Raw genomic sequence first — 115,343 nt, forward strand, 5'->3', positions numbered from 1 at the left:
CTATCTGGGTGAAGGGGCCAGCGCATGAACGCCCTGAAAATCATCAATGCACGGCTCGGAAGCGATCACCGCGTGAGCGAGTTCTACGTTGAGAACGGTTACTTCGTCGACGGCTTCAGCCCGAATGCCAGCCACTGGCAAACCCTTGATCTGCACGGCCAATTGATGATGCCGGGTCTGATCGAAACCCATATCCATCTGGACAAGGCCTGCATCATGCAGCGCTGTCATTTGCAGGAAGGCACCCTGGCTGAAGCCGTCGCGCAAACCCGCGCGGCGAAAGCCGAATTCACTGAAGACGATGTTTATCAGCGTGGTGCGCAGGTGCTGGACAAGGCGATTGTGCAAGGCACGACGCACATGCGCACCCACGTCGAGCTGGATCCGCAGATCGGTCTGACCGGGTTCAACGCGATTCGCCGTTTGCAGGCTGATTACGCCTGGGCCATCAGTCTGGAAATCTGCGTGTTTCCCCAGGAGGGTCTGCTGAATAATCCTGGGACTGAGGCGCTGTTGTGTCAGGCACTGGAAAGCGGCGCGACGGTGCTCGGCGGCTGCCCGTACATGGACAGCGACCCGCACGGGCAGATCCAGCGTCTGTTTGAACTGGCGGTGCGCTACGACTGCGACCTCGATCTGCACCTGGATTTCGACCTGAACACCGAAGGCATGACGGTCATGGAAGTCGCACGCTGCACGCAGCTGCACGGCTGGGGCGGACGCGTCACCGTCGGGCACGCGACCAAGTTGTCGACGCTGCCCCGTGAGCCACTGACGGTGCTGGCTCTGCATCTGGCCAAAGCAGGCGTGCAGGTGACTTGTCTGCCGAGCACCGATCTGTTTTTGCTCGGCCGCGAGGCGTTCCACAACAAACCCAGAGGCTTGGCGCCACTCGCGCATTTGCATGCGTGCGGCGTGACCTGCTCGGTCTCGACCAACAACATCGGTAACCCGTTTACGCCGTATGGCGATGCGTCGTTGATCCGTCAGGCCAACCTGTTCGCCAACGTCAGTCAGATGGGCACGGTGGCGGAACTGCTGCAATGCCTGGCGTGGGTCTCCACCGAGTCGGCGGTGATGCTGCGATTGCAGGATTACGGTTTGCGACCAGGCTGCCGCGCCGATTTCATCGTGTTCGACGCGTCCTCGCCAGCGACAGTGATCGCTGAAATAAGCGCGCCGTTGATGGGCTTCAAGGGCGGGCGCCAGACGTTCAGTCGCCCAGTAGCAACGTTGATCAAACCGCGTTAATCAATCAGCGCCTGCTTGAGGTTGAACTCGGCGGGCGCAGTTTCTTCCAGCGCCAACTGCGCTTCCAATTCATCCAGATGCTCAATCATCACCGCCACGGCTTTGGCGTTATCGCCATTTTCCAGCGCGGTGATGATTTCCTGGTGCTCGTCGGACGCACACGACGGCACGTCATTACGCTGATACAGCGCGACGATCAATGAGCTACGCACCATCAGGTTGGCGAGGATATCGCTGAGCACCGTGTTGCCACTGATCTCGCCGAGCAGCAGGTGAAATTCGCTCAGCTCGCGGACGATGGCGCGGCGATCGGTGTCGTTGGTGGCTTTGCGTTCGTTGTTCATATGGTTGGCGATACGCTGACGCTGCGTGCGCATGGTTTGCGGCGTGATCGCCTCGACAATTGCGCGCTCGATGGCGCGCCGGGCGCTGAAAATATCCCGCGCTTCGCGTGCCGTCGGCTGGGCAACCATGGCGCCCCGATTGGCTTCGATGGTCACCACTTTTTGCATCGCCAGACGCTGCAACGCCACCTGCACATGATTGCGGTTGGCTTGCAGGGTTTCGACGATATGCGCTTCGATCAATCGCGTGCCGGGCGGCAGGCGATGCTGGGCGATAGCCTTGAACAGCGCATCGACGATCCGTTGCACCTCAAGCTGTTTGACGGTGACAGTGCTCAAGCCCATCCTTTCCTCTGTTTTTCAGAACGCCGCAGGCCAATCCACAACAATGTGTCTGGCGGGCAATCGGCGGCATTATCCGCCAGCCGCCCGAGCCCGGCAAATGTGCGCTGCAAGGATCAGTCCGGTTGACCGAGCCCGGAGCCCTCCCCCCTTGGATCGTGCATGGCGCTGCGCCGACCCTCGGCGTCAATTGCAATAATCCCGGCGTGGCCGGTCATGGGGCTGCGCACTGGAATGATTTCCACCTCATGGCCCAACATGCCGAGGCCTTCAATCGTGGTCGTAGCCATATCGCCTTCGAGTTTGAGGTTGTCCGTGCTGTCGAAAAAGCTGCGGCCCAACAGAAAGCGCGGCGCGTGCAACGCCTGATCAATCGGTTGTTGATAGTCGATCAGTTGCGTCGCCAGCACCATCTGCGTTTGCGGTTGACCATCGCCACCCTGCGTGCCGAAGAACCAGCGGCGGCCATCGTCAGCCAGATAGCAGGACGGATTGAGCGTGTGCGCCGGACGCTTGCCCGGTGCCCAGCCGTTGACGTGTTGGGGATTGGCGTTAAATCCGGCCGCGCGGTTTTGCCACAACACGCCGGTGTCACCGAGGATGCAGCCCGATCCGAAGTCATGGAACAGGCTCTGGATCAGGCAAGCCGTACGGCCCTGCGCATCAGTCGCGGCCATCCAGATGGTATCGGCCGGGCGTCCCGGCTCGTTCCACGGCGCCGCGCGCTGATCGTCGATGGCATCGGCGTAAGCTTTAATCTGCGCATCTTCGAGAGTGGCAGCAAAATCCCACGGCTGGCTCAGCGGATCGCACAACTGCGCATTGCGGCGCAGCAGGCCCTGTTTGATCGCTTCGACGAGATAGTGATAGTAAAGCGCGCTGCCATTACCGACGTCCGCCAGCGGTTTGTGTTGCAGCGCGGCCATGGCTTGCAGCGTGTACAACCCCTGGCTTGGTGGCGCGACGTTGTAGAGTTGACCATCGCGATAACGTATCGAAATCGGTGCGACTTCGGGTGCGCGAGTTGCCGCCAGATCGGCCGCCGTCAAACCGCAGCCCAAGCGATCAAACGCGGCTCCGAACGCCTCGGCCAGTTCGCCGTGGTAGAAATCCTCGACGCCGTGTTTCGCCAGATGCCGCAGGGTGTTGGCCAACTCGGGCTGGCGCAACGTATCGCCCTCGCGTAACCAGTGTCCTTCGTGTTTGCACAGACGATGCAGATCCGGCAATTGCTCGATCAGGGGTTGGCGCAGGGTTTGCCAGAACAGCTGCGAGCGCGACACCTGCACACCGGCATCGGCCACGCTCGCGGCGTCACTTAACAGATCAGCCCAGCCGAGCCGCGAGCCCCATTCATGCCGACTGATGTTCGCCGCCGTCTGCCAACTGGCCATCGCGCCCGCCGTGCTGGCGACCGACGCCGGGCCGCGCACGGTGATGATTCCGCGCTCGGGCAAACGTTGCCCGGCCTGACCAATCCCCACGATGGTGCGCACCTGACTGTCGTGGATCATCCATAGGGCATCGCCACCCAGACCGGTCATGTGCGGAAAAACCGCAGCAAGCATCGCACTGGCGGCGAGCATGGCATCAATGGCCGTGCCGCCCGCGTCGAGAATCCGCAGGCCGGCGGCGCTGGCATCGGCATGAGGCGTACAGATCACCGCACGGCTGGAGGTTGCGATCATGGTGACGGGCTCTCTCTTTGCTAGTGATCGTTATGTTTATTGCTAGCAAAGCAAGATGTATGCCTTCAGGAGCCGCTATTCCTGCTCGTGGGTAACGTCCACCAGCGGGATCGGCTCAATCGCCCAGGCACGGATCTGACGACGCTCGGGGCTCGGCACCGCACAGGCCTTACGCCCCGTGAACGTTCGCGCGAGGCGTTCTTCATCAATGCGCCAGCCGCGCTGCTCCAGTGCCTGCATGTCTTTACGAAAGGCGATTTGCAGCGCGTCGGATTTCAACGAGACCTCTTGCTGAAAGGAGTCAGGCACGCGCTCGGGCCGTACGTTTTTCAGCACCGCATGATCCTGTTCGAAGATACGAATATTGCTGGCAATGAACCGGCGATCCAACAGTCGCGAGCGCAGGAATGTTCTGCCCATCATCCACCAGGTTCGCGTGCGATTGGCATCAATCGGCACGTGCGCCGAGACGATGTAGATCCGCCAGCCATTGGGTAATTCGAGCTCCAGCGTTGTACACGGCCCGGACAAATGAAAACCCGGAACAGTGACCACACTGACAAACTCGGTGGAAGATTTACGCCTCAACAGCCCTTTGCGCGCGGGCCTGCGCATGAGCATTTGTGCGCTGCCGCTCCACGCATCGCTTTCCACATCGAACGATTCAATCTCGGGATGATCGGGATCGCCGAAGGTTGAACCATGCACAAAGGGAGCGTGGGCGAAGTCGAGGCCGTTTTCGATAATCCGATCCCAACTGGCCTGCCAATCGAAATGACCACTGACCACCCGAATGGCCGGATCGTCGATCCAGTCGAGCGTTGGTAGAGGCGGACGTTCCGCTTCAGGGAGATCACCTAAAAACGCCCAGATCCAGCCATAGCGTTCCAGCGTTGGATAGGCGTCGACGCGAGCCTTCGCCGGAATTCGCAGGTCTGGCTGCGCAGGTATGTGCGTGCAGACGCCATCCGCACCAAACCGCCAGCCGTGATACGGACACTGCACGCTGTTGCCAACCTTGCTGCCGGCCGACAGCGAACCACCGCGATGCACGCACACATCTGAAAGCACATGCGCGACGCCCGACTCATCACGGAACGCCACAAACGGTTGCCCGAGCAATTGCACCGGCATCAGTCCTTCAGTCAACTGCGACGAGGGCAGAACGACATACCAGAGGTTTGTGAGCATGGGGCGCGGGGGATCCGTCAATTCGTTTAGCTGAGATCATAAAACGAAAGCGGCTCCGAAGAGCCGCTATGTCTGTCTTTCGTGATTCAACGACGCAGAAAGCGGTTGACCAACAGCAGCACTGCCGCACCGATGGCCAGTGCAGCCACTGGTTTTTCTTTAACAAACGTCGAGACGTTGTCCAACGTGTCGCCGTAGGTTTTGGTCAGTTGGCCCGAGGCCTGACGTGCAGCGCCTTCAGCGTCCAGCCTTGAATCACCGATCAGTTTCCCGACTGCGCTCTGCGCCTTGCCAGCGAGTTTTTCTGCAACGCCTTCAACTTGTTCACTTTTCATAATTCATCAAACCTTCGTCTGTAAGTGGAGAGTTCAGAATCGACCTGAGCGTGTGCCGAGAGGCTATCTGCACAGCATTAGGGGAACGGGCGTGGTGATTGGTTCCATCGAAATGAGCGTTGGCAGCCGAAAACAACTGTTTGCTGAAACCCACGTAAACTCGCAAAAACCTATACAGAAGACTACCCTTGTATAACTAATTGCCGGCCTGGCGATGACCTCGAACTTAACGGACTCCGATTGATGAATGCGACGCGGCGCTTGTGCCTGGTCTTGGGCGACCAATTGTCTTTCGACCTCGCTTCCCTGCAGGGCCTCGATCAGGATCACGATGCCGTGCTGCTGGTCGAGGTGATGGAGGAAGCCAGCCATGTCCCCCACCATCCGCAAAAAATCGTCCTGATCTTCAGTGCCATGCGGCATTTCGCTGAGGCTTTGCGTCAGCGCGGGTTGCGCGTGCACTACGTCACGCTGACGGATCCGGACAACAGCGGATCGGTGCCGAGCGAATTACAGCGCTGGCACGCACTGCTTAATCCCAGTGAGATTCATCTGACAGAGTGCGGTGACTGGCGCCTCGAGCAATCGATCAAGGATTGCGGCTTGCCCATCCACTGGCACAGCGATGCTCGCTTTCTTTGCACACGGAGCGAATTTTCCGACTGGGCGCAGGGCAAAAAGCAGCTGCGCATGGAGTTCTTTTACCGTGAAATGCGCCGCAAAAGCAGGCTGTTACTCAACGGTGACGGCAGCCCGGTCGGAGGCGCCTGGAACTTCGACGCCGACAATCGCAAAGCCTTGCCCAAGGGCGTGCGGCCCCCTCCTCCCGTGCGCTTCAAACCCGACGCCATCACCCAAGAGGTGCTTGCGTTGGTGGCCGAACACTTCGCCAGCCACTACGGCGCGCTCGAGACGTTCGACTACCCGGTGACGCACGCCGACGCACAGGTATTGTGGGAGTACTTTCTCGATTGGGGACTGGCCGCGTTCGGCGATTATCAAGACGCCATGGCCAGCAACGAACCCTTTCTGTTCCATGCGCGGATCAGTGCGGCGCTCAACATTGGTCTGCTGGATCTTCGGCAGATTTGCAGCGATGTCGAATCAGCCTATTGGTCGGGCGGCATTCCGCTCAACGCGGCTGAAGGCTTTATTCGGCAACTGATCGGCTGGCGCGAGTACGTCCATGGCGTCTACTGGCTGAAGATGCCCGACTACGCGCAAGGCAATGTCTTCGGCAACACCCGCGTGCTTCCAGAGTTTTACTGGACAGGCAAAAACGCAGATGAACTGCATGCGCCAGGCCATCGGTCAAAGCCTTGAATATGCCTACGCGCACCATATCCAAAGGCTGATGGTCACCGGCAATTTCGCTCTGCTCGCGGGCATCGCGCCCAGCCAGATATGCGACTGGTATCTGGCGATCTACATGGATGCCTTCGACTGGGTGGAACTGCCCAATACACTGGGCATGGTCATGCACGCCGATGGTGGTTATCTGGGTTCAAAACCCTATTGCGCGAGTGGCCAGTACATCAAGCGCATGTCTGACTATTGTCGTGACTGCGCCTACAAAGTCAGCGAAAGCACCACCGACGACGCCTGCCCTTTCAATTCTTTGTATTGGCACTTCCTCATGCGCCACAGCGACCTACTGCGTGGCAATCCGCGCATGAGCATGCTCTATAAAAACCTCGACCGGATGGCTGAAACCAAGCAGCAGGCGCTGTGGCAACGCGCCGAGTTCTTGCTCGCCAAACTGGATCACGGTGAGTCGTTGTGAAAAAGAGCGAGCTGCCGGTCAAAACCTGCGTGACCTGCGGCCTTCCGTTCACTTGGAGAAAGAAATGGGCGCGCTGCTGGGAACAAGTGCGCTACTGCTCGGAGCGCTGCCGAAGAACCCGATAGATCTCGCCAACCACCTGCGCCACGGCATCTTCAATCGTGCCCTCATTGCGGCACAACACCCAACCCTGATCCGTCACCGCGCGCGCGAACGCCTCGGTACATGCCACGTGCTCTTCGCGCTTGTGGATCACCGTGCTGCCTAGCCCCCGGGAGCGTGCCGCCGCCCTTGCCCAGGAAATATCAGGATCGGTCACGACGCCAACATGCAGATCCGGCACGCGCACGTCTCGCGTCATGTTCAGTTGGAGAATCTCTGCAAACGGGACGGTTCGGCGAAACGCCGCGTCTGACGGGTACCAACGGTCGATCAGGATGATGCTGTCCAGCGGTTGCTTGGGCAGCACATGCTGTGAAATCCAGCTGCGGCTATCCGCCAGACGCTGACAAATAGCCCACTCCAGATCCGTTGAGGGGTCTCTTGCGAATTGATTGACGAGGGTCATGGTGCCAGCCCTGTCGGGATCGTTTTTTCTCTCGCACAGGCGAATGACTTTCTTGTTGTCGGCCCTCAGGGCTGCCGTCACGGCTTCCAACAATGTGGTTTTGCCGGTGCCTTTGGGGCCATCGAGAGAAATAAACAGCGCGGGATTCATCGTTCACACGGCGTGTTGAGACATTGGTGGGCACTTTAACCGTATTGATGCCATTCAATCAGCTCATAGCTGTCCCTTGCCTACATTTCTTTGCCTGACCCGAAGCTGCATTTCAATCTCTGCAATCTTGTCATTTGCCAACACTTGAGGCACGGTCGAACCCACTGACATCTCTGCCAAAGGAATTACACCATGTCGAAGCTCTATCCCAGTATCGATCCCGAGGGGTTGGTCGAGTACTCCGTGGTCTACACCGACCGCTCGCTGAACCACATGTCGCAGTCCTTTCAAGCGGTGATGAAGAACATTTCCCAGACCCTCAAGCAGGTCTACAACGCCCAAGGCGTTGCGGTGGTACCGGGCAGCGGCACGTTCGGCATGGAAGCGGTGGCGCGGCAGTTTGCGACTGGCCAGCAATGCCTGGTGATACGCAACGGCTGGTTCAGTTATCGCTGGAGCCAGATCCTTGAGATGGGCAACATCCCGGCAGCCACCACGGTGCTGAAAGCTCGCCCCGTCGATGCCGGTCACCAGGCTGCCTACGCCCCGCCGCCGCTGGACGAAGTGCTGGCAGCGATCGCCGCGCAAAAGCCGAAGATTGTCTTCGCGCCCCACGTTGAAACGTCCTCCGGGATTATCCTGCCCGACGAGTACCTGCGGGCCGTCGGCGATGCCGTACATGCGGTGGGTGGTCTGTTCGTGCTGGACTGCATCGCCTCGGGCACGCTTTGGGTTGATATGCACAAATGCGCGGTCGACCTGCTGATCAGCGCCCCACAGAAAGGCTGGAGCGCCTCCCCTTGCTGCGCGCTGGTGATGTTCAGCTCATTAGCCCTTGAGCGCATCGAACACACGCAAAGCAGCAGCTTTGCCTGCGACCTGAAAAAGTGGCTGCTAATCATGCAGGCCTACGAACAGGGCGGCCACGCCTACCACGCGACCATGCCCAGCGATTCCCTCGCACGGTTTAACGACGTGATGAAAGAAACCCAGGCCTACGGTTTCGACAAGATTCGCGACGAACAACAGGCGCTGGGTGATCGGGTACGCGCGATGTTGACCGGCAAGGGCTTCAAAAGCGTCGCCGCTGAAGGCTTTCAGGCCCCGGGTGTGGTGGTGAGTTACACCGACGATGCCGACATCAAAAACGGCAAGAAATTTGCCAACCACGGTCTGCAGATCGCCGCCGGCGTGCCGTTGCAATGCGACGAGCCGGCCGACTTTCAAACCTTCCGCATCGGGTTGTTCGGGCTGGAGAAGCTGCACAATATCGAGCGTACGGTGAGCACGCTTGAGCAGGCGCTGGATGAGGTGATGGTTGATTGAGACTTCATCGGTCTCGCGAAGCCTGCCCACTGCAGAGTTTCGATGTTTACCCGGCCGAAGTGGTCATCAATGTTCCGCTGCCAACATTGATCTGAACTGAGACGATCTCTGAGGACAGTCCGGCGCTTTCGAACACTGCGCAGGTGAAGCTAATGGGTGCAGGGCCGGGAGCCGTTATGATTCGGTCTGCCACCACAGCTACCGGACTGTTTCTATAAAGGGTGCTCGCTTCATAATCCACGGCATTCTGTTGCAAAAAATGTGTGTTCCTTCTCGACTTGATCGACATATTCAGCTGCGCTCGGAAGCCTCACAGACATGCAGTCACCGAGCCGAAAGGTTCGGTTGTCCCAACCACCCGGCAACACTGGTCTGATTGGCAAATGCACCCTTTGGGGGAACTGTGTCTCAATAAGTTGTTTTACAAGTACGTCATCTATTAAATCTGCGGGTGACATTACTGTGTCCTGCATTAGCTTTTCCAAATCGGTGTTTGAAGGGAAGGATATTCCATACCCATAGCGGTGAGCATCTGTTTCTGGCCGAAAGCCGCACCCACGGAAATCCCTGTCGGCCAAAAGCGGACGGTCGCAACTAACAGCTTTCACACCCGCTGCACCCACTCAGTTGTTCCTATGGAACCTGAAATCGTGCATTTCCGATTTTTACCAGGTATGGCAGACTCCTCGTTTTTCGTGGGGCCTTACGAGTTAACTATGGAGATTCGCCAGTTCAGAATCGGGGATGAGGCGGCGTTGTTCCAAGTTTTTTACTCTGCCATCCATAAAATCGCGTCACGCGATTACACTGCCGATCAAATCGATGCGTGGGCCCCAGCTGATCTTGATCAGACACTTTGGGCGGAGCACCTCCGAAATCTCCGCCCGTTCGTCGCCGAATCAGACGGACAAATAGTGGGCTATGCCGACATTCAACCGAACGGTTACATCGACCATTTTTTTGTGTCGGGTACTCATCCTCGGCAAGGAATAGGCACTTTACTAATGAACCGACTTCATGAAGAAGCCAGGTTTCTTGGCATTGACGAACTAACTTCAGATGTCAGCATGACGGCTGAACCGTTCTTTGAATTGCACGGTTTTCATGTAGTGCGACGAGGATTTCCGATCCGTAGGGGTGTAACGCTTCAGAATGCATTGATGCAGAAAAACCTAAAATGCGGCACATGAATGCACGGGTTGAATCAGCGACTACTTCGGGTTACCTAAAGTACTTTGCAACAGGCAACTATGGGTCGATTTCTGCCTGTAGGTACCGTCAGCTTTTGGCCGGAGGCGGTCAGTCTGCTTCGACTGGCTCCTCGTGGTCGATTTCAGCCGAGTGCCGACGGCGTGGATTAGGCCGAGAGCGGCCTACCGCAGAGCTTAGCCCTCCTAGAGATAAATGGCGGGTCGGGGCTCACTAACCCCAGCCTGCCATCGCTTATCTATTACTTAGGCTTCGCCGGTGTGTGATTGCCACGACCTACGCCGGACTTGTTGCCGGTGGTGCTCGGCAGATTTTTAACTACCGGACGAGTTTCCTGTAGAGAGCCTGAGTGGCTCGGTTTTTGAGGCTGTTTACTCATGTTCATATCCTCCATAAAAACTCTATAGATTTACTTGCAAGCACCTTCCACGCGGCATGCGCATGTGGTTGGGACATGGCACTTGTGGTCATCACCGCAACGCATTGCTTGAGATTCGACACCACCTCCTGGATACGCACCAAAATGCTTCTCATACAGCGCAACTGTATGAGCGAAAGCGTTTTTCAGCTCTTGATAATCTTCCTGACCGTAGATGCCAAAATAGGGGTAGTGATCGATGAAGCGACCGAACACCTGTTGGCAGTCTTCACGATAGGCTCGTGTGTCCAAAATATGTGCATGCCAGAGGTTATCTACCGTTTTACTGGGCACCAGAGCAACCGAAGGGTAAAAGCTCTTCAGTGTTAAAAAGCGACGATATTCCATTTCAGCCAAATCCCAGTCAGCCGCTGACATTTCAGCCTCTGAGGACTCCGTGTATTTGTGTTTCAGACGATTGAAATCCAATTGGCTGACACTCATCGCCAAACCGTTCGCGGCCAGCAGTGGCGAATTCAACGAGATTAACGCATTCATAGTTGTCTCTCCTGTGGTTGAAGGGTGCAGGTTTTAATGGCCCGCCTTCGCTTCAGTTCACGCTCGAAACATTGACGACTGACCAGCGCACAAGGTGAATAACCCGTTGTTGTGAGCTGATACAACAATCGCCATTCACTGCCGAGTTTGAAGCGCAACATACCCTCGCGGCTACGCACACGCTTGCCGCCTAAAACGGTGAACGGCATTCCCGATGACAGGGCTTGGTCAATGCCAATGGCTTTGACTTGGTGACAGACTTTGACCTGGTGACGGCAACAGGAAAGTACGGATTGAATGGTGTGCATGACTGGCTCCATGTGTGATGACAGGGCCAGTCTCGATGTGTGGATTCCACAACCAACAGGTCAGCGAAGAAAATCCAGCAAATCATCAAACTCCTTCGCGTTCTGATATTCACGGATGATGAGGTCCCGGTATTTCAGCAGCAGGGCACATTCCGTTACCACGTTGCAGGCTCGCTCATAGGCCAATGCCAAGTCACCATTGAGGTAATACGCCATCATGCTGTCGCCCAGTGACAGTGCCGCCGTTTGGCTTGCCAAGGTTTTCAGCAGATTGCCTTGGTGAGGGCCGAATCCCATTTGCGGCAGTGCATCAACAAAGGGATTCGTCAGCTTTTCTCTGGAAAGATCGGCCTTATCCAGTTGATCGAGGAGAACGGTCATCTCATGGCGCAGCAGTCCAAGCCCGCCAACAGACTGACGATCCAGGAATAGCTGCCTTGCCCAGTCGACGTGAGCCTGTCGCTCCGCGAAATCCCTGATAAGCGTGATCGCCACTTTTGGCGCGCCGAACAGCCCCTGCAATATGATTGCATTCCAGATCAGCGCTTCATCGGCAGGATTTAAGTACCAACGCTCGCGAATTCCGAGCGCGCCAGGCCCATCATTTCTTCTGCGTTCCAGAGCGATAAGTGGCGTCAGCTTTTCTTTCAGCGCCCCACGCCCCTTGGTTGTCGAACTGGCCAACGCCTCGATCAGCGTATTCAGGGCGACTCTGAGACTTCCATATTGCTTTTGAGATAGCGGCGCCGATAACGGTGGGCAGAGCAAGCGCTCCAGCACGACCGTGTGCTCGGGCCATTGACTTGAGTCAGAGCGCACAGGATTGCTTCAACAAAGAGTCGACAGGTGGTAACTGGTCGGCTTGATCGGAGTAAGTGGCGATACGTGCAGCTTGGGAAAACCAATTGCTCTGAACGCACATATGCGTACGCCGAAACTCATCGAGCACTCCTCGACAGTAGCCAGCCCGCAGAGCATCTGAGGTGGAAGTCGTGAGACCTGCAAGGAGGTGCTGCTCATCACGCTTCGAATAGACCCTAAGCAGTTCTTTGCAACTGGTGATGAGGTGTTTGGCATCGTCATCAGCCAAAGCGTACGGGATAAAAGTGCTGCCTACCGTCAAAGACAAAACCAAACTAAGTGTTTTCAAACGGTGAATTCCTTTTCAGCAGTCGTGTGCGCGGATTCAACATTAGAAACGGGGCTATGGCTCAAGCGCTTCGCGACTGATGTAGGGGCCGCAAGATAAAGTGCCAGAAGGATGAAACCCAATTCACCAAGCTCCAGGGCGGGGTCAGCTCCGGTTTCCAGCAGCCCCACAGAAGCGCCTAGGTGTTGCTCTACATCCACAGTAAAAACTGCGATCACGAGGCCCATACACGCCAGCGTCCCTTGGAAGGCTAGCAATCGACCCATCCCTTTCCAGATGCCAATCGCAAAGTATCGGCAATAATAGGTGTGCCTCCAGAGCAGCACCGCGAAAATCACCATGAACGATAATTCAGCCCAAGAAACATCGGACCATCCTTCGCCGTAGGCAAAAATCCGCATGGTTAGATCGGAAAGGGACAACAAACCTAATAACCAGATCGAAGCACTGATTAACCAAACTATCAGCACGCATAGGCATCTGGTCAGTGCGCTATCAACCTTCGCAATCATTGACCGTTGAGGGGATGACATATGACTCCTTGTCGATGGGATTGACAGCCGCCAGTCAGAACCTCTGAACAGACCAGTTGGGGTTTCTGAATCCTAAATACTCAGTGAAGTTTATCGGGTTAGTGCGAAAACGCCCGTATGGGATGAAATACCTCCCGACAATTTCCGCGCTGCGGTTCTTCACTAACCCAACTCATATTTACTGAAGCAGCTTCAAGGCGCGATCAAAGTCGAACAATTCCACCTGCGCCGCGGCGAGTGTCAGACGTTCTGCCAACGCGCGATCGAGTGGCATATTACGCAGTGCCGCCAGTACGTCCAAAGCCGTCGTATCCCCCTCCTCCAATAGTCTGATCAGCCTATTCAGTTGCTCGCTGATTGCCGAGTCGTCCGGCAGGTAACCCTCCGTCGAGGCCAGTGTGTCCGCCTTAACGTCGGCCAAAGCCGCCAAGGTCGGGAGCAAGCAATGCTCGACCTGCATCGCCAGCGTCTTCAGCACCGTAGCGGGCTCGCCGTCCTGGCAGGCCTGCTCGAGTAAAGCGCTGGCATGCGCCACGTCCTTTGCGCCGATGTTGCCGGCGGTGCCGCGCAAACTGTGCGCCAGTCGTGCGGCGGCGGCAGGATCCGGATCGGTTTGTGCGGCCTGGAATTGCTCGGCAAAGTCTGTCTGAGTATCGCGAAACTTGCAGAGCAGACGTAAGTAGAGATCCCGCCGCCCCATGCAGGTGGCGAGCCCCGCAGCCAAGTCAATGCCCTCAAGACGATCTGGGAATCCATCGGCGAAACCTGCGTTCAGCGATGCTTGCGCCGCTCTAGGTTTTATCCACTTTGCCATTGTGGCGAACATGCTTTCGACATTGAGCGGCTTGGAGATATGGTCGTTCATCCCGCATTCGAGCGCGCGCTCGCGGTCGCCGTCCATTGCGTTGGCGGTCATGGCGATCACTGGCAGCGTGCTGAAGCGCGGTTGCTGGCGAATTTTCCGCGTGGCCGTGTAGCCATCCATCACCGGCATCTGGCAATCCATCAGCACGCCATCAAAGTCGCCATCCTCGGCGAGGATATCCAGGGCCTCTTGGCCGTGCGTAGCGAGTCGCAAGCGGATGCCGACACTTTCCAGCAGCTCGCTGGCCAGTTCCTGATTCAGCTCATTGTCTTCGACCAAAAGCAGCCGGGCGCCGTTGAGACTGGCAACGGTACTGGCATTCTGTTGTGAGCGTTCGCCAGCCCGCGTATCGCCGTGGGTGTCTCTGCCCAGCACGCCACCGATGGCTTCGAGTAATGAAGACGGTGTGACCGGTTTGGTCAGTACCACCGGTAACTGGATGCCCTGGCGTTCGGCTTCTTCGCGGGCTTCTTCGCGGCCGAAAGCGGTAATCATGATCACCGATGGTGTGCGCATCAGACTCGCAGAATGCATTCTGCTCACGGCTTCCATGCCATCCATGCCCGGCATCCGCCAGTCCATCAAAACCAGATCGTAAGGCAGCCCCTTATGCTCGGCGTCGGCCAACATGCGCAGCGCCGTGCTACCGCTCTGCGCGACATCCACTTCCAGGCCAAAGCTGCGCGCCATGCCCGAGAGAATTTCACGGGCACTCGCGTTGTCATCCACGACCAGTACCCGCATACCGAGCAGTTCGCCGGCCTTGAACATACGACGCGGTTGCAGGCCTTGCTGCACGCTGAGTTGCACCTGGAAATGGAAGGTCGAGCCGACTCCCGGTTGGCTTTCAACCCAGATTCGGCCGGCCATCAGTTCCACCAGCTTCTTCGAGATAGACAACCCCAGGCCGGTGCCCCCGTACTTGCGGGTGATCGAAGTGTCAGCCTGACTGAACGACTGGAACAAGCGTGAACACTGCTCGACGGTCATGCCGATGCCCGTGTCGCGCACCCAGAAGTGCAGCTGCACGTGTTCGTTGTCAGAAGCCATTTCTTCAACGCCGACCACGATGTCACCGTGTTCGGTGAACTTGGCCGCGTTGTTGCCCAGATTGATCAGCACTTGCCCCAGTCGCAGGGGATCGCCAAGCAGAGCTGTGGGCAGGTCAGGCGGGATCTGAAACAACAATTCCAGACCCTTGTCCTCGGTCTTCAGGCCGATCATGGCAGCGAAGCTGTCGAGTACATCTTCCAGTCGGAACGGGATCTGTTCGAGACTCATCCTGCCGGCTTCGATCTTTGAGAAGTCGAGAATGTCGTTGATGATGCCCAGCAGGTTCTCCGCCGAGCGATGGACTTTTTCAATGTAATTGCGCTGGCGATTGTCCAGCGAAGTACGCAGCGCCAGATGGCTCATCCCGATGATGGCGTTCATCGGCGTGCGGATCTCATGACTCATGTTGGCAAGGAACTCACTCTTCGCTTGAGTAGCCTCTTCGGCCACTGCTCGAGCCTCCGCCAGAGCCGTCACGTCGATGTTGATCCCGGTTGCGCGCAATGGCTTGCCGTCCGGCGTGCGTGAAAAACGGTTGAGCGAGCGGAACGTGCGCACCCGACCATCATTTTTGCGCACGATGCGAAAATCGAATTCGGCCCGATCTTCGCCACTCTGGACGGCACTTTCGAAGGTGCTGCTGACCCGCGCGACATCGTCGGGATGCACCAGCGCCTGCCAGTGCGCCAGCGTGCCACCGAAGCCGCCAGGCTCCAGACCAAACAGGGTTTCGAGCTGTGGCGTCCAATAATTTGTGCCGCTGACCAGATCGACGTCGAACAGACCGATGTCACCCGACTCCTGTGCCAGGTTCAGGCGATCGCTGGCAGTACGCAACCTGGCTTCCATCGCCCTGCGCTCACTGACATCGCGCACCGAGGCGCACACGCAGACGCCACGTCCCTCCAGACGGGGCAAGTGGGAAAGGCCGATTTCCACGGAGAACAGGCTGCCGTCCTTGCGCACGCCGCTCAGATCGTCCAGATCGCCGCCCATCTGCCGGGTTCCGCCGCTGGCAATGAAGCCATCGCGTAACTTGACGTGCCGCTCGCGGGCAGCCTGCGGTACCAGACGCTCAATGCTCGCGCCAATCAGCTCGCCGGGGGCGTAGCCAAACAGGGTGTCCATTTGCGGGTTGGTCATCAGGATGCGGCCATCGGCTCCCAGCACCAGCATGCCGTCCGGTGCGGCCTCGATGATGCCGCGGTACCAGGCCTCGGTGGCACGCAGCGCGGCCTGCTGGGCTTCCAGCTCGCTGGCCTGATGTTCCAGTTGCAAGGCTTGCGCGCCCATTTCGTCTGCCTGACGGCGAGTTTCCAGGAGCAGCGCCTGGGCTGCTTCACTGCGCTCCATAATGGCCATGGCACCGGCCAGTCTGGGCAGGACTTCTTGCAGCAGCAGCGCTTCGTTCTCTTCCAGTTGGCGAAAACCGGCCATTTCCATAACCCCGAGCAGGCGTTCGCCACGCAACACGGGCTGAACCAACAGGACGCTGGCGGGGGCTGCGCCCAACGGCGTGCGCACATGCCAAAACGGTTCGGCTAGACCCTCAAGCTGACGAGGTTGGCGATCCTGCGCGCACTGGCCAAGCAACCCTTCCCCGAGATCGAGTTCTGTGGGTAGCGGGTGAGCACTGTCCACCGCATAACCGCCCACCAGGCGCAGGCGTGCCGCGCCTTCATAGAGAACGTAAAGCGCTCCCTGGCACATGCCCAACTGCGGCGCGATGTGGCTGAAAAAAGCCTGGGCCAACTGCTGCGGCGTCTCCGCCTGTTGCAGACCCACTTGCAAAAGTGAGGTGTGGTTTTTCACCCAACGCTGGCGCTCAAGCTGACAAGCCTCCAGCTGCAGCGTGGCGATGGCACGCGCCAGGTCGCCGGTTTCGTTGCGAAGATCGGTGTGTGGGATCTGGCCGTCCAGCTTGCCGGACGCCAATTCGTCCACCGCCACGCGGACGCGATTCAATGGCACGCGAATCGAATAACTGACCAGCCAGGTCAACAGCAAGGCCAGCGCCGAACCACCCAGCAGCAAGATGTAGGTGATCGCAGTACTGCGCTCTGCGTATTCCGCCAGGTTCTTCGCCGTATCGTGGATGTCGGTTTCCTTGTTTTTCTCGATCTGCGAGAGCAGCCCGTCACCGCCCTGCTCCAGCGCTAGAAAATCCTTACTGTTGAGCAACATCAAGGCCTGTCCCAAGGAGCCCTTGCCGGCCAGTTCCAGTGCCTCATCGCCATTTTTTTGCAGACGCTGTAATAACACTTCGAATTCCACCAGGCTGCTGATGCTGCTCTGTCGGCGCAGTGTCGGACGAACCTGCTCGAGCGCTTCATGCAGTCGCTGTTGGGCGACATCCATCTGGGCTCTGGCGCTGATACGGATGTCAGCGTTGTTGGTAGCGATTGCACGTTGCATGGCGAGCAACAGATGCGGCAACTGCACCCGAACTTCCTGCACATGCTGAATACCCACCAGATCCTGCTGGTACAACTGCTGCATTTCATTTTTGAGCGAATACTGAGTGCGCAGGCTTTGCACACCCAATATCAGGATCAATATCAGCAGCGCAGCGAAGCCGATGATCAATTTACTGCGCAGAGACAGGCGCTCGAGCATCTCGAACAGTCTGTTCATAAACGGCCTCATTCAACGGAATGTGCAAACGGATGCGTGGGGCTCAGGGACGGTCGGTGATCTGCTCAAGCAGGGCTAACTGCCTGGCCATGTCCTGGTCGCTGTCGGCGAATTGTTTGGCAATGGCGCGGAACTGCTCGGCATTGGCGAGAAACGCGTCGCAGATGTCCGGATCAAAGTGCGAGCCCCGGCCTTCGCGGATGATTGCCACCGCCTGCTCATGGGACATGCCGGGCTTGTACACGCGGCGGCTGATCAGTGCATCGTAGACATCTGCCACCGCCATCAACCTGGCGCTGATCGGGATGTCGTCGGTGACCACGCCTTGCGGATAGCCACTGCCGTCCCACTTTTCCTGATGACCGTAGGCAATTTCCTTGGCCAAATGAAGGAAGTCGACGTTGATGCCTAATTGATCCTCGGCGTGCTGGATGGCGTCGCGCCCTAACGTGGTGTGGGTCTTCATGACCTCGAACTCTTCCGGGGTCAGGCGTCCCGGCTTGAGCAGAATGCGATCGGGAATACCAATCTTGCCGATATCGTGCAGCGGCGCCGATTTGAACAAGAGTTTGATGGTGTCCTCGTCGAGGAAGTGCCGGAAGCGCGGGTGATTGCGCAACAGTTCAGCCAGCCGTTTCACATAATGTTGGGTGCGGCGAATGTGGTTGCCGGTTTCGTTGTCACGGGTTTCCGCCAGCGAGGCCATAGCGTGGATCGTGACATCCTGGATGGCGATCACCTCCCGGGTACGGCGCTGCACTTCCTGCTCGAGAAATTCGTTCTGATTGCGCAGGAAATCGGCAACGGACTTGAGCTTGATCTGCGTCTCGACCCTGGCCATGAGCACGGGGGGAATGATCGGTTTGGTAATGTAATCCGCAGCCCCCAGGCTCAGGCCGCGAATCTCGTCCTCCGTGGCGGCCATAGAGGTCAGGAAAATGATCGGTATGTGGCGAATGCGCGCATCACGTTTGAGCTGCTCGGCAACGTCATAACCGGACAGGCCCGGCATCATGATGTCCAGCAGGATCAGGTCGGGCAGTGGATCCGCCTGCAGAAGACGCAAGGCCTTCTCGCCGCTATTGGCGGCCTTGACCCGATATTTGTCCTTCAGCAACTCGGCGATCAACATCAGGTTGTCGGGGGTATCGTCGACCACCAGAACGGTCGCTGATGGATAAACGCCCTGAGTGCTATCCATGGTTGTTGGCTCCCTTGCCAGACAATTATTGAACGGGCGGATTTACGCCATTCTTGCCGGTAAGCGTAACCAGAAAAACTGTAATTGCCAGTTGGTGATTTGAAGGTCGGTTTGATGAAGTAAAGGAACCCATTCGCCGAAAGCACCTACTTATTCGCGGCTGTTTTCGGCCAGAAGCAGAGCCGCGTAGGTCTGTCATGCCCATTTACGCGAGAAGCAAAAAGCTTGACCCGTTTTTTTTGCAGGCCCGACACTTCGTTGCGTTTTATGGCCTATCTTGAAGCGTAACTTCACTCGCAGGACTGCATGCATGGGCTCTTTCTTGTACGACCTTATCGCCTTCGTCATTTTCGTTCTGGATATTTGGGCAATCATCAATGTGGTGAAAAGCTCGGCAGAAACACCGAAGAAAGTTTTATGGGTGGCGCTGGTCGCGCTTCTGCCAGTGATCGGCCTGATCATCTGGGCAATAAAAGGCCCTCGTAGCGAAACACGGGTATGAGCCTCCAAAACGTTCAGTAGCGGGATCACCCCGCTATGAAAGGGGGCATAAGGTCTCCGGTATTCCTCTAAAAAACACTCAAGCGATCCCCCCGACGGTTATAAATCCGCGGTCATGGGGATGGTTTTCTGATCGCCCAACCTTCGAAAAATCAGCGTCTATACTGCCTCCACGCGACGAACAGCAAGGGATTAGGCAATGTTAAACACAAACATTTCTGCAAGGGCGCTATCCGGTGGTTTGCTCGATGTGTTGATTCGCGCCGGACTGATCACGGTACTGGTGCTGTTCTGCTTTCAGATCTTTGAACCCTTCCTCAACCTGATGCTTTGGGCAGTGATCCTGGCGATCACCCTGTACCCACTGCACACCCTGCTTAAGCGCAAATTGGGCAATAAAGATGGCCGCGCCGCCACGCTGATCGTCGTGGTCGCCCTGGCGTTGCTGATGGTGCCGATTTATCTGCTGGGCACCTCAATCACTGAATCGGTCGAAGGCGCCCTGGCAATTCTCAAGTCCGACACCGTGACCATTCCGCTGCCCAACGAAAAAATTGCCACCCTGCCGCTCATTGGCGAACGGCTCTATGCCTTCTGGTTGCAGTCGGCGACCGACATGAGCAGCGTGGTGATGAAGTTGATGCCGTACATTAAAACAATCGGCTTGACCTTGCTGGGCAAGATGGCTGGGGTTGGCGTGGGCTTTCTGTTGTTTATCGGTGCCCTGATCATCGCCGGTGTGCTGATGGCCTACGGCGACAACGGCGAACGCAGCGCCATCGCCATCGCCACCCGCCTTTCCGGCCCGGAACGCGGCCGGCGCATCGCGACACTGTGCACCGCGACCATCCGCGCGGTTGCTCAGGGCGTGGTGGGTATCGCCTTTATCCAGATGCTGCTGGTGGGCGTCGGCTTCGTGCTTATGGGGGTGCCCGGTGCCGGACTGCTCGCCATGGTTGCGCTGTTGATGGGGATCATGCAGTTGCCGGTAATCCTCGTGACGGTGCCGGTAATCGCCTATGTCTTCGCCACTGACGGCACCACGCTCGGTACCGTCGTGTTTTGCATCTACAGCCTGATCGCCGGCATGTCCGACAACGTCCTCAAGCCATTGATGCTCGGCCGCGGCGTCGACGTGCCGATGCCGGTGATTCTGATCGGTGCGCTGGGCGGTATGGTCAGCGGCGGGTTTATCGGTCTGTTCATTGGGCCGGTGATGCTGGCGGTCGCCTATCAACTGTTCTGGCAGTGGATCGACGACCAGCCGCACATCGAGGTTCTGGATGAACTATTGAGCGTTGAGCCACCGCAACGTGGGTCAGCGAACGAGCTCCCGCCGGTCTGAGGCGCATGCGCTTGAAGGCATATCCTGCCCGCATGAGCCGGTTACTGCTGTGTGCCGCCGTGGGCTTGAGTGGTTGTGTGCGTCTTGGCCCGGACTTCCAGTCACCGACCCAACCTTGGGTTGAGCACTGGAAAACGCCGGCCTTGGCGCTGGCCAGTCAGCAACAGACGCAACCCGATAGCCGGCAGTGGTGGCACGTGTTTACCGACCCGGTGCTCGACCACCTGATCGCCGAGGCGGACGCGCACAATGCCGACCTTGAAGTCGCCGGCCTGCGGGTGATGGAGGCGCGCGCACAGTTGGGCATCGCGCTAAGTGGTCGCTACCCGCAAGTGCAACAGGTCAGCGCCGACAGCGCCTATGTCAAACGTCGCCAATGGGGCGGTGACAATCCGCAGGACAGCCATCTGTGGCAACACAGTGCGGGGTTCGACGTCGGCTGGGAACTGGATTTCTGGGGCCGGTTCAGCCGCGCCATCGAGTCGGCTGATGCGGCCTGGTTCGCCGCGCAGAGCAACTATGAAAACGCGCTGGTGCTGCTGCACGCGCAAGTGGCGCAGACCTATTACGCACTGCGTACCGCCGAGGCGCGCCTGCTGATCGCCAAGAACAACGCCACACTGCAGAAGCGCAGCTATGAGATTACCGAGCGCCTGTTTCTCAGCGGCAACAATGCCGAACTTGATCTGCAACAGGCCAAAACCCAGTACCTCGCGACCCTCAGCACCATTCCCGATTTCGAAGCGCAAGTCGCCAGCACACGCAATGCCTTGGCCACCCTGATCGGTCGCCCGCCGGGCGCAATGGCTGAACTGCAGACCAACACTGGCGTGGTGCCTTTGGTTGATCGTGCTGTGCTGCAAGACGTGCCGGTTGACCTGTTATTGCGTCGTCCGGATGTCCGTAGCGCAGAAGCCCAGGTCGCGGCCCAGTCGGCGCTGATCGGTGTCGCCGAGGCCGACCTTTATCCTTCTATCAGCCTGTTCGGCAGCATCGTCTGGTCCGCGAATTCCCTGGACGGCACGTCGAATACACTGGATCTGATCGGCGGCCCGAGCCTGCGCTGGAACGTGTTTGACCATGGCCAGATCACCAACAACGTGCGCGTTCAGGATGCCCGTCTGCAGCAGTTGATCGTCGTCTATCAGGACAGCGTTCGCCAGGCGGCGCGCGAGGCCGACGATGCGGCGACCGGCCTGATCAAGGCGCTGGAGCGCGACCGGATCCTCAGCGAAGCGTCGATTGCAGCCAGGCGTTCGGTATCTCTGGCCAATACCCAGTACCGCGAAGGCTATTCGGATTTCCAGCGGGTACTCGATGCCCAGGCCGCCCTCTTCGCCCAACAGGATAACTACCTGGTCAATCGCAACACGGCCATCAACAGCCTGATCGCGCTGTACAAGGCCGTCGGCGGCGGTTGGTACAGCGACCGTCCGCTGATTGATCCCGCCACCCGCCAACAGATGGAACAACGCACCGACTGGGGCAACTTGCTTGATGAAGGGAAGGAAGGTGTCAATTGAGTGACCGCCAAAACGAGAAAGAACAAGCCGTGCCCGCGCCTGCGGCGGATCCGGCAAAAAAAGCTGTCAGCGCTGTTGCCGCGCTCATTCTCCTGAGCCTGGTCTGGTACCTGATGGCCGACCGCTACACACCTTATACGCAGCAGGCACGGGTACAGACGTTTGTGGTTCCGGTGGCGGCGGAAGTCGCAGGCCGGGTCACCAAGGTCAACGTGCGCAACAACCAGGAGGTCAAGGCTGGCGACGTGTTGTTCGAGGTGAACCCGCAGCAATACCAGATCGCTGTCGACCGGGCGCGTGCTGACTTACAGACCACCCGCAGGCAGATCGGCGCCAACACTGCTGGCATCGACTCCAAGACGGCGTCGCTGAAAGCGGCCCAGGCTAACGAAGTCATGTCCCGCCAGGATCTGCAACGCCTTGAGCGTTTATACAAGGAAGACGCCGGAACCATCTCTCTGCGTCGATTGGAGGTTTCCCGTTCCACTCTGGATGCGGCCGTCGCCCATGTCGCGGCGGCGCGGGCAGAGGTCGAACGCGCCCGCGAAACCCAAGGGGGCGGCGACGAAAAAAATGCGCTGTTGCTCAGCGCTATTGCCACGGTGGACAAGGCCGAACTGGATCTGGCCAACAGCGTCGTGCGGGCCCGCTCCAACGGTCTGGTCACTGACCTGCGCACCGATGTCGGCCAGTTCGCCACCGCTGGAGCGCCCTTGATGACCTTGATCGCCATCCACGACGCGTGGGTCTCGGCGGATATGACGGAGAACAACCTCGGGCAGGTAAGGCCCGGCACCCCGGTGCGCATCGTGCTGGACGCACTGCCCGGCAGCGTATTCGAAGGCCATGTGCGCAGCGTCGGTTATGGCGTCAGTACGGGTCAGAGCACGCCAGCCGGCACCTTGCCCACGGTGCAGAATAGCCGTGACTGGCTGCGCCCGGCCCAGCGCTTTCCGGTGATCATTGAGCTTGAGCCAGGCCAGTTGAGCGATATCAGTGGCATCCGTGTCGGTGGCCAGGCCGAGGTGATGGCGTTTCCCAACGAGGGCAATCCGCTGAACGTTCTCGGTCGCCTGTTTCTGCGTGTGATGAGCTGGATGTCGTATGCCTACTGAGCAACAGATCCGCGCCCGGCGTGCCCTGCGCCTGGCCACGGGTACGGCGCTTTGCCTGGCCGCAAGCTTCGGCTTGGCCCTGCCTATCCCTTTTATCGCACCGATGCTGGCGCTGACGATCTTGGCGGCGATGAACCGACCGCTGCCGTTCAAGGCCAGCCTGGGCCTGGCCCTGGTGCTGATGATCACCACCGGCAGCGGCTTGCTGCTGATACCGTTGTTGCAGTATTACGCGGCGGTCGGCGTGATGCTGGTTTGCCTGGGCCTGTTTCTGGTGTTCCGCTATGGCATGCGAGGCGGCAGCGCGCTGGTCGCCACCTTCATGGTGGTTGGCTTGACGATGATCAGCGCGGCCGGCGCCACCGACTTCGACCTGGCCCTGCAGGTGGTGGTCTCGTTGGTCAAAGGCATGCTGCTGGCGCTCACGGCGGTGTCGATCAGCCACTGGCTGTTCCCGGATCCCATCGATACACGACCACCCGCCCCCGCACCGACCCTGTCGGCAGATGAGGTCAACTGGCTGGCGTTGCGCGCCGCGCTGGTGGTGATGCCTGCCTTCCTGTTGGCGCTGATCGATCCGGCCAGCTACATGCCGATCATCATGAAGTCGGTCAACCTCGGCCAACAGAGCACCGTCACCAGCGCGCGATCTGCCGGGCGGGAACTGCTCGGCTCAACCCTGCTCGGCGGCCTGCTGGCGATTGTCTTTTGGTTCGCCCTGGGCCTGTTCGTCAATCTGTGGATGTTCTTCCTGTGGATGCTGCTGTTCGGGCTGCTAGTGGCCCGAAAACTCTATGGGTTGAGCCCTGGCCGCTACACGCCGGGTTTCTGGCTCAACAGCCTGATGACCATGATCATTCTGCTCGGCCAGTCGGTGCAGGACAGCGCCGCCGGCAAGGATGTCTATACCGCTTTCGCGATCCGCATGGGGCTGTTCATTCTGGTCACGCTGTATGCCTGTGCGATGGTTTATCTGCTTGATAATCGCCGGCAACGTCGCAACGCCTCTAACCCAACCTATACAGAGGATCGCACATGCTGATCAATTTCCTCGTGGGCCTGCCGGTGATCGTGCTCTGCGTGGTTTTGCAGGCGGTGTTCCTGGCTCTGTGTGCGCGGCGTTATGCGTCGCAGCGGCGCAAGATGAAGGCGTGCCACTCCAAGACAGATGACGTGCGTTTGTTGTCGATGGTCATGGTGGTGATGCTCATCGGCAACTATGTGCAAATGGCCCTGTGGGCCTTGCTGTTCCTGCTGCTAGGCGAGTTCAAAGACTTCACCAGCGCGCTGTATTTTTCCGGCGTGACCTTCTCCACGTTGGGCTATGGCGATGTGGTTCTGAGCCCGCAATGGCGCTTGCTCAGCCCGCTGGAGGCGGCTAATGGCATTCTTATGTTCGGTGTTTCCACGGCAATCATGACCGCTGCCGTCATGGACATCATCAAACATAACGCGACTGGCGAACAGGAGCGTTCGCCTTGAAACATCGCGCCTGCCTCGAAGAGCAGTCGCTGCATTAAGCGTGCGACCGCTAATGAACAGCATCACCGCCAATACTCAAACCTGATAAAACTGGCGATACCACCTGACGAACTCCCCCACGCCCGCCTCGACCTCCACCTGCGGAGAAAAGCCTATCCACTCGGCCAGCGCCGAAACATCAGCCCAGGTCTTGACGACGTCGCCCGCCTGCATCGGCAAAAAGTTGCGCTGAGCTTTTCTCCCCAAGGCCCTCTCCAGGCAATCAACAAAGTCCAGCAACGCGACCGGGCTGCCGCGCCCGATATTGAAAATACGGTTGACGCCTGCGGCGTCCTTGGCTGGTAACGGCGGTTTTGGACACAGTCGGGCGATGCTTTCGACAATGTCATCGACGTAGGTGAAGTCCCGCGCCATCTGGCCATGGTTGTAAATATCAATCGGCAGGCCGCCGAGGATCGCTTCGGTGAACTTGAACAGCGCCATGTCCGGTCGCCCCCAAGGCCCGTAAACGGTAAAAAACCGCAGCCCGCTGGCCTTCAGGCCGTAGAGATGGCAGTAGCTGGCGGCAAGCAACTCGTTGGCGCGCTTGGTCGCGGCATACAGGGAAACCGGCAGTTCCACTGCGTCATCGACCCGGTAGGGTAAGTTGCTGTTTGCTCCATAAACGGAACTGCTCGACGCGTAGATCAGATGCGCGGGTGGGTAATGTCGGCAGGCTTCCAGCACATTCAAAAAACCCACCAGATTCGACTGCCCATACACATCCGGATTATCCAGGGAGTAACGAACACCCGCCTGTGCGGCGAGGTGGATAACCTCGCTAAAACCTTCCTCCACGAACAGCGCCATCAAGGCCGGTTTATCAACAATATCCATCGTTTGGAAACGGAATCCTTTCACGTCGGTCAACTCGTTGAGCCGTGCCTGTTTAAGCGCCACGCTGTAATAGTCATTGAGGTTATCGATGCCTATTACTGTATGGCCCTCCAGAGACAATCGTTTGACCGTGTGATATCCGATGAAGCCCGCAGCACCTGTCACAAGAACGGTCATAGTCCCTGCTCCCATCAATCTGGTAGACGATTAGTTATAACGTCGTTAGGGAAATGACGTCCAGACTTTATATTGACCCTCCAACTATGGGGAACCGGCTATCGCATTCTTCCAATAGCCGCGCCCCTTAAACACAGAAAATTTTGTTCGATATGCCAGAAAAAAATAAATAATAAATTCAATAGCCTGTGGGCGAACGAGCTTGCTATTGGACAAATGGAGAGTTTTTTGACTGCTAACGTTTGACAGATTGCAAAGACTGGCCGATAACTACCGAGGTCTCGCCATATAAGTCGTGAGTTTATATTGGCTCGACAAACGGCATTATAGAGACAACGACTTAGCGACACCTCACCTGTACTGCAATATGCAGACCGTGCGGTAGCTTTGTCTCTGAAGAAGTTGGGCTAGACCCTATACCTGCCACACCGCACACAATAGTGTCACACTCCTCCGCTGTGCACCTTAATGACTCGTTAATTGATTCATTAATGAAACACTTCTCGCGTTACATCATAAAAACAATCTTTTGCCAATGGTCTCTTCATCGCCCTCAATTGAGCGCCTGCCTGCTTAAACTTTCGATCATTCCAGAGTTTACCAGCATGCCAGTCACCAGCCCGGATCGACCTAATTGGTACTTGTTGCAATGCAAACCCCGTCAGGATGAACGTGCCCACCTGAATCTGCTTCAGCAGAATTACGTGGTCTACCACCCCCAGCTTGTCCGTGAGCGCGTTATTCGCGGGAAACGACAGCGGGTGTCGGAATCACTGTTCCCCGGATATTTGTTTATCCAACTCAGCCGAAATGACAACTGGGCACCCTTGCGCTCCACGCGTGGCGTCAGTCGAGTTGTCGAATTCAATCATGGTCCTGCGACGGTGGCAGAGCACGTCATCGAGCATCTGCGTGGGCGTTGCCTGGCCTCGGAGATAGCGACAGACGAGGCCCTGCGGCCCGGCGAGCCTTTGCAAATCATCAGTGGCCCGCTATCGCCACTCGAAGGTGTCTTCCTCGCTTTGCACGGCAACGATCGCGTGATGCTGCTGCTGCAGTTTCTCAACCGGGAGCAATCGGTCTGCTTGCCACGCAGCGTTATCGGGCGTCAACCGCGCGCCTTTCAGCCCTGCCACTGACGACGTGTCTTTTCTGCCTTTGCTCAGGAGCTCAAACATGGCCTTGAAGTCACGATGCCCTGTCGCACTGATTATGGCCTCTCTCTATCCCGGAATGGCCTGGAGTATTAATCCGCAAGCCATTGATGTGTACGGGTTCGACTTCACGCCATCTTTCCTGTTCTCGGAAAGTTACGACGACAACTTTCGCGAAGTGGAAAACAACAAAAAGTCCTCAATGATCACCAAGTTGGCGCCCACCTTCGAACTCAAGGCCGAAGATCGCAACAGCGCCACGCGATTGATCTGGCAGCCCACTCGCTACATTTATCACGACGAGTCGGATGCCTCGAACACCGCACAGCGCGTGCGCGCGGAAAGTGTCATGGAGTTCACCGATCGCCATCGCCTGAAGCTCGAAGCGGAATACCGCAAATGGGAGCGCACTGAATCGACGGCGGTGGAAGGCATCAACGATAAGCTCAACAACAAACGCGTCGGCGGTCTTTACACCTTTGGCGCCAAGAGCGCGGACAATCAAATCGATGTCGGGGCCAATTACGCCGAACTTCGTTACGACAATGGCGACGGCATCAACGACGACAAAGAACGTAACACCACCGCACTCACCAGCACCTGGTACCACCGTATCGGTAGTAACACCCGAGGCTTGCTGGAATATGACCACACCCATTTTGATTACCTGCAAGCCGACAGTCCGCGCAGCAGTAACTCCGACGCCGTACTGGCGGGTGCCGTCTGGGATTTCACCGCACGCACGACAGGCAAAGTGCGTGTGGGCTATGAAAAAAAGAACTTCGACAACAGCGAATCCAAAGACCTCGACAACCCCACCTGGCAGGTGGATCTGCAATGGAAACCGCGCACTTATTCGACGTTTACCTTTGTCGCTCGCCAGGCACTCGCCGAGGGTGACGATGGCGCGGAGGCAGTGAAGTCCACGTTCACCCAAGTCGGTTGGCGTCATGGCTGGACGGAACGGATCACCACGGTGGCGCAGGCCGGGATCGGCCGTTATGTCTACGAAGGCCAAAGCCGCACCGACAACTTTCAGGACTACAACCTGGCGGTGGTGTACGCGATGCGCCGATGGCTGGACATCGAACTCGGCTATCGATATCGCGACAACGATTCCGATGCCGACGATGAAAGTTTCACCCGCAACGTGTTTCAGATCAGCTTCAACGTCAGCCTTTAAGAGAGTATCGACATGAACAGGCACGGTCTTTTCTTTTTGTTTGCGCTGGCGTTTGTACCCTCCGTTTTTGCTGCGGATCCGGGCACTCAATACAAACTGGCTGCCGGCGATGTCTTGCGCATCATTGTGTTCGGTGAGCCGGAGTTGAGCCTGAAAAAGATCCGCCTCAGCGATGCGGGCACCTTTTCCTATCCGTTTCTGGGAGAGATTTCCGCCAAAGGACTGACCCCGGGCCAGGTTGAAAAAATCATCGTGGACGGGCTCAAACAGGGTTACCTGATCGATCCGAAAGTCAGCCTGAGCCAGATTGAATACCGGGCTTTCTACATCAATGGCGAAGTGCAAAAACCCGGCAGCTACCCCTTCGTACCGGGCCTGACACTGGAGAAAGCCATCGCGTTGGGCGGTGGCCTGACCGAGCGGGCCTCGATCAAGCGCGTGACCATCATGCGCGGCGACGGTGGCTCGACCCTCACCGATAACGTTACGCGAAACACCACGATTGCTCCCGGCGACACCATTTCCATTGCACAAGGCTTTTTCTAACCATGGACAACAGCCCTAGCACCTACGTCGAACGTCCTCTCCAAGCGCATCTGCATCAGCAGTACAGCGAAGACAAGGACACCCTGGATCTTCTCAAACTCTGGAGGGTCATCTGGCGCGCCAAATGGGCCATCGGCTGGGGGGTTGTGCTCAGCGCTCTGCTGGCGGCCGCGGTGGTTTCCACCATCACCCCGCAATACATCGGCAGCACCACCCTGCTGTTCAACGATAAAACGCCGCCGCTGATGTCGTTCCAGCAGGTCAAGGATTCCAGCGGCAACGCCACTGACTATCTGCAGACCCAACAAGCGCTGCTGCAATCGCGCGATCTAGCCGAACGCGCGGTGAAAAAGCTCGGCCTGACCAGCAACCCGATCACCGACCCGCGTCAGCAACCGAAGCCCTGGTTTACGCCGCGCGATTGGCTGGGCGGGCTCGACCTTGACCAATGGATCCCTGGCTGGAGCCGCTTTTTGCCACCCAACGAGACACCGACTGAGGAAGACGCCTTCAATGAGGTCACGCAAAACCTCATGCTGCACACCAGCGTCAAGTTCGTCGGCAAGAGCCAATTGCTCGAGATCGAGGTCGAGATGCCCGATCCCGCTCTGGCCGCAGCGGCAGCCAACGCACTGGCTCAAGGTTTTACCGATAGCCAACTCGACACCAGCGAGAAGTCGTCGCAAACCACCACCGCCTGGATGAACACCCGGCTGGTCAAGCTGCGCGACAATTTGCGTGCTGCCGAGAAAAAGCTTCAGGGCTACCGCGAAGAGCAAGGCCTGGTCGACGTTGGCGGGGTGGCGACCATCAGCGCCAATGAACTGGAAATGACCGGTAATCGCATGGTTGATGCCCGGCGTAACCGCGCAGAAGCGGAAAGCGAGTACCGCCAGGCGAAGGCGTTGGGCAACGGCGATCTGAGCCGACTGTCCAGCGTGCCGGCGGTCTTGAGCAATCCGTTGGTGCAGAAATTCCAGGCGGATCGCGCCCTCGCCCAAGCCAAGGTTGATGAATTGGCAGGTCGCTACGGCCCCAAACATCCGAGCCTGCTCTCGGCGCAATCCGAACTGCGTACCGCGACCACCAGCCTGCAATTACAGGTGCAGCAAGTGGTGGCCGGCATAGAGCGGCAATACCAACTCGCCACGGCCAGCGAGGCGTCGCTGCGCCAATCCTTTAACAGCAACAAGGCGCAAATTCAGGACATCGCGCGCAAAGAGTTTCAGTTGCGCGAGTTCCAGCGCGAGGTCGACAGCTCACGAGCGCTCTATGAAACCTTCGTCACCCGCTTGAAAGAAACCACTGCCACCGCCGACATGGACTCGACAAAAGTCCGTATCGTCGACCCGGCCATTGTTCCCGTCGATGCGAGCAAACCGCGTAAAACGCTGATCGTCGCCATCGTCGGTTTGATCGCAGCGGTGATCGGTGTCGCGCTGGCGCTGCTGTTCGACAGTCTGAGCAACACCTTCAAAACCGACGAGTCGATCGAAAGCATGCTGAACATTCCGCTGCTTAGCGTCGTGCCGCTGGTGACCAAGAAAACCCGCCGGCAACTGGCACGCTTGTTTGCCGACAACGACAACCCGCGCTTTTCCGAGACCATCCGTAATCTGCGCACCTGGTTGATGCTGCAAAGCAGTGAAATGCCTTCGCAGGTTGTTCTGGTGACGTCGACGGTTGCCGGTGAAGGTAAGAGCACCATCGCCACCAATCTGGCCAGTTCCCTGACGTCGCTAGAGCGTGTGCTGTTGATCGACGCCGACATGCGTCAGCCGACCCTCTCGCTGAACTTTGATTTCCCACCGGACAGCCCGGGACTGGCGAATGTCATTGCCGGGACCGCCCGACTCGAAGACTGCATTGTTTCGGTGGGCAATCTGGACATGTTGCCGGCCGGGAAAGTCCTCCCGCCTGCGCTGGACATGCTCGCGGCGCCGCGCTTGCCATCCCCTGCCTCTGCGCTCAACCCGGCGCTGCAGCCACCACCGCAGGATTTGCTCAGCTCGCCGCGCATGGCGCGGATGCTGGAGGTGCTGCGGTCGCGGTATCGCCACATCATTATCGATTCTCCACCTGCCGAAATGATCAGCGATGCCTTGCTGCTGGCCAAGCATTCGGATGCCGTGATCTATGTGGTCAAGGCCGACAGCACGCCAGTCAGCCAGGTTCAGCGGGGAATCGCTATGTTGCAGCAGAGTCAGGTGCCGGTGTTTGGCTCCGTCCTCAACCAGGTGGATCTGCGCAAGGCACGCAAGTACGGCTATCACCACTCCCGGGCGTTCTACGACTACGACTTCGCGCCCAGATAATCGCGGGCTGACACGCCCGCCGCTACGCCACGTCTCGCCATCACTAATTCGCGTCACCTCTGCCTGACCACGGAACAGCCTGCGGAAGACACCTCGTGTTTGTCCGATCAGCGCTGATGGATAACTGTTGCCTGAGGTTAAGCCCATGACGCCGCTCTATACCGCTCATATGACGCACCGCCGAGGCCTGACGTTCTGGGGCCAGTGGGCCTGTGCGCTGGCGCTGGCCACCTCGCTGCTGATGCTGCTGGTGTATTGGCGCGTCGGCAGTCTGACCAGCGAATACCGCGTCCTGATCATTCTGACCGTGCTCGGTTCAGTGCCGATTTACAGCGTGATGCAGGTCTACCACAAGCGCCATGGCCTGTTGGTCGGACTCGGCAGGTTGCTGGCTGGCTGGTTGATCCTGCTGGCCGTGCTCGCCGCGATTGCCTTCAGCACCCAGACCAGTGCGATTTATTCGCGCCAGGTGATCATGATTTGGGCGGTGCTGGGTTTCGTAGTGCAGGCGTTGAGTTTTCTGCCGCTGCATTACTTCGCCAGGCTGCACTCGCGCAGGGTGTGCAACGGGCGTCGCGCAGTGATCATCGGCACCTGCCCGACCGCCCATGAGCTGGCGAAGAAACTCTCCAGACCGAACCGCGCATTGGTGCTGGGCTTCATCGCCGCAGCCGATGACAGCGGCCCGGCGCCGAGCATTTTGCCGCTACTCGGCCACGTCGACGCGATCCGCGAAATCATCACGCGCCGGGAAGTGCGCCGCGTCTATATCGTGCTGACCCTGGCCCATGCCGCGACCATTGAAGCGCTCTACATCGACCTGCTGGACATGAATGTCGACGTCGTATGGATACCTGATTTTGGCAGCATGATGCTCCTCAACCATTCGATCTCGGAAATCGAGCGAATGCCCGCCATTTACCTCAATGAAAGCCTGATCAGCTCGCACCCTGCCAGCCTGCTTTGCAAGGATCTGTTGGAACGCAGTCTGGCCATGCTGGCAATTGTTCTGCTCAGCCCGCTGCTGTTGGGCGTGGCGGCCGCGGTCAAACTGACCTCGCCGGGCCCGGTGCTGTTCAAGCAAAACCGCCACGGTTGCAACGGGGAAGTGATCAAGGTCTGGAAGTTTCGGTCGATGCGTGTCCACGACGACCGCGAGGTGCGTCAGGCCACCCGTAACGATGACCGACTGACGTCAATCGGGCACTTCCTGCGCAGCACCTCCATCGACGAGTTGCCCCAGCTGTTCAATGTCGTCTGCGGCCAGATGGCGCTGGTTGGCCCGCGCCCGCATGCCGTCACCCACAACCTCTATTACACCGGCAAGGTGCGCGCCTACATGGCCCGTCATCGTCTCAAGCCGGGCATCACCGGGTTGGCCCAGATTACCGGGCATCGCGGCGAAACCGAGACGGTGGAAAAGATGCAGCTGCGCGTCGCCCAAGACCTCAACTACATCAACCAATGGTCGCTGTGGCTCGACCTGAAAATCCTCCTCAAAACCCCCTTCACGCTGTTTTCGAAAAACATCTACTGACCGCTGCCCGAGCGCTTCAGCCCCCCCCCCTGCCCCTGCGTTGACAACCATCAAACGACCTGAGGTTTGACCATGAATGTGAGCGTATTCGGTATTGGTTACGTGGGCCTTGTTCAAGGCGCTGCGCTGGCCGAGGTGGGGCACAACGTGCTCTGCGTCGACGTCGATGTTGCCAGGGTGGAGGCGCTGAAAGAAGGCACGCTGCCCATCTACGAGCCGGGCCTGAAAACCTTGGTGCGCGACAACTACCAAAGTGGCCGACTGCGCTTCGGCACGGATCTGGCCGCAGCCGTACAGCACGGTGATGTGTTGTTGATCGCCGTCGGCACTCCGCCAGACGAGGACGGATCAGCCGATCTCAAATACGTCTTGAGCGTGGCGCAAACCGTCGCGCTGAACATGGATCGGCACCTCATCATCGTCAACAAATCCACGGTGCCGGTGGGCACGGGTGACCGGGTGCGTGAGTGTGTCGAGCAGGTGCTGGCCGACCATGATCGCGGCGATCTGACGTTCGACGTGGTTTCCAATCCTGAATTTCTCAAGGAAGGCTGCGCGGTCGATGACTGCATGCGCCCCGACCGAATCATCGTCGGCACCGATAGCCCGCGTGCCGAAGAGGTCATGCGCGAACTGTATGAGCCGTTCAATCGCAGCCGCGAAAAAATCATTGTCATGGACGTGCGCAGTGCGGAACTGACCAAGTACGCCGCCAATTGCATGCTCGCGACCAAGATCAGTTTCATGAACGAAATGGCCTGCCTGGCGGAAAAGCTCGGTGCCGACATCGAGAAGGTGCGCCACGGCATCGGCGCCGACCCCCGCATCGGTTATCAGTTTATCTATCCCGGCCTCGGCTACGGCGGCTCGTGTTTTCCCAAAGACGTGAAGGCGCTGATCCATGCCGCGACCAGTGTCGACATTGACGCTCGGCTGCTCAAGGCAGTGGAGTCACGCAACCAGGAGCAGAAAGCCAGTCTGTACAGCAAGGTGTTCAACCACTTCGAAGGTCACCTGCGCGGCAAGACCTTTGCCCTGTGGGGGTTGAGCTTCAAACCCAATACCGACGACATGCGCGAAGCGCCCAGCCGCGTATTGATGGAGGCGTTGTGGCAGGCCGGCGCCAGCGTTCAGGCCTTTGATCCGAAAGCCATGGAAGAGGCCCAGCGCATTTATGGCGCGCGCGATGACCTGACGCTGGCGGGCACCAAGGAAGCCGCGCTGAAAAATGCCGACGCGCTGATCATCGTCACCGAGTGGCAAGCGTTTCGCGCGCCGGACTTCGACCGGATCGCTGGGCAGCTCAAGCACCCGTTGATTTTCGATGGGCGCAATCTGTTCGATCCGCAGCGTTTGAGTAAGCGCGGCTTCACCTACGTATCCGTGGGGCGGCCAACCCCTTCAGTCATCTGAAAGGAGCCACGCCATGTTCAGACTGGAATTGGTCGGGCATTACTCACCGCAATTACTCGACGCCAACCAGGCGTATTCCTTCATCAATTTCGCCTCCATCGGCAGCGTGTTCGAGCAGAACCCGAGCACCATTACCTATTTTTGCGACGGCATGCTCATGTCGACATTCATGTCACGCGTGACCGGCAGGACGATCGGCCGGGTCAGTTTTGACTTCACCTCGATTGCCGACCGCGTGCTCAGTGGTGCCGAACAACTGGGCAAGCGTGTGTACTTCGTCGGTGCCCGGCAAGCCGAGCTGGATCTGTTCATCCTCAAGATCAGAAGCCTCTATCCGCAACTGGTCATCGCCGGTTATCACCATGGCTATTTCAACGCCGAACAGGCCGAAGGTATACGGACTGATATCTGTCACAGCGAGGCGGACATCCTGATCGTCGGCCTCGGCGCCGGACTGCAGGAACAGTTCGAGCAGGATGCGTTGCAGGCAGGCTTTCGCGGGGTGGCTTTTACCTGTGGCGGGTTCATTCGACAGGAAGCGCTGGCGACGCGGCAGTACTACCCGGCACTGATCAATCGCCTGCATCTGCGCGCGTTTTATCGCATGTACCGCGAGCCCCACACAATCAAGCGCTACCTCATCGATTACCCCAGCAATTTTGTGCAGCTGCTGGCGATGCTGGCCCGACACAAAGTCGCCATCAGCGTTGGGGAATGACCATGCACATCCTGTTTATCCTCAAGGATTTCAAGTTGGGCGGTGGCGTCGAGCGCGTCCAGCGACGGTTGTCCGAGCAGTTTCTCAAGGATGGCCAGCGGGTGAGCTTCTTTGTCATGAACGGTGAGACACCGGACACTGAAGGCGATCAGCGTCACCACAACGGTGGTGGCAGCGGCATCGCCGGGTTGATCCGCTCGATCATTCTGTTGCGCCGGCTGATTCAGCGCGAGAACGTCACTCATCTCATTTCCGCCAAGGAACAGGCCAACGTCTGCACCTGGTTCGCCACCTTGGGCAGTGCCTGCAAAGTCATCTACAGCCGGCACGTGACGCTGGACAGCACTGAGCAGAAAACCGGCCCTTCAAGCCTGCGCCTGCTCTATGCCTTGTACCTGTGCGGCAGCGGAAAAGTGGTGACGGTTTCCACGGTGCTGCGCCAGTCACTTGTCGACTTGCTGCCTTGGGGTCAGCAGCGCGTGAGCTATTGCCCCAACGCGGTCATCACCGAGCAACTGTTTCAAGCCGCGCAGGCGCCGCTGCCCGCAGGATTACCCGGTGACTATTGGTTGGCGCTGGGACGACTGACCGAGCAGAAAGGCTTTCACCTGTTGCTCGATGCCTACGCTTTGGCATTGCACCGCCGGGTGCTGCCGGATCTGGTGATCGCCGGCGACGGCCACTTGCGCACTGCGTTAGCGGCGCAGGCCCAGCGTCTGGGCGTCGCGCACCGGGTGCACTTCACCGGTTATTTGCACAACCCCTACCCCCTGCTCCGACACGCGCGCCTGTTCATCCTGAGTTCCCTGCATGAAGGCATGCCGACCGTACTGATCGAGGCCTTGGCGCTGGGCACGCCAGTGCTCGCCTGCGACTGCCAGACAGGCCCCAGAGAACTGCTCGACGACGGCCGACTGGGCCTTTTGGTCAAGGTCAACGACGTACCGGCACTGGCCGATGGAATGCTCCGAAGCCTGTCAGCGCGGGATGATCTCGCGCCCAGCGAAACCATGATCACTGACGCCATCCGCCCATACACCAGTCAGCACGCCGCGCAGGCCTATTACCAGGTGTGGAACCAATGAAAAAATTGCTGATTATCCTGCACGACCTCGGCGCCGGCGGTGCCGAGAAAATGATGACGCGACTGGCCGGTGCGCTGGTCGACGCCGGTAACGACGTGACGTTGTTGATGCTCACCGGCGGCGGCGTCAACGCCGCGCACCTCGACCCGCGCGTGAAAAAAGTTGAATTGCACAGCCCGCGCAGCGTGCGTGCGGTGCCGGCACTCGCGCGATTTCTTCGGCGCAATCGCTTTGATGCGCAACTGGCGGCCCTCACTCACGTTAACGTCGTGGCGATCGCTGCGGCTGCACTGTCCGGCACGCTCGCACGTTTGCACGTCAGCGAACGCAATGCCTTTTCCCATGACAAACACGTCAACCCCGCTTTCATGGTGCGCATCGCTTATCTGTTGGCTCCGCTGCTGTATCGGCTGATACCCAACCCGGTGATCTGCGTCTCGCGCGGTGTCGCGCTGGATCTGGTCGAAACCACAATTGCGCGGCATCAGGACGTGACCACTGCCGACAACCCGGTGCTCGACAACGACTTTCGCGAGAAGACACCGGCGCGGCCCAGCCATCAATGGTTGCGGGAAAAGTCCGGCCCAGTAGTCGTCGCGGTCGGGCGCCTGGCGCCGCAAAAAGGTTTCGACACCCTGATCCGAGCGTTCGCCGCGTTGCCGGACAGCCGTGTGCGTTTGATCATTTTTGGTGAAGGCGCGCTCAAGTCGCGATTGGTTGATTTGGCCTGCACATTGGGCGTCGCCGATCGCGTCGACCTTCCCGGTTACACCACCGATCCCTTGGCGGAAGTCGCGGCGGCCGATTGTTTTGTGCTGTCGTCCCGCTTCGAAGGCAGCCCCAACGCACTGGTCGAAGCGTTGTCGACGGGCACTCCGGTGGTGGCGACGCGCTGCCCCCATGGTCCTCAGGACATTTTGATCGGCGGCCTGGTTGCGCCACTTGTCGACGTCGATGACCCGCCGGCATTGGCGCAAGCGATTGCCCTGCAACTCGCCACACCTCGGCATTTTCAACGTCATCTGCGCCTTCAGGCGGCCGCCCGATTCATGAATGCCAAAGCGGTGCAGTCCTACCTCGATGCGTTGCTGGGGAGTCCATCACCGTGAACACACTGGCGATCCGATATTCGACGCTGCGGGATGGCTTCACCCTGTTCGGTGTGCTGTTTTACATCCAGGTCATCACCTTTATCTTGGGCCTCGGTGGCGGGTTCAATTTCGGCGATGTCGATCGCGACCTCGAGGGCAGCGTCGCCAACCAGGTCTGCGGTCTTATCACGCTTTTGGTGCCGCTGTTCTTCTTCATCCGCAACAAGGTCTTCCTGAGCAAAACCTTTTATCGCAGCAACGTCTTTCTGCTGCTGTTCCTGCTCACGGTGATCGCCTCAATCGGTTGGTCTTACGACCCGATGCTGAGCCTCAAACGCGTCGTCGCGATGCTCAGCGTGGTGTTTTTTGCCGGGTTCATTGCCTACAACTACCCACTGGAAAAAATCACTTTCATGCTCGGCTGTGCCATCGGCGTGGCGGCGTTGATCGGCTTGATACTCGCCGTGGTCATGCCAAGCGTCGCGTTCCTCTCGGGGGGAATACGCGACGGCGCATTCAAAGGGATTTTTGCCGAGAAGAACGCCGGCGCACGGCTCAACGCGATCGCCATCCTGCTGTTGCTGCCGATGATCCGCAAAGGCAACCGCTGGGCGCTGTTCTGCTCGTTTTTTTCGCTGATTGCCATCCTGCTCGCCCAGTCGGCCACCGGCGTGGCGTTGATCATTTGCGGCACGGCGAGCTACGGCTACTTCCTCACCCTGATCCGCTTGCGTATCAATCGCTCGCAGTGGCTGTTCCTCGGTTGCACCTTGGTGTTCATGCTGTTTTGCCTGCTGCTGTACAACCACATTGCATGGCTGCTGGAGGTGGCCGGCCGCGATCCCTCACTGACTGACCGCACGTTGATCTGGGAGCTGCTCGCGCCGTATGTCGACCAGCAATGGCTCAAGGGTTATGGCTACGGCGCGTTCTGGGCCAGTCCTGATGCCGACGCGTTCATCACGCGTTGGGGTTACATCGGCAACGCCCACAGCGGCTACATGGAAACCCTGCTCAACGGCGGTTTGATTCAGTTGGCGGCATTGGTGTTGCTGCTGGGCGAAGCGCTGCTGAAACAATACCGCGCCGTAACAGCGAACCAGGCCGCACAGTTTCGCGCCAGCGCGCTGGTCATCATCGGTTTGTTCGCCGTCACTAATTACGTGGCGTACGTGATCCCCAACTATCGATCCGCCGAGTTCCTGGTGTTCTGCACCCTCGCCCTGTCCTTTCGGCGTCACCCCGCGACATTCCCCGAGTCATCACCGGCGACCCTGCGTCAGCCTCGCGCTGGCGCTGTATTTCCGCGTGATTCAGCCAAGGCGTAACAGCAGGAGAAACAACCGTGCCCAACCCAGCCCTCCGTTCAGCGCATTCCGTGTGCGTGGTTATCCCGATGTACAACGGCGCCGCCAGTATCGAGCAAACGCTGGCATCCCTGGCCGACCAGACCCGCCTGCCCGATCACGTCATCGTCATCGACGACGGCTCTACCGATGACGGCCCGCAACGGGTCAGGGATTTCAAAGCGCCGTTTCGCCTGACGTTGCTGCAACAAGCCAACGAAGGCCAGTCCAGCGCCCGCAACCACGGCATGCGTCACAGCCAGGAGACGTTTGTGGCGATGCTGGATGCCGACGACCAATGGCGTCCGCAAAAGCTGGAGCTGCAACTGGCCCTGTACGACGAACTGACTCGTCAGGGCCGACCGGTGGGGCTGATCGACTGCTACGTGCAGGTCAATTACAGCGACGGCAGGCGGCAAATGGACAACCGCCTGAAGAACGGCATGCACTTCTACGATTTCATCCACGCCAATGTCGTCAACGGCGTGTCCGCTGCCCTGGTCAAGCGCGATGTGATCATGCAGCTCGGCGGTTTCGATGCTGGCCTGCGCTACAGCGAAGACCGCTTCATGTGGACGCGAATCGCGGAAAACTGGGAGATCCACACGGTGCCGCAGGTGTTGCTGGAGCGTTCGATCAACAGCGGCAACATGACCGCGCAACCGAAAAAGTACTACCAGAACAAGATCCGCTTCATTGAGGTTTACCTCGCTCGTTACGCCGCACAGCTGAGCAAGCAGCAACAGATCGACTTCGTGCTGGGCAATCACACCGACTTTCTCAACACATTTTCCCGAGGCGGCGAGCATGTCGAAGTGATCGACGTGTACCAGCGCATGTTCCGGCATTCCTGGCAAACCCTGATCTTCGACCACGGTAAGCCGACGTTGCGCTACCTCTACGCCCGCGCCAAAACATTGCGCAAGCCAACGGTTTCAACCGCCGCTCATTGAACCGGTATCCGCCATGGCCAATCGTCGCCTCATCACACTGGGCTGGATATTCACCGAGAAATTCGGACTGATCTTCCTCTCGATGATCACCTTTGTTGCCTACGCCAGGCTGCTGTCGCCGGCCGAGTTAGGCGTGGGCACGATCATCATTGCCATCGTCGAATTGGTCGGTCTGGTGTATTCATCGGTGCTGGAAGACCCGCTGGTACGCCTCGAGCGCCTGGAGGAAAAACACATCAGCACGGCCTTCTGGGCGTCGGTCATCGTCAGCCTGTTGTCCATCGTGATCATTTCTGCCGCAGTGATGCTGTACACGCAGGATCCGTTGCTGCGATGGATGACCGCGGCGGCTTCGGTGAAAATGCTCTTCACCATGATGGCGAGGGTCTATGTGGCGCAGATGCGCCGCAGCGGCAATTTCAAGATGCTGGCGTCGCGTACGTTACTGGGCAAAGTCGTTGGCGGTGTTGGCGGCATCGCGGTCGCGCTGTGGGGATTGGGGGCCTGGGCGGTCATTGCCCAGGCACTGATCATGGAGTTCGTGTCGATCATCGTGTTGATGCGCGCAGAGCCACGGCGCATAGCGTTTCATATAGACCTTCGGTTCTTGCGCGAACTGTTGAAGGCCGGCACTCCGGTTGCCATCAACGCACTGAGTTCTCAGACACTGCAGCGCGGGGTCAACGTGGTGCTGGGGATGACGGCCGGGGCGAACGCGGTCGGCATGTTCAACATGGCGATGCGCATCATCGATCTGCCACGCACGGCCATTTATAACGGCCTGCTCAGCTATGCGCTGCCGGTGTTCTCGCGACGCAGTGCGGAGCCGGGACGACTGCTCGGGATCCTTGGCGATTCCACCGCCGTCAGCGGCTTCGTGTTGACGCCGTTGTTCATCGGCATCGCGCTGACGGCCAACGACCTCATCCTGTTGATATTCGGCGCCAAGTGGGCCGAAGCCATTCCCCTGCTGCAAGTGCTTGCCTGCACAGTGGCCATCGGCAACACCGCCATGTACGCCACTACCGCACTGGTGGCGGTCAACCGTAGTCAGCTGACGATCAAAGCGGAAGTGCTCACCACCGTTCTGGCGCTGGCGCTGGTCTACGGCTTTGGCAGCGTTTATGGCGGCATGGCCGCCGCCATTGCCCTGTTGGCGCGGATGCTGATCATCACCCCCCTGCAAATCCGTGGACTCAATGCGGCCATCGGCTACGGCTGGCAGCGGTTCTTCGACTCCAATTACCGCAGCGTGACGGCCTCCCTGGTGATGGCCGCCACCGTCTCGTATGCGTCGGCACACTCAGGTTTGCTGGGCTACCTGCACCTGATCGGCAACGTTGTGATCGGCGCGCTGAGCTATGCCGTGACGTATAGCGTCATGCACCCGCGCTGGCCGCAAGAATTCAAATCGGTTTTTACCTCCCGCTGAATTCACTCCCCGAAACAGGAAGCCCGCACTATGCGCAAAACGACCTTGATTACCGGAGGGGCCGGCTACATTGGCTCACACACCGCGTTGGCACTGATCAATGCCGGTCACCCCGTGGTGGTGCTCGACAATTTGAGCAACAGCTGTCGAGAGTGCATCGAGCGTCTTGAGCAACTGACCTTGACGCGGGTGGATTTCATCCACGGCGATATCCGCGATGCGGCCCTGCTGGACGACATCTTCCAACGCTATGACATCGATGCCGTGGTGCATTTTGCCAGCCTCAAATCCGTTGAAGAAAGCGTGCGCAAGCCGTTGGATTACTACACCAACAACGTCGCCGGCACCCTTGAACTGTGCCGGGCGATGGCGCGCAATAACGTCTTTCAATTGGTGTTCAGCTCCTCGGCCACGGTCTACGGCGAGCCGACACAGATACCGATTGCCGAAGATTGCGGCACCGGCAAACCGGTCAATCCCTACGGCCGCACCAAGCTGATGATCGAAGAGTTACTCACCGATCTGTGCCACTCCGACCCACGCTGGAGCATCGGTTTATTACGCTATTTCAACCCGATTGGCGCCCACGAAAGCGGAATGATCGGCGAAGATCCCCGAGGCAGTCCCAACAATCTGTTGCCGTGTCTGACCCAGGTCGCCATTGGCCGGATTGCCGAACTCACGGTGTACGGCAGCGATTACCCCACGGTGGACGGCACCTGCGTGCGCGACTACATCCACGTGGTCGACCTTGCCATCGGCCACCTCAAGGCACTGCTGGTGTTGCAGCGCAATAACGGCATCCATGTCTGGAACCTCGGCACCGGCGTGGGCTACAGCGTGCTGCAGATCATCCAGAGCTTTGAAGATATCACCGGCATCACCATCCCCTACCGTTTCGCCCCGCGACGCGAGGGTGACATCGCAAAATGCTGGGCCGACCCCGGCAAGGCTGGACGCGAGTTGGGCTGGACGGCGCAACGCGATCTGCAACAGATGATTGTCGATACGTGGCGGTGGCAGTCGTGTAATCCGCAGGGGTATCAGTCTTCCTTCGAAGTGCCAACGCTGACTGCAGTCAAATGAGCGTTAGAGGCGCTTTGCTGATCGCCCTGCTGGCGGTATCGATGGCGGGCAACGCCGCCTCGACGCCGCCCGCTGTACCCACTACCGGGCTGGTGTTGTGGCTGGATGCGGCGGATCCGTCAACGATGACCCTGGACGGACAGAACCGTGTCCGGCATTGGAAGGACAAATCCGGCAAGGGCAATGATGCCAGCGTCGACGAGGCCATCGCGCCGCCACAGCGCATGGCGAACGCACTGAATAGCCTTCCGGTGGTGCGTTTCACTGGTGAGTCGGGGTTTCTGGGTACGACACTGCGCAGCGCCAAAGGCGCGGTGACGGTATTGATCGTGTCGCGCCGATTGCCCGAACAGGCCGGGAGTGACCCTTGGCAACGCTTGTTCAGTTCACGCCCGCAGCCGTCGCAAAACGATAACGTGCTGCCGAATATCGCCATCAGCCTGGCGCAGACCGACGCGTACGCGCCGACGGTGTCGGTGCTGGAGCTTTACGATGTGCCGATTGGCCCGTATGGGGTCGGTCGTAATGCCGTGGGCAATGCCGAAAACTTTCGTGGCGACATCGCCGAAGTGCTGGTTTACGACCGAGCGTTTGCCTCCCTCGCCGAGCGCCAGCAAGTCTTTCATTACCTGGCAAACAAGTGGTCAGTGGCCGTCCCCAGCGTGGCCAATACCTGGACGCGCGTGGGGTCGCTAGGCCGGTTGCCGACGCGGAGTAATCCCGATCTGCCGCTGTCCGATCAGGCCAATGCCGGTCAGTGGACGCTCAACACGACACTGTCGGACGAGTTCAATGGCAGCGCCCTCGATCGCACCCGCTGGCACGTCAATAACGGCATCGGCAATGAATCGCTCGGACGTAAACCGGCGCTTTACTCGCCGAACAATGCCTTCGTCCACGATGGCAACCTGAACATAGTCTTCCGCAAAGAAAGCTTGCCCGACAAGTACGTCAAACTCGGTTTCAAGGACTACACCTCAGCGATGGTTCGCACCCTTGAACGCGGTTTTTACGGTTACTACGAAGCACGAGCCAAGCCGATGAATTCCGCCGGCTCCAGCGCATTCTGGCTGGCGTGGACGGGCATGATGGACAACGCCACCGAAATCGACATTTTCGAAATCGGCGGCAAAACCAAAAATGCCGCCCTCGACCGTTCGTACAACATGAACGCCCACTTATGGGCCACGCCGCAAAGCAGCGAACACATCGCCGACGGCAGCATTTGGCTGAGTCCATGGCGCCTGGCGGAAGACTTCCATGTCTACGGCTTCGACTGGCAGCCCGACACCCTGCGCTGGTACGTCGATGGCGTGCTGGTGCGGGAATCGAAGAACAGCCATTTCTTCTTCCCCATGGAGATCGTCTTTGACAGTGAGGCGATGTGGAAGTGGTTCGGCATTGTCGATGACGCTGACCTGCCCTCCACCTTCGAAATCGACTACATCCACATGTGGCAACGCAGTCCATAGCCGTCTCATCAAACCGGGGGACGAATCGCCACGGCTTCAATCGCTTTCGCCTGGGGTCACGTTTGAGTGACCAGAGTCGTCAGTTTCAATCAGCGCGAAAAAGTCTGGAGCGCCCTATATGAACAACCGACGGCTGCAGGAACTGGATTTGCTGCGCTTCCTCGCCGCTATCGCCGTCGTGATTTTTCACTATGCGTTTCGCGGCTATGCTAAAGGCGACATGTCGACGATGCCCTATCCCTGGTTGGCCGAGCCTGCCAAATACGGTTATCTGGGCGTCGAACTTTTTTTCATGATCAGCGGATTTGTCATCCTGATGACCGCGTCGAGCAACAACCTCAGCGTATTTTTCATATCCCGCGTCGTGCGCCTCTGCCCGGCGTTCTGGGTGTGCTGCACGCTGACCTTTTTGTTCACGTTAGCCATCGGCCAGCCACGCTTCTCGGCCGATCTTTACCAATACTTGATCAACATGGCCTTTCTGAGCGAGATGCTGAATGTAGAACCGATCGATGGGGTGTACTGGTCGCTGTTTGTAGAAATAAAGTTCTACCTGATGATTTCCGTCCTGTTGAGCGTGAAGAAAATAGACAAAATCGAACCGTTCCTCGTGGCCTGGCTGCTGGTTTCTGCAACAGCGGAAATACTGGTGTTGGAAAAGCTACGCTCGCTATTGATCACTGATTACGCCGCCTACCTCATCGCCGGAGCCACGTTCTACCTGGCGTGGGTCAAAGGCTTTAACACAACCCGGGTTCTACTCTTGCTGGGCGCGTTGGCGTTAGCCTGCTTTACCGCGATGGTGTGGGCCGAATCGATCGAATCCAAATACTCAACTGAATACAACCCGCTGATCGTATGCGGTCTGATCGGCCTGTTTTTCATCCTGTTCTACTTGATCACGACCAACCGAACGACTGCGATCAGTCCGCGCAACTGGACGGTGTTGGGTGCGCTGACGTATCCGCTTTACCTGCTCCATCAAATGATCGGCTTCATGATCTTCAACATCGCTTACCCGGCGGTGAACCCGCACCTGCTGTTCTGGGGCACCATCATCCTGATGATTGCCGCGTCCTGGTTCATCAACAAGAAAATCGAAACGCCGATTGCCCGCTTCATCAAAAGATACCTTTCAATCTCCTTCAAACGTGTCAGAGCCGATTAGCCGGCTTCCTGCACCCCTATCTATCATGCCCCCCGCCGCCCTCATCGAACCTTGCAGCGAAAACACCGTCCGAGCTAAAGCATCACTGCTTCCCGCTCGCCACGAGGTTTCCGTTTGAAAGCTGCCATCGTCAAAAAATACCGTTTGATCATCAAGACCCTGGGCTATGTCGGCTGGGCCTTGTTCTGGCTGTTGTTGTGGGACATCGCCGTCACGGTCGACTTCATGCTGTTTCTCAACGCCAAGCTGAATTTGCCGCTGATGCCCCTGACGTTATTGGGTTCGGCATTGATCGTGCTGATCAGTTTTCGTAACAGCAGCGCTTACAACCGCTGGTGGGAAGCGCGGACGCTGTGGGGTTCGATGATCAACAGTTCGCGCAGTTTTGCCCGGCAGGTGCTGACGTTGCTGGATGATCCCGGCACCGAGGTGAATCCGGTCAAGTCGACGTTGCTGCGTCGTCACGTTGCTTACGTGAATTGCTTGGCGGCGCATCTGCAAGGTTTGCCTTGCCCTGAGGAAGTCCGGGCGTTTATTCCCGCTGATGAGTTTGCGCGCAGCGGCACCACCAATAACTTCGCCAACGACATTCTCACCGGCTCCGCTGCGTTGTTGGCGCGGGAATACAAGGCCGGGCGTCTGGACAGCATTCGTCTGGCGCGGCTGGAATCGACGCTGGTGGATCTATCGAACAGTCAGGGCGGTATGGAGCGGATCGCGAATACGCCGCTGCCCTACCCTTATGTGTATTTTCCGCGCCTGTTTATCTCGCTGTTCTGCCTGATCGTGCCAGTGGGCCTAGTGGAGTCGCTGGGCTGGTTTACGCCGCTGGCCTCTACCGTGGTCGGGTTTATGTTGCTGGCGATCGAGCGCATCGGCACCGATCTGCAAAGCCCGTTTCGCCACAGCGAGCATCAGATTCAGATGGAAGCGCTGTGCGAAACCATCGAGAAAAACCTGCAGTCGATGCAGCGCGATTCGTTGGGCGACGTGCGCCGGCACGGTGAAATTGCTTGAAGCTTGCTTAAAGCGACTGGGCTTTGCTATCCGCGCAAGGGCCTGAACTGGCGCGGCCGGTGAATTTGAACGGCAGCACGACGTGGCGCTTGGGCAGCGGTTTCTTATCGATCAGCATGATCAGCATTTGCACGGCTTTCTCACCGAACGCCTCAGCGGGTTGCGAGATGGTCGTCAGGGGTGGATCGCAGTAGGCGGCCATCGGAATATCGTCGAAGCCCACCAGTGAAATATCCTCAGGCACGCGCAAACCCGCTTGCTTGATGCGTTTCAAGGCACCGATGGCCATCTCGTCGTTTTCACAGAAAAGCGCAGTTGGCTTCGTGGCCATCGAGAGCATTGTCGAAGCGCCAACGAACCCGGCATTCAGAGTGAAGTCGCCATGGCAGACCAATTCCTCGTCGTAACCGATTCCGGCTTCGCGCAAAGCGGCCTGATAGCCGGCCAGTCGGTCGCGTGTCAGAGGACTGCTTCTTGAGCCTTTGATCAGTCCGATCCGCTGATGTCCCAGCGCGATAAGGTGTTGCGTCATTGCCTTGGCGGCCGCGAAATTATCCAGGCTGATGGTGGCGTGACGCCCGTCACTGATGACTTCGCAGGCATTAACGATCGGCGGCAGATCCGCGCTCGACGCCGCGGTATCAAAGGGATCAAACGCGCGCAGTTGAATCACGCCGTCCGCCTGGTGGGCATATACCAGTTCGGCGAATTGACGTTCAACGGCTTCTTGCCCTTGAGTATCGCAAAGCAGCAGACGATACCCGGCCGCCTGCGCTGCCTTCTGCGCCCCACTGATCACCCGTGCGAAAAATGTATTGGCGATTGCCGGAACGAGGATCACCAGGTTGCCGGTTTTTCGCGAGCGAAACTGCACGGCCATCAGGTTCGGTCGGTAGTTGGCTTGTTCGACGGCGGCGTTGACCTTGTCGCGGGTTTCGGGGAGCACCCTTTCCGGTGATTTCAGTGTTCTGGACACCGTTGCCACGGATACACCTGCCAGTCGAGCAACCTCACGGATATTTGACACAAACGCCTCGCGTGTTCGGAAGTTCGAGAGCGGCAGCTTACCGCACGTCGCGACAGGCGGAAATGTCCACTCCACATCGTCGCAGGATTTGACACTGCCGGAATTGAAGCCTAAATTTCCGGGCAGATGTAACCGGTTACATCACCATTCAAGCATAGTGAACAATTACCCCACCGAGACGAGTGACATGAGTTCAGCAGGTCGAAAAATAAGAATGGGTTTTGTCGGCGGCGGTGAAGGCGCCTTCATTGCTCAGGCGCATCGGCAGGCGGCACGCCTGGATGGCCAGTTCGAGCTGGTCTGTGGTGCCTTCAGTCGCACGCCTGAAAATAACCAGCGCACCGCCGCTGCATTGGGTGTGCCTGCCCAGCGCTGCTATGACACCTGGCAGGCAATGCTCGACGCCGAAAGTGTGCTTGCGCCTGAGCAGCGCATGGAATTGCTGGTGATCGTCACGCCAAACCATCTGCATGCACCGATTGCCAGTAAAGCGCTGCGCGCCGGTTTCCATGTGTTCAGTGAAAAACCTGCTGCGCTGGATCTTGCTGAACTGCAGTCGCTCCGACACGACGTCATCCACAGCGATCGAATCTACGGGCTGGCTCACACCTACCTCGGCTATGCGATGGTCTGGCAGGCCCGCGAAATGGTACGCAGCGGTGTGATCGGCCGCCTGCGCAAGGTGCTGGTCGAATATCCTCAAGGCTGGCTCAGCGAAGATGTCTCCGGACGCGGCAATAAACAGGCGGACTGGCGAGACGACCCCGCGCAGTCCGGCATCGGTGGCTGCATCGGTGATATCGGCACTCACGCCTTCTCTCTCGCGGAGTTTGTCGCCGACCAGAAAATTCAACACGTCAGCGCAATGCTCAGCGCTCACTTCGATAACCGTCAGTTGGATGACGACGCCTCGATGCTGTTCAAAATGGCCGATGGCGCCAGCGGTGTATTGATCGCCAGCCAGGTCTGCGCGGGAGAGGAAAACCCGTTGAAGATCCGCCTCTACGGTGACAAAGGCGGGCTGGAGTGGCGTCAGGAAGACCCGGCCAGCCTGATCCATCGCTCGATTGACCAGCCGATCCGCCTGTTGCGCTCAGGCGTCGGGCAACCCTGGTTGTGCGCCGACGCCTTATCGCGGATGCGCCTGCCCGCCGGGCATCCGGAGGGTTATCTCGAAGCCATGGCCAATCTTTATCGCGCACTGGCGCAATCGATTTTGCACAAAGTGCCAGGCCACGATGCGCCGGGCGTTCCCGGAATCAACGTTGGTTTACGCGGCATGGCGTTCATCGAGACGGCCATCGCCAACCATCGGGATGACGCCAAGTGGAGCGAAATCCCCGATACCTACACCGCAGGAGAATCCTCAGATGAACGCTGAGTTGCGACAGACCAAAGGCATGCGCGGGCCAGGTATTTTTCTCGCCCAGTTCATGTCCAGCGAGAGCCCGTTCCATACGTTATCCGAGATCGCGCAATGGGCGGCCTCCCAAGGCTACAAGGCGATCCAGATACCGACCCTCGGCACGCAATTCATCGACCTTGAGCGAGCAGCCGAGAGTCAGGATTACTGCGACGAACTCATCGCCACCTGTGCGCGAGCGGGCGTGGTCATCAGCGAACTGTCGACGCACCTGCAAGGCCAGTTGGTCGCCGTGCATCCCGCATTCGACGCCGTCTTCGACGACTTCGCCCCTGAACATTTACGCGGCCAGCCTAAGGCTCGCACAGAGTGGGCAATTTCCCAGCTCAAACTCGCCGCCCGTGCCAGTCAGCGCTTGGGCCTGACGGCTCACGCGACATTCTCCGGCGCCTTGCTCTGGCCGTTTCTGTACCCGTGGCCACAACGCCCGGCCGGGCTTGTCGATGAGGGGTTTGCCGAGCTGGCGCGGCGCTGGTTACCGATCCTCGATTGCTTTGAAGCAGCGGGCGTTGATCTCTGCTACGAGATCCATCCTGGGGAAGATCTGCACGACGGCGCCTCGTTCGAACGCTTTCTCGAAGCGGTGAATCATCACCCGCGCGCGGCGATTCTCTACGATCCAAGCCATCTGCTTTTACAACAAATGGACTACTTGGGTTTCATCGATCGCTATCACGAGCGCATCCGCATGTTCCACGTCAAGGATGCCGAGTTCCGTCCCGACGCCCGCTCCGGCGTGTACGGCGGGTATCAGGGCTGGATGGATCGGCCCGGCAGATTCAGATCGCTGGGCGACGGCCAGATCGATTTCAAGTCGATCTTCAGCAAATTGACCCAATACGATTTCAGCGGCTGGGCCGTGCTGGAATGGGAATGCTGCCTGAAGGACGCCGCCCAGGGCGCCGCAGAAGGCGCGGCATTCATTGAGCAACACATGATCAAGAAGACCGACAAGGCTTTCGACGATTTCGCCCGTGTGACGGCCGATCAGCAATCCAACCGACGACTGCTCGGCCTGGGCGATGACTGACGCCACAGCGGCTGGCCACTAACGTCTATCCAATAACGTCTATCCAATAAGAATAATAGGGTGACTGACATGTCTGGAATTAACGCGCGACTGAGCGCGATGATGTTTCTGCAATTTTTTATCTGGGGTGGCTGGTTCGTCACCCTCGGGACGTTCCTCACCACGACACTGGCTGCCAGCGGCGGTCAGGTGGGCATGGCCTTCTCCACGCAATCGTGGGGAGCGATTTTCGCCCCGTTCGTGATTGGCCTGATTGCTGACCGCTTTTTCAACGCGGAACGCATTCTGGCGGTGCTGCATCTACTGGGCGCGGCCCTGCTCTACCAGCTCTATCTCGCTGATGATTTCAGCGCGTTTTACCCTTACGTCCTCGCCTACATGATGGTCTATATGCCGACCCTGGCATTGGTCAATGCCGTCGCGTTCAGGCAAATGAAAGATCCCGCGCTGGAGTTTTCGCGGATTCGCGTTTGGGGAACGATCGGCTGGATTATCGCCGGGCTGGTGATCAGCTTCGGCTTTGCCTGGGACTCTCAACAGGCCATCGCGGACGGAGCGCTGCGCAACACGTTTCTGATGTCCGCCGTCGCCTCGTTGATCCTTGGTGTCTACAGCTTCACTTTGCCCGCGACCGCGCCGCTCGAGCACGGTGAAAATACCGGTGGGCTCAAACAGCTGCTGGGGGTGGAGGCTCTAGGTTTGCTGAAGGATCGAGGCTACCTGATCTTCTTCATCGCCTCGATTCTGATCTGTATTCCTCTGGCGTTTTACTACCAGAACGCCAATCCGTTTCTGTCCGAAATCGGTGTCGAAAACCCCACCGCAAAAATGGCCATCGGGCAGGTGTCCGAAGTGCTTTTCATGTTGCTGCTGCCGCTGTTTATCCATCGTTTCGGCATCAAAATCGCACTGTTGATCGGGATGTCGGCGTGGGCGTTGCGATATTTGCTGTTCGCCTATGGCAGTAACGGTGATCAAGCCATGATGCTGCTGGCCGGCATCGCCTTGCACGGCGTCTGCTATGACTTCTTTTTCGTCTCAGGGCAAATCTACACCGACGCCAAAGCCTCAGAGCGCTTTCGCAGTTCCGCCCAGGGACTCATTACACTGGCCACCTACGGCTTTGGCATGCTGATCGGATTCTGGGTAGCGGGTCAGGTGACCGACCACTTTTCGACAGCGGGCGTTCACGACTGGCGAAGCATCTGGCTGTTTCCGGCAGCCTTCGCCATCGCGGTGTTTATTTTGTTCTGGCTGACGTTCACCGGGCGGAACGAGCGCGATATGAAACCTGCGATATAAGTGCGACCCGCCGATCGCTGCGTGTGCCAGCGGTGGTCAGACTTGATCGTCACTCGGGTCATAACTGTTCACATTGGGCACCTGCAGATGCAGGCGCCCAAGCAAGTCAACGAGCGTGTCGACCTCGCCCGGGGTCAATCCGCTGAGCAGACGCGACTCGCGCTCCAGTGCCACTTTAAGCACACGGTCATGCAGCTCCTTGCCGCTGGCCGTCAATCGCACGGTGTAACGCCGCGCGTCCTTGGGATCCAGCTGACTGGTGATCCGCCCCGCCTGCACCAGCAATTGAAATGCTCGCGCAAGCGCCCGAGTGCCGAGCTGGTCGCCGACTGCCCGAGATGTAATCGCTCAGCTGCGCGGCTGACGCTGCACTCACTTAACAAGGCGTCCAGCGCCACTAAAAGATTCAGATCGAGTCGTCGATAGCGCATGGAACAGTTCCTGGAAAAGTAGCAGGATCAAACCCGACTGATGGATGCTGCGATCGGAGTGCGCAGTGTCGGACGAAAGTGAGCATACTGGATCGTTCATGCTGTGAAACGAACGCTCGGCGACTTTTCATAAGCCCTCACCAGTATTCCCGACATGCGCCTCCCCGATTTCATCATTGAACATATCGAGCCTATTCTTCAGGCGTGGGAGGATTTCGCCAGAACCATCGAGACGCCCGGCGCGGCGCTGGATCGTGAAGCCTTGCGCGATCATGCCGGCCAGATGCTCGAAGCCATCGTTATAGATCTACGCACCCAACAGACACGCTCGGAACAAATCGCAAAATCTCTGGGGCATGGACCCAGCAGCGCTGAAGAGACGCCGGCCGAAACCCACGCCGTCACACGGTTGATGGCGGGGTTTACCATCGATCAGATGGTCTCGGAATACCGGGCGTTGAGAACCAGCGTGCTCAATCAGTGGATGGTCAAAGTGAAGTCCGGCACGCCCTTCGATGCTGACGACATGAACCGCTTCCACGAAGCCATCGATCAGGCGCTCGCCGAATCCATTGCCAGTTATTCAAGAGCCGTGGACGCGTCGCGCAATATCTTTCTCGGCATCCTCGGCCATGATTTGCGCACACCGCTAGGTGCAATTCTGCTGGGTGCGGACAGCCTGCGCCGGTCAGCCGATGTCGGAGAACGCGGTACCCGACTGGCGAACCAGATTTTCACCAGCGTGAGACGCGCGAATCAGATTGTGGACGACTTGCTGGACTTGACCCGTTGCCAGATGGGGCCAGGCATTCCTGTTAAAAAGGTGGCGTTGGATCTAGCGCCGCTGTGTGAACGCATCGTCGATGAAATACGAGCGTTTCACCCTGACGCCAACGTTGTTTTCACGGCGAAAGCACCGGTTGCAGGCAAATTTGATGGGCCGCGCATGGAGCAGGTGTTCTCCAACATCATCGGCAACGCTGTCCAGCATGGCGATATTCAGACACCCATTGAAGTGCAGCTGGCAGTCTCTGATCGCTCGGCAATCTTTACCGTGCACAACCGCGGAGAGCCTATTGCCGAGGATGTACTGCCGTTTATTTTCAATCCCATGGGGCGTTTTTCGCAACGCTCGGTCGTTGATCACCCGCCTTCAGAGGGGCTGGGTCTGGGGCTGTTCATAGCTTCCGAGATCGTCGCATCACATCAAGGAACAATCGAGGTTGTCTCCAACACCGAGCACGGCACCACTTTTTTGGTGAAGGTGCCGCTGGCCTGACGGCGAGTTCTACGTTTGACTCCTCTAGCGCATGTGCAAAATGATCGGGCTGCTGCTGGCTGGATCAGTGTGTTCACGCAGCTTGCCAACGGCTTGTGCATCAACAGCGCTGGCCTGATTGCCCCATGTGCTGCGCATGAATGTCAGCACTTCGGCGATCTGCTGATCCGACAACTGCTCACGGAATGCCGGCATGCGGTAGGCGTCCGGTACACCGGCAGCGACGATGCGCTGCGAGCCGTTCAAGGTGATGTTGATTGCCGAGGCGCTCTCTTTGGCCAGTGCAGAAGTGGCGCCTGCCAGCGGCGGCATCCATTGCGCTTGCCCCTTGCCGTCGAGGCCGTGGCACGAGGCACAGCGCGTGACGTAGGTGTGACCACCCGGAGAATCCAGACGCGTCGCTGCCGAAACTGCCTGGTATTGCCATGGCTGGCCGTCGCGCTGCGGGTCGCCAGGCAACGATTTGAGATAGCGGGCGATGGCCGTCAGATCTTCGTCGCTCATGAACTGCGTGGAGTTGTTGAACGCCTCGGTCATTGAGCCGTAGACCACCGCGTGGCGATTGCGACCGGTTTTGAGGAACTGGACGATTTCCGCCTCGCTCCATCGGCCCAGCCCGGTGTTGTGGTCATCACGCAGACTCGGCGCGTACCAGCCGTCCAGCAAGGCGCCCGCGAGGAACGGCGCAGCGGAATCATCCAGCGCCTTTTCGTTGAACGCCAGACCGCGAGGCGTATGGCAACTGCCGCAGTGGCCGGCACCCTGCACCAGGTAAGCGCCGCGATTCCACACTTCATCTTGCGACGAGTTGGGTTCGTAGGATCCGCTGTCGACAAACACACCGTTCCACACGGCAATCGGCCAGCGCAGGTTCAGCGGCCAGGGAATCGTGCTCGGGATGTTCGCTTGTTTGACCGGCGCCACACCTTTCATGAAAAACGCATACAGCGCACGCACATCGTTGTCACTGAGCTTGGCGTACGACGGATAAGGCATCGCCGGGTACAAACGGCGACTGTCAGGTGCCACGCCGTGACGCACGGCACGGTCGAAATCGGCCAGGCTGTAACGACCAATCCCGGTTTGAGGATCCGGGGTGATGTTGGTCGCGTGAATCGCGCCCAGCGGCGTGGCCATCTCCAGACCACCGGCGAACGGTGCTGCGCCCGGCACGCTGTGGCAAGCCACGCAATCGCTGAGCCTGGCGACGTATTCGCCCCGAGCCAGCAGCGCCGGTTCGACGTCGGCGGCAGTGATCGTGTGATCTTCAAAAGGCGAGACGGGCTCGCGGGTGACATACCAGGCCAGCAGGCCTGCCGCGACCAGGCACGGCACTGCCAGCCAGCCAGCGGTTCTTGCGAATCGGCTGTTATTCATGGACGCTCCGGAGCTGATCAAGTGAAGGTGTGTCGGCTCATGGGCAGGCTGCGAACCCGTTGCCCGGTCAGGGTTGCCACTGCGTTCGCCACGGCTGGCGCGACGGCGGGCAGTGGCGGTTCACCGATGCCGCCCATTTTTTCCCCGCTCTCGACAACACGCACATGCACCCGCGCCATCCGCGCAGGCGGCAGGATCGGGTACAAATCGTAGTTGCGCGCGCGTGGTTTGCCATCCAGCCAAACGGCCTCTTCCACCAGTGTCTGCGATAACCCCAACGCCACGGCACCATTGACCTGCGCCTCGACAATCGCCGGATTGACGATGCTGCCCGGGTCAATCGCCTGCCAGATGTCATGCACTTTGACCTGGCCGTTTTCGATCGACACCTCGGCGATTACCGCCGTGTGCGTTCCGAACGGCGAAGCCATTGCCACGCCTCGCGCACGGCGGCTGCCATCCTCGGCGGTAAACGGGCCGCGCTTCCAGCCACCCGATAACTCACCTGCCGCTTGCAGCAAGGTGGTCAAACGTTTGTTGTCGCGCAGCAAATGCAGGCGCAGTTCGAACGGATCCTTGCCGCCCTTATCAGCCAGTCCATCAAGGAACGATTCGTAGAAGAAGTCGTTGAGGGAATTGCCCACGGAACGCCAATAACCGAGCATCGCCGGGCCTTTGACGTAGATTTGCGCGATGCGCTTGTTGGCGATTGCATAGGATTTGCCCGACAACCCCTCAAGCGCGGTGGGGTCGAGTTTTTCGCCCTGCTTGCCAGCGAGGGCCTCGGTCGGGCCTTCGGTGGCACTGATCGCCTCGATTGCCAGCGGCCAGCCGTCCTTGTCCAGCGCGGCGCGGAAATTCACCGCCGCAACGGGGCGGAGCACGTCACGCAGAAACTCTTCCTCGCGACTCCAGATCAGTTTGACCGGGCGACCCACCGCTTTGGCCAACTCGATCGCCTGCGGATAAGGACTGGCGGAATCGTAGAGAAAATGCCGACCGAAGAAGCCCCCCAGCAGCGGCGAATGCAAGGTGATGCGCGACGGATCCAGACCGGTGCGCTTGGCGATGTCCGCGCGGAACATGTCCGGCGCCTGATTGGGCAGCCAGACCTCCAGCGAACCGTCCGGATTGAATCTGGCCAGCGCCGAGGGCGGCTCCAACTGACCGTGGTTGAGGTATTGATTGTGGTAAGTGGCGTCGATCCGCGTCTTGGCCTCGTTGAGATTCCCCGCCACGTCGCCTTCATGTTCATCATCTTTGGCGGGGCTTTTATCTTCAGCGAGGCGCTTGAGCCAGGCATCGCTGGAAAAGTCGGCGGGCATCGGCCGGACTTTGCTGTCGGCTGATGGTTCTTGCCAGTCGACCTGAATCGCCTCGACCGCGCGTTTCGCGTGCCACCAGCGCTCGGCAACAACCGCCACGGCGCCCGGCAGACGGTGCACGGAATGCACGCCTTGCATCGCCTTGACCTGCTCTTCGTTGCGCAGCTTGCCCACCGTCATGCCCAAACGCGGCGCATGCTGAACGGCGGCGTGCAGCATGTCGTCGACCTTCAGATCGATGCAGTACACAGCCTTGCCCGTGGACTTGTCATAGGCATCAAGGCGCTTCACCGGTTTGCCGATCCAGCGGAACTGGCTCGGATCTCGTAGTGTTATTGAGGCGGGATCGGGAACCGGCAGATCCATCGCACGCTCGGCCAATTCGCCGTAGGTCAACGACCGGCCCGACGCGGCATGCAGGACTTTACCGGGTTCGGTCGTCAGCTCGCCGACCGGCACGCCGAGTTTTTCCGCGCCGGCCTGCAACAGCATGGCGCGGGCCAGTGCGCCGAGGCGGCGCATCACCGGGTAACTCATGCGCACCGACATGCTGCCGCCGGTGATGCGCATGCCGTTCTCCAAAACCACGTAGGCTTCACCGGGCGGTGCGGCTTCGACGAGGAAGGTCGCCGGGTCGGCATCGAGTTCTTCACCGACAATTTGCGCCATCGCGGTGAACGTGCCCTGCCCGCCTTCCATAAAGGGGCACAGCAGACGCACGCGGTTGTCCGGGCGAATTTCCAGAAACGCCGGGACCTGCGTGCCACGCGCGGCAGTCGCCGCAGCCGTTGCGGCCTGCACGCGGGTCGAACCGAGCGGCAGACCGAAGCCAAGCACCAACGCACCGACGGCGGTACCGGTCAGAAAACGTCGGCGCGAGACATTGATCGGCTCGTGCAGCGCGAACGCGGATGCCTCACTGGACGGATCGATCCGGATGCTCATCAGGCGTCCCTCTTGCCGGCCAGCTCATGCACGGCGGCATGAATGGCGTTGTAGGTGCCGCAGCGGCACAGATTGACCATCGCCGCGTCGATTTGCGCGTCACTTGGCTGCGGGTTTTGCTTGAGCAACGCCGTGGCGGCCATGACCTGCCCCGACTGACAGTAACCACACTGGGCCACCTGGAGATCGACCCAGGTCGAGACCACCCGTTTGCCGACTTCGTCAGCCTCGATGGCTTCAATGGTGGTGATTTCGCGGCCGACCACGCCGGCCACCGGCGTCACGCACGAACGCACCACATTGCCGTCGACCAGCACGGAACAGGCGCCGCACTGCGCCAGTCCGCAGCCGTACTTGGTGCCGGTCATGCCGAGGTCATCGCGGATCACCCACAGCAAGGGCGTATCGGCGTCGGCATCGACCTGATAGGTCTTCTGGTTGATTCGTAATTCCATGGCTCACCCGCTCTATCATCGGTTGACGTGCATTGTTATGAACGGTGACGCGCGGCGAGGCGCATCCCCGGTAAAGCGTGTCTGTGGTTTAGCTTGCCGCTTCTGCTTCGATTGGTTGCCCGCGCAGCAGCGCCATGTCGCGACTGGGCGCGGTACCGAACAGGCGGCCATATTCACGGCTGAACTGCGAAGGACTTTCATAACCGACCGCAAACGCCGCGCGCGAAACGTCCAGGCGCTCGACCAGCATCAGCCGACGCGCCTCGTTGAGCCGCAGCCACTTCTGGTACTGCAGCGGGCTCATGCCGGTCAGTTGGCGGAAATGCAGGTGAAAAGTCGGCGCACTCATCTGCACGCGTGCGGCCAGATCGTCGATGCGCAGTGCAACGGTGTAGTTGAGTTTCAGCCAGTCGATGGCTTTGGCGATGCGATAGCCCTGACCATCCACCGCAGTGATCTGCCGCAGGCGTGAACCTTGATCGGTATTGAGGAGCCGGTAATGGATTTCGCGCAGGATCAGCGGCGCCAGCACCGGGATCGCCTCGGGTTCATCAAGCAGGGCCAACAGCCGATCAAGCGCGCCTTCCAGCGCCGAGGACACATTGCCAATGCCGGCGCCGGTGCCTGTGGATGGCTGCCGCTTGGCGGGCAAGCCACTTTTGGTGATGACCTCGGCGAGCATGCCGATGTCCAGTTTCAACACCAGACCGACACAGGGCTGCTCAGGGCTGGCGAGCAGCACTTCGGAGTTGGCGGGTAAATCCAGCGACGTGACCAGAAACCGCGAAGGGTCGTAACGATAACCCTCCCCTCCGACCCACAAGCGTTTCTCGCCACGGCCGACCAGAATCAGGCTCGGTTCGATCATGCACACGGCAGGGCTGGTCGCGGCGAAACAGCGACAGCCCGGGTATGCAGGTCGCGAAGTCACCGGCTGCGCTGATGCGCGGGTCAATTTGCAACGCTAACGGCGATTCATGGCGATGGGGGGTGTGGATCATGGTCGGTCACTCCTGTTGACCGAACTGTAGTCCGCGCAACCGAGCTTTCCTATCCACAACCCTGCATCCTCAGAGGATCAGGCAAGCATTCAAGAGGAATGCACTAGAGCAGCGGCGGATCGACCGGGAGAATGTGTCGAACTGTTACAGGGGCATGCCCTTGCAGGCATCCATCGCTTCAACCCCTGCGCATCACCTCCTACGCTTTTCGCGCAACACAGGTAGTTTCCATGACGACCCCTCTTACCGATCCTTCTACAAAGAAAAACGGCTGGAGCGCCGTGCTGGCCATGTCCCTGGCCGCGTTCGCTCTGGTCGCTTCAGAATTCATGCCGGTCAGCCTGCTGACGCCGATTGCCGCCGATTTGCACATTACCGAAGGCCAGGCGGGTCAGGGCATTTCCGTGTCCGGTGCGTTCGCGTTGATCACCAGCCTGCTGATTGCAAGCATCGCTGCCCGCGTTGAACGCAAGAAATTGCTGTTGAGTCTGACCTTGCTGATGATCGTGTCAGGCACGATCGTCGCGCTCGCGCCGGGCTACCCGTCATTCATGATCGGACGTGCCTTGATCGGCATCGCCATCGGTGGTTTCTGGTCATTGTCGGCGGCGACGGCCATGCGTCTGGTGGCGCCTGATCAAGTATCGCGCGCACTGGCCATGGTCAACGGTGGCAACGCGCTCGCAACGGTGATCGCCGCCCCGGCGGGCGCCTTCCTCGGTTCGTTGATCGGCTGGCGCGGTGCGTTTTTCTGTGTGGTGCCGGTGGCAGCGCTGGCCGCGGTGTGGTTGATGATCAGCCTTCCGTCCTTCAAGGCCGAACGCAAGGCCGGCGGCGCCAACGCCCTGCAACTGATGCGTCAGCCGCCCGTGGCCTTGGGCATGATCGCCGTCAGCGTGTTTTTCATGGGCCAGTTCATGTTGTTCACTTACCTGCGCCCGTTCCTTGAGGGCGTCACCGGCGTCAGTGTTTCAACACTGTCTTTGATGCTGCTGGGGCTGGGACTCGCAGGGTTTATCGGCACCTTTCTGATCGAAAGATTCATGGGCCGCGGCCTCTACCGCACGCTCACGGTTATCCCGTTGATCATGGCCGGCATCGCGTTGGCGCTGGTGAACTTCGGCGAGTCGGCAATGCTGACGGCCGTGCTGCTTGGACTGTGGGGATTGGTCGCCACGGCCGCGCCGGTCGGCTGGTGGACATGGCTGGCGCAGACGCTGCCGGATGATGCGGAAGCCGGTGGCGGCATGCTGGTGGCGATTGTTCAACTGGCGATCGCCGGCGGCGCCATCGTCGGCGGTTTGGCCTTTGATCTGAGCGGCCACAAAGCCACCTTCGAGCTGAGCGCTGCCGTGTTGGTCGTCGCGTCCGTACTCGCGTGGCTGGCGGGTCGCGCAGCCACTGAAGTGCATTTTGCCGAATCGAAAGTGACGGCCTGACGTGATCAGAACGCCGGCACTACATCGCCGTGATAACGCTCAAGAATGAACTGCTTCACTTGCGGCGAGTTAAGCAATGCGCCGAGCTTCTGCACCGCCGGCGCGTTGGCCTTGTCGCGGCGCACGTACAGGTAATTGGCGTACGGCGATTCTGAGCTTTCGATAAACAGCGCATCTTTGTGCGGCACCAGTTTGGCTTCCAGCGCGTAGTTGGCGTTGATCAAGGCCAGATCAACCTGATTCAACACGCGCGGCAGCATCGCCGCTTCAAGTTCTTGAAACTTCAGGTGCTTGGGATTGCTGACGATGTCCAGGCGCGTCGCCATGATGTTGTCAGGGTCTTTGAGGGTGATCAGGCCTTGTTTGGCGATCAGCAACAGCGCACGACCGGAGTTGGTCGGGTCGTTGGGAATGGCAATGGTGGCGCCATCCTTGAGTTCGCTGATGTTATTGATCTTCTTCGAATAGGCGCCGAACGGTTCGATGTGTACCGCGACGACAGGCACCTGATCGCTGCTCGGTCGATCCTTTTTGTAGGCTTCGTAATACGGTTTGCTCTGGAAGTAATTGGCGTCGAGCAAACCTTCATCCGTCTGCCGGTCGGGCTGAATGTAGTCAGAGAAGACTTTGACGTCGAGCGTCACGCCTTCTTTTGCCAGCTGAGGTTTCAGGAACTCGAGAATCTCGGCATGGGGCACGGGCACCACAGCAATTTTCAAAGTTTCCGCATAGGCAGAACCCATGGCGGCGACCAGCAGTGCGACGGAGAGCGCGACACGTTTCACGATAGTTTTCCTTCGAAGCGTTTCAGGGAGAAAGAGGACAGATCCAGGTCGGTCGAGCCACGCATGCACCACTGTGCAAACGCCTCGCCCAGTGCCGCGGAATGCTTGAAGCCATGGCCCGAACACGCCGACACGAACAGCGTGTGTTGCAGCGACGGATGCTCGTCGATGATGAAATGGCGATCCGGCGTGACGGTGTAGGCGCAGACGGCGGACTTGCTGACCTTTGCGGTCACGCCGGCGATGCGCTTGTGTACTTGCTGCTCGTACATGTCCTGCGCTTCGGCTGCTGAAACCGTGCGATCGATGGCCTGCGGCGCCGACGCGGTGTGGTACTGCGCGGTGGCGATTTTCAAACTGCCCTCGCCGGGTAATGCGGGGAAGCCGTAGTTGATTTTGTCGTCGCCACGGCCGTGGGTCAGGATAAACGTCGGTGAATGGCCCACCAGTCCGGCGTTCTCTGCCAGTTCGAACCAGAACAGTTTCTGCCGGTACACGCTGAGCAGATTTTCAAACGGTTCGCCGAGCAACTCGCCGCTCCAGTTGCCTGCGCTGATCACCAGTTTGTTGGCAAACAGCGTGCGCCGGTCGGTGGTAACGGTGACACCGTTCGCGTCCGAGGTGATTGCGGTGACGGTCTCGCCTTTATAAAGCGTCGCCCCGTGCTGCTCGGCCAGTTTGAGCTGCACATCGATACAGCGCTCCGGGCGTACGAAGCCGCCACCGGGTTCGAAATAACCGATGGCCGAGTCGTGCACGTTGGCGAATTGAGGAAAGCGCTGGCGAATCTGCTCGGCGAACAAGACTTCGTGCTCGATGCCGTAGGTCTGCGCCAGCCCGATGGTGCGCAAGGTGAAGTCGTTCTGATCTGCAGGATCGAACTCGGCGCTCGACGTCAGCACCAGAAGCCCGGATTGCTCGAACAGCGACTCGCCCGACAACGCCTCAAGCTCACGCCAGATGCGATGCGAATTGCGCACGATCGGCACATATTGCGCGCCCTCGCCAACCGAAAGCCTTGTGATTCGGGTATCGCCATGACTGGAGCCGAGGTTATGCGGCGGGTGATGACGATCAATTCCGACGACGTTCACCCCCGCTTTCGCCAACTGGTAAACCGTGGCGGCGCCCATCGCGCCCAAGCCTAAAACCAGCACCTCACATCGCTCGGACATAAATAGTCACCGATCAAAAAGGCGCCAGTTGAGCGGTAAAAGAATCGGAATTCCAAGATTAAAAAAGCATATCCATATAGCTCGACGCGTCCGCCGACGGCTCTGGATCGGGCTACCGGGTGGTTATTCGTCGCATTTACAACCTGGCGCAAATGATTTACGCCTCGCGGCGCGACATTCAGCATCTGTCACAACTAACAATCGAGCTGACATAACAGCGTTTTTTTGCACATTTCGACAGACATTTCAGCGTCTAAGCTTCACCTCAGGCATGAGCCAAAACCGCGAACTACGCTTCAACGTGAAATTTGTGATTTAACTAGGTAGTTACCTAACTATATAATGCGCGCCTCATTTCAACGGGACACTCAACGTGAAGCAGAGTCAACGCCTCTCGGGCATATCAAAATTCATTCTGGTCGGGCTGGGCGTCGTCATCGCCCTGCTCGGCTTGGCGCTGGCTGCGGGCGGCGTGAAGTTGGTCAGCCTGGGAGGTTCGTGGTACTTCCTGGTGGGTGGCTTGGTCATGGCCGTTTCCGGTTTGCTGATCGCGCGCTTCAAGCTGAGCGGTGCCTGGTTGTTCGCGGCGTTCCTGGTCGGGACGGCGATCTGGGCGGTCAGTGATGCCGGTCTGGTGTTCTGGCCGGTGTTCTCGCGCCTGTTCATGTTCAGCGCGATCGGCTTGGTGGTGGCCTTGGTCTACCCGATGCTCAAGCGCGCCAACGGTGGCGTTGCGGGTCGCGGCGCTTACGGCGTTGCCGCTGTATTGGCGGTTGGCCTGGCCGTTGCTGCAGGCAACATGTTTGTCGCGCATCCGACCGTTGCCGCCACCGGCACTGGCCCGGGCCTCACTCCGGTTGAGCCGGACAAGGCGCAGAAGGATTGGGCGCACTACGGTAATACCGAAGGTGGCAGCCGCTTCGCTGCGCTGGATCAGATCAATCGCAACAACGTCGACAAGCTCAAAGTCGCCTGGACCTATCACACTGGCGACATCGCCGAGAGCGATGGCAACGGCGCCGAAGACCAGCTCACCCCGCTGCAAATCGGCAACAAAGTGTTCATCTGCACCCCGCACAACAACCTGATCGCCCTCGATGCCGACACCGGCAAAGAGCTGTGGAAGAACTCGATCAACGCCCAGTCGAAAGTCTGGCAGCGCTGCCGTGGCATGGCCTATTTCGATGCGACTGCCGCCATTGCTCAGCCGAGCAATTCGAGCATCATCGAAGCCAAACCGGTGCCGGCCGCCAATTGCCAGCGTCGTCTGCTGACCAACACCATTGATGCTCGCCTGATCGCGGTCGATGCCGACACTGGCGAGTTCTGTCAGGGTTTCGGCAACAACGGTCAGGTCGATCTGAAGGCCGGTCTGGGTAACGTCCCGGACAGCTACTATCAGTTGTCCTCCGCTCCGTTGATGGCCGGCACCACTGTCGTGGTCGGCGGTCGCGTGGCTGACAACGTGCAAACCGACATGCCGGGCGGCGTGATCCGTGGTTTCGACGTGATGACCGGCGCCATGCGCTGGGCGTTCGACCCGGGCAACCCGCAGGATCGCAACGCGCCGGCAGACGGCAGCACTTACGTGCGCAGCACGCCGAACAGCTGGGCGCCGATGTCGTATGACCCGGCGACCAACACGGTCTTCCTGCCGATGGGCAGTTCGTCCACCGACATCTATGGTGTCGAGCGCAGCAAGCTCGATCACACCTACGGTGCTTCGATTCTCGCGCTGGACGCTACCAGCGGTGAAGAGCGCTGGGTGTTCCAGACCGTGCACAACGACCTCTGGGACTTCGACCTGCCAATGCAGCCGAGCCTGATCGACTTCACCAAGGACGGCAAAACCGTTCCGGCGCTGGTCATCGGCACCAAGGCCGGGCAGATCTACGTGCTCGACCGTGCCACCGGCAAACCGTTGACCGACGTAAAAGAAGTGCCGGTCAAAGCGGCGAACATCCCGAACGAACCGTACTCCCCTACCCAGCCGAAATCGGTGGGCATGCCGCAGATCGGTGCGCAGCACCTGACCGAATCCGACATGTGGGGCGCGACTCCGTACGATCAGTTGCTCTGCCGCATCGACTTCAAAGGCATGCGTTACGACGGTTTGTACACCGCGCCGGGCATGGATAAATCGTTGAGCTTCCCGGGTTCGCTGGGCGGCATGAACTGGGGCAGCATCTCCACTGACCCGGTACACGGTTTCATCTTCGTCAACGACATGCGCCTGGGTCTGTGGATTCAGATGATCCCGTCGCAGAACAAAGGCCAGGCCACATCCGGCGGCGAAGCACTGAACACTGGCATGGGCGCCGTTCCGCTGAAGGGCACGCCTTACGCCGTGAACAAAAACCGCTTCCTGTCGGTGGCCGGCATTCCGTGCCAGGCGCCGCCGTTCGGCACCCTGACCGCAATCGACATGAAGACGCAGAAAATCGCCTGGCAGGTTCCAGTCGGTACGGTTGAAGACACCGGTCCGTTGGGTATCCGCATGCACCTGCCGATCAAGATCGGTCTGCCAACCCTCGGCGGCACGCTGTCGACCCAAGGTGGCCTGATCTTCATCGCTGGCACGCAGGATTTCTACCTGCGCGCGTTCAACAGCGGCAACGGTGAAGAAGTCTGGAAAGCGCGTCTGCCGGTGGGCAGCCAGGGCGGCCCGATGACTTACGTCTCGCCGAAAACCGGCAAGCAGTACATCGTCATCACCGCGGGCGGCGCTCGTCAGTCGACCGATCGTGGCGACCTCGTCATGGCCTACGCCTTGCCGTAAGCCGTCGTCACTTCATCCAGTCAAGCGCGGCACCTTAGGGTGCCGCGCTGCTTTGCTCCATTGCCCAAGATTCCAGCAGGAAGATTCACATGCAATCGGCTGTTCGTTTTTCTCGTTCCGACCTGTTCAAAGGCCTGTTGATCGGCCTTTCCTGCACCACTGCCCTGCCCGCGCTGGCCGCCGGCGAATCCGATCTGTTGACCCGCAGCACGCTCACTGGCGACTGGGGCGGATTGCGTCATCAGATGGATGAAGAAGGCGTTAAATTCACCGGCGATTACAGCGGCGAAACCGCTTACAACGCTGACGGCGGCTTGCACCGTTCGGCGCGTTACTCGCAGAACATCAAGCTCGGCGTGCAGTTCGATCTGAGCAAATTGTATGGCGTCGATAACGCCGGCAAAGTGCAATTGACCATCAACGACAGGCGCGGCAACAGCGCTTCAGAAGACCTTGTCGGCAACCGTTTGCCGATTCAGGAAAACTACGGCGGCCTGTACACCCGCCTGACCGAGCTGAGCTATGGGCGCAGCCTATTCACCCCGGCGCTCAATGTGAAACTCGGCTACATGGCGATGGGCAACGACCTCGGTGGCCTCGACAGCGGCATTCTCTGCAACTTCATGAACGCCGGGTTCTGCGGTCATCCGCTGAACATGTCCGGCGGCAGCGGCTGGACCAACTACCCCAACGCGCATTTGGGCGTGCGGGTGAAATACGACCTGTCGTCCTCCTGGCAATTGCGCGTGGCGGCGTTCAACGTCGACCCGCAAAGCAACGGCAACTCCAGTCGCGCCTGGCACCTTGGGCCGAAACACACCACCGGTACCGTGGTGCCGATCGAGCTGGTGTACAAGCACGGCGGCGAATTGCCTGGCGAATACAAGGTGGGTTACTACTACGACAGCTCCGACGTTAAACGCATCGGCAGCGACGATGAAGTGTCCGGTCGCGGCGGTCATTATTTGCTGGTTGATCAAGCGGTGTGGGCTTCGCAGACTTCCACCGGCCGCAGCCTGCACGCGTTCGGTCAGTATTCAGCGGCCAGCGACGCGGCCTCGCCGTTCAGCAAGTGGTATGGCACCGGCGTGGTGTTGTACAAACCGTTCGACAGCCGCCCGCATGACACCGTCGCGCTGGGTTATGGTCGCGCAGTGCCTAACCCGCGCAGCCGTGATGTGCAGCAAGATGCCGCGCTGGCGAATGGCACCGCGTTCCCGAATCTGGACAGCGCCGAGCAATTGATCGAACTGGGTTACGGCTATCAAGCCACGCCATGGCTGACGCTGCGCCCGAATGTGCAATACATCATCGAACCAGGCGCGTTCTCGGGGCAAAACATCGACAACGCACTGGTCGTGGGCCTGCAAGTAAAAGCCTCGCTCTAACACCACGCCTTGTAGGAGCAAAGCTTGCTCGCGAAAGCGTCTCTACATTCAGCCTGTGCATCGGCTGAACCACCGCCTTCGCGAGCAAGCTTTGCTCCTACGAGTTTTGGGCCGTACTCAGAATCCCAAACACCCGCAAATCCCTGTAGGAGCCGAGCTTGCTCGCGAAAGCGGTGGTGCATACAACGCAGAGGTTTCAGTGTTGCAGGGCGTAGCGGCGGCAGTGTTCCAGATAGCCTTTCTCATGACTGCCGACCAACTGCACCACACTCGACCAAAGCCACGACGGCGCATCCAGTGTCTTCGAACGGCAGTTTTGCAACTCGCTGATCCACGATGACCGCGTCGCCAGATCCATCTGTCGCGCATGGGCAATCCCCACCACTCGCGCCAAATACCCCGCCGCCAACATCGCATCGCGCTGACTCAACTGATCCAGTTCCAGTTTCATGTCCTGCGGCAGCAACTCACGCACAAAAAAGCCATGATCAAGCACGCGCGTCGCAATCATGCGGTTACCCAACCCCGGCGATAGAAACCGCGCGCCTTCTACGACACGTTTACCGTTATCGCGCGGCATCGAAGACCTGGCCGCACGCGGTGCTGCAGCCGTTACCGCTTCTTTGACATCGAGCAGGCAGAAGTCCTGATCATCGCCCTCGCCCACACCCAACAACACCGCGTAACGCTTCAATCCGAGCGAACTGCAGCCTTTGACCCAGTACGCCGAGTCGAGCAGTTTGACCCGGTCATCCTTCGACCGGCCCTTCAACGACGTCACCAACGTATGAATATCGTCGGTCGCGCACAGGGTTTTCAGCGCCGCACGCTCTGCCCGCGAAAGCGACCAGAAGTGTTTGCCCAAGGGAATCGTCGGTTTGGTGTTCTCGATGCGTTCCTGCGCCAAATGCTTCCACGTGCGCTGCACGGCACTGCGCATGCCCGCCTTGACCTGCGCCGGGCGTGGCGGTTCTTTATCGACGTCGTCGACAAAGGCTTGTTCGTAGCCGCGCATCATTTCTTCGAGCATGCGCGCGGTCGCGACACCGGGCAGATCGGAACCGCGTGCCGCCGTGGCCAATGACAGGGCCAGTCTGACCAGATCGTGCGCAGGATTGCCGATAACGGTCTGATCGAGGTCGCGGATATGGATGTCGATTTGCCCTTTCAGATCCCCGGTCGGCCCGAGATTGCCGGCGTGGCAATCGCCACAGATCCATACGGCAGGCCCGTGGGGAAGGCGCCGGCCGGGTTGGCTGTGCAGCCATTCATAAAATTGCACCGTGCTACCGCGAACATAAGCATGCGCAGACCTCGCCATCTTGAAATTTCGCAGTTGCGAAAGGGTTTCCAGGCGTGCGGAGGGACGAGGTGTTTTCATGGGGACTTCTGGCAGGGGATGTGCTCTGTTGACCCCTGCCATCGAGTGAATGTTTCAGAATGTTTCTGGATTCTTATAAATCTTCACAAATACCAGCGATACTCCCGCGCGCTGATCTCCTGCATAAACGCCAAATGATCCTGACGTTTGTTCTCGCAATACACGTCCACAAACTCGGCGCCCAGCCCTTCACGCAATTGCGGCTGCTGCTGCATGGTTTTTACCGCTTCAAACATTTCCGTGGGGAAACCGATACCGCTGTCACGGTCTTCATTCAGCGGCGCAATGGGTTCCTTGCCCGCTGCCAGGCCGTGCTCCAGTCCCACCAGAATCGCTGCCAACACCAGATACGGATTGGCATCCGCGCCGGCCAGTCGATATTCAATGCGCAGGTTTTTCGCGTCCGATTCAGGAATGCGCAAACACGCATCACGATCCTCAAAACCCCAGCTTGCCTTGGTCGCCGTGTTGACCGTACCGCCCAGGCGGCGCATCGCGTTTTGGTTCGGGGCGAAGATCGGCATGCTGTGCGGCAGCAATTCCAGACACCCAGCCACCGCATGACGCAACGGCTGTTGCTGATTCGCCGCCAGCAGGTTATTGCCGTCAGCATCGTAAAGACTGACGTGCACATGCATGCCGCTGCCCGGGTGCTGCAAATACGGTTTGGCCATGAAACTGGCGCGATAACCGTGCTTGAGCGCCACGCCACGGGTGCTGCGGCAGAACAGCGCCGCCCAATCGGCAGCACGCAATCCATCGTCGAGATGGCCGAAGTTGATTTCGAACTGACCGGGGCCGAGTTCTGCGGTGATCACCGTGGCGTCGATGCCTTGAGCGCGCGTCGCTTCAACCATTTCATCGAGCACAGGCGCAAACCGCGACAGGCGTTCGATGTGCATGTTCGGCTGATCATCGGCATCGTCGGTCAGGTCATCACGGGGGAATTGCGGCAAGCCGTCGCGCAGCTTTTTATCGAACAGATAAAACTCCAGCTCGAACGCCACCACCGGGTGAATGCCTTTGCGCGCCAGTCGATCGAGCACCTGCGCCAACACTTCACGGGGTTCGAATTCGATGGGTTTTTCGGTGCCGTCCGAGGTAATCAACATTTGCCCCAGCGGCTGCGCTTCCCAGGTCACCGGCTTCAAAGTGCCCGGCACCAAACGCCGTACGGCATCCGGATCACCATCGTTAAAGCAGTAATCACCAATCTTGAACAACCCGCCCTGCACGCCCAGCAGCACGCAGTTTTGCGGCAACTTGAGCGCGCTGCCCGCCGCGACTTTTTCGAGCATGTCGATCGGGTAGCGCTTGCCGTAAAAGTGCCCCGGAATATCCAGAGAAATCAGGTCGACATAACGCACTTCGGGGTGTTGTTGGCGAAACGCGCGCACTTCAGCCAACAGGTCGGCGCAGACAGCGTCCATCGTGTTCATCCTTTATTTGTTGTTATCAGGTGTAGACCCACAGCACGCGTGTGAGCTGATCGGTGAGATTGCCGTAGCGGCAAACGGTGTGACTGTCGAACTGGAAACTGTCGCCGGCCTTGAGCGTTGCCGGCTCTTCGTCGTCGCCCAGCCACAGCGTCAACTCGCCTTCGAGCACGTAACCGCCCTGCTCCGAACTGTCCGTCATGTGCCGATCGCCGCTGCTGGCGCCCGCCTTCAGATGACTTTCAAGCATGGAGAACGAGGCGCGCATCTGCGGTGACACCAGAATGTCGGTGATGCCATTGGCGTAATAGAGCGTGCGGCGTTCGTCCGGGCGCGTGACCCACGGCAGCTCTTTGGGCTTGGGCAAACTGTAGAAATAGGTGGTCGGCACGCCAAAGGTTTCGCTGATCGCGGTGAGGTCTGCCACGGTTGGCCGCGACAGGCCGCGCTCGACCTGCGAGAGAAAACCCACCGAGCGGCCGATCTTGTCGGCCAGCTCTTTCAGCGTCCACTTCTTGTGCTTGCGCAGGTCGTGGATGAGGATCGCCAGTGCGGCGATTTCTTCTTGCTTGTTCATGATTCAACTTCCGGAAAGTGACGCATCAGACGCTGTCACGCAGTCGATACCAGGCCTTGCCGATGGCTTCCAGCGGCGCGGCAAAATGTTTACCGCCGGGGAAACGACCGTTGCTCAGGCCTTGGTACAACGCCAATTCATCGCTCTGACCGAGGATCGCATCGGACACCGCGCGGGCGGCGGCCAGTGTCGGCAACACGCCGTGCCCCGAGTAACCCTGAAGCCAATAGCGGTTGCCCTCGCTGCCGACATCCGGCGTGCGCTTCAACGTCAGATCGATATGGCCGCCCCAGGCAAATTCCACCTCGACGCCTTTGAGTTGCGGGAACACTCGCTGCAGAAACGGCCGAGTGGCCGCCGCAATATCCTTGGGCATGCCGCCCAGATAGGTGCAGCCACCGCCGAACAACAAACGGTTGTCCGGTGTGCGGCGGAAATAATCGAGGACGAATTGGTTGTCGGTCACGCAGACGTTGCTCGGCAGCAATGCCGTGGCTTGCTCCGGCGTCAACGTCGCGGTGGCGACCTGATAAGTGCCGACCGGCAAAATGCAGGCGGCCAGTTGTGGATCGAGTTCATCGAGATAAGCGTTGCAGGCAAGGATCAACACATCAGCGCGAACTGATCCGCGCGCAGTGTTGACCCGAAAACCTGCGCCCTCCTCCTGATAACTCAGCGCTTTGCTTTGTTCGTAGATGTGGCCACCGGCACGTTCTATCGCGGCGGCAAGGCCGAGGGCCAGTTTCAAAGGATTGAGGTGTGCACCTTGCGGATCGTAGAGCCCGGCCTGATAGCGATCGCTGGCCACCCACTCGGGCAACTGTTCACGCGCAATGAACTGCAAAGCATCGTGGCCCCATTTGTGGCTGGCCTCGTGTTGCCATTCGGTCAGCAACCCAACCCGGCGCGGCATCACTGACGTCCACAAATGACCGGGCCGATAGTCACAATCGAAACCATGACGCCCCGGCAATTCACGCAACTCCTGCGCCGCCCAGCGCATACCGTCCCACAGACGTTTGGCGCGTTCATGGCCGAGCGCGGCTTCCAGCGGCGGCATGTCGCACGACCAGCCAAGAATCGCCTGCCCGCCATTACGCCCCGAAGCCGCCCACGCCACCCGACTGGCTTCCAGCAACGTCACGCGTTTACCGGCCAAGGCCAGACGCAACGCAGTGTGCAGCCCACTGAAACCGGCGCCAATGATGACCACGTCGGTGTGCTGCTCGCCTTCCAGCGCAGGTCGCTCACGCAAAATATCGGCGCAACTGTGGGCGTAATAGCTGTCGACGTGCTGCGTGGATTGCTGAAACATTCGCGACCTCGTGAAATTATTTTTTTATAATTTCATGAAAATCTACAGAATTAATTTCATATCAGCAACCCGCAGCCGTCAAACCGCTGGGTCTCGGAGGTGATCTGCGTTCACTGCCAGCATTGCGCGCGACTACCTGTGGCCAATATTGGTGTGAGCAGGCAATACAGCACGTTTAGCGGTTCGCCATACCGCGTGCGCGGCTCGTGATATCGGGTTGCGGCTTGCTCGTCGCAGTTCTTTCTCGACCTTTGCATGCAAGGCTTCATAGGCCAAGTCCCGATATTCAGGTTTTGGCTCGACATGCACAGCAATAAGGACTCTGTCATTCATAGGCTCGGGAAGCTCAATATTTACTCTCTCGACTCTGGTTGCCTGCAAGCCGAACGCGTCCATGATTCTCTGTGTTGATCGACCATTTCCTTTACTGGCCAAAAAACGCTCGCGTATGCCTTCTGGTTTTTCGGTAGCGCGTAGAGCGTCCTCATTGATCACGTTCCAACGCAGGATGACCTTCGGCATCACCCCGTAAAAATTATTTAGTTTAGAAACCTGCTTGTATTGATACCAAGTCACATCGGTCGCATTGGGCCCATTGCCGGCACTGCGAAAATTTTCAAGCATCCTCCAACGTCCCGGCAAATACTCATTCTCAAAATAACCATAAGGTATGGAGCGAATGGCCTCGTCAGTGACGATTCTGTGCGCGTCGTATGGAATGTTATGGGAGAAGCCGTCCTCCACCGCTTTCTCACGCACTGCTGCTGTCTGCTCAGTTACGTCACGACGTCTGAATATTTTCGGATTCAGGTGATACCCCGAAACCATTGCACTGGGCGCATATTCTGAATACTCCTCCGGCAGCCTCCCATCCCCATCCCGGTACCGCAGCGGATTGTTCCTGACCATCCGAAACAGATTCAAACCATCAACAACACCCGCCGGATCCGGATTGATCCAGCGATTCAACCACGGCGCGTAATACCGGAATCCGAAGTAATACAGCCCTGTCGCATCACGTTCCTTGCCCGAATAACGAACGGTCTTATACGACGCCTCGACCTCGCTGCGACTCGCCCACCAAGCGGTTGCGCCGTCAGGGTAATAACCTTCCTGACTGATCAATCGCCCTGCCCCATCGAGTTCCAGACTGCTGCTACCCAAATGATCGCTCAGGCTGTAGCTCAATCGATCATTGGTCATCTCGGCGGGCGGCTCACTCTCCCAGTGCAATACCCTCACCCCGCTGCGCCCGACAGTTACGTTGATGACATGCAGGACTTCGCCAGTCGCGGTATTAGTGCGCAGTTCCAGGCCCGGCAAATAGCGCACTTCGGCCTGATGCGTTCTATTACGAGCCTGGGTAAAGCGAGTTTTACGAACGCGCTGACCTGCACTGTCATAGGCATACCGTTCGGTGTCGTTGGCTGCCTCGGTTCGCTCGACCGGTGTGACTTGCCGCAGTTGATTACGCAGATCCCAAGCCAATGCCTGACCCGGTTGTAATTGCTGCACATTGCCGTTGGCATCGAATGCTGTGTCTGGATCACCCTGATTTTTTACGACACCGCGATTGCTGATCGCCGCAATCTGCATCTCGCGGGTATGGGAGTGCGCGCCGACATGCTGCAGCCGAACCAGGTTGCCGCCGGCATCGTAGTTGTAGCTTTGGGTGTAATTGGCGAACTGATCGGGGCTGGATGCCGCAGCCTCTCGCCCGGTGACTTCGATGAGTCGGGACAAGCTGTCATAGCGGTAGGTACTGACGGAAGCGATCCGTTGGTTATTGAAATAGCGCACCGCTTGTACACCGTCCTCAATCCTCAGGATATTGCCGACCGGGTCAGAGGTGTACGTCAGATCTTGAAGGCGAGTGCCGTCGGGCTTCAGTGCGAGCAATTGTTCCAGACGACCATCGATTGGCGAATAACGTGCCGTGGTGATGGCCGCATCGCCAGCGACTTCCCGCTCGATCTGGCCAGAGGTGTTGTAACTGATCGTTGACAGCAACACCGCCTCAGCCTGACCCGCCAGTTGCAAACTGCTTCGGTGCAATTGACCCGCCACGTCATAGGCAGAACGGCGGCAATGTCCCCGCGCATCGGTCAGGCTAAGAAGATCATTCAGTGCGTTGTAATGCTGAAGGGTGACTGCGCCGCCTCCTGGCTCCAGTAACGCATCGCATTGCGCCACAGACTTCGGCCAATCCGGAGCAGATGCCAGCGCCAAAAAGTGCTGTGATTGCCGCAAAACTGCACCTTGCAGGCTGGCCTCATGAATATGCAATGAACCCGCAGGATCGTCGTGACGCATCAACTGTCCGCACAAATTGCTCGCGGATGCTTCAGTGCCTGCATAACGCAAACGCTCGACACAACGCTCGCTTTCACCGTGGACTTGTTCAAACACCGCGACCGGCCGCAAGAGCAAGTCGTACTCAAAGCGCGATTGATTTTTGCGGCCGTCCCATCGACAGATCGTCTGCCCGGAATCGTTTACCAGATTGACCCGCCAGCCAGCGTCGACGTTGTTGCTGGCCAAGTCCTGACCGGATAAAGAGCAAACCGTCGACTGGTTTGCCGGCGTCTCTGCATCAGACTCAGCCAACGCCCACAATCGCGGATCCCACTGTTTCACCGCACGGCCGCCAGCGTCATGCAGCTGACAATCCACTCGCATTTCTGCCGCATCGTCGATCTGCGTTCGGCAATAATTGACCATTCTGACCAGAAGACGTCGAGCATCAACGACCGCCAAAATCGGTGTGTTTGAGTTGAGCGTTTGCTTCATAAGCGTTGCCATCGGATGCGCGTCCCTGCGGTGATAGCTCGCAGTGTAGTCGGCGACGTGACGCTGTCCGGCTCAAAAATCGTAACGCGCCGTCATCCCCAACGTCCTCGGTGTGCCCAACACGCCGGTATAAGCCCCATTCGGTGAATTCCACAGTGTGGTGTAGTAAGTCTTGTCGAAGGCGTTTTTCAACCACAAAGAAACATCCCACTGGCCCTTGCCCCAATCGCCGCGCACGCCGGTGGACAGGTTGACCAACCCATACCCCGGCAACTGCGCTTCACTCGAATCATCAACGGTGCCGACGGCATGCGAGCGCCAGGCGTAGTTACCGTTGACGTAAGGTTGCAGGCCGCCCTGCAGATTCCATTGGTAACTGGCGTTGGTGTTGAAGATCCATTTCGACGCGCCCACCACCGCGTGGCCACTGAGGTCGCAGGATGCCGGGGCGCCGGGGCGCAAAGCCACTTCGGCGGGACACGGTGCATCGTCGTAAGACAGGTAACGCACATCGTTGAACGAGCCGTTGGCGTTGATCGTCAGGCCCGACATTGGCCGCCAGCTGCTGTCGAGTTCCAGTCCTCGACTGCGCACCGTGCCGGCGTTGGTCAAATAGCTGGTGAGCGAGACATCGTCGTAAGCGTTGGTCTGGTAGCCATGCACCACCGTCCAGAACAGGTTGGCATTGAGCAGCAAGCGCTGGTCGAACAGCGTGGTTTTGATGCCCAGTTCGGCGTCGTTGGCGCGTTCGCTACCGATCAACAACGAGTCGGCACCTGCGACGGGGGCGCTGGCCACGCCGAGATTGACGCCGCCGGATTTCTCGCCGTGCGACAACGAACCGTACGCCAGCACTTGATCGCTGACATGCCAGGCCAGACTGGCCAGCGCCGAGGGGCTGAAACTGTAGAGGCTCAAATCGCCGGAATCGTAAGCACCGACCCTCGCATCTCTGACGCGCAATGCAGCGGCGCTGGCCGCATCGCCACCGAGCGGCGCGTTGCGGGTTACCTCTGCGAATTTGCGTTCATAGGTGCCGCGCACGCCCAGGCTGAAATCCACGGTTGGCGTCAGGTGCCAGGTGCCTTGAGCAAACGTGGCGTAACTGTCGGTGTCGACATCGCCATGGCCGATGCTGGTGACGTTGTTCAGCGCGCCCTGCGGGGTGCCGTTCCACGTGTCCGCCAACGGGCCGTAATCGGTGAACACGGTGTTGCTCATTTCCTGGCGGAAGTAATAGGCGCCAAGCACGTAGTCGAAATGTTCACCCACCGGTGAGGCCAGACGTATCTCTTGCGAATATTGCTTGTCGCGGGCCGATTGCCCGACGTTGTGCATCACGTCGACGTTCAGCTCATCATCATTGCGCGGGGTGAAATCCCACCAGCGATAGGCGCTGATCGAGGTCAGTGTGTAATCCCCGGCCAGATTCCAGTTGGCTTCCAGCGAGGTGCCGCCCTGAAACACCGTGACGTTCTGATCGGCATCCAGATTGACCCGACGGCCGTCCACCAGCGTCGCGCCGACCGCCGCTGCACGCTGTTGGTAACGGTTGACGCCGTTGATCACCGGTCCGGTGCTGAACAGCGAACGCGTGCCGGCGCTGGAATCTTCCTCGTGATAATCGGCGAGCCAGCGCAGATTGAAATCATCGTTGGGCTGAAACTCCAGTTGCCCACGAACACCTTGGCGCATGCCGCCGCCGAGTTCATGGCCGTCGTACTCGTTTTTCACGTAGCCGTTTTCGTGGGTCTTGTAGGCGGCGATGCGGCCGGTGAGCGTGTCATTCAACGGCCCGGAAAAAATCGCTTGAGTCTGCGAGTAACCGTCCTCGCCGACCGACGTCGCGAGGGTGCCTTGTGGTGTCGCTGAGGGGCGACGCGTGGTGATGTTGAGCACGCCCGCCGTGGTGTTCTTGCCGAACAAGGTGCCTTGCGGGCCGCGCAGCAATTCGATCTGCTCGACATCGAGCAAGTCGAACACGGCCATGCCGGGGCGGCCGAGATAGACGTTGTCCAGATAGATCCCGGCGCTGCCTTCCAGACCATCGCTCGCCGGGTTATTGCCCAAGCCACGAATCGACAGGCTCGACTGCCGAGCGTGCATAAACGCGACGTTGACGCTCGGCATCGCCTGCTGCAAATCCTGCAGGCGATACAAGCGCTGTTCCTCAAGGGTTTGCGCGCCGAGCACGCTCATTGCCGTGGGCACTTGTTGCGCGTCTTCGCTACGGCGCCGGGACTCGACCGTTACCGTTTGCAGAACTTCGCTGTTGCCGGGTAAATCATTGGCGATCGCCGGCAGCAGCGGCATTAACGAACACAAACCCAGAGCGCCTGCGGAAAAATTGCGCGAATAAAGAAGATTCATCAGTGGTTCCTGGAGCTGCATCAAGCAGCTCTTTGAGAGGAATCGATACTTCGCTGCGCGTGGCCTGCGTGAGCGTGATCGTTGCGGTTGAGGTTTATGGGTTTTCAGTCACGCAGCCATGGCAGGTCTTCGCGTTGATAGCGGTGAGCACGGAAGATTGCGTTGTTTTCCCCCGGCAGGTAGCGGCGCGAGGCGGCATCGGGGTACGTGGCGAAGTGTGGATTGACGTATTCCCAGACCACATCGCCGGCTGGCGTCACTTCAAACAACCGGCCGAAATTGGCCTCGGTGACCAGCGTGTTGCCGTTATGCAACCGCTGCGCGCCGCCCATGAACGGGGTGAAAAACGCATAGCCCGGGGTGTCGGCGTATTGCCATTCGATGCGCTGAGTCGACGGATTGATTTCGAGGATGCGCGAGTGCGGCATGCTCACGTGCGGGCGGAAGATGCCGTTGTCGAACACCAGCACGTTGCCGTTTTCCAGTTCGCTCGGGCAATGTTGCTGGGCGACCAGATCGTGGCCCAGACGCCACAACACCTCGCCGCTGCCACGTTGCACAGCGATCACCGAAGAAACGCTGCGCAGGCTGAGAATCACCTTGCCGTCACGGCCCGGCGTCACCGCGTTGGTCATTGGCCAGTGATGCCGCTCGAAGGCTTCGTGCAGCGGATAGTCTTCCGGTTGCAGGTGTTCCCAACTGCGCCATTCCCACACCGTGTTGCCCTGGCGATCGACTTCCTTGACCACGTCGGCATAAATCACCCCGCCCGGCGCCTCGCTGCCGGGAATGCCGCCGACCACGCGCTTCGCCAGTTCCGGCGGCAACGGCTCGGCGGTGGTGTAGAGCAGATGGCCGTTATCCAGCCATTGCGCATCGTGGTGATGAAGCAGATCGGTGTGCTGCCAGACCACTTCGCCATCCGGGGTGACTTCGCTGAACGCGCCGCCGTGCCACACCGACCAGCCCGGAAACAGATCCGGCGAATCCGGGTGATTGCCGTTGTAGCCGAGGTTGCCGTTGCGCAAGATCACCGCGTCGCGACCGGGGCGTTGCGGGAGTTTCCAGCGGTGCACGACTTCGCCGTCGAGGTCGATGAGGAACACATTGCCGTCCGCCGTTTGCGGTGCGAACAGCGTGTAGCCGCCGGCGCTACGGGCGTGATCGACGGCGATGAGGCCGGTTTTACGACGTTTGAGTGTGGTGGGATGCAGTTGAGGCATGGCTTTTCTCCAGGCGAGTGAATCCCGGCCGCGAGCAACGCGGCACGGTCAGTTCAAAGAGTTATTGAGGATTGGGCAGCAAGCGGTTAAAGCGGTCGTCGAAGATTTGCTCGACCTGCAGCGGTCGCGGAATCAAGCGCTCGGCGGCGAACATGTCGGCCAGATGCTGCTGCGAATCGATGACGGCTTTTTCAATCGGCACATAACGCAGATCCTGATGCGCAAGCATCTCTTGCACCAGCGCGACCGGCAGGCGTGTGGTTTGCGCGAACACCTCGGCCCACGCTTGCGGATGCGCGGTGGCCCAGGCTTGAGCGCGGGCAAATCTGCCCAGCAGGTCACCGAGTTGCGCTGCCCGCTGCGGGTCGTTCAGGGTTTTCAGGCCGGCGACGGTGAAGTTCAAACCGGTTTCCGGCCAGCCACTGCCGTCGACCAACACGCGGGCACCGCGCGAAGTGGCCTGCCCTACAAACGGATACCACACCGCCCAGCCATCGAGTTTGCCGCTGGCGAAAGCGTTTTGCGCATCCACCGGGCTGACGTAAGCAATGTTCACATCACGCGGCGTCAGCCCGGCACGCTGCAGGGCCGCGAGTAACAGGTAATGACCGCTACTGCCTTTGGCCACGGCCACGCGTTGACCCTTGAGATCGGCGACTTGCGTGACGGTGGAGCCTTCCGGCACCAGCAGCGCATTGTTGTTCTGCGCGCCACTGGCCACACCAACGATGCGCACATCGTAGCCGCCGGCCTGAGCGAATACCGGCGGCGCATTGCCGACCACACCGACGTCGATTGCCCCGGCGCTCAACGCTTCAAGCATCGTTGTGCCGGCCAGGAATGGATGCCACGACAGCGAATACGTGATGCCCTCATCTTCGCCGGCGGCGTGCAGCAGCGCCTGAGTCAGACCGCTCTGGTCGCCGACTTTCAGCCCCTCGTTCGCCGCCCAAAGCGGATGTGCGATCAACAACGCAGCGCAGCACAACAGCGCTTTCAGAGTGAGCGATGGCTTGGCAGCAGAAGGTTTTACCGGCATTGTCGTGCTCTCATTTTTGCGTTGAATTCAGTATGTCGAGGCCCGCCGTGCCGCTCCATGCCAAACACCCCTCCTTTCCTGCCATCCCGGACATCGCGCCGCAGCCCGTGCGTACCGTGGTGGTGTTGGCGTTCGATGATTTGCTTTTACTCAACGCGGCCGGGCCACTGGAGGTTTTTGCGGCGATCCCGCGCGTGCTCGGCGGAGCGTTCATCGACAGCCCGCCCTACCGACTGTTGATCGCCTCAGCGCAGGGTGGGCAGGTGATGTCGATTTCGGGGATCAGCGTGAGCACGTGCTCGCTTGAGCAAATCGATCAAATGGCGCCGCAGATCGACACGTTGATTGTCGCCGGCGGCCCGGGCATGGCGGCACTTGAGGCTGACGAACGTGCTTGCGACTGGTTACGGGTTCGTTCCGCAAACATCCGCCGGCTCTGCTCGATTGGCACCGGCACCTTCGCCCTCGCCGCCGCTGGATTGCTCGACGGGCGCCAAGTGGTGACGCACTGGAAATTCGCCGCTGAATTGCAGGCGCGTTATCCGGCGGTGCGCTGCCAGACCGACGCGCTGTACCTGCACGACGACAATCTGTGGACGTGTGGCGGCGCGACGGCGGGCATCGATTTGGCGTTGGGTCTGGTTGAGCAGGATTTGGGCGCGCAAGCGGCGCTGTCACTGGCGCGTTATTTCACGGTGTTCCTCTGGCGCGGCGCGGAACAACCGCAGCTAAGCGCCTCACTCAACGCACAATCGAGTGCTTTGCGCACCGATCCGGATGTGCGTGTGGCGCGGCTGCACGCGTGGATTGCCGGGCACCTCAACGAAGATTTACGCGTGGAACGACTGGCCGAGCAATTCGGCATGAGTCCTCGGCACTTCGCCCGCGCCTATGTCGCCGCGACCGGGCAGACACCGGCGCAAGCGGTCGAACAATTGCGTCTTGAGGCGGCCTGCCGATTGCTGAAAACCAGCCATGAACCGATCAAGCGAATCGCCGAAACCGTCGGTTTTGGTCGCGAGGAACGCATGCGCCGCACCTTCCAGAAGCATCTGGCAACCAGCCCGAATGGCTATCGCAACCAGACCGACGCACCTGAACCGTTAGATCGCCGGCAATCCTCCCGCGTCGGCATCGCGCTGGAGTGGTTAGCCCAATAGCGTAGGCGCGACGGCCAGCTCGACGCGCGCCACCAAACCTTTGCGGCGCTGATTGCGCAACGTCAGATCACCGCCCTGCTCCCGTATGATCGCTCGCGCCGCCGACAGTCCGAGGCCGACGCCACCGGTGCTGCGGTTGCGCGAAGTCTCCAGACGGAAGAACGGGTCGAAGACCTTTTCCAGCGCCTCTTCCGGAATGCCCGGCCCTTCGTCGCTGACCTCGATGCGAATCGCGTAATCATCACGGCTCAAAGTGATGCGCGGGTTGCGCGCGTACTTCACGGCGTTTTCCAGCAGATTGACGATCACCCGTTTGATGCCCAGCGGCCGGCCGTTGTAAACCAGATGCGCCGGGCCGTCGAAGTCGACATCAATGTGTTGGTCGCGATAGTCGTCGACGATGGTTTGCAGCAACTCCGACAGATCGAACGCCGTTGTCGCCTCGCGATGGGTGTCTTCGCGAAAGAACTCCAGCGCCGCGTTGATCATCGACTGCATCTCTTCGACATCGCGGATCAGTTTGCGCTGATGGTCGAGGTCTTCCATGAATTCGCTGCGCAGACGCATGCGCGTCAGTGGCGCGCGCAAGTCATGGGAAATCGAAGCGAGCATGTGCGTGCGCTCGGCAATGAAATGCTGAATCTGCGCCTGCATGGTGTTGAAGGCGACGATGGCCTGGCGAATCTCGTGCGGCCCTTCGACCTTGATCGGCGGTGCGCGCAGGTCGGTGCCGAAACGTCGGGCGGCACTGGCGAAGCGTTGCAGTGGATTGGCCAATTGGCGGGTGGCGACCCAGGCAACGAGGAACGTGGCGATCAATCCCAAGGCAATGATGATCGCGATTCGCGTGCCGATTTCCAGGCCCCAACTCCTTTCAGGCGGGGTGAATGACAACCAGCTGCCATCGACCAATTGGACCAGCGCGGCGTAATGCGCCTGAGGATTGTCCCGCGTCCAGTCGCCGGGGTTAAAGGCCTCGATGTTTCGATCACCCCCTAACAACTGTTCCAGCACCGGCACCCGACTCGCTTCCACGCGGGCGCCGTCGTTGGGCAAACCAAAATCGGCGCGCTGCGCCTGCCACACGACTTGCAGCATGTCGCTGCTGGCGGCTTGCGCCAGTTGCGGGCGCAAGTCAGCGGGCGCGACCTCAATCAGCCGCGAGGTGACGGCGATCTGCTCCAGCAGCCCGGTACGCTCGATGGGCGGACGCGCCCAGATGCCGGCGACTTGAATAAACAAAGCATTCAACGCCACCGATGCGAGCATCGCCGCGACGATGGTCAGGGCGATTCGTCGCCGCAGCGTGTCGCCGCGCAGTAGCCGCCCGATCACGTGCGGCTGACCTTGGCAGTGAACATATAGCCGCCATTGCGCACCGTTCGGATCAAATCCGGACGCTTGCAGTCGGGCTCGATCTTGCGGCGCAAACGGCTGACCTGGACATCGATGCTGCGATCAAAGGCATCGTGACCCTGGCCGTGCGTGAGGTCGATCAACTGTTCGCGAGTGAGGATGCGTTGTGGATGATCGAGGAACACCACCAACAGATCGAACTCGCCGCCGGACAGCGGAATCATCACGTTTTCTGGTGAGCGCAATTCGCGGCAAGTGATGTCCAGATGCCAACCGGCAAAGGCAATCACCGGTCGCGACGGCTCAACCGGACTGGCCTGTTCACCGGCGCGGCGTTGCAATGCGCGGACACGGGCGAGCAATTCCTGCGGGGCGAACGGTTTGGTCAGGTAATCATCGGCGCCCAGTTCGAGGCCGACGATACGATCGCTCAACTCGGCCATGGCCGTGAGCATGATGATCGGAATGCCCATCTGCGCCCGCACCTTCTGGCACAGGCTCAGGCCGCCTTCGCCGGGCATCATCACGTCGAGAATGAGCGTGTCCGGGCGACCCAGCGCAATCGCCGCCCACATCGCTTCACCGTTCTCCGCCACGTCGACGTCATAGCCGTGCTGGGTGAAGAACTTCTTCAACAGGGAGAGGATTTCCACGTCATCGTCGACGAACAGCAATTTGCTCACGGTTGCAAAATCCATGGATCGAAAGCCGCCAATCTAAAGCCATTTGCCGCTGCGGGTCATTTATTTCAATCGAGCAACATTTCGTCCGCAGCGACATCAAGCGGACATCGTCCGGCAAAAACCCTCGGGCACCCTGTGCGCATTCCAATCCAAAGGGTTTGCATGATGGATTTCAACAGCGGCCATAACAGCAAAAGCCACACCGCCAATCGCCCATTGATTCTGAGCCAGCGCACCGCCGCGCTGGGCCACGATACGCCGATCGTTTTTCAGGAGTCATGCCTGGGGGTTTCCAACGATCAGACCCGGGTCGTCCTGCGTCGTTATTTCGAGCACTTCAGCCCGACCAATGCGCACTGGGTTGAGTACGTTCACAGCATTTCCACCGCGGACCTTATCGAATGGGTCATGAGCCACGGACATCTGCACATCGAGTGCTCGGACAACACCCCGTCTCACCAAAAGGAAGCACGTTGATGATGCGCATTCGCTCACTCTCGCTGGTCATGGCGACCACCCTGAGTCTGTCAGCCTGCAGCAATAACAAAGTTGAACCGAAAAGCGGATTTCTGCAGAGCTACAGCGTGCTGACCGAACGCCATTCGCCTTCGGGTCAACCGGTGCTGAGTTGGGTCAGCCCGGCGTTGGCCAGAGCGCGCTATACCCAGGTCTATCTGGCGCCGAGCCAGTTTTACCCCAACGCCGTCCCGACTGAACGGATACCCCTCAGCACGCTGGCCGGCGTCACCGATTACTACGACGCGGCGCTCAGGCTCGAATTGGGCAAGGTGCTGCATATCGTCAACAAACCCGGCCCGAACACGTTAATTGTCAGACCCGCCATCACCCGGGTGGCCACCAGCACCCAGGGTTTGCGCTTCTATGAATGGCTGCCGGTGACTCTGGTCGCCGCTGGCGTGAGCACAGCCACCGGGATCCGCGATCAGGACAGTGAAATCAGCACTGAAGTGTCGTTTGAGGATGGCTCGACCGGTGAAGTGGTTGCCGAAGTCGTGCGCAAAGGCACCGGGGTGCCGCTGGACAATGACAAGCAAATCCTCAAGGCCGATGACATCAAAGTGGTGCTCGATGGCTGGGCCAGCGATTTGAGCCAGTCCTATACCGCTCTCCATAAATAGCTTGCTCGCGAACGCATCCGGTCATTCAACATCGACGCTGGATGCTCGCGAAGATTCCGCCATGGCCTGCCCAATTTGCATCGAGTAGTAGACGTTTTTGACCTCTGTAGGAGCTGCCGAAGGCTGCGATCCTTTGATCTTTAATAGCAAGATCAAAAGATCGCAGCCTTCGGCAGCTCCTACGGGGGTTGGAGGGGCTTCTGCTAAAAAACCGTCGCTCCGTTTGATCGGGACGGCGGTTTTTTTGCGCGCACGCTTTATGGCGCGTTGACCACCACGTAGGTCACGTCGCTACCCTGATACTGCGGTTGATACCAGGTTGAGCCGCATTGCATGTAGGCGACGTTGTAACGGATGACCTGCGTACAACTGCTGGGCATTTGCGCAGGCGTCATTATGGAACCGACTACCGCCGCCGTCACCGCGACGGTGGCCGTCACGGCGGCGGCGGTTGCTATCGGGTGGTAATGGTCGTCATAGCCGTAGCGACCATGGCCATCCACGTCGATGTCGACGTCACGGTGGTTATTGACGTTCACATTGCGTGTGCTGTTGTTGACGTAATTGCGATTGCCGACGTTATTACCGGCATTGACCCGGTTGCCCGAGTTGACCCGATTACCCGCGTGCGCCCGATTGCCGGCATTCACATTCGCCCGCTGCGGCGGGTTGATCCGTTGCGCGCGATGTACATTCGGCGCAGGGGCGCGGTTGACCGACGCTCGTGCATGCCCTTGGGCGCGCATGGGTCTGGCGTCCGCTTCAGCGATCAGGCCGGCGGTCAGCAGCGCAGCGGTCGCCAGTGAGATGCACAAACTCCACGACATTGACTTGATCATGTCACTGCCCTCCCTGATCGCTGGCTTTCTTCATCGCGATCGCCACGTCGCCCTTGGCCGGTTTGAAGGTGAAGATCGAATCTGCAATCGTCGGCTTGAGATTCCAGTGGTACACGGCACTGTATTCAGGCGAGCTTTTTTCGTCGGTGGTGGTAATCACCAGTTTGCACGGCAACGGCTTGTCGGAGCGGGTGATCCACAGTTGCCAGTCAATGCCCTCCTGCCGAAACGCCAGGTGATCGCACAGTTGGCCCTTAATCGTCGACGGCCCGACGTACAACGCCGCTTTCAGCGCATCAATCTGCGACTGGTCGCTGCCGAACAAAAACAGATCTTCCATCGGCACTTGCACGCCGTAGTGATCCTCGATCATGTGCAGCGCCTCGGCGACCTTCGGCGGCGCATCAACGGTGGTGTAGTACTTGAGGTACGGCGAATACTGAGTGAGTTTTTTGCCGTTGTAGAAAAACTCGCGAGTGCGCACGTCGCCTTCGGTTTTGGCGTACATGCGGTCATGGCCGACGACCTTCAGGGTATTGGACGACTCGGTTTTGATTTTCTGCCCGGACTCCAGAACGGTGTCCCGCGACACATCGGCATCGACCTGAAACTTCGGCAGGCTGCGCAGGTAATTGCCCATGTCGATGAGCTTGTCGACCACCTGCGGGTTGACCGGCGGGCTGTCGTCGGTTGCCGGCGGATCGTCGGCATGCACCACGGGGCTGAGGATCAGGCTGAAGAACAGGCACAAAACAGGTGTTCCGGCTTTCATGGATCCCACTCCTGGCCCGGTCGGGCCGTCGCTCCCGGAAGATATTCAAATGCTCGGATACCCGGCGTTGGCAAGCATTGCCCGCGCGCTGGAAAGCTGAGCCTAGACCGCCATCCCCAAGAGCGCCAATGGCCGCCCGTCCTTTCCCTGCAAGGCCGGTCTGTAACACCTCGCCGTCGAAAAACTCTACAAGAGCTCCACTCGAACCAAGGCGGAACACCGTGAAAACCTACAAAAAATTCAAGCTCAACGATGACGTCAGCCTGCAGATCATCAGCATTTCCGAACACATGTTGACGGCGCGGTTCTGGTTTACCGGCAAGGGCTTCGGCAGCACTCATCACCACAGCAATGAAGAAGTGAATGTGGTCATCAATGGCGAGTTCATCGCGACTAACGGCGACGAACAGTTCCCGGTGTATCCGGGACAAGCGGTGTGCGTGGCGCCCAACGTCGAACACGACATGCGCTGCCTGACGCCGGTCGGCGAGATGATTTCGACCTGGACGCCGCCGCGCCAGGATTTGATCGAGAAATTTGCCCAGCCCGAATGACAGGGGCTCATTCACTTAAAAGGAGTGTCGGCGTGCATAAAAAAACCGAAATTCGTCTGCTCAATCTCAGCGCTTGTTTGTTCGCCGTAGCGTTCAGCGCTGGCAGTTCGGCTGCCTCAGTGACCGAGGGCGTAGCCGCGAGCGCCAGAGCAACATTTGAAAGCAATACGGTGGTGAAACTGCCGGAAGGCTATCGCAACTGGACTCACATCGGCACGTACTTCAAGGAGCCGGGCAAGACCACGATCCTCGATGGCAGCGTCATCAAAGGCGCCCAGTTCGGCAATACCTATGTCGAGCCGTCGGCCTTGGCGGCGTTCAAAAAAACCGGCAAATGGCCTGATGGCACGCAACTGCTCAAAGACTTCTCGGCCTCAGGTTTCAGCGATCAGTGTGACGCTGCGTCCGGCGTTTGTTCGATGAATCAGGGCAAAAAATGGCCACAGGAAATCAAGAGCTGCGACAAGGTCACCGGTGTTTGCGCGACCACCCATGGCAAAGGCGTTTTCGAACAGTACTACTTCGGTGCTGGCTACATGGTCAAGGACGCCAAGCGCTTCCCCAAGGCCCCCGGCAACTGGGGTTACTTCGGCTTCGGCCCGGTGAAAGGTACGCCTTACCCGAAAACCGCAGAACTGCGCCCGATGGAGCAGTGCTCCGGGTGCCATGTCGCCAATCGCGCTGACAAGGACTTCGTCTTCAGTGATTTGCACCTGGGTTTGCAGCAATAACCTCTGATCACTCTTTCACTTCCATCCCTTTGCAGGAAAACACTATGAATTATCGAATTTCGACATTTGCTTTCGCCCTGACGGCCGCCAGCCTGGTCAGTGGCCAGGCCATGGCCAGCCATCACTTTGAATCAGTGATCGTTCAGAAAACGCCAGCACTCAATCAGCTGGATAACTACGTATTCGCCTCGCCGAAAGCCGATCACACGGTGTTCGTCATGACCGTGAACTCGGTACCGAAGTCGAGCCCTAACGGCATTTTCGCCACGGATGCGCTGTACAACATTCACGTCGCTGACGATGCCGGTTACAAAACCGGGCATACCTTCAGCCTGTCGTTCAACGGTGATAACACCTTCACTGTTTATCAGGCGCAGACGCCCAACGGCGCGATCGGAAGCAAAGGCGCGGAAATTGGCTCGGGTAAACTCGGCAAAACCAGCGAACTGGCCACCGGCATCAAAGTCTGGGCCGGGGTGGTCAAAGATCCGTTTTTCGGCAACTCCACCAGCCTTGGCCTGTTGCGCGCGCAGTTGAACGCGGGCAAGTCATATGACGCTTCGGTCTGGGCGCAGGCGCAAGGCAAAAGCATCTTCCTCGGCCGTCAGGCCTCGGCCATCGTACTGGAAGTGCCGAACGCGATTCTCGGCAAAACCGTGCGCACCTTCATGACCACCGCCGTTGACGACAAGGGCACCTGGAAGCAAGTGCAGTACTCGGCCAATCCGTTGCTGTCCCACATCATGCTGTTCGAAAACGCAGCGTTAAAAGCCGAGCACGATCAAAGCCGTCCGGATACCGAAAACGGCATCAAAGCCATCGTCTCGGCGCGCGTCGCTCGGGCATCAGCACTGGCCAAAACCGAGAAGGATCCACAGCAATACGGCGATTCGATTGCCGATCAGTTGATCCCCGATGTTCTGACTTACAACGTCGGTACCGCCGCCCACTACACGGTCAAAGAGCGTAACGGTCGGTCGCTGGATGACGATGCCATGAGCACCGTTTTGACGATGCTGCTCGGCACGCCTACCGACCAGAAGATCGCCAATCCAAAACTGCACACCGCGACTTTCCCTTACCTGATGCCAGCGCAAGTCAAATAGCCCCTCACGCTGCGTACTGACCACCTGAGGAGGGCCGGCGCCCTCCTCTCCCATTCAATTCTGGCGAGGATCAGCCCCTTGTATTTACCGTTGAATGCCTCTCGCGCAATCGCGATAACAACCCCGACGCGTCGAAGCGGCAACCTGCGGCGCGCCGCGCAGGCTCTGGCACTTATGCTGCTGACCCCGTTGGCGTCGGCCCATGAGTTTTGGCTTGTCCCTCACGACGCGGTGACAGGCGTCGATCAACAAGTGGTGTTTGAATTGCGTATCGGGCCGACCTGGCCAGGCGTGCAGAGCCCGCGTCTGAAAAACCTGGTCGACTGGTTCAAAGCCGTCGACGCCCAAGGCATGCGCACTGTCGACGGACGCGACGGTGCCCTGTCGGTTGGCCATCTGCACACGCGAGCACCCGGCGCCACCGTTGTGGCGATGCGCACCCACCCTACGCGGATCAGTCTGTCGGCCAGCGAGTTCAATCAGTACCTGGAAGACGAAGGCCTGAAAAACGCGCTGGCCCTGCGCAAGCGCTACGACCTGATGCAAACGCAGGGACGCGAGCAGTATTCACGCTGCGCCAAAAGCATCGTGCTGGTCGATGGGCGCAGCGAAGGGTTTGACCAGGTCATGGACTTGCCGCTGGAGTTTGTTGCCCACACCGATCCATTGAAGTTTCAGTCCCGTGAAAAATTTCAGTTGCAGGTGCTGTTGCACGGTGAGCCACTGGCAGACACCCTGGTCAAGGCGCAGCTCAAATCCGATCCGGTCAAGGAAGTCACCGCCGTCAGCGACGCGCAAGGCCGGGTCGCCCTGCCGCTCACCGACCCGGGCCTGTGGCTGTTCAGCACCGTGCACATGGAGCCCAGCGGCGAAGACGGTGTGGACTGGGAAAGTCTCTGGGCCTCGTTGACCGTCAACATCTCCTTCCAAGACAGGAGCCCATTGCAATGACGGCGAATCTGCAGCGTTACTTCAATCTGCCGGTGCTGCTCACGGGCGTTTGCGTCAGTGAAATGGCGCAAGCCCACGCCGGTGGCGCCGCCGGCTGGCTGCATCCATTGTCGGGGCTGGATCATTTGCTGGCCATGCTCGCCGTTGGCGCTTGGAGTTGCCAGATGGGTGGCCGGGCGATCTGGATCGTGCCCAGCGCCTTCGTCTGCTGCATGTTGCTCGGCGGATTGCTCGGGTTCGATCAGGTGAACCTGCCGGGCAGTGAGATCGGCGTGTCGTTGTCGGTTGTTCTGCTGGGACTGGCCATCGGCATGCAGAAGACCTTCGCTGTGCCCGTGGCGGCCATCGGTGTCGGTGTCTTCGGAATCTTCCACGGCTACGCCCATGGCTACGAAATGCCAGTGATGGACGACAAATTCGCCTACGCCGCCGGGTTCCTGACTACCACGGCCTGCCTGCACGTGATCGGTGCCGTTGGCGCCGTGCTGATCCTCAAACTCAACACCGGCGCCCGCATGCTGCGCGGCCTGGGCTTCATCTGCGCGGCAGCGGGTGCCTGGTTGCTCACCACCCTGTAAATGGGGCGAGGGAGCTTGCCTCCCTCACCCCAAAGGCGTCCAGGTTCAGGCACCTTCGCTGCACGCCGCCAGGCGGGTGCGGATGTCGGCGTACATCAGGTCGTAGAGTTTGTGGTTGTACTTGATCAAGCCGTTATCGCGCGGCATGCCGTGTTTATGGGCGACACGCGTGGCAACGCTACCGAAGTTGTAGGCGCTGCTGCGCGGCAGGCTGAATGACTCTTCGAAACGCTTGCCGCCGACCTCTCCCGCCAGCCGCATTTGCACCACCGAACCTTCCTTGGCGTCATGCACGATCGTGTAATGCAGATCGACGCAGTATGGCGGCTGGCCGTCCAGCGGATTCTGGTTGGCGCGGTGCAGGCGGCCGGGCACAAAGCTGTCATACGCCGAGCAGCTCGTTTCAAAGGCGCGGCGAAACTCCGCGAAACGCTCGTCGATGTCCTTGTTGACGCGAATAACCTCCGAATGCTCTGCCGTCAGCAGATTAGCCTCGGCGATGCCGCGGTTGCGCGCGATGAAGTTGATGACTTTGGCAATGCACGGTGAAGACTGACGGCTGAGCTTGCACTCGTCATGGGTGATCACACCCGCGACGTCGCTGCGCACGGTCAGGTGCATGAACGGATCGTTCTCATGCTCACGAACAACTTCGTACGCAACGTCGATGGTGAACTCGGGAGAATGCTCAGGTCGACTGCGATGACGTATGTAGCCTGGTTCAGTACGCATGGTGATGCTCCTTTTTTGTTCCGCTCGAAGGGCTGGCGGTCATAAAAGTGCTGTTCAAAAAAAACCTCCCAATGGGAGGCTGAAAGAGAGGTCTACGCCTGATTAGGCAGTCGCAGGTATAGGAAAATAATCAAATAGGCTGAGTAGATCTGTAGGAAATTTCCTATTTTTCCGTTTTCATTTTGGTCGCGGTATTGGAGTCGTGTCACAAGGCAAACCACGCCGCTCTCGGATGGAAAAACAGGACATTTCCTACAGCCACCCATGCAAACCTTGCGGAAACTGACTCGGATTTGCCTCGCAATTTGCGCTCATCGTTGACGAAACAGCTGGCGCAATAGGTTGCAGGCGTAGATTTCTTTCCGAGCCCTCCATGCCATTCACTTCATTGCAAACGTTCAACACCGCCAATCTGACCTGCCCCTTCGCCAGACACACCGTTCGAAGTCTGGAAGTGCTGGATCTGCTGTCTCCCGGTCTGGCCGTGCAAGCTGTGATTTATGTCTTGACCGGCAACGCTGAGGACGTATTGGACAAGCTGCATGACGTTGATGCCGGAGCGGCGAATGCCATTTTCTGCCAGCCCGATATTTCCAGCTGGTGGCGCTCGCCGCCCATGTTTGCGCAGAAATATCAGCAACGGATTCAGTCCGCATCCCGCGCTCGCGCCCGGCTTTACGCGTTCGCCAACGAGGCGCATGCATTGAAGTTGGTACGCCTGGGTAAAGTGTTCAGCGCTGCCTGCAAGGGCATTCACCTGCGCCGAATTGCCGAGGCACCTGAGTGGTTTCTGTATCTGACGGTGGATGCGCTTAGCACTACCTGTACGCAGAGGGGCGCTCATTGCCGTGCGTCCATGCCGCCGAGCTGGAATTTCCAATTGCTGAACAGTCTGTTGGCTGCGGATCAGCGCCCGCCTCTGGACGCCTTGCTCGTGGTGCTGGAACGTCGGGATCATCTGTATTGGCGCGATTTCGATGGCCTGCTTGAATGGCCTGATTTCACGGACTTTGTGCTGAACAATCCGCGCATGACCCGCCGCCTGATCGACGAGCTATCAATCAGCGGGCGCTTGTCATTGCTCAAGGTTTTCGACGCTCACCCGTTGCTGGCCGAAACCTTCGCCGACATCATGGTCAGGCTTGCCGTGACGGGCGATCGCCGAGTGCGCATCGTCGCGGCGTCACAGGTGATTGCACTGCCACTGCCGTTCAAGCTGCCGCACCTGCGTCTGCTGATGAACAAAGGCACGGAAAGCGAGCGCACACGTGCCGTCAAGTTGCTCGCGCACAGCGGTGACGAGGTGCGCAGGATCTTTCAGGCGCGGTTGAAAATCGAAGGTGCCAAACCAGTACTGAAGGCACTAAACCAAGCACTTGCGCGGGCGAAATGATACCTGCTGACAGTGATCCGAATCAGTGCCGTTCAGGATGACTCGGTGGGCGAACTGAGGCCTGCCGATTGAAGAAATTCACGCTGGGTCAGATCAACCTGACGGGAGAGCTGCAAGAGTTTGCCGTAAGAGGTGTTGATGCCCATCAGCAACTGCACACCGTTGAAGTTGCCGGTCTTCTTGATGTATCGCTTGACCCTTAAATAATAAAGCGCTTCGGTCTCGTAATAACGACTCAGGGCCAGTGAAAAAGCGTTGGCATTCGCGCCGTGCGGGATGTTGTCGATATCGGCCATGGCTTGCCGCGCGCCGTCACTCAACCGCTGCATGGTGCGATATTTCAACGAATAGTAGTCGTAAGTGAATTCCCCGCTGTCAACGCGCTGCTGGACTTCATTGACCTTGTCGCGGTGCGAGACGTATTGCGTCATGACCTGTTCGTTGTAATCGAAATCCTGATTACTCCCACAGCCAGCCACCAGCAAAAACAGCAGTGCAGCCATTATTCGAGTCGCTTTCAAAACCCGTTCCTGCGGCGTTTCATATGCATTCCTTTCCTTCTTTAACACGGTGCTCTTGATGAGCGCCCCCGACCCTACACGGCAAACCGCTTCTTAGCCAATCTGCCGCTCAAGGTTTTCACGCAATTGCATCATGGCGTGACGCAATTGCGCGGCAGCCATCAATACCTGGGCGCGTTCAGCACTGTCATTGACGGACTCCATTGCCTCACACGCCTCCATCAAACGCGATGCCTTGATGATGCGCGCCCCGCCTTTGACGCGGTGTGCCAGATCCTGCAAGGCATTCAGGTTCAACGGTTCCTGCAACGTTTGCAGCAGAGCCAAATCTTCTTTATTGCTGCGCGCCAAGTCCATCAGCAGACCACGAGCCACTTGTTCGTTGCCCCCGGTCAGCTTCAGCAATGCGCCCCAGTCCCCGCCGCCAGAGTCGTCTTCATCTTCTTCGGGGTGCGGCGATTGCAATGGCGGTTCGACGCCGCTCAGGCGTTGTTGCAGATCATGCAGCGTGATCGGTTTGAACAGGCAGCCATCCATGCCGGCCGCCTGACAACGCAAACGTTCCTCGGGTAGCGCATTGGCCGTGAAGCCCAGCAGCAGGCACGCCTTCACGTTGCGTTGCTGCTCATCCTTGCGAATGGCATTGGCCAGTTCGTAACCGGTCATTCTGGGCATATGACAGTCGGTGATCACCACATCGAACTGCTTGCGCCCCCAGACCTGCAGACCATGAACGCCATCAACCGCTTCTTCGACCCGATGCCCGAGGTATTCCAGTTGCTGCGACAACAACATGCGATTGACCGGGTAATCATCCACCACCAACACCCGTAAGCGGGCACCGGCGGGCGCTGGTGATTCTGGCTTGATGTCGCGCGGTTCTTCCGGTTCCAGCAGCGGAAAATCCAGCCGGACGCTGATGCACGTGCCCTGCCCGACTTGACTGGAAAGGCTTAGCGTTCCGCCCATCATTTCGCACAATGACCGTGAAATCACCAACCCCAAACCCGAGCCTGTACGCGCCGCATTGCGATTCCCGCGGGCCTGGGAAAACGGCGTAAACAGACGTGCTTGATCCTCGGCGGATATACCTATGCCGCTGTCGCTGACGTCAAATTCGACTTGCAAACGCAAACCATCGTCCGACTGGCGGCTGCGATAGCTGACCCGCACCCCGCCCGTCTCGGTGAACTTGATGGCATTGCCAATCAAGTTGGACAGCACTTGCTTGAGGCGCAGCGGGTCAAGCAGGGCGTCGTGATCGCTGGTCTCCTGCACATCGAGCACCAGTGCGATGCCTTTTTGTTGCGCCAGACCGTCAAAGATTCGCACGGTGGATTCGATCATGTTGCGCAACTGCGCGCGCTCCGGGGTCAGCGTCAACTTGCCGGCCTCGATGCGCGCGATATCAAGAATTCCGCCGATCAGATCCAGCAGATCCCGCGCCGCGCCAGAGGCGACGTCCAGCGCCAGCCTGTCCATGATGCCCTGATCGCCCTTCTTCATGGCGAGTTCGAGCATGCCGATCACCGCGTTCATCGGCGTGCGGATTTCGTGGCTCATGGTCGCGAGAAATGTGGTTTTTGCGCGGTTGGCGCTTTCCGCTTCTTCCTTGGACTCCTTGAGCTCATCGAGCAGTCGCTTGCGATCACTGACGTCGATCCAACCTGCGATCAATCCACTGACCATGCCGCTGCTGCCGCGATAGGGCAATGCCCAGTGATAGACCGTGCGCGTGCTGCCATCGGCCAGCGTCAGCAAGCGGTCGCCGATCACCGCCCGACCGTGGAGCATGACGTCTTGATAGGATTTGTCGAATAATCTGGCGTCAGCCGGGCTGAATTCCGAACTGTCAACCAGACGCTTGCCCAACAGTTGCTCCATTTCCCGCCCGAACACTTCCAGATAACTGGCGTTGCAGGAAATCAGTTTGCCTTCACGATCACGCACGTAAATCGGATGGGGCGTTTCATCAATCAGCACCCGCATGAATTCCATCTGATCGCTGAGCGCTCGCTCGGCCTGCTCGCGCCGGTGCACCAGGCGACGCAAGTAAGTAATCCAGGTAATTGCCACGAGCAACAGAACACCGGCAATGATGAAACCCTGAATGATCAGCCCGCGATGACGCCGCCAGTAACTGTCCTGGAAGACCACCTCGGAGCGCCAGCGCTCAGCCAGCTTATCCATCTCGCCGGGCGGGATACTGAGCAAGGCTTTGTTCAGTATCGAATTGAGCTCAGGCGCTTCGGTGGTTGTTGCAAACGCGATCTGCGAGCGCGAGGTGCCGACGGTTGAGGTGATCTTCAGGCGATCCTTGAAATCACGGGACAACAAGTAACGCGCGCTGATCAACGAGCTGATAGCCGCTTGCGCGTGCCCCTCAGCGACCATCGTAAATGCCTGCGACGTACTGGCGGTCTCGACCCTGTGAATCGTCGGGTAGTGCTGGGTCAAAAAGCTGCGCAGGTAGCGATCATCGGTAAACGCCACCGTTTGCCCGTTAAGCTCATCGAGCGCCCCCGGGCTGTTCAATGCATTTTTGCTGAGTAGTACGAATGACGTCGTGAAGTATGGTCGGGTCAAACTCAAGGACACGCCCTGCTCTTGACCGGAAGAAAACGCCGCCAGCATGTCGGCCTCACCGCGGTTCAACGCAGCGGCCAAGTCTGTCTGAGCGTGTACGGTCTTGATTTCAAACTTCAGCCCGGTGCGCTGACTGACGTTGTCCAGTACGTCGGCGCTAAGCCCACGAAAGCGATTGGACTCATCCAGGTATGTGAACGGCAACAGGCTGTCGTCGATCAACACCCTGACGGTGGGGTGGTGCTTGAGCCAGTGCTGTTCAGTAGCGCTCAGTTGCAGGCGTTGCTCACCGGGAATGCTGATTTCATCAGCGCCCCAGCGCTGCAGAATAGTCATCCGCTCGCCTTTGGGGATCGCCTCCAGCGCCTCATTGACCAAGCGCAACAGTGTCTGATTGGAACGCGTCAGCGCGAAAGAGAAGCTGGCAGTATCCAGATGAGCGAAATTCACCAGCCGCATAATCCCCCGGTAGTTGCGGTTGACCAGGTAATGGGCGCCAATGGCGTTGCCGAGGAACACATCCGCCTGACCAAACGCCACTGCTCCCATGGCGCTCAGCGTCGAGGGATACAAATGCAAGGAGGCTTTGGGATAAACCTCGCGGATCGCGCGCGTAGGGAGGTAGTGATAAACCGTGGCCACCCGCACCCCCGCCAGATCGACCGGGTATACGACGTCTTCACCGAGGCGCGTGGCCAGCGTCGGCTGATCATTGGCATAGGGTCTGGATAACACCAGATCCGGGTCGGCCACGTCGAAATCGTTGGCGGTGCCGAGCACATCGACGTCACCGCGTTTGAGCGCCTCGATCGCAGCGTTACGGGACGGGTAGTCTTTGACTTCAACTTGCACACCGAGCAACTGGCCCAGCAGGCTCGTGAAGTCGGCGGTGATCCCTTCGTAGTCGCGGTTGTTGGAAATGATATCGAGCGGCGGGTAATCGGGCAGTGACACACCGATGTGCAAAACACGTTTTTGCGCCAACCACCGATGATCCGCCTCGCTGAGGTGGGCCTCATATCCAACGACAGCGGAACGTCCGAACAAACGCATTTCGCCGCCGGGCGCTGCCTGGCATACGACTGCGCATCCGGCCAACAATTGAACAGTTACAAAAAAGCGTATCAGGAGTGCTCTCATCCGCTCCGAGCGCTTGCGCGCTAAATCAAACCGTTGCGTTTAGCCAGTTCGGCGAGTTCCACGACCGATTTCAACTCAAGTTTTTCCAGCAGTCTGCTTTTGTAGGTACTGATGGTCTTGTTGCTGAGAAACATGGTGTCGGCAATCTGCTTGTTGCTAAAACCTTTGGCCAACTGCTGCAGCACCCGCATTTCGCGATCAGACACCGTTCCCAGGCGTTGTTGCTCGTCGGCGTCACCGTCGAGCTTGCGCACGGAACTGAAGGCGATATTCGGGAAATAAGTGTAGCCACTCATGACGGCGCGGGCCGCCTTCGACAATTCGGCCAATTCATCGTTTTTACACACATAACCCGCCGCACCGGCATGTTTGCAACGAATCGAAAACTGTTCGGGCGACTGTGTGCTGAGCACCAGCACCTTCACCGCACGACTGAGGCCGGACAACCGATTGATGACTTCAAAACCATCGAGATCGGGAATGCCGATATCCAGCACGATCAAGTCAGGCTGCAGGTCACGCACCAAGCGGATCGCTTCCTGGCCGTTGCCGGTTTCGCCGACTATATCGAAGCCGTCCTGGGACAACAGCGCCTTGACGCTGGCGCGCACGAAAGGATGGTCGTCTACAACAATGACTTTATACATGGCCCGTTCTCCGGTGGTCGACGCTCGTGGTGCAGTTACGCGCCCCTGCCAGGTGATTGGGCAGACTGGCTGCGCTCACTCGCGCCGTTCCATTGCCGACAACAATGTCGCCCTCGCGCGGTGCAGCAGCACCCTGACATTGCCCTGCGTAATACCGTGCCGGTGGGCAATATCGTTCATCGCCATACCCTGATAATCATAGAGGTAAACCACCTCGCGCTGGCGTTTTGGCAATGCTTGCAATCCCGCCTCCAGTTCCTCGCACTTTTGATCTCGAGCCAGTAGAGCATCTGGCGTTTCGTCGTGCCACAACACACTGGCGCCGTGTTCTTCCTGTTCCTCTGCGGATACAACTTTCAACGCATTGCGGGGGATGCGGGATAGTTCATTTCTCGACTTTCGCAAATGGGCCTTGGCCATGTTTGCGGTGATCACCAACAACCATGTACGCAGGCTCGCGCGGCCCTCGAAAGACTTGATGTTACGAAAAATACTCAACCAGGCATCCTGTACGACATCATCCGCCAGCATCGGGCCGACAATCGCTCGGGCCGTTGCATCCATACGGCTCTGATGCCGTTTTACAAACTGGTTGAAGGCATATTGATCGCCTTCGATCAAGTTCGATAACAACGTGCATTCTGAAATCATTGGGTATTCCGCAAGGCTTGATTATTTTTTATTTAGCTGAAGAACCGGTTCAACTTATCGATAAAAAAAACCAGACGCTGTAGGAAATTTCCGAAATCCCTCGGCACAACTCATTCAACACCAGGCCGATTTTTCGACCCAGCGCCAAAACTGTTTCAATGGGAACATGAATGCCATGCAGAAAGCATGGCTTGAGGCGGGATCTTTTACCGGATCAGGTCATTGCAAGCATGAAGTCAAGCGAAGCGCTGGTCTCGCCCGCGAAATGCTCGGGCGAAACCGCAGCCGTCGTCAGTTCAGGTTATGGCTAAGCGAAAACATCATCGCGTGCTCGCGGCGCATCTGGCTCAACACATCGGCAACGATTGCCTGATGTTTTTGCATCCAGACCATCTTGTCCTTGTCGGACATGGCGGTGTCGGGCGTGGCTTTGCTCAACTGATCCATCACATCGCCAAGCATTTTCATGTGTTCACCCACCATGGGGGCCTGATCTTTTTTCGGCATTTTCTCAATGTCGGTCAACATCATGGCCGACGCTTGTTGCATGCGCATCAGCTCTTCGATATGGGCAAACGTCCGATCACCGCCGCCTTCCGCATAAACGGTAGAAGACAGCAACATGGCACCCGCAAGTAATACAGATTTGAAGTGATTCATTGTTATATCCATAGCGATAGGCAGTGGTTGTTTTATAAGTATCAACTTCCAACCGAACAGGTCGGCAGTTCACTTAAAACCTAGCGCCTGTGATCAATCGACTCTGTAGGAAATTTCCTAAAGTTGGATATTTTCATCGCTCAGAACTTGGATATTTTTTCCTTTTGTCCCTCACGGTCTGCTGCATCACCGATTTCGCGGGCCCGTCTGTTCATTCGCGGGCGCGGATCTTCCGCGCTGCAACGGTCGGGGCGCTATAGGAAATCTCCTCAAATCCACCTTGATTTTTTGCGCATGCGCACGTAGGGGCAGCCGATTCTTTTAGCTATAAGGTATTTCGCCAACAGACTGGAAAAGCACAAGAAAAGTCCTACGCTGAATCTGTTCGTAAGGGACTTGATACGGACGAAATTTCTGACCACGCAGTTAGAGGTATGGAAACGATGCAAGAGTCTCCTCGTTCGCAGTTTGGCTCCCATTTGCGCCCACAACGTCAGGCCCTTGCGCTGGAGCCAAGGATTCTCTTTGACGGCGCCGCCGCGTCTGCCGCTGTCGACCAGCATCACAGCGACCCTGCTGCGCCGCCGGCAGCGGTCGATGCACAAGTCCCGCATGCCACGCCCACCGAAGCCCGCGCCACGCCAGAACAGGCGCCTTCTGCCGCGCGCAGCCTGTTGGTGATCGACAGTCGAATCGAAAACCGCGACCAACTGCTGGCGCAATTGCCCGGCAATGTCACGGCGATTGTGGTCAACGTCGGCGAAGACGGTCTCGCCGCCATTTCTGCCGCTTTGGCGCAACTGGGCAAGGTCGACTCAATACAAGTGATGTCCCACGGCGCATCCGGCCAGTTCACCCTCGGCAATCGCACCATTACCTCGGACAACGTCGACTCCCTCAGCAAAACCCTCGAACAATGGCGCGGCAACCTGACCCAGGGCGCGGACATTCAGCTATACGGCTGCGACGTTGGTGCCGGTGCTGCCGGGCAAACCCTGGTCACCGAACTGGCGCGCTGGACCGGTGCCGACGTCGGTGCCTCCAGCAATGACACCGGCAGTGCCAAGGCTGGCGGCGACTGGACGCTGGAAACCAAAGTCGGCGACATCGACAAGAGCATCGCCATCAGCGGCCTGGCCATGAGCCACTTCGATGGTTTGCTGGCCGACGCTGCGCCCACTGCGACCGTCACCACCGCCGGCACCGATGTACTGATCGGCGAGCGGTTCACCTTTACCGTGAATTTCAGCAATACCTCGGGCCAGACCGGTTTCGCGCCCTTCATCAACCTGGCCATGCCGGCCACCGGCAAGGACGGCGATGACGGCGTCAACTTCATTTCCGCCACGTTCCTTGGTCAGAACCTGACCGCCCAAGTGTTGACGTTTGACGCCAATGGCAACGCGACCCACCCGCTGGCAAAAGACGCCAACGGCAACTTTCTGATCATCAATGCCGCCAGCTACGGCATGCGCGCCGGCGACAAACTGGTGGTGATCGAACTGCCGTTTGCCAGTGTTACCAACCAGCAACCGCTGATCAGCGTGCAGGTCACCGCCAGCCTGAGCAATCTGGCTGACACCTCGTTTTCCAACGGCACGCCGGATCTGACCTTGCGTGCCAGCGGTGGCTTCGAGTTCGGTAACGATGCGCTGGACAATCCGACCAACGACCCAAGCCTGATTCAGGCCGGTACCGCAGCGTTTGTCGTGCATCCGACGGTCATCACCGTCAGTGAAATCATCAATGCTCCCGAAGGCGAAACGGTCAGCGGCCCCAACTACGCGCGCACGCTGACGTTGTCGGCCACACCCGCGCCGGGGCAGACCCTGACCAATGTGGTCATCACCCAACCGCTGCCGGACAACATTCAGGTTAATTCGATTACCCCGGGGGCCGGTGGCCGTCTCGCGTCGATCACCCTGCACGACGGCACCGTGGTCAGCAATCCTGCGCAAATTGCCGTGTTGCTGGCCGCGAACGACGTGTACATCAATTCGTTCACGGTCGAGTACGCCACCCTCACCGGCAAGACCGACACCGTGGTTGCGTTTTACGTACCAGAAGTCGATGCCAACGGTCAGCCAGTGATCAACCCGGTCACCGGTGATGCTGTCACGATCACCATGGGCCCTCCGACCGCGTCCGGGCAATGGACGCCGCTTGATCCGCGCGACGTGACCGCACCGAACACCACCATTGATTTCAGCGGCACCGGCCTGGGCACACAGTTTGTGGCCAAGTCGATCACGCTGCTGAAAACCGTGTCGATGCAAACCGATATCGGCCACGTCGGCATCAGCCCCGGAGACACGCTGCAATACAGCCTCAATGTGGCGATTTCCGACTACTTCGCCTTCGGCAAGGACTTCTTCAACGAAGGCCAACTCGTGGTGCGCGATCAACTCAGCGACGGCCAGACCCTGAGCGGCACGCCGACCGTCACTGTCACCATCAATGGCGTTGCGCAAACCATTAACCTGGTGACCACGTCAGTGGCCAACGCTGACGGCAGCACCTCGATCGTGTTCGACATCGGCCAGTCGCTGCGTAATTCATCGAATAATATTCGCGGCTGGCTCAACGGCGATCTGGCCTTCGACGACACGCTGCAAGGCGCCGTGCTCGCGGTATTGAGCTATTCGGCCGTGGTCGGTCAGACCTACAAGCCACCGTCGGGCAACCCGCAACCGGACATCAATGAAGGCGATGAGCTGGGCAACACGGCCACCGTCGATGGCACGTTGCTGGTGGATCAGTTCAACCTGACCGGTCAGAGCGAAACCGACGGTTCCTCGACCACCAGCGTGATTCCGACCAGTACCGTCGACATCAGTCTGGTCGAGGTCAATAACGGCACACCACCCGGCAACGGCGAACTGCGTCCGGGCGATGAAGTGACGTTCGAGCTGAGCTATGACCTGGTCACCGGTGACTACGAGCAATTCAAAATCACCGCGTATCTGCCGTTGCCGCTGTTCAACGTAAACGGCGTGACCTGGGGCAGCGGCAGCGATGTCGGTCAGTGGCAACTGGGCCCGGGCAATACCAATGCCGGCGGCGTCGTCAGCGTGACCAGCGCCAATGGCAATTCCGTGGTGTTCGACTTCGGCAGTTTTGCCACCAACACCACCACCGGCAGCCGCATCGTCATTCGCTTTACCGTGCGCGTCGGCGATCAACCATTTGCCGACCAGCGCTCGCTGGATGTGCTGGCGCAATCGACCCAGCAAACCACCCTCACCGACCGCACGTTGATTTCTTCGGACGTGGTGGCGATCGTTTCCGTCGCAGAGCCAGTGTTGAACATCAAACACGGCGTGGTTTCAGGCACCAACGGTACCGTCACCGGCACCACCGGCAGTTGGAATCCACCGGGCAGCACCGGCGTACCATTCAATGGCAGCGTCACCAACCTGGCCGCCGTCGATGGCAACATCAGCAACATTGACGGCGCTGATCGCCTGCGCCTGGTCACTGCGATTGAAAACACCGGTGGCGGCGGCGCGTTCGATGTCGGCACCAGCATCACCCTGCCCACGGGGCTGAGTTTTGTTGGCGGCAGTCTGGCCGCGGCCAATCTGCAGATTTATCGCGGTGACGGCACCCTGTTGGTACTCGGCACTGATTACAGCGTCAGCGGCAACCAGATTACCTTCCTCGATGCCGGCGGACAGGCGACTTTGCTCGCCGGACGCGCCGGCACCGCCGCTGACACCAGCGGCGCCAACGTCGTGGTGATCAGTTATGACGTGGTGGTCAGCAGCACCATCGAAGCCAATCGCACTCTGCAATCGAGTGCGACTCTGAACAACTACGCGAGCGTCAACAATGGCACCGATTTCACCCCGACCGATCTGACCGATCTGGCCAACCAGCAAATCGCCGCGCCGGTGATCAGAAAAGGCTTCGCCGACGGCTCGCTGGATAACGGCGATTCCAGCGCCACACACACCACTGGCAGCGATCTGGTGGTCGGCGAAAGCATGCGTTACGACATCGTCATCAGCCTGCCCGAAGGCACTACGCAGAACCTGCGCATTCAGGATCTGATTCCACCGGGCATGCGTCTGGACACCAGTTTCAACGGCGGCCTCGGTTATCAGATCATCACCACCCGCGCGGGCAGCGGCGCACTCGGTGCCGATTTCGCCGGCAGCGTGCTTATCAGCGGATTCGCCGGTGTCGGCGGCGCATTGGGCGGTGACGGCGTCGATGCGCGCTGGACCTTCAGCGTGTCCAGCGTTTCGGCCGACAACGTGACTGGCAACAACACCTTTGTGATTCGCCTGCAACTGGTGGCCAATAACGTCATCGCCAACCAGGCCAACGTCTCCCTGCAAAACAATGCGCAACTGACCTACAGCGACCCTGATGGCAGCACGCCGAATGGCACGGTCGCGCAGGATCGTAACGTCGCGCTCACTGGTGGCCAGCCCACTGTGACCGTGCGCGAACCAACGCTGCAGATCAACCAGGTGATCACCTCGACCTCTGGCCTCGGTGGTTACGATCAGGGCGATACGGTGACGTTCACCATTACCATCAGCAATGGGAATGGCAGCAACGATTTCACCGCGTTCGATATCAGTTTTCTCGATAACCTGCCGACCCAATTGAGCAACGTGACGTTGGTGGGCGTGTTGTATCAGAACGGCGCCACCAACAACGGCGGCGTCGATTTCCAGATTATCAATGGCCAGTTGGTGACCGCCAACGGCGCCAATATCGACATCGCCAAGGGTGGCAGCATCGTCTTGCGCCTGTCGGGCGTCGTCAACGCCAGCGCTGCTGCGCAATCGAATATCGCCAACGTCGCCAGCGTGCAGTGGACCAGCCTTGATGGCGCCAATGCCGGCGAGCGCACCGGTGTCGACGGCACACTCAATGGCGGCACACTCAACGATTATCGCAACCTCTCGACATTGATTATCCCTGTGGCCCAGGCCATCGAGATTTCCCGGGTCGGCGGTCTGCCCGACACCGCCGCGCCCTCGCCGACCACTGCAATTGTCGAGCAAGTGACGGTCGGCGAAGTCATCCGCTACCGTGTCGTGGTGGTCGTGCCCGAGGGTGACAACCCCAATTACCAGATACAGATCACCCTGGCCAACGGCTTGCAATTCATCTCCCCGGACGCCTTGGTCAATGCGCTGCGCATCGCCTTTATTTCCAACGGTGGGCTCAGCAGTGATGCCAACCTGATCGTCGGGGGCACGCTGAATATTGATGGCAACGAAAACAGCCCGGAAGCCTTGCCGATTACCGCCAATCTTTCAGGTGCCGCCCCGCAAGGCGTGTTCGACCCGAGCCGCGTGACCGTGATCACCAATCCCGACGGCAGCCAGGTGGTGACGTTCAACCTTGGCAACGTGGTCAACGCCGGCGACGATGACGATCTGGAAGGTGTTTCCATTGAGTTCAACGTCAGGGTCACCAACATTGCCAGCAACGTTGCCGGCGTTCAGTTGGGTGCAACAGCCCGGGAAATCGTCAACGGCGGTGGACGGGCTGTCAGCGACACGGTGCTGGAGCGCATCGTCGAACCGAGCTTCAGTGGCCTCGACAAACAGATCGTTGCGTTCGACCCCAATCCAACCGGCACCACCGGCAACGCCACGGTGCAACTGAGTTTCACCCAGAACGGCGGCCTGCCCGCATTCGACGCGCAAGTCAGCGACAGCTTTGCCGGCGGCAGCAACTACACGCTGGTCAGTATCAGCATTAACGGCGTGACCTACGGCCCGGGCAATTTGCCGGCGGGTGTGAGCTTCAGTACCAGCGGCGGTTTGAGCGTCAATTTTGACCAGCTCGACGTCGGCGCGCAGATTCAGGTGCGTTATCAGGTCACCCTGCCCAACTCGACCATCGTCGCCAGCAGCAACGCAACGTTAACGTGGAGCAGCCTGCCGGAAGATTTCACCAGTTGGGGCGGCAACAGCGTCGGCGTCGACGGCACCACTACCGGCGAACGTGACGGCAGCGCCGTTGGTCCGAACCAATACATCTTGCGCGACAACGCCGGGCTCGGCGTGATCAGCGGCACGTTGTGGAACGACACCGCCAGCCCGACCGCCAGCGCCACACCGGACGGCGCAGGCCTCGCCGGACAAACCGTGACCCTGACGTGGGCCGGTGCCGATGGCAATCTGGCGACCACTGCCGACAACCTGATTTTCTCCACCCTCACCGATGCCAACGGTCAGTACCGTTTCGGCGTGCTGCCGCTGGGCGTGTTCCGCATTGATGTGCCGGCCGGCCTGGTCAGCTATCCGCAACCGATCGGTGATTTGCGCGTGCGTGTCGACAGTGATGCTGGCACTCTTGGTCAGATCACCATCAGCCTCGGCGATGCTGCCGCGCAAAGCGCCAACGCCGGTTATGTCGAACAGAACGACGCGCCGGTCAACACCCTGCCCGGCACGCAAAACGGTCAGGAAGATATCGTGCTGGCGATCGGCGGCATCAGCGTTGCCGACGTCGACGCCAACCGCGATCCGAACGTCAACGACCGTGCGATCAGTGTGATCCTGCAAGTGACGCAGGGCACGCTGTTCCTCGGTGCAACCGTGCCGGGCGTGACCGTCACTGGCGCCAACACCGCTACCCTGACCCTGACCGGCAACCTCGCCGACATCAACACCGCGCTGGCCGGTTTGCGTTATCTGGGCATCGCCAACTTCAACGGCATCGACACCCTGACCGTGATCAGCAATGACCGTGGCAATTACGGCGATGCGGATGGCGACGGTATTCCCGGTACGGCAGCGGATGCACTGACCGACACCGACACTCTGCAAATCGTCCTCGCTGCGGTCAACGACAACCCGGTCGGCGTCAACGACAGCGCCACAGCCATCGAAGCCGGCGGCACCAATAACGCCTCGGCCGGCGTCGACCCGCGCGGCAATGTGCTGGACAACGACACCGATGTCGACATCGCCACCAACGCCGATTCGCTGCAGGTAGTGTCGGTTGGCCCCGGCGCCGGGATCCCGATACCGAGCAACGGCGTGGTGGTCGTCAACGGTCTGTACGGCCAATTACTCATCGGCAGCAACGGTTCCTACGAGTATGTCGTCGATAACAACAATGCCACCGTGCAGGCGTTGCGGCTGTCCGGCCAGACCCTGCAAGACACCTTCAATTACGTGCTTGCCGACCTTGCCGGGGCGACGTCAACCGCCGTGTTGACCGTAACCATTCAGGGCGCCAACGACACGCCGCTGGGCATCAATGACGACGGCGTGGCGGTTGAGGCTGGCGGCATCAACAACGGCACCCCCGGCAGCCCTGCCGCCGGCAACGTGTTGACCAACGATCAAGACGTCGACAGCGTGGCCAATGGCGAAACCCGCACCGTGACGGGTATCCGTGCGGCGGCCGAAGCTGGTACGGGTAATTTCACGGCGGTCAGCGGGCCGACCAATATCATCGGCGCGTACGGCACGTTGACCATCAACCCCAATGGCACTTACACCTACGTGGTCAATAACGCCAACACCACCGTGCAGCGCTTGAGTGCCGGCGAACAACTGATCGAATTCTTCAGCTACCGCCTCACCGACACTGGCGGTCTGGACGATGTCGCGCAACTGCGCATCACGATTCAGGGTGCTAATGACAACCCGGTGGCCAGCGATGATGCTGCCGAAGCGCAAGCGGCATCGACCAACCCCAACTCCGCGGAGAGCAACCCGAGCGGCAACGTCATTCTTTTTCCAAGTCGCCCCGGCACCATCAATCAGCCCGGCGGCAACGGCGTCGATCAGGACGTTGATGACAACGATCGTCCTAGCAGCCAGTTGATTGTCAATGGCGTCATCAACAAAAGTGAAGCCAGCTACAACCCCGCCGTCGACGTACTGAGCAACGTTAGCACCGGCACCACGTCGGCCAACGGTACTGTGGCCGTCGGGCTCTACGGCACGCTGACCATCGGCGCGGACGGCTCGTATTTCTACGATGTCGACAGCACCAACGCAGCGGTTCAGGCCTTGGCCCAGGGCCAGACGCTGACCGAATTTTTCACCTATCGCATCACCGACACCACCGGCCTGGCCGATACCGCGCAACTGGTGATTACCGTGCGCGGCATCAACGACCCACCCGTAGCACAGAACGTCGTGGCCATCGCCACTGAAGCCGGCGGCGTCGCCAACGCCACCCCGGGGGTCAATCCGTCAGGTGATGCGACGGCCAACGACCATGATCCGGACGGTGACCCGATCACTGTCACCCTGGTCAAGTCTGGCCCCGAAGGCGGAACGGGCACCGATCTAGCGGTGAATATTGGCGGTACGGTGGTCATTGGCCAATACGGCACGCTGACGATTTTCCCTGACGGCAGTTATGTCTACGAAGTCGACAACAACAACGCCGACGTGCAAGCCCTGCGCCGTGGCAGTGATCTGCTGCTGGAGCGCTTCACCTACACCATCAGCGATGGCGTTGGCGCGACCCCGGAAACCGACTCGGCGGAAATCATCGTGTTGATCCGTGGGCAAAACGACAACCCGGTAGCGAACGATGAAAGCGGTCTGGCCATCGAGGCCGGTGGCGTCAACAACTCGCTTCCAGGCCAGGATCCGGTCGGCAACGTGCTGGACAACGACACCGACGTTGACGGCGGCGAAGTGCCTGGCGATCTGCCCAACCATGACTATGGCGAAACCAAAGCGGTCGCCTCGGTGCGCACCGGCAGCGAACTTGACACCGGCACCGCCGGCGCCTTGGGCACCGAACTGCGCGGCACTTATGGCTGGCTGACCCTGAATGCCGACGGCAGCTACAGCTATCGCCTCGACAACAACATGGCTGAAGTCCAGGCCTTGCGCGCTGGCAACAGCCTCCTCGACTCGTTCAGCTACGAAGTCATCGACGCTGCCGGGACGACGGATCGCGCTACGCTGAATATCAATATTCAGGGGCGCAACGACGCGCCGGTGGCGCAGAACGATACCGCCACGGCCGTCGAAGCCGGAGGATTGAACAACGCCACGCCGGGCGTCAACCCGACCGGCAACGTATTGACCAACGACACCGATGTGGATGGCAACGGTGAAGTCATCAGCGTGGTCGGCTTCAATCAAGGCAGTTCGGTGGGCCTGGTCGGCAGTGCATTGAATGGCACCTACGGCAGACTGACCCTGAATGCCGATGGCAGTTACAGCTATCTGGTCGACAACTTCAATCCGCAGGTTCAGGCACTGCGCAGTAACGCCGACACCCTCAGCGAAACGTTCACCTACCAGATCCGCGACCTTGCCGGCGCTACCAGCACCGCGTCGCTGACCATCACCATTCGCGGTGCCAACGACAACCCGCTGGCAACCGATGACAGCACCGTTTCGGTCGAGGCCGGCGGTACTTTCAATGGCACGCCGGGGGTGAATCCAACCGGCAATGTGCTGACCAATGACAACGATGTCGATGCCAACGACGCGATGCTGGTCACTGGCATTCGCAGTGGTACCGAAGGGGCGGGCAGCACGTTCACCACCATTGGCGTCACGCAATCGTTCGCCGGTCTGTACGGCACCCTGACCATCAACGCCAACGGCACTTACAGCTACGTGCTAGATAACAATCTGGCGGCGGTTCAAGCATTGAAGGCTGGCAATTCGCTGGTGGAAACCTTCACTTACCGCATGCGCGACATCGCCGGTGCCACTGATACCGCGCAACTGAGCATTCGCATCGACGGCGCATGGGATGCCCCGGTCGCGGCAGACGATCTGGCTGTCGCCGTGGCCGATAACGGCAATGACAACGGGGTCAATCCGAGCGGCAACGTGCTGCCCAACGACACCGATGTCGATCAGGGTGACAGCAAAACCGTCACCGGTATCCGCTTCGGTGCTGAAGGGGCCAACGGCACCCTGACCGACGTCAATGCCGAGACCGACAACAGCAACGGCACGTTGATCAACGGCCTCTACGGTCAGTTGATCATCGGCGCAGACGGCAGCTACACCTACAACCTCGACTCCAGTAATCCGACCGTTCTGGCGCTGGGGCCACTGCAATTTCTCAACGAGCGTTTCACCTACCAGGTCACCGACAGCGGTGGGCAGAATGATCTGGCGGAAATCCACATCATCATTCGCGGGCGCAACTCGGCACCGGTGGCCAATGGCGACACAGCGACGGCGGTCGAGGCCGGCGGCGTCAATAACGACCAACCCGGGGTCAACCCGAGCGGCAACGTCCTCAACAACGACACCGATGCTGAAAGCGATCCGCTGACGGTGATCGGCATCCATACCGGCACCACCAGCGATATCGGCACGGTCGGCACCGTGGGCACAACCTTGCAAGGACAGTACGGCACTCTGTTGCTCAACGCCGATGGCGGCTACACCTATACCGTCAATAACAGCCTCGCCGCCGTGCAAGCCTTGCGTCAAAGTGGCCAGACCCTGTCGGAGGTGTTCACTTACACCATCGTCGACAAGTGGGGTGAAACCAGCACCGCCGAATTGCGCGTGACGGTGGATGGCCGCAACGACACGCCGACCGCCGTCAATGATGGATCCGTGGCTGTCGAAGCCGGCGGCGTCAACAACGGTACTCCGGGCAGCAACGCCACCGGCAACGTGCTCGACAACGACAGCGATGTCGACAGCGTCGCCAATGGCGAAAGCAAACACGTCTTGAGCGTCAGCAATCAGGCCGGTCAGTCGGCAGGCGCCGGGCAAGTATTGATGGGCCTCTATGGGCAACTGACGATCAATGCTGATGGCAGCTACACCTACGTCATCGACAATAACAACCCGGTTGTTCAAGCCTTGCGCACGGCCGGTGAAACCCTCAGCGAAACCTTCACCTACCGCATGGTCGACACCGCCGGTGCAACTGCCGACGCGCGTTTGACCGTGGTCATTCAGGGCGCCAACGATGCGCCGATTGCACGCAACGACAGCGGCTTCGCCAGCGATCAGATCGCCGGGCCACAAACCACCGGCAACGTGCTGCCCAACGATGGTGACATCGATGCCAATGACAGCTTGGTCGTGGTTGGCGTACGCACCGGCGCCGAAGCGGGTTCAGGCGCGGACGGTGTGATCGGTCAACCGATCAAAGGCCTCTACGGCACGCTCGTACTCAACGCCGACGGCAGCTACAGCTACACCATCGATCAGAGCAACCCGGACGTGCTCGCCGCAGCCGGACTGGGCCGGGTACTGCGTGACGTGTTCACCTACACCATCAATGACCGCGCCGGTGCCAGCGATCAGGCCGAACTGGTGATCACCCTGGACATCGCCACGCCGTTCATTCCGGCGCCGGATGGCGGCAACCGTTTCAGTCGCGACAGTGATCTGGATTCCAGCGATTTCCTGATCCCCGATCCGCAACCAGCAATCTTCATCACCCCGGTGGTCGAGCGTTACGCCGAGGTCAACGAGCTGACCAGCTACGGTGTCGATGGCAGCAATTTGCGTCTGGCCTCGGTGGGGGAATTCGAGGTTGATTCGTTGGGTAACGGCTTGGGTCTGGTGCCGGGGCAATTCGTGGCGCAAGCGGTGCGCGAAAGTCGCCGCGCCAGCGAGTTCGACCAGCTCTGGGTGCAAGGCCGGCAGGGTCGCACTAATTTGAGCGCCGACGGTTTGCTCAGTGATCCATCGTTGTTTGCGCTCGATCCGGCAAACATGACGAAACATCCGATCCACGCGGAAAAACCCGCAGAAACGCGTCACGGCAAAGGCTTCTCGGCGCAGCTGCGACACGCGGCCCAGCGCTTGCATACCAGCAATCCCAGCGGTAACAGCAGCAGATCCGAATAAATTCCAAGAATGCAAAGGAATGAACATGCGTAAAAACGCGACCCGGCTTCTCAGTACCGCCATCGCCTCCGCACTGCTGCTCAGTGCCTGTTCGTCGACGGAACCAAAACCTTCCACCGACGAGGAAAACCGCCAACGCATCATTGCCGATCAGTCGCGCATGTACTCCGGGCAGGAACCGGTCACAGCGCCGATCACCTTTTACGACGCAGCAGCCCGAGCGCTGAAATACAACCTCGACTATCGACTGAAACTGATGGAGAGCGCGCTGGCCTCAGACCTGCGCGACGTGTCCAGTCATGAAATGCTGCCGAAGCTGGTAGCCTCGGCCGGTTATGCCGGACGAAACAACGACTCCGGCGGCACCTCGATCGGCATCGAGGATCGTCAGGTCAGCTTGCGGCCATCGACGTCAGAGGAACGCTACCGTGAAGTCTACGGCCTCGGTCTGAGCTGGAGCCTGCTGGATTTCGGCGTCGCCTATTACCGCACACAACAGAAATCCGACCAGATCCTGATGGCCGAAGAGCGTCGACGCAAAGTCGCGCAAAACGTCCTGCAGGATGTGCGCAACGCGTACTGGCGAGCACTCGGCGCGCAACGCTTGATGCCGGAAGTCGACAAACTGCTGATGCGCACCCACACCGCGCTGACCTCCGCGCGTGAAGCGGAAACCCGGGGCCTGTTGCCGCGTCAGGAGATCCTCGCCTACCAGCGCGCCCTCCTCGACTCTATCTATCTGCTGACCGTGCGCCGTCAGGATCTGGAGTTCGCCCAGGCCGAACTGTCGGCGCTGATGTCGCTGCCACCGGGCTCGAAAATGGTGTTGGCTGATGTGCCCGATCCACCGCTGCCGGAAGTGCGTCAGAGCATGGCGCAACTTGAACAGCTGTCGCTGGAGAACCGCCCGGAAATCATGGAAGAGTGGTATCGCAAACGCGTCAACCAGAAGGATCTGGAGATTGCCAAGGCGCAGTTGTGGCCGAACGTCAGCGTCGATTTCGGCTACAAATATGACTCGAACAAATACCTCTACAACAACGACTGGATGAGCACCGGCCTGCAAGTGTCGACCAACCTGTTGCGCCTGCTGCAACTGCCGTCGCTCAATGCTGCGGAGAAATCCCAGAGCGAAACCGATGACACCCGCCGCGTGGCGCTGTCGATGGCGATTCTCACGCAAGTGCGCGTTGGCACCCTGCGCTATCAACTGGCGCGTCAGGAAGTGGAGTTTGCCGAGGACAGCCTGCGCGTCGACCGCAGCCTGCTCGACTATGCGCAAGCCGCAAAGACCGGCGCACTTGGCTCGGAACTGGAAGTGATCCGCTCCGAAGGGCGTTATCTGCTCTCGCGTTATCAGCGTGAAGCGGCGTTCTCCAGTGCTCAAGCGGCGTGGGGGCGGATGTACAACTCGGTCGGCCTCGATGTGCTGCCGAAGGAAATCGACCAACACGACATCAAGACCCTGTCGCGGGAAATCCAGCGCACCCTGAACCAACAAGAACAGCAACGCCTGCTCGTCACTTCGCAAGGAACGCCGAATGCGCAAAATCGCCCTTGAACCCCGTTTCGGGGTTCTGTTGTTGGCCAGTCTGATCCTCAATGCCCACGCCGAAGACGCACCTTCGGCCCCGTCCCTGGAAAGCGCGAGCGCCATTCGTGTGTTGCTCGCTTCGGAGCTGGAAACCACGCTGTCGAGCCAAATGAGCGGCACCCTCGGCGAATTGAAAGCCGGGTTCGGCGAACAGGTCGGCAAGTCCGAACTGCTCGCCCGCTTCAACTGCAACGAGGCCGAAGCACGGGCCAAAGTCGCGGCGGCGGAACTGGCCATGGCCAAACAGAATCTGGAGGCTAAAAAACAACTGCGCCAACTCAATGCCGTTGGCGATATCGAAGTGTCGATGGCCAACACCGAAGTGCAAAAAGCCGACGGCGCGCGGGCCATGGGTGCCGCGCAAAGCAGTTATTGCCAAGTGCTTGCGCCGTTTTCCGGGCGTGTGGCCAAGGTGTACGTCAAGCCGTACCAGACCGTCACCGCCGGTACGCCGTTGTTTGATCTGGTCAGTGATGGCGCGCTGAAGGTGCGTTTGAACGTGCCGTCCAATCTGCTGAAAAATCTGAAACCTGGCCTGCCGCTGCAAGTCAGCATTCATGAGACCGGCAAGACCTATCCCGCGCATGTCAGCGGGATCAACTCGCGCGTCGATGCGGTGGCACAAACCGTCGAACTCGAAGCGCGCCTCGACAACAAATATCCCGACCTGATGGCGGGCATGAGCGGCACGGCGCAATTTGATCAAGCTGCGCAACCATGACCATGAACGAGCAACTGCCGCACCCTCACCTGCTGCTCGAACTCGACGCGCTGCGCGACAAGGCCATGGCGGCCGATTCGCTCAACGCGTTGGCATTCAGCATGGCCAACGACTTATATCCGTTGTTGCAATTTCATCAGGCGCTGGTGTTTGCCCAGCGTGAATCATCACTGGAATTGTTGAACGTCTCGGGATTGTCCCGGCCCAGTGAAGACTCGCCGTACCTGGTGTGGCTGCGCCGCGCCAGTCGCTGGATCGCAACGCAAGTCCCTGCTGGCGAACCGGTATGGCTGACGCAGGAAACGGTCGACGCACCGGCCGACATCGCCGAAGGCTGGGGCGAATGGTGGCCGTCGGGCGTCTGGTGCGTGCCGATCCAGGATCGCGATGAGCAGCGCCTCGGTTTGCTGCTGTTGCTGCTGGAGCAGGAACCGCCGGCGGTGTTGTGGCAGCACCTCAAAGGTCTGGTCGGTACCTGGGCGTATTGCTGGGCGGCGCTGACCAAGCGCAAGCGTTTCAATCGCTGGCGGCCCAGTCGCAAACAATTGCTGCTGACCGCGATTGTGCTCGGTGCCCTGCTGCTGTTGCCGGTGCGGCAAACCGCGCTGGCGCCGACCGAAATCATCTCGCGCCAGGCACAGATCATCAGCTCGCCCATTGATGGCGTGATCGAGAAGATCGAGGTTCGCCCCAATCAACCGGTCGATGCTGGCACGCTGCTGTTTTCCCTCGACGAAACCACGTTGCGCAGTCGCGCCGAAGTGCTCGGCAAGGAAGTCGCGGTGGCCGATGCCGAGTTGCAGGCGGCCAGTCAACGCGCGTTCGACAACCCGCAAAGCAAAAGCGAATTGACCCTGCTTGAAGGCCGCTCGCAGCAACGGCGCGCAGAATTGGCGGCGGTCGCAGCGCAGTTGAAGCGCACCAAAGTGCTGTCGCCGAGAGGCGGTGTTGCGGTGTTCAGCGACCCCAATGACTGGTTGGGCAAACCGGTGGTGACCGGCGAACGCATCATGCAAGTCGCTGATCCGACGCAACCGGCGATGCTGATTCAACTGGCCGTAGCCGACGCGATTGCGCTGGAGCCAGGCGCTGAAGTGACGCTGTTTTTGACCGCTTACCCACTGACGCCGCTCAAGGGCAAAATTCTCGAAACCAGTTATCAGGCGCGGCCGAGTGACGAAGGCGTGGTCGCCTATCGCTTGCTGGCGAGCATCGACGGCGCACCGGAACATGCGCGACTGGGCTTGCACGGCACCGCGAAACTCTACGGCGGGCGGGTGATGCTCGGTTATTACTTGCTGCGTCGACCACTGGCGACCATGCGGGCGTGGAGTGGCTGGTAATGCTCGATCCGGCCGATCTGCCCCTGCCCCCTCTGCGTGAAGACCTGCGCCTGAGCGAGGCTGCCGATGGCAGCAACGGTGAACCGGCGTGGGTGATTCAAGACACGGTGATCAATCGTTTCTACCGCATCGGCTGGCTGGAATTCGAGTGCCTGCTGCGCTGGGGCCAATCGCCCCGGCAAATCAGCGAGCAGATAGCTGAAGGCACGGCGCTCAAACCCGATGTCGAACAGATTCTCGATTTCCGTCAGTTTCTTGAACAGCATCAGCTGCTGCGTGCAGGCCCGGCGGCGCTGGAAAAGCTTAAAGCCAAAGGCGAAGAAGGTGGCTGGCTGACCTGGCGCTGGTGGCTGCACCATTACCTGTTTTTCCGCATTCCACTGCTGCGCCCGCAACAACATTTACAGCATTTGGCGAAGGCGCTGGGCTGGCTGTTTCATCCGCTCACCGGCATGCTCGTGCTCGGTTTGAGCCTGCTCGGCATCGTCCTGGTGTTGCAGCAGTGGGACACGTTTACCAGCGCAGTGGTCGAGTCGTTTTCCACCGAAGGCCTGTTGAGTTTTGCCTTGGCGTTGATCGTCGCCAAGACTCTGCATGAACTAGGGCATGCCTTGGTCGCGACGCGGCTGGGCTTGCGCGTCGGGCACATGGGCATCGCATTTGTGGTGATGTGGCCGATGCTCTATACCGACACCGGCGAGAGCTGGAAACTCAGCCGTTCGCGGCAGCGTCTGGCGATTGCCTCGGCGGGAATCATCACCGAATTGTCACTGGCCGGTCTGTCGACGCTGGGCTGGGCGGTGTGCGATCCGGGGGCGCTGCGCAATGCCCTGCTGTATCTGGCGACCACCAGTTGGTTGCTGTCATTGGCGTTGAATGCCAGTCCGTTCATGCGTTTTGACGGCTATTTCATTCTTTCTGATCTGCTTGATTTTCCCAATCTGCATGAGCGTGCGTCGGCGTTGGCGCGGGTGACGTTGCGGCGCAACCTGCTCGGTTTGCGCGAGGACTGGCCGGAGACGTTTCCGACCGGTCAGCGGCGACTATTAGTGACGTTTGCGATCTTCACCTGGGTTTATCGTCTGGTGCTGTTTCTGGGGATCGCGCTGGCGGTCTATCTGTTCTTCTTCAAGGTCTTGGGGATTTTCCTGTTCATGGTCGAACTGTCGTGGTTTATCGCCCTGCCCGTCATGCGCGAACTCGGTCACTGGTGGAAACACCGCGCGGCGGTGCCGAGCCGGCGCAAGGTGCAACTGTATCTGGTGTTGCTGGCGATTCTGGCGGGTTTGGCGATCCCTTGGCGCACGCAGATCGATGCGGTGGGCGTGGCGCGGGCCGAGCATCAGATGCGCGTCTATGCGCCCTACCCGGCGCGGCTGCAATCGATTCACGCCGATGGCCCGGTCGAGGCTGGCACCAATCTGGTGGTGCTGGATGAGCCGGACATCGCCTCGCGGGTACGCAGCAGTGAAGCCAATGCACGTAGCTATGAGGCCCGGCTGTCCGGGCTGATCGCCGATCCCGGTGGGTTGGCTGAGGATGCTGTGACCCGTCAACGCCTCAACGTGCAATTCGAAGAAGCCCGCGCGGCCCGCTCGGAAATCGCCCGGCTGAATCTGCAAACACCGTTTGCCGGGGTGTGGCTGGACGTCAACCCGGACTGGAAACCGGGGCAATGGGTCGGTCGTCAAGAGTCGCTGGGCATGCTGGTTGACCCGCGCAGCTGGCAGGTGGATGCGTATGTCGCGCAGGATCAAGTGCACCGCATGGCCATCGGCGACCGCGTACGCTTCTACCCCGACGGCCAGACCACGCCACGTAGCGGCCGCGTCCTGCAAATCGGCAGCACTCGCGCGAGCCAGTTGTCCCACCGCATGCTCTCGTCACGCTTCGGCGGCCCGGTACCCACCACGACTGCCGAGCACTCGTTGATCCCGAGCAGCGCTTTGTTTCAGGTACTGATCCAGCTCGACGAACCCATGCCCACCCTTCGCGAAACCCGTGGGCATCTGAAAATCGAAGGCGAACGGCGCAGTTTGCTGGCCGATGGTGCAACGCATGTATTGGCAGTGTTGATGCGCGAAAGTGGCTTCTAACCCCAAGCTCTCAACCCATCCCCTCGCCACAAGGAAAGCGGGTTACCCAGGAAAATCTGCACTTCTGCTGACCCCAGCCAGCGATCAAATCCAATTCCACTGACACACCACAAACCCTGTGGCGAGGGGATTTATCCCCGTTGGGCTGCGAAGCGGCCCCAAAACCTGCAATCCCGGTACATCAGACACACCGCATGCACTGGATTCACGACTGCTGCGCAGCCGAACGGGGATAAATCCCCTCACCACAAGGAGAGCTGGGTTACTCAGAAAAATCTGCACTTGCGCTGACCTCAGCCAGCCATCAAACCCAATTCAACTGACACACCACAAACCCTGTGGCGAGGGGATTTATCCCCGTTGGGCTGCGAAGCAGCCCCAAAACCTACAATCCCGGTACATCAGACACACCGCATGCACTGGATTCACGACTGCTGCGCAGCCGAACGAGGATAAATCCCCTCGCCACAAGGAGAGCTGGGGTACTCAGAAAAATCTGCACTTCTGCTGACCCCAGCCAGCCATCAAACCCAATTCCACTGACACACCACAGGGAATGGGGAGCTTCAAGGTGGTGTGTAGGTAGCTCCGGGGAAATTCAGCCAGCCGCCACAAAGATAATGATCGGCCCGCACACCGCCAGCAGCACATTGGAAATTGCATAACACACGGTGAAGCCAATCACCGGTGTATTGCTGCCAGACTGCTCAATGATCTTGTTCATCGAAGCCGCCTCTGTCTGCGCCCCGGCCAATGCGCCAAAAAGAATCATCGGGTGCAGGCGCAGCACGTAGCGACCGAAGTACAGCGCCACCAGCGGCGGAAGGATCGTCACCACCGCACCGGACAGCAACAACGCCAGCCCTTGCTCTTTCATCGCTGCAAACGCCGCTGGCCCGGCCAGCAGGCCGACCACCGCACCAAACGCGGTCAGGCCGAACTCGGAAAACGCCCATTGTGCCGCCGGCGGCAAGGCGCCGATTTCCGGGTGGCGCGAGTTGTACCAGCCAATCACCAATGCCGCGACCAACACCCCGCCGCCAATGCCCAGCTCCACCGGGATCATGCCGATATGCGTCGACAGCAAGCCGATCAACGAGCCCACGACCATGCCCAGCGTGTGCATGGCGATGTCACTTTTGTAATTGTTCTTGCGAATGCGCCCCAGCCGTTTGGCGATCATTTCGACGCTGGCGGTGCGCCCGGTCAACGTAATCACATCCCCCCGGCGCAACACAGTGTTCGGCAGCAACGGCAAGTCATAGCCCTGACGCGTGATGTTGTTGACGAAGCAGCCCAGGCGTTTGTCGTTGGCTAAACGGCTTTTCGCCTGATGAATCGTCTTGCCGGCGAACTCCGCCGAGGTCAGCACAATGTCCACCTCACGGGTCGGAAACGACAGCGACTCAGGATGATCGATCTCCGGCCCGACCCAATGGCTCAGCGTGCCCACCGCGTCGCGCAAGGCATACACACCGACCACATCCCCCGCCATCAACACAAAATTTTCATCGCGCTCGATCACCTGCCCGGCGCGCACCACGCGCTCGACCGTCAGCGATTCGTGCAGCTTTTCGATGTCGATGATCCGCTGCCCATCGGCCTGGCCGTTACTCGCCACCTGATGCGCACGCACAACGATCCTCGTGTACGGCACAGTGATCGCCTCCTCTTCCTTGGCGATCCCCAGTTCCAGCTCCAGTTCACGCGCCGATTCGCGCAAATTCACACCGAGCAACTTCGGCGCAATGCTGCCGACAAACACGATCAAACCAATGGTGCCGAACAGGTAGGTGATCGCGTAGGCAATCGCCATGTGGCTGTTGAGTTTCGCCACGGCTGCCGCGTCGAGATTCAACTGATTGATCGCGCTGGTCGCGGTGCCCATGATCGCCGTATCGGTGAGCGCACCGGCACCGAGTCCGGCGGTGAAACCAGCGTCGAAATCAAACAGCCAATACATCGCCAGAATCGCCACCAATGCCGTCGCACACAGCACCACCGACAACAACACCAGTTTCAGCGTGCCGCGATTGAGGCTGCCGAAAAACTCCGGCCCGCTCTTAAAGCCGACCGCGTAGATGAACATCACGAAGAACACCGACTTCAACCCCGTCGGCACTTCCAGACCGATCTGGCCGATCAGCAACCCCATCAACAGCGCGCCGGCCACCGAGCCCAAATGAAAGCTGCCAAAGTGAATGCGCCCGACAAATACGCCCAGCGCGATCGCCAGAAATACGGCGATTTCCGGATCAGCGCGTAACGCGTGAAGGACAAAATCGAGCATGGTGCGGACTCCCTTGCAGCGACGGTCACTGATCCTTCGTTTCTTGCGCCGGCGAGGTAAACCACTTATCTCGCGGCACCCACTTCTCGGCCTGCGGATCACCCAGGTAGTGCGGCGACATGATCTGCACGCCGTACTCGTTGAACACGTCCTGAATATTGGCGTGGAGCATGCTCAACAGCACCGCGCGTGGCCGTGGCTGACTCGGGATCGCCTGCGCCACCAATCGGTACTCGGGATAGAAATCCGACAGCGCGGTTTGAAACACCTGCGCCGCCGGGTCTTCGAGAATCCCCGGCGTGCGTTTGGCCGCTTCCAGCAGCATCGCTTCGACCTGCCGCCACGGTGTGTCGTAGCCGATGGTCACCACCGTGTCGACCACGTAACCCGGGCCTTGCACGGTGCGCGAGTAGTTCTTGGTCACCGTACCGGTGATCAGTGAATTGGGCAGCGTCAGCACTTCACCAAGCCCCGTGCGAATACGCGTGGTGAACATGCCCAACTCGGTGACCGTACCCTCGTATTCGCCGATTTTGACGAACTCGCCCGGGCGCAATGTGCGGGTATACGTGAGGATCAACCCAGCCGCTGCCTGCCCCACCACGCTGGTCGCACCGAGGGAAATCATCAGACCGAT

88 protein-coding genes and 4 pseudogenes (2 of these 92 cut by a window edge) are annotated in these 115,343 nt (G+C 59.2%); 49 read left to right on the forward strand and 43 right to left on the reverse strand.

The features are described 5' to 3' along the window. Positions 1-28, forward strand: partial view of a branched-chain amino acid ABC transporter ATP-binding protein/permease gene (locus GVL50_RS03450; protein ID WP_159811756.1) — the end only. Its footprint begins 2,453 nt before the window's first position; the window shows 28 of its 2,481 coding nt (coding positions 2,454-2,481); its start codon lies off the left edge, out of view; it ends in the stop codon at positions 26-28. Then, positions 25-1,251: an amidohydrolase family protein gene (locus GVL50_RS03455; protein ID WP_159811757.1), complete on the forward strand. Its 1,227-nt coding sequence runs from the start codon at positions 25-27 to the stop codon at positions 1,249-1,251. The genes GVL50_RS03450 and GVL50_RS03455 overlap by 4 nt, the downstream gene beginning before the upstream one ends. Here GVL50_RS03455 and GVL50_RS03460 read toward each other — a convergent pair. The 4 genes from GVL50_RS03460 to GVL50_RS03475 form a co-directional block, all read right to left on the reverse strand. Beyond that, positions 1,248-1,940, reverse strand: a complete 693-nt coding sequence (locus GVL50_RS03460; RefSeq protein WP_159811758.1) for a GntR family transcriptional regulator — start codon at positions 1,938-1,940, stop codon at positions 1,248-1,250. The two genes, GVL50_RS03455 and GVL50_RS03460, sit on opposite strands and share 4 nt — an antisense overlap. Positions 1,941-2,053: 113 nt before the next feature. Continuing rightward, positions 2,054-3,625 carry a gamma-glutamyltransferase family protein gene (locus tag GVL50_RS03465; protein WP_159811759.1) on the reverse strand — a complete coding sequence of 524 codons (1,572 nt, stop codon included), beginning with the start codon at positions 3,623-3,625 and terminating at the stop codon, positions 2,054-2,056. Positions 3,626-3,700: 75 nt separating this feature from the next. Beyond that, entirely contained in the window at positions 3,701-4,816 is a 1,116-nt protein-coding gene (locus tag GVL50_RS03470) for an aromatic ring-hydroxylating dioxygenase subunit alpha (protein ID WP_159811760.1), read from the reverse strand. 86 nt (positions 4,817-4,902) lie between these two features. Continuing rightward, positions 4,903-5,151, reverse strand: a complete 249-nt coding sequence (locus GVL50_RS03475; protein ID WP_053120194.1) for a CsbD family protein — start codon at positions 5,149-5,151, stop codon at positions 4,903-4,905. A gap of 243 nt (positions 5,152-5,394) precedes the next feature. On the opposite strand from GVL50_RS03475, the pseudogene GVL50_RS03480 reads away from it, so the two are divergent. Together GVL50_RS03480 and GVL50_RS03485 are read left to right on the forward strand one after the other, a co-directional pair. Beyond that, positions 5,395-6,934: pseudogene (locus tag GVL50_RS03480) on the forward strand (cryptochrome/photolyase family protein). Next, positions 6,931-7,059, forward strand: coding sequence for a DUF2256 domain-containing protein (locus tag GVL50_RS03485; protein ID WP_159811761.1), 129 nt, complete (start codon positions 6,931-6,933; stop codon positions 7,057-7,059). Before GVL50_RS03480 ends, GVL50_RS03485 begins: the two are co-directional and overlap by 4 nt. Here GVL50_RS03485 and GVL50_RS03490 read toward each other — a convergent pair. Then, positions 7,026-7,652: a dTMP kinase gene (locus GVL50_RS03490; RefSeq protein ID WP_159811762.1), complete on the reverse strand. Its 627-nt coding sequence runs from the start codon at positions 7,650-7,652 to the stop codon at positions 7,026-7,028. The two genes, GVL50_RS03485 and GVL50_RS03490, sit on opposite strands and share 34 nt — an antisense overlap. A gap of 192 nt (positions 7,653-7,844) precedes the next feature. Here GVL50_RS03490 and GVL50_RS03495 point away from each other — a divergent pair, with 192 nt between their 5' ends. Beyond that, a complete protein-coding gene (locus tag GVL50_RS03495; RefSeq protein ID WP_159811763.1) occupies positions 7,845-8,978 on the forward strand; it encodes an aminotransferase class V-fold PLP-dependent enzyme in 1,134 nt (377 codons plus the stop codon). A 66-nt stretch (positions 8,979-9,044) separates the two neighbouring features. On the opposite strand, the pseudogene GVL50_RS28915 reads toward GVL50_RS03495, so the two are convergent. After that, positions 9,045-9,237, reverse strand: a pseudogene (locus GVL50_RS28915) (glutamine amidotransferase); the annotation flags it as partial. A gap of 376 nt (positions 9,238-9,613) precedes the next feature. On the opposite strand from GVL50_RS28915, the gene GVL50_RS03505 reads away from it, so the two are divergent. After that, entirely contained in the window at positions 9,614-10,168 is a 555-nt protein-coding gene (locus tag GVL50_RS03505) for a GNAT family N-acetyltransferase (RefSeq protein ID WP_256671818.1), read from the forward strand. 260 nt (positions 10,169-10,428) lie between these two features. On the opposite strand, the gene GVL50_RS28725 is transcribed toward GVL50_RS03505, so the two are convergent. The 7 genes from GVL50_RS28725 to GVL50_RS03535 form a co-directional block, all read right to left on the reverse strand. Beyond that, complete coding sequence (locus GVL50_RS28725) at positions 10,429-10,566, reverse strand: hypothetical protein (RefSeq protein WP_178124150.1); 138 nt, start codon at positions 10,564-10,566, stop codon at positions 10,429-10,431. 30 nt (positions 10,567-10,596) lie between these two features. Continuing rightward, positions 10,597-11,103, reverse strand: a complete 507-nt coding sequence (locus GVL50_RS03510; protein WP_159811764.1) for a hypothetical protein — start codon at positions 11,101-11,103, stop codon at positions 10,597-10,599. Next, a complete protein-coding gene (locus tag GVL50_RS03515; protein ID WP_159811765.1) occupies positions 11,100-11,411 on the reverse strand; it encodes a hypothetical protein in 312 nt (103 codons plus the stop codon). Before GVL50_RS03515 ends, GVL50_RS03510 begins: the two co-directional genes overlap by 4 nt. A gap of 60 nt (positions 11,412-11,471) precedes the next feature. Next, on the reverse strand, positions 11,472-12,191 hold the full coding sequence (locus GVL50_RS03520; RefSeq protein WP_159811766.1) for a hypothetical protein: 720 nt from the start codon (positions 12,189-12,191) through the stop codon (positions 11,472-11,474). A 366-nt stretch (positions 12,192-12,557) separates the two neighbouring features. Then, entirely contained in the window at positions 12,558-13,094 is a 537-nt protein-coding gene (locus tag GVL50_RS03525) for a hypothetical protein (protein ID WP_159811767.1), read from the reverse strand. Between the two features lie 178 nt (positions 13,095-13,272). Then, positions 13,273-17,646: a response regulator gene (locus tag GVL50_RS03530; RefSeq protein WP_159811768.1), complete on the reverse strand. Its 4,374-nt coding sequence runs from the start codon at positions 17,644-17,646 to the stop codon at positions 13,273-13,275. Between the two features lie 43 nt (positions 17,647-17,689). Beyond that, positions 17,690-18,847, reverse strand: a complete 1,158-nt coding sequence (locus GVL50_RS03535; RefSeq protein WP_159811769.1) for a two-component system response regulator — start codon at positions 18,845-18,847, stop codon at positions 17,690-17,692. A 310-nt stretch (positions 18,848-19,157) separates the two neighbouring features. Between GVL50_RS03535 and GVL50_RS03540 the strand changes: the two genes are divergently transcribed. The 6 genes from GVL50_RS03540 (at position 19,158) to GVL50_RS03565 (ending at position 24,813) form a co-directional block, all read left to right on the forward strand. Continuing rightward, positions 19,158-19,349, forward strand: a complete 192-nt coding sequence (locus GVL50_RS03540; protein WP_102899049.1) for a PLD nuclease N-terminal domain-containing protein — start codon at positions 19,158-19,160, stop codon at positions 19,347-19,349. Positions 19,350-19,547: 198 nt separating this feature from the next. After that, positions 19,548-20,693: an AI-2E family transporter gene (locus GVL50_RS03545; RefSeq protein WP_102899050.1), complete on the forward strand. Its 1,146-nt coding sequence runs from the start codon at positions 19,548-19,550 to the stop codon at positions 20,691-20,693. Between the two features lie 32 nt (positions 20,694-20,725). Further along, positions 20,726-22,216 carry an efflux transporter outer membrane subunit gene (locus tag GVL50_RS03550; protein WP_256671819.1) on the forward strand — a complete coding sequence of 497 codons (1,491 nt, stop codon included), beginning with the start codon at positions 20,726-20,728 and terminating at the stop codon, positions 22,214-22,216. Continuing rightward, positions 22,213-23,331 carry an HlyD family secretion protein gene (locus tag GVL50_RS03555; protein ID WP_256671820.1) on the forward strand — a complete coding sequence of 373 codons (1,119 nt, stop codon included), beginning with the start codon at positions 22,213-22,215 and terminating at the stop codon, positions 23,329-23,331. Before GVL50_RS03550 ends, GVL50_RS03555 begins: the two co-directional genes overlap by 4 nt. Then, a complete protein-coding gene (locus GVL50_RS03560; RefSeq protein WP_159811771.1) occupies positions 23,321-24,373 on the forward strand; it encodes a DUF2955 domain-containing protein in 1,053 nt (350 codons plus the stop codon). Before GVL50_RS03555 ends, GVL50_RS03560 begins: the two co-directional genes overlap by 11 nt. Then, positions 24,367-24,813, forward strand: coding sequence for a potassium channel family protein (locus GVL50_RS03565; protein WP_159811772.1), 447 nt, complete (start codon positions 24,367-24,369; stop codon positions 24,811-24,813). The genes GVL50_RS03560 and GVL50_RS03565 overlap by 7 nt, the downstream gene beginning before the upstream one ends. A 75-nt stretch (positions 24,814-24,888) precedes the next feature. On the opposite strand, the gene GVL50_RS03570 is transcribed toward GVL50_RS03565, so the two are convergent. Beyond that, positions 24,889-25,866, reverse strand: a complete 978-nt coding sequence (locus GVL50_RS03570) for an NAD-dependent epimerase/dehydratase family protein (protein WP_159811773.1) — start codon at positions 25,864-25,866, stop codon at positions 24,889-24,891. Between the two features lie 605 nt (positions 25,867-26,471). Here GVL50_RS03570 and rfaH point away from each other — a divergent pair. The 16 genes from rfaH to GVL50_RS03650 all read left to right on the forward strand — a co-directional run bounded on the left by rfaH (position 26,472) and on the right by GVL50_RS03650 (position 45,382). Beyond that, a complete protein-coding gene (gene rfaH, locus GVL50_RS03575; protein ID WP_159811841.1) occupies positions 26,472-27,005 on the forward strand; it encodes a transcription/translation regulatory transformer protein RfaH in 534 nt (177 codons plus the stop codon). Between the two features lie 37 nt (positions 27,006-27,042). Then, positions 27,043-28,203, forward strand: a complete 1,161-nt coding sequence (locus GVL50_RS03580) for an outer membrane beta-barrel protein (protein WP_159811774.1) — start codon at positions 27,043-27,045, stop codon at positions 28,201-28,203. Positions 28,204-28,215: 12 nt separating this feature from the next. Beyond that, entirely contained in the window at positions 28,216-28,749 is a 534-nt protein-coding gene (locus tag GVL50_RS03585) for a polysaccharide biosynthesis/export family protein (RefSeq protein WP_053120180.1), read from the forward strand. 2 nt (positions 28,750-28,751) lie between these two features. Beyond that, positions 28,752-31,064, forward strand: a complete 2,313-nt coding sequence (locus tag GVL50_RS03590) for a GNVR domain-containing protein (protein ID WP_159811775.1) — start codon at positions 28,752-28,754, stop codon at positions 31,062-31,064. 145 nt (positions 31,065-31,209) lie between these two features. After that, the gene (locus GVL50_RS03595) at positions 31,210-32,601 is read left to right on the forward strand and encodes an undecaprenyl-phosphate glucose phosphotransferase (protein ID WP_159811776.1); all 1,392 of its coding nucleotides are present in this window, start codon (positions 31,210-31,212) and stop codon (positions 32,599-32,601) included. A 72-nt stretch (positions 32,602-32,673) separates the two neighbouring features. Next, positions 32,674-34,014 carry a UDP-glucose/GDP-mannose dehydrogenase family protein gene (locus GVL50_RS03600; RefSeq protein WP_159811777.1) on the forward strand — a complete coding sequence of 447 codons (1,341 nt, stop codon included), beginning with the start codon at positions 32,674-32,676 and terminating at the stop codon, positions 34,012-34,014. Between the two features lie 13 nt (positions 34,015-34,027). Continuing rightward, a complete protein-coding gene (locus GVL50_RS03605) occupies positions 34,028-34,732 on the forward strand; it encodes a WecB/TagA/CpsF family glycosyltransferase (RefSeq protein WP_159811778.1) in 705 nt (234 codons plus the stop codon). A 2-nt stretch (positions 34,733-34,734) separates the two neighbouring features. Then, positions 34,735-35,817 (forward strand): glycosyltransferase, encoded by a 1,083-nt coding sequence (locus tag GVL50_RS03610; RefSeq protein WP_159811779.1) that lies wholly within the window; start codon positions 34,735-34,737, stop codon positions 35,815-35,817. Then, entirely contained in the window at positions 35,814-36,926 is a 1,113-nt protein-coding gene (locus tag GVL50_RS03615) for a glycosyltransferase (RefSeq protein WP_159811780.1), read from the forward strand. The genes GVL50_RS03610 and GVL50_RS03615 overlap by 4 nt, the downstream gene beginning before the upstream one ends. Further along, a complete protein-coding gene (locus GVL50_RS03620) occupies positions 36,923-38,236 on the forward strand; it encodes an O-antigen ligase (RefSeq protein WP_159811781.1) in 1,314 nt (437 codons plus the stop codon). The genes GVL50_RS03615 and GVL50_RS03620 overlap by 4 nt, the downstream gene beginning before the upstream one ends. A gap of 17 nt (positions 38,237-38,253) precedes the next feature. Next, positions 38,254-39,207 (forward strand): glycosyltransferase family 2 protein, encoded by a 954-nt coding sequence (locus GVL50_RS03625; protein WP_159811782.1) that lies wholly within the window; start codon positions 38,254-38,256, stop codon positions 39,205-39,207. Positions 39,208-39,220: 13 nt separating this feature from the next. Beyond that, on the forward strand, positions 39,221-40,639 hold the full coding sequence (locus GVL50_RS03630; protein ID WP_159811783.1) for an oligosaccharide flippase family protein: 1,419 nt from the start codon (positions 39,221-39,223) through the stop codon (positions 40,637-40,639). Between the two features lie 30 nt (positions 40,640-40,669). Next, on the forward strand, positions 40,670-41,725 hold the full coding sequence (gene galE / locus GVL50_RS03635) for a UDP-glucose 4-epimerase GalE (RefSeq protein ID WP_159811784.1): 1,056 nt from the start codon (positions 40,670-40,672) through the stop codon (positions 41,723-41,725). Beyond that, entirely contained in the window at positions 41,722-43,197 is a 1,476-nt protein-coding gene (locus tag GVL50_RS03640; RefSeq protein WP_159811785.1) for a family 16 glycosylhydrolase, read from the forward strand. The genes galE and GVL50_RS03640 overlap by 4 nt, the downstream gene beginning before the upstream one ends. 118 nt (positions 43,198-43,315) lie before the next feature. After that, entirely contained in the window at positions 43,316-44,365 is a 1,050-nt protein-coding gene (locus GVL50_RS03645) for an acyltransferase (protein ID WP_159811786.1), read from the forward strand. Positions 44,366-44,479: 114 nt separating this feature from the next. After that, positions 44,480-45,382: a bestrophin family protein gene (locus GVL50_RS03650; RefSeq protein WP_053120153.1), complete on the forward strand. Its 903-nt coding sequence runs from the start codon at positions 44,480-44,482 to the stop codon at positions 45,380-45,382. Positions 45,383-45,389: 7 nt separating this feature from the next. On the opposite strand, the gene GVL50_RS03655 is transcribed toward GVL50_RS03650, so the two are convergent. Beyond that, a complete protein-coding gene (locus GVL50_RS03655; protein WP_159811787.1) occupies positions 45,390-46,409 on the reverse strand; it encodes a LacI family DNA-binding transcriptional regulator in 1,020 nt (339 codons plus the stop codon). A gap of 187 nt (positions 46,410-46,596) precedes the next feature. On the opposite strand from GVL50_RS03655, the gene GVL50_RS03660 reads away from it, so the two are divergent. The 3 genes from GVL50_RS03660 (at position 46,597) to GVL50_RS03670 (ending at position 50,164) form a co-directional block, all read left to right on the forward strand. Then, positions 46,597-47,790 (forward strand): Gfo/Idh/MocA family protein, encoded by a 1,194-nt coding sequence (locus GVL50_RS03660; RefSeq protein WP_159811788.1) that lies wholly within the window; start codon positions 46,597-46,599, stop codon positions 47,788-47,790. 19 nt (positions 47,791-47,809) lie between these two features. Continuing rightward, positions 47,810-48,862 carry a sugar phosphate isomerase/epimerase gene (locus tag GVL50_RS03665; protein WP_159811842.1) on the forward strand — a complete coding sequence of 351 codons (1,053 nt, stop codon included), beginning with the start codon at positions 47,810-47,812 and terminating at the stop codon, positions 48,860-48,862. Positions 48,863-48,931: 69 nt separating this feature from the next. After that, positions 48,932-50,164, forward strand: a complete 1,233-nt coding sequence (locus GVL50_RS03670; protein WP_159811843.1) for a nucleoside permease — start codon at positions 48,932-48,934, stop codon at positions 50,162-50,164. 36 nt (positions 50,165-50,200) lie between these two features. On the opposite strand, the gene GVL50_RS03675 is transcribed toward GVL50_RS03670, so the two are convergent. Further along, positions 50,201-50,449 (reverse strand): MarR family winged helix-turn-helix transcriptional regulator, encoded by a 249-nt coding sequence (locus tag GVL50_RS03675; RefSeq protein WP_282352033.1) that lies wholly within the window; start codon positions 50,447-50,449, stop codon positions 50,201-50,203. After that, positions 50,449-50,595, reverse strand: a pseudogene (locus tag GVL50_RS03680) (LysR family transcriptional regulator); the annotation flags it as partial. The gene GVL50_RS03675 and the pseudogene GVL50_RS03680, both read right to left, overlap by 1 nt. A gap of 154 nt (positions 50,596-50,749) precedes the next feature. Between GVL50_RS03680 and GVL50_RS03685 the strand changes: the two are divergent. Further along, positions 50,750-51,874, forward strand: coding sequence for a sensor histidine kinase (locus GVL50_RS03685; RefSeq protein WP_159811789.1), 1,125 nt, complete (start codon positions 50,750-50,752; stop codon positions 51,872-51,874). 24 nt (positions 51,875-51,898) lie between these two features. On the opposite strand, the gene GVL50_RS03690 is transcribed toward GVL50_RS03685, so the two are convergent. From GVL50_RS03690 to GVL50_RS03705, 4 genes and pseudogenes are all read right to left on the reverse strand, one after another. After that, positions 51,899-53,251, reverse strand: coding sequence for a cytochrome c (locus tag GVL50_RS03690; protein ID WP_159811790.1), 1,353 nt, complete (start codon positions 53,249-53,251; stop codon positions 51,899-51,901). Between the two features lie 17 nt (positions 53,252-53,268). Then, positions 53,269-55,521, reverse strand: a complete 2,253-nt coding sequence (locus tag GVL50_RS03695; RefSeq protein WP_159811791.1) for a xanthine dehydrogenase family protein molybdopterin-binding subunit — start codon at positions 55,519-55,521, stop codon at positions 53,269-53,271. Next, a complete protein-coding gene (locus tag GVL50_RS03700; RefSeq protein WP_053120137.1) occupies positions 55,521-55,976 on the reverse strand; it encodes a (2Fe-2S)-binding protein in 456 nt (151 codons plus the stop codon). Before GVL50_RS03700 ends, GVL50_RS03695 begins: the two co-directional genes overlap by 1 nt. Before the next feature lie 88 nt (positions 55,977-56,064). After that, positions 56,065-56,977 (reverse strand): annotated as a pseudogene (locus GVL50_RS03705) (AraC family transcriptional regulator N-terminal domain-containing protein). A gap of 230 nt (positions 56,978-57,207) precedes the next feature. Between GVL50_RS03705 and GVL50_RS03710 the strand changes: the two are divergent. After that, complete coding sequence (locus tag GVL50_RS03710; RefSeq protein ID WP_159811792.1) at positions 57,208-58,416, forward strand: MFS transporter; 1,209 nt, start codon at positions 57,208-57,210, stop codon at positions 58,414-58,416. Positions 58,417-58,421: 5 nt separating this feature from the next. Here the strand turns inward: GVL50_RS03710 and GVL50_RS03715 are convergent, their stop codons facing one another. Next, positions 58,422-59,201 carry a MetQ/NlpA family ABC transporter substrate-binding protein gene (locus GVL50_RS03715; protein WP_156316147.1) on the reverse strand — a complete coding sequence of 260 codons (780 nt, stop codon included), beginning with the start codon at positions 59,199-59,201 and terminating at the stop codon, positions 58,422-58,424. Next, positions 59,198-60,376, reverse strand: a complete 1,179-nt coding sequence (gene solA / locus GVL50_RS03720) for an N-methyl-L-tryptophan oxidase (RefSeq protein WP_159811793.1) — start codon at positions 60,374-60,376, stop codon at positions 59,198-59,200. Before solA ends, GVL50_RS03715 begins: the two co-directional genes overlap by 4 nt. Positions 60,377-60,749: 373 nt before the next feature. Between solA and GVL50_RS03725 the strand changes: the two genes are divergently transcribed. Continuing rightward, positions 60,750-63,155: a glucose/quinate/shikimate family membrane-bound PQQ-dependent dehydrogenase gene (locus GVL50_RS03725; RefSeq protein WP_159811794.1), complete on the forward strand. Its 2,406-nt coding sequence runs from the start codon at positions 60,750-60,752 to the stop codon at positions 63,153-63,155. An 89-nt stretch (positions 63,156-63,244) separates the two neighbouring features. Beyond that, the gene (locus GVL50_RS03730; RefSeq protein ID WP_159811795.1) at positions 63,245-64,543 is read left to right on the forward strand and encodes a carbohydrate porin; all 1,299 of its coding nucleotides are present in this window, start codon (positions 63,245-63,247) and stop codon (positions 64,541-64,543) included. 196 nt (positions 64,544-64,739) lie between these two features. On the opposite strand, the gene GVL50_RS03735 is transcribed toward GVL50_RS03730, so the two are convergent. The 8 genes from GVL50_RS03735 to GVL50_RS03770 form a co-directional block, all read right to left on the reverse strand. Continuing rightward, positions 64,740-65,924, reverse strand: coding sequence for a DUF2252 family protein (locus GVL50_RS03735; RefSeq protein ID WP_159811796.1), 1,185 nt, complete (start codon positions 65,922-65,924; stop codon positions 64,740-64,742). 83 nt (positions 65,925-66,007) lie between these two features. Continuing rightward, complete coding sequence (locus GVL50_RS03740; protein ID WP_053120123.1) at positions 66,008-67,354, reverse strand: glutamine synthetase family protein; 1,347 nt, start codon at positions 67,352-67,354, stop codon at positions 66,008-66,010. A gap of 25 nt (positions 67,355-67,379) precedes the next feature. After that, positions 67,380-67,937, reverse strand: a complete 558-nt coding sequence (locus GVL50_RS03745) for a helix-turn-helix domain-containing protein (protein WP_159811797.1) — start codon at positions 67,935-67,937, stop codon at positions 67,380-67,382. Positions 67,938-67,962: 25 nt separating this feature from the next. Further along, positions 67,963-69,252, reverse strand: a complete 1,290-nt coding sequence (locus GVL50_RS03750; protein WP_159811798.1) for an FAD-binding oxidoreductase — start codon at positions 69,250-69,252, stop codon at positions 67,963-67,965. A 132-nt stretch (positions 69,253-69,384) separates the two neighbouring features. Beyond that, the gene (locus GVL50_RS03755; RefSeq protein ID WP_159811799.1) at positions 69,385-72,042 is read right to left on the reverse strand and encodes an RHS repeat-associated core domain-containing protein; all 2,658 of its coding nucleotides are present in this window, start codon (positions 72,040-72,042) and stop codon (positions 69,385-69,387) included. 72 nt (positions 72,043-72,114) lie between these two features. Then, complete coding sequence (locus GVL50_RS03760; protein WP_256671821.1) at positions 72,115-74,355, reverse strand: TonB-dependent receptor; 2,241 nt, start codon at positions 74,353-74,355, stop codon at positions 72,115-72,117. 161 nt (positions 74,356-74,516) lie between these two features. Continuing rightward, positions 74,517-75,635, reverse strand: coding sequence for an aryl-sulfate sulfotransferase (locus GVL50_RS03765; RefSeq protein ID WP_159811801.1), 1,119 nt, complete (start codon positions 75,633-75,635; stop codon positions 74,517-74,519). A gap of 61 nt (positions 75,636-75,696) precedes the next feature. Then, positions 75,697-76,674 (reverse strand): ABC transporter substrate-binding protein, encoded by a 978-nt coding sequence (locus GVL50_RS03770; protein WP_159811802.1) that lies wholly within the window; start codon positions 76,672-76,674, stop codon positions 75,697-75,699. 47 nt (positions 76,675-76,721) lie between these two features. On the opposite strand from GVL50_RS03770, the gene GVL50_RS03775 reads away from it, so the two are divergent. After that, positions 76,722-77,834 (forward strand): GlxA family transcriptional regulator, encoded by a 1,113-nt coding sequence (locus GVL50_RS03775; RefSeq protein WP_053120113.1) that lies wholly within the window; start codon positions 76,722-76,724, stop codon positions 77,832-77,834. Here the strand turns inward: GVL50_RS03775 and GVL50_RS03780 are convergent. Then, on the reverse strand, positions 77,823-79,169 hold the full coding sequence (locus tag GVL50_RS03780) for an ATP-binding protein (RefSeq protein WP_159811803.1): 1,347 nt from the start codon (positions 79,167-79,169) through the stop codon (positions 77,823-77,825). The genes GVL50_RS03775 and GVL50_RS03780 overlap by 12 nt on opposite strands. Further along, positions 79,166-79,888, reverse strand: a complete 723-nt coding sequence (locus GVL50_RS03785) for a response regulator (RefSeq protein ID WP_053120109.1) — start codon at positions 79,886-79,888, stop codon at positions 79,166-79,168. Before GVL50_RS03785 ends, GVL50_RS03780 begins: the two co-directional genes overlap by 4 nt. Positions 79,889-80,035: 147 nt before the next feature. On the opposite strand from GVL50_RS03785, the gene GVL50_RS03790 reads away from it, so the two are divergent. Both GVL50_RS03790 and GVL50_RS03795 read left to right on the forward strand, forming a co-directional pair. After that, complete coding sequence (locus GVL50_RS03790; RefSeq protein WP_159811804.1) at positions 80,036-80,350, forward strand: hypothetical protein; 315 nt, start codon at positions 80,036-80,038, stop codon at positions 80,348-80,350. Beyond that, positions 80,350-81,012: a DUF3313 domain-containing protein gene (locus tag GVL50_RS03795; RefSeq protein WP_159811805.1), complete on the forward strand. Its 663-nt coding sequence runs from the start codon at positions 80,350-80,352 to the stop codon at positions 81,010-81,012. The genes GVL50_RS03790 and GVL50_RS03795 overlap by 1 nt, the downstream gene beginning before the upstream one ends. Positions 81,013-81,269: 257 nt before the next feature. Here GVL50_RS03795 and GVL50_RS03800 read toward each other — a convergent pair whose 3' ends face one another. Continuing rightward, positions 81,270-81,851, reverse strand: a complete 582-nt coding sequence (locus GVL50_RS03800; RefSeq protein ID WP_159811806.1) for a hypothetical protein — start codon at positions 81,849-81,851, stop codon at positions 81,270-81,272. 1 nt (position 81,852) lies between these two features. Continuing rightward, on the reverse strand, positions 81,853-82,623 hold the full coding sequence (locus GVL50_RS03805; RefSeq protein ID WP_159811807.1) for a DUF2092 domain-containing protein: 771 nt from the start codon (positions 82,621-82,623) through the stop codon (positions 81,853-81,855). A gap of 221 nt (positions 82,624-82,844) precedes the next feature. On the opposite strand from GVL50_RS03805, the gene GVL50_RS03810 reads away from it, so the two are divergent. The 5 genes from GVL50_RS03810 (at position 82,845) to GVL50_RS03830 (ending at position 86,543) form a co-directional block, all read left to right on the forward strand. Then, complete coding sequence (locus tag GVL50_RS03810; RefSeq protein ID WP_159811808.1) at positions 82,845-83,177, forward strand: cupin domain-containing protein; 333 nt, start codon at positions 82,845-82,847, stop codon at positions 83,175-83,177. A 32-nt stretch (positions 83,178-83,209) separates the two neighbouring features. Beyond that, positions 83,210-83,908, forward strand: a complete 699-nt coding sequence (locus tag GVL50_RS03815) for a cytochrome P460 family protein (RefSeq protein WP_159811809.1) — start codon at positions 83,210-83,212, stop codon at positions 83,906-83,908. 44 nt (positions 83,909-83,952) lie between these two features. Further along, positions 83,953-85,014, forward strand: a complete 1,062-nt coding sequence (locus tag GVL50_RS03820) for a DUF4331 family protein (protein WP_159811810.1) — start codon at positions 83,953-83,955, stop codon at positions 85,012-85,014. Positions 85,015-85,188: 174 nt separating this feature from the next. Next, the gene (locus GVL50_RS03825; protein WP_159811811.1) at positions 85,189-85,965 is read left to right on the forward strand and encodes a DUF4198 domain-containing protein; all 777 of its coding nucleotides are present in this window, start codon (positions 85,189-85,191) and stop codon (positions 85,963-85,965) included. Continuing rightward, a complete protein-coding gene (locus GVL50_RS03830; RefSeq protein WP_159811812.1) occupies positions 85,962-86,543 on the forward strand; it encodes a HupE/UreJ family protein in 582 nt (193 codons plus the stop codon). The genes GVL50_RS03825 and GVL50_RS03830 overlap by 4 nt, the downstream gene beginning before the upstream one ends. Before the next feature lie 45 nt (positions 86,544-86,588). On the opposite strand, the gene GVL50_RS03835 is transcribed toward GVL50_RS03830, so the two are convergent. Next, positions 86,589-87,275: a DUF5064 family protein gene (locus GVL50_RS03835; RefSeq protein ID WP_159811813.1), complete on the reverse strand. Its 687-nt coding sequence runs from the start codon at positions 87,273-87,275 to the stop codon at positions 86,589-86,591. Between the two features lie 373 nt (positions 87,276-87,648). Here GVL50_RS03835 and GVL50_RS03840 point away from each other — a divergent pair, with 373 nt between their 5' ends. Further along, positions 87,649-88,668 carry a hypothetical protein gene (locus GVL50_RS03840; RefSeq protein WP_159811814.1) on the forward strand — a complete coding sequence of 340 codons (1,020 nt, stop codon included), beginning with the start codon at positions 87,649-87,651 and terminating at the stop codon, positions 88,666-88,668. Between the two features lie 32 nt (positions 88,669-88,700). Here the strand turns inward: GVL50_RS03840 and GVL50_RS03845 are convergent, their stop codons facing one another. The 5 genes from GVL50_RS03845 to GVL50_RS03865 form a co-directional block, all read right to left on the reverse strand. Beyond that, entirely contained in the window at positions 88,701-89,171 is a 471-nt protein-coding gene (locus GVL50_RS03845; RefSeq protein ID WP_159811815.1) for a hypothetical protein, read from the reverse strand. 111 nt (positions 89,172-89,282) lie between these two features. Continuing rightward, the gene (locus GVL50_RS03850) at positions 89,283-92,828 is read right to left on the reverse strand and encodes a transporter substrate-binding domain-containing protein (protein ID WP_159811816.1); all 3,546 of its coding nucleotides are present in this window, start codon (positions 92,826-92,828) and stop codon (positions 89,283-89,285) included. A gap of 107 nt (positions 92,829-92,935) precedes the next feature. After that, positions 92,936-93,562, reverse strand: a complete 627-nt coding sequence (locus GVL50_RS03855) for a response regulator transcription factor (protein WP_159811817.1) — start codon at positions 93,560-93,562, stop codon at positions 92,936-92,938. Positions 93,563-93,637: 75 nt separating this feature from the next. Further along, complete coding sequence (locus GVL50_RS03860; protein WP_159811818.1) at positions 93,638-94,213, reverse strand: RNA polymerase sigma factor; 576 nt, start codon at positions 94,211-94,213, stop codon at positions 93,638-93,640. Between the two features lie 291 nt (positions 94,214-94,504). Next, positions 94,505-94,873: a co-regulatory protein PtrA N-terminal domain-containing protein gene (locus GVL50_RS03865; protein WP_159811819.1), complete on the reverse strand. Its 369-nt coding sequence runs from the start codon at positions 94,871-94,873 to the stop codon at positions 94,505-94,507. A 443-nt stretch (positions 94,874-95,316) separates the two neighbouring features. Here GVL50_RS03865 and GVL50_RS03870 point away from each other — a divergent pair, with 443 nt between their 5' ends. The 5 genes from GVL50_RS03870 to GVL50_RS03890 are packed head-to-tail and all read left to right on the forward strand — an operon-like array spanning position 95,317 to position 112,416. Continuing rightward, positions 95,317-106,662 carry a VCBS domain-containing protein gene (locus GVL50_RS03870; protein WP_159811820.1) on the forward strand — a complete coding sequence of 3,782 codons (11,346 nt, stop codon included), beginning with the start codon at positions 95,317-95,319 and terminating at the stop codon, positions 106,660-106,662. 25 nt (positions 106,663-106,687) lie between these two features. Beyond that, complete coding sequence (locus GVL50_RS03875) at positions 106,688-108,223, forward strand: TolC family protein (RefSeq protein WP_053120049.1); 1,536 nt, start codon at positions 106,688-106,690, stop codon at positions 108,221-108,223. After that, a complete protein-coding gene (locus tag GVL50_RS03880) occupies positions 108,204-108,977 on the forward strand; it encodes an efflux RND transporter periplasmic adaptor subunit (protein ID WP_159811821.1) in 774 nt (257 codons plus the stop codon). The genes GVL50_RS03875 and GVL50_RS03880 overlap by 20 nt, the downstream gene beginning before the upstream one ends. Continuing rightward, the gene (locus tag GVL50_RS03885) at positions 108,974-110,320 is read left to right on the forward strand and encodes an efflux RND transporter periplasmic adaptor subunit (protein ID WP_178124151.1); all 1,347 of its coding nucleotides are present in this window, start codon (positions 108,974-108,976) and stop codon (positions 110,318-110,320) included. Before GVL50_RS03880 ends, GVL50_RS03885 begins: the two co-directional genes overlap by 4 nt. Next, positions 110,320-112,416, forward strand: coding sequence for an HlyD family efflux transporter periplasmic adaptor subunit (locus GVL50_RS03890; protein ID WP_159811822.1), 2,097 nt, complete (start codon positions 110,320-110,322; stop codon positions 112,414-112,416). The genes GVL50_RS03885 and GVL50_RS03890 overlap by 1 nt, the downstream gene beginning before the upstream one ends. A 598-nt stretch (positions 112,417-113,014) precedes the next feature. On the opposite strand, the gene aspT is transcribed toward GVL50_RS03890, so the two are convergent. Together aspT and GVL50_RS03900 are read right to left on the reverse strand one after the other, a co-directional pair. Next, positions 113,015-114,706 (reverse strand): aspartate-alanine antiporter, encoded by a 1,692-nt coding sequence (gene aspT, locus GVL50_RS03895; RefSeq protein WP_159811823.1) that lies wholly within the window; start codon positions 114,704-114,706, stop codon positions 113,015-113,017. A gap of 25 nt (positions 114,707-114,731) precedes the next feature. Beyond that, positions 114,732-115,343 carry the 3' portion of a mechanosensitive ion channel family protein gene (locus GVL50_RS03900; RefSeq protein ID WP_159811824.1) on the reverse strand. Its footprint extends 1,002 nt past the window's final position, so the window shows 612 of its 1,614 coding nt (coding positions 1,003-1,614); the start codon falls outside the window, past its right edge; its stop codon occupies positions 114,732-114,734.

The sequence above is a fragment of the Pseudomonas sp. 18058 genome (assembly GCF_902706155.1).
Classification (GTDB): Bacteria; Pseudomonadota; Gammaproteobacteria; order Pseudomonadales; family Pseudomonadaceae; genus Aquipseudomonas; species Aquipseudomonas rustica.

Excerpts from the sequence above, each read along its gene's own strand:
- GVL50_RS03735 (WP_159811796.1), bottom strand. The coding sequence starts at position 65,924 with ATGAAAACACCTCGTCCCTCCGCACGCCTGGAAACCCTTTCGCAACTG.
- GVL50_RS03830 (WP_159811812.1), top strand. The coding sequence starts at position 85,962 with ATGACGGCGAATCTGCAGCGTTACTTCAATCTGCCGGTGCTGCTCACG.
- GVL50_RS03540 (WP_102899049.1), top strand. The coding sequence starts at position 19,158 with ATGGGCTCTTTCTTGTACGACCTTATCGCCTTCGTCATTTTCGTTCTG.
- GVL50_RS03855 (WP_159811817.1), bottom strand. The coding sequence starts at position 93,562 with ATGTATAAAGTCATTGTTGTAGACGACCATCCTTTCGTGCGCGCCAGC.
- GVL50_RS03785 (WP_053120109.1), bottom strand. The coding sequence starts at position 79,888 with ATGGATTTTGCAACCGTGAGCAAATTGCTGTTCGTCGACGATGACGTG.
- GVL50_RS03505 (WP_256671818.1), top strand. The coding sequence starts at position 9,614 with ATGGAACCTGAAATCGTGCATTTCCGATTTTTACCAGGTATGGCAGAC.
- GVL50_RS03765 (WP_159811801.1), bottom strand. The coding sequence starts at position 75,635 with ATGCCTCAACTGCATCCCACCACACTCAAACGTCGTAAAACCGGCCTC.
- GVL50_RS03580 (WP_159811774.1), top strand. The coding sequence starts at position 27,043 with ATGGCCTTGAAGTCACGATGCCCTGTCGCACTGATTATGGCCTCTCTC.
- GVL50_RS03840 (WP_159811814.1), top strand. The coding sequence starts at position 87,649 with ATGCCATTCACTTCATTGCAAACGTTCAACACCGCCAATCTGACCTGC.
- GVL50_RS03570 (WP_159811773.1), bottom strand. The coding sequence starts at position 25,866 with ATGACCGTTCTTGTGACAGGTGCTGCGGGCTTCATCGGATATCACACG.
- GVL50_RS03865 (WP_159811819.1), bottom strand. The coding sequence starts at position 94,873 with ATGAATCACTTCAAATCTGTATTACTTGCGGGTGCCATGTTGCTGTCT.
- GVL50_RS03630 (WP_159811783.1), top strand. The coding sequence starts at position 39,221 with ATGGCCAATCGTCGCCTCATCACACTGGGCTGGATATTCACCGAGAAA.
- GVL50_RS03880 (WP_159811821.1), top strand. The coding sequence starts at position 108,204 with ATGCGCAAAATCGCCCTTGAACCCCGTTTCGGGGTTCTGTTGTTGGCC.
- GVL50_RS03470 (WP_159811760.1), bottom strand. The coding sequence starts at position 4,816 with ATGCTCACAAACCTCTGGTATGTCGTTCTGCCCTCGTCGCAGTTGACT.
- GVL50_RS03510 (WP_159811764.1), bottom strand. The coding sequence starts at position 11,103 with ATGAATGCGTTAATCTCGTTGAATTCGCCACTGCTGGCCGCGAACGGT.
- GVL50_RS03885 (WP_178124151.1), top strand. The coding sequence starts at position 108,974 with ATGACCATGAACGAGCAACTGCCGCACCCTCACCTGCTGCTCGAACTC.
- GVL50_RS03590 (WP_159811775.1), top strand. The coding sequence starts at position 28,752 with ATGGACAACAGCCCTAGCACCTACGTCGAACGTCCTCTCCAAGCGCAT.
- GVL50_RS03710 (WP_159811792.1), top strand. The coding sequence starts at position 57,208 with ATGACGACCCCTCTTACCGATCCTTCTACAAAGAAAAACGGCTGGAGC.
- GVL50_RS03565 (WP_159811772.1), top strand. The coding sequence starts at position 24,367 with ATGCTGATCAATTTCCTCGTGGGCCTGCCGGTGATCGTGCTCTGCGTG.
- GVL50_RS03495 (WP_159811763.1), top strand. The coding sequence starts at position 7,845 with ATGTCGAAGCTCTATCCCAGTATCGATCCCGAGGGGTTGGTCGAGTAC.
- GVL50_RS03825 (WP_159811811.1), top strand. The coding sequence starts at position 85,189 with ATGCTGCTGACCCCGTTGGCGTCGGCCCATGAGTTTTGGCTTGTCCCT.
- GVL50_RS03860 (WP_159811818.1), bottom strand. The coding sequence starts at position 94,213 with ATGATTTCAGAATGCACGTTGTTATCGAACTTGATCGAAGGCGATCAA.
- GVL50_RS03490 (WP_159811762.1), bottom strand. The coding sequence starts at position 7,652 with ATGAATCCCGCGCTGTTTATTTCTCTCGATGGCCCCAAAGGCACCGGC.
- GVL50_RS03700 (WP_053120137.1), bottom strand. The coding sequence starts at position 55,976 with ATGGAATTACGAATCAACCAGAAGACCTATCAGGTCGATGCCGACGCC.
- GVL50_RS03820 (WP_159811810.1), top strand. The coding sequence starts at position 83,953 with ATGAATTATCGAATTTCGACATTTGCTTTCGCCCTGACGGCCGCCAGC.
- GVL50_RS03795 (WP_159811805.1), top strand. The coding sequence starts at position 80,350 with ATGATGCGCATTCGCTCACTCTCGCTGGTCATGGCGACCACCCTGAGT.
- GVL50_RS03585 (WP_053120180.1), top strand. The coding sequence starts at position 28,216 with ATGAACAGGCACGGTCTTTTCTTTTTGTTTGCGCTGGCGTTTGTACCC.
- GVL50_RS03740 (WP_053120123.1), bottom strand. The coding sequence starts at position 67,354 with ATGGACGCTGTCTGCGCCGACCTGTTGGCTGAAGTGCGCGCGTTTCGC.
- aspT (WP_159811823.1), bottom strand. The coding sequence starts at position 114,706 with ATGCTCGATTTTGTCCTTCACGCGTTACGCGCTGATCCGGAAATCGCC.
- GVL50_RS03845 (WP_159811815.1), bottom strand. The coding sequence starts at position 89,171 with ATGGCTGCACTGCTGTTTTTGCTGGTGGCTGGCTGTGGGAGTAATCAG.
- GVL50_RS03750 (WP_159811798.1), bottom strand. The coding sequence starts at position 69,252 with ATGTTTCAGCAATCCACGCAGCACGTCGACAGCTATTACGCCCACAGT.
- GVL50_RS03600 (WP_159811777.1), top strand. The coding sequence starts at position 32,674 with ATGAATGTGAGCGTATTCGGTATTGGTTACGTGGGCCTTGTTCAAGGC.
- GVL50_RS03605 (WP_159811778.1), top strand. The coding sequence starts at position 34,028 with ATGTTCAGACTGGAATTGGTCGGGCATTACTCACCGCAATTACTCGAC.
- GVL50_RS03615 (WP_159811780.1), top strand. The coding sequence starts at position 35,814 with ATGAAAAAATTGCTGATTATCCTGCACGACCTCGGCGCCGGCGGTGCC.
- GVL50_RS03890 (WP_159811822.1), top strand. The coding sequence starts at position 110,320 with ATGCTCGATCCGGCCGATCTGCCCCTGCCCCCTCTGCGTGAAGACCTG.
- GVL50_RS03475 (WP_053120194.1), bottom strand. The coding sequence starts at position 5,151 with ATGAAAAGTGAACAAGTTGAAGGCGTTGCAGAAAAACTCGCTGGCAAG.
- GVL50_RS03550 (WP_256671819.1), top strand. The coding sequence starts at position 20,726 with ATGAGCCGGTTACTGCTGTGTGCCGCCGTGGGCTTGAGTGGTTGTGTG.
- GVL50_RS03685 (WP_159811789.1), top strand. The coding sequence starts at position 50,750 with ATGCGCCTCCCCGATTTCATCATTGAACATATCGAGCCTATTCTTCAG.
- rfaH (WP_159811841.1), top strand. The coding sequence starts at position 26,472 with ATGCCAGTCACCAGCCCGGATCGACCTAATTGGTACTTGTTGCAATGC.
- GVL50_RS03755 (WP_159811799.1), bottom strand. The coding sequence starts at position 72,042 with ATGAAGCAAACGCTCAACTCAAACACACCGATTTTGGCGGTCGTTGAT.
- GVL50_RS03645 (WP_159811786.1), top strand. The coding sequence starts at position 43,316 with ATGAACAACCGACGGCTGCAGGAACTGGATTTGCTGCGCTTCCTCGCC.
- GVL50_RS03515 (WP_159811765.1), bottom strand. The coding sequence starts at position 11,411 with ATGCACACCATTCAATCCGTACTTTCCTGTTGCCGTCACCAGGTCAAA.
- GVL50_RS03770 (WP_159811802.1), bottom strand. The coding sequence starts at position 76,674 with ATGCCGGTAAAACCTTCTGCTGCCAAGCCATCGCTCACTCTGAAAGCG.
- GVL50_RS03835 (WP_159811813.1), bottom strand. The coding sequence starts at position 87,275 with ATGCGTACTGAACCAGGCTACATACGTCATCGCAGTCGACCTGAGCAT.
- GVL50_RS03870 (WP_159811820.1), top strand. The coding sequence starts at position 95,317 with ATGCAAGAGTCTCCTCGTTCGCAGTTTGGCTCCCATTTGCGCCCACAA.
- GVL50_RS03535 (WP_159811769.1), bottom strand. The coding sequence starts at position 18,847 with ATGGATAGCACTCAGGGCGTTTATCCATCAGCGACCGTTCTGGTGGTC.
- GVL50_RS03745 (WP_159811797.1), bottom strand. The coding sequence starts at position 67,937 with ATGAACAAGCAAGAAGAAATCGCCGCACTGGCGATCCTCATCCACGAC.
- GVL50_RS03560 (WP_159811771.1), top strand. The coding sequence starts at position 23,321 with ATGCCTACTGAGCAACAGATCCGCGCCCGGCGTGCCCTGCGCCTGGCC.
- GVL50_RS03875 (WP_053120049.1), top strand. The coding sequence starts at position 106,688 with ATGCGTAAAAACGCGACCCGGCTTCTCAGTACCGCCATCGCCTCCGCA.
- GVL50_RS03545 (WP_102899050.1), top strand. The coding sequence starts at position 19,548 with ATGTTAAACACAAACATTTCTGCAAGGGCGCTATCCGGTGGTTTGCTC.
- solA (WP_159811793.1), bottom strand. The coding sequence starts at position 60,376 with ATGTCCGAGCGATGTGAGGTGCTGGTTTTAGGCTTGGGCGCGATGGGC.
- GVL50_RS03665 (WP_159811842.1), top strand. The coding sequence starts at position 47,810 with ATGCGCGGGCCAGGTATTTTTCTCGCCCAGTTCATGTCCAGCGAGAGC.
- GVL50_RS03455 (WP_159811757.1), top strand. The coding sequence starts at position 25 with ATGAACGCCCTGAAAATCATCAATGCACGGCTCGGAAGCGATCACCGC.
- GVL50_RS03610 (WP_159811779.1), top strand. The coding sequence starts at position 34,735 with ATGCACATCCTGTTTATCCTCAAGGATTTCAAGTTGGGCGGTGGCGTC.
- GVL50_RS03660 (WP_159811788.1), top strand. The coding sequence starts at position 46,597 with ATGAGTTCAGCAGGTCGAAAAATAAGAATGGGTTTTGTCGGCGGCGGT.
- GVL50_RS28725 (WP_178124150.1), bottom strand. The coding sequence starts at position 10,566 with ATGAGTAAACAGCCTCAAAAACCGAGCCACTCAGGCTCTCTACAGGAA.
- GVL50_RS03690 (WP_159811790.1), bottom strand. The coding sequence starts at position 53,251 with ATGAATAACAGCCGATTCGCAAGAACCGCTGGCTGGCTGGCAGTGCCG.
- GVL50_RS03530 (WP_159811768.1), bottom strand. The coding sequence starts at position 17,646 with ATGAACAGACTGTTCGAGATGCTCGAGCGCCTGTCTCTGCGCAGTAAA.
- GVL50_RS03790 (WP_159811804.1), top strand. The coding sequence starts at position 80,036 with ATGATGGATTTCAACAGCGGCCATAACAGCAAAAGCCACACCGCCAAT.
- GVL50_RS03805 (WP_159811807.1), bottom strand. The coding sequence starts at position 82,623 with ATGAAAGCCGGAACACCTGTTTTGTGCCTGTTCTTCAGCCTGATCCTC.
- GVL50_RS03730 (WP_159811795.1), top strand. The coding sequence starts at position 63,245 with ATGCAATCGGCTGTTCGTTTTTCTCGTTCCGACCTGTTCAAAGGCCTG.
- GVL50_RS03525 (WP_159811767.1), bottom strand. The coding sequence starts at position 13,094 with ATGTCATCCCCTCAACGGTCAATGATTGCGAAGGTTGATAGCGCACTG.
- GVL50_RS03670 (WP_159811843.1), top strand. The coding sequence starts at position 48,932 with ATGTCTGGAATTAACGCGCGACTGAGCGCGATGATGTTTCTGCAATTT.
- GVL50_RS03695 (WP_159811791.1), bottom strand. The coding sequence starts at position 55,521 with ATGAGCATCCGGATCGATCCGTCCAGTGAGGCATCCGCGTTCGCGCTG.
- galE (WP_159811784.1), top strand. The coding sequence starts at position 40,670 with ATGCGCAAAACGACCTTGATTACCGGAGGGGCCGGCTACATTGGCTCA.
- GVL50_RS03460 (WP_159811758.1), bottom strand. The coding sequence starts at position 1,940 with ATGGGCTTGAGCACTGTCACCGTCAAACAGCTTGAGGTGCAACGGATC.
- GVL50_RS03850 (WP_159811816.1), bottom strand. The coding sequence starts at position 92,828 with ATGCGTTTGTTCGGACGTTCCGCTGTCGTTGGATATGAGGCCCACCTC.
- GVL50_RS03640 (WP_159811785.1), top strand. The coding sequence starts at position 41,722 with ATGAGCGTTAGAGGCGCTTTGCTGATCGCCCTGCTGGCGGTATCGATG.
- GVL50_RS03595 (WP_159811776.1), top strand. The coding sequence starts at position 31,210 with ATGACGCCGCTCTATACCGCTCATATGACGCACCGCCGAGGCCTGACG.
- GVL50_RS03800 (WP_159811806.1), bottom strand. The coding sequence starts at position 81,851 with ATGATCAAGTCAATGTCGTGGAGTTTGTGCATCTCACTGGCGACCGCT.
- GVL50_RS03760 (WP_256671821.1), bottom strand. The coding sequence starts at position 74,355 with ATGCCGCTGCTGCCGGCGATCGCCAATGATTTACCCGGCAACAGCGAA.
- GVL50_RS03465 (WP_159811759.1), bottom strand. The coding sequence starts at position 3,625 with ATGATCGCAACCTCCAGCCGTGCGGTGATCTGTACGCCTCATGCCGAT.